The organism is Nonomuraea sp. B5E05 (assembly GCF_039880665.1).
Taxonomy (GTDB): domain Bacteria; phylum Actinomycetota; class Actinomycetes; order Streptosporangiales; family Streptosporangiaceae; genus Nonomuraea.
Genome location: NZ_JBDPMJ010000011.1, coordinates 168,992 through 281,642 on the forward strand (window position 1 = coordinate 168,992; position 112,651 = coordinate 281,642).

Annotated in this window: 106 protein-coding genes (1 of these 106 only partly in view); 58 read left to right on the plus strand and 48 right to left on the minus strand. The window is 70.6% G+C overall.

Going from position 1 to position 112,651, the window contains the following annotated elements:
- Nucleotides 1-125: 125 nt before the first annotated feature.
- The 8 genes from ABGB01_RS22035 to ABGB01_RS22070 all read left to right on the plus strand — a co-directional run bounded on the left by ABGB01_RS22035 (nucleotide 126) and on the right by ABGB01_RS22070 (nucleotide 11,218).
- Nucleotides 126-845, plus strand: a complete 720-nt coding sequence (locus tag ABGB01_RS22035) for a conjugal transfer protein (RefSeq protein ID WP_347775420.1) — start codon at nucleotides 126-128, stop codon at nucleotides 843-845.
- Nucleotides 846-925: 80 nt separating this feature from the next.
- Nucleotides 926-1,171: a hypothetical protein gene (locus tag ABGB01_RS22040; RefSeq protein WP_246091063.1), complete on the plus strand. Its 246-nt coding sequence runs from the start codon at nucleotides 926-928 to the stop codon at nucleotides 1,169-1,171.
- 53 nt (nucleotides 1,172-1,224) lie between these two features.
- A complete protein-coding gene (locus ABGB01_RS22045; protein ID WP_347775421.1) occupies nucleotides 1,225-4,161 on the plus strand; it encodes a TcpE family conjugal transfer membrane protein in 2,937 nt (978 codons plus the stop codon).
- Between the two features lie 47 nt (nucleotides 4,162-4,208).
- The gene (locus ABGB01_RS22050) at nucleotides 4,209-6,686 is read left to right on the plus strand and encodes an ATP-binding protein (RefSeq protein ID WP_347646323.1); all 2,478 of its coding nucleotides are present in this window, start codon (nucleotides 4,209-4,211) and stop codon (nucleotides 6,684-6,686) included.
- Nucleotides 6,683-8,941 (plus strand): type IV secretion system protein, encoded by a 2,259-nt coding sequence (locus tag ABGB01_RS22055; RefSeq protein ID WP_347775422.1) that lies wholly within the window; start codon nucleotides 6,683-6,685, stop codon nucleotides 8,939-8,941. The genes ABGB01_RS22050 and ABGB01_RS22055 overlap by 4 nt, the downstream gene beginning before the upstream one ends.
- Before the next feature lie 159 nt (nucleotides 8,942-9,100).
- Nucleotides 9,101-9,727 (plus strand): hypothetical protein, encoded by a 627-nt coding sequence (locus ABGB01_RS22060; RefSeq protein WP_347775423.1) that lies wholly within the window; start codon nucleotides 9,101-9,103, stop codon nucleotides 9,725-9,727.
- Nucleotides 9,724-10,812: an NlpC/P60 family protein gene (locus tag ABGB01_RS22065; protein ID WP_347775424.1), complete on the plus strand. Its 1,089-nt coding sequence runs from the start codon at nucleotides 9,724-9,726 to the stop codon at nucleotides 10,810-10,812. Before ABGB01_RS22060 ends, ABGB01_RS22065 begins: the two co-directional genes overlap by 4 nt.
- Before the next feature lie 13 nt (nucleotides 10,813-10,825).
- On the plus strand, nucleotides 10,826-11,218 hold the full coding sequence (locus ABGB01_RS22070; RefSeq protein WP_347775425.1) for a (deoxy)nucleoside triphosphate pyrophosphohydrolase: 393 nt from the start codon (nucleotides 10,826-10,828) through the stop codon (nucleotides 11,216-11,218).
- Nucleotides 11,219-11,537: 319 nt separating this feature from the next.
- On the opposite strand, the gene ABGB01_RS22075 is transcribed toward ABGB01_RS22070, so the two are convergent.
- A complete protein-coding gene (locus ABGB01_RS22075) occupies nucleotides 11,538-11,906 on the minus strand; it encodes a hypothetical protein (RefSeq protein WP_347775426.1) in 369 nt (122 codons plus the stop codon).
- A 1,367-nt stretch (nucleotides 11,907-13,273) separates the two neighbouring features.
- Here ABGB01_RS22075 and ABGB01_RS22080 point away from each other — a divergent pair.
- Nucleotides 13,274-14,608 (plus strand): hypothetical protein, encoded by a 1,335-nt coding sequence (locus ABGB01_RS22080; RefSeq protein ID WP_347775427.1) that lies wholly within the window; start codon nucleotides 13,274-13,276, stop codon nucleotides 14,606-14,608.
- Nucleotides 14,609-14,703: 95 nt separating this feature from the next.
- On the opposite strand, the gene ABGB01_RS22085 is transcribed toward ABGB01_RS22080, so the two are convergent.
- The 7 genes from ABGB01_RS22085 to ABGB01_RS22115 form a co-directional block, all read right to left on the minus strand.
- Entirely contained in the window at nucleotides 14,704-15,456 is a 753-nt protein-coding gene (locus ABGB01_RS22085) for a succinate dehydrogenase/fumarate reductase iron-sulfur subunit (RefSeq protein WP_132600105.1), read from the minus strand.
- Nucleotides 15,453-17,342, minus strand: coding sequence for a fumarate reductase/succinate dehydrogenase flavoprotein subunit (locus ABGB01_RS22090; RefSeq protein WP_347775546.1), 1,890 nt, complete (start codon nucleotides 17,340-17,342; stop codon nucleotides 15,453-15,455). The genes ABGB01_RS22085 and ABGB01_RS22090 overlap by 4 nt, the downstream gene beginning before the upstream one ends.
- Nucleotides 17,343-17,366: 24 nt before the next feature.
- A complete protein-coding gene (locus ABGB01_RS22095; protein ID WP_347623261.1) occupies nucleotides 17,367-18,155 on the minus strand; it encodes a hypothetical protein in 789 nt (262 codons plus the stop codon).
- A gap of 193 nt (nucleotides 18,156-18,348) precedes the next feature.
- Nucleotides 18,349-18,795, minus strand: coding sequence for a response regulator (locus tag ABGB01_RS22100; protein ID WP_347775428.1), 447 nt, complete (start codon nucleotides 18,793-18,795; stop codon nucleotides 18,349-18,351).
- A gap of 5 nt (nucleotides 18,796-18,800) precedes the next feature.
- The gene (locus ABGB01_RS22105) at nucleotides 18,801-19,937 is read right to left on the minus strand and encodes an ATP-binding protein (RefSeq protein ID WP_347775429.1); all 1,137 of its coding nucleotides are present in this window, start codon (nucleotides 19,935-19,937) and stop codon (nucleotides 18,801-18,803) included.
- Nucleotides 19,934-21,067 (minus strand): fused response regulator/phosphatase, encoded by a 1,134-nt coding sequence (locus ABGB01_RS22110; protein WP_347775430.1) that lies wholly within the window; start codon nucleotides 21,065-21,067, stop codon nucleotides 19,934-19,936. The genes ABGB01_RS22105 and ABGB01_RS22110 overlap by 4 nt, the downstream gene beginning before the upstream one ends.
- A gap of 32 nt (nucleotides 21,068-21,099) precedes the next feature.
- Nucleotides 21,100-22,029 carry a LysR substrate-binding domain-containing protein gene (locus tag ABGB01_RS22115; RefSeq protein ID WP_347775431.1) on the minus strand — a complete coding sequence of 310 codons (930 nt, stop codon included), beginning with the start codon at nucleotides 22,027-22,029 and terminating at the stop codon, nucleotides 21,100-21,102.
- 134 nt (nucleotides 22,030-22,163) lie between these two features.
- On the opposite strand from ABGB01_RS22115, the gene ABGB01_RS22120 reads away from it, so the two are divergent.
- From ABGB01_RS22120 to ABGB01_RS22130, 3 genes are read left to right on the plus strand one after another with little or no spacing between them, the layout of a single operon-like run.
- On the plus strand, nucleotides 22,164-22,910 hold the full coding sequence (locus ABGB01_RS22120) for a succinate dehydrogenase cytochrome b subunit (RefSeq protein ID WP_347775432.1): 747 nt from the start codon (nucleotides 22,164-22,166) through the stop codon (nucleotides 22,908-22,910).
- Nucleotides 22,907-24,829, plus strand: a complete 1,923-nt coding sequence (locus tag ABGB01_RS22125; RefSeq protein WP_347775433.1) for a fumarate reductase/succinate dehydrogenase flavoprotein subunit — start codon at nucleotides 22,907-22,909, stop codon at nucleotides 24,827-24,829. The genes ABGB01_RS22120 and ABGB01_RS22125 overlap by 4 nt, the downstream gene beginning before the upstream one ends.
- Nucleotides 24,826-25,566 (plus strand): succinate dehydrogenase/fumarate reductase iron-sulfur subunit, encoded by a 741-nt coding sequence (locus ABGB01_RS22130; protein WP_347623254.1) that lies wholly within the window; start codon nucleotides 24,826-24,828, stop codon nucleotides 25,564-25,566. The genes ABGB01_RS22125 and ABGB01_RS22130 overlap by 4 nt, the downstream gene beginning before the upstream one ends.
- A gap of 10 nt (nucleotides 25,567-25,576) precedes the next feature.
- On the opposite strand, the gene ABGB01_RS22135 is transcribed toward ABGB01_RS22130, so the two are convergent.
- Nucleotides 25,577-26,407 (minus strand): alpha/beta fold hydrolase, encoded by an 831-nt coding sequence (locus ABGB01_RS22135; protein ID WP_347775434.1) that lies wholly within the window; start codon nucleotides 26,405-26,407, stop codon nucleotides 25,577-25,579.
- A 258-nt stretch (nucleotides 26,408-26,665) separates the two neighbouring features.
- Between ABGB01_RS22135 and ABGB01_RS22140 the strand changes: the two genes are divergently transcribed.
- Nucleotides 26,666-28,135 carry an ATP-binding protein gene (locus tag ABGB01_RS22140; protein ID WP_347775435.1) on the plus strand — a complete coding sequence of 490 codons (1,470 nt, stop codon included), beginning with the start codon at nucleotides 26,666-26,668 and terminating at the stop codon, nucleotides 28,133-28,135.
- Between the two features lie 196 nt (nucleotides 28,136-28,331).
- On the opposite strand, the gene ABGB01_RS22145 is transcribed toward ABGB01_RS22140, so the two are convergent.
- The 4 genes from ABGB01_RS22145 to ABGB01_RS22160 form a co-directional block, all read right to left on the minus strand.
- The gene (locus tag ABGB01_RS22145; RefSeq protein WP_347775436.1) at nucleotides 28,332-28,820 is read right to left on the minus strand and encodes a hypothetical protein; all 489 of its coding nucleotides are present in this window, start codon (nucleotides 28,818-28,820) and stop codon (nucleotides 28,332-28,334) included.
- A 117-nt stretch (nucleotides 28,821-28,937) separates the two neighbouring features.
- Complete coding sequence (locus ABGB01_RS22150; protein ID WP_347623249.1) at nucleotides 28,938-29,345, minus strand: hypothetical protein; 408 nt, start codon at nucleotides 29,343-29,345, stop codon at nucleotides 28,938-28,940.
- Nucleotides 29,342-29,590 (minus strand): hypothetical protein, encoded by a 249-nt coding sequence (locus ABGB01_RS22155; protein ID WP_347775437.1) that lies wholly within the window; start codon nucleotides 29,588-29,590, stop codon nucleotides 29,342-29,344. The genes ABGB01_RS22150 and ABGB01_RS22155 overlap by 4 nt, the downstream gene beginning before the upstream one ends.
- Before the next feature lie 58 nt (nucleotides 29,591-29,648).
- On the minus strand, nucleotides 29,649-30,278 hold the full coding sequence (locus ABGB01_RS22160; protein ID WP_347775438.1) for a TetR/AcrR family transcriptional regulator: 630 nt from the start codon (nucleotides 30,276-30,278) through the stop codon (nucleotides 29,649-29,651).
- A 79-nt stretch (nucleotides 30,279-30,357) separates the two neighbouring features.
- Here ABGB01_RS22160 and ABGB01_RS22165 point away from each other — a divergent pair, with 79 nt between their 5' ends.
- Nucleotides 30,358-31,821 carry a DHA2 family efflux MFS transporter permease subunit gene (locus ABGB01_RS22165; RefSeq protein ID WP_347775439.1) on the plus strand — a complete coding sequence of 488 codons (1,464 nt, stop codon included), beginning with the start codon at nucleotides 30,358-30,360 and terminating at the stop codon, nucleotides 31,819-31,821.
- 70 nt (nucleotides 31,822-31,891) lie between these two features.
- On the opposite strand, the gene ABGB01_RS22170 is transcribed toward ABGB01_RS22165, so the two are convergent.
- Entirely contained in the window at nucleotides 31,892-33,046 is a 1,155-nt protein-coding gene (locus tag ABGB01_RS22170) for an RtcB family protein (RefSeq protein WP_347775440.1), read from the minus strand.
- Between the two features lie 398 nt (nucleotides 33,047-33,444).
- On the opposite strand from ABGB01_RS22170, the gene ABGB01_RS22175 reads away from it, so the two are divergent.
- The 4 genes from ABGB01_RS22175 to ABGB01_RS22190 are packed head-to-tail and all read left to right on the plus strand — an operon-like array spanning nucleotide 33,445 to nucleotide 35,795.
- Nucleotides 33,445-33,585 carry a hypothetical protein gene (locus ABGB01_RS22175; protein ID WP_347775441.1) on the plus strand — a complete coding sequence of 47 codons (141 nt, stop codon included), beginning with the start codon at nucleotides 33,445-33,447 and terminating at the stop codon, nucleotides 33,583-33,585.
- A complete protein-coding gene (locus ABGB01_RS22180; protein ID WP_347775442.1) occupies nucleotides 33,582-34,445 on the plus strand; it encodes a DUF1996 domain-containing protein in 864 nt (287 codons plus the stop codon). Before ABGB01_RS22175 ends, ABGB01_RS22180 begins: the two co-directional genes overlap by 4 nt.
- A gap of 57 nt (nucleotides 34,446-34,502) precedes the next feature.
- Nucleotides 34,503-35,066, plus strand: a complete 564-nt coding sequence (locus tag ABGB01_RS22185; RefSeq protein WP_347775443.1) for a DUF305 domain-containing protein — start codon at nucleotides 34,503-34,505, stop codon at nucleotides 35,064-35,066.
- Between the two features lie 24 nt (nucleotides 35,067-35,090).
- Nucleotides 35,091-35,795 carry a phosphotransferase gene (locus ABGB01_RS22190; RefSeq protein WP_347775444.1) on the plus strand — a complete coding sequence of 235 codons (705 nt, stop codon included), beginning with the start codon at nucleotides 35,091-35,093 and terminating at the stop codon, nucleotides 35,793-35,795.
- On the opposite strand, the gene ABGB01_RS22195 is transcribed toward ABGB01_RS22190, so the two are convergent.
- Entirely contained in the window at nucleotides 35,758-36,564 is an 807-nt protein-coding gene (locus ABGB01_RS22195) for an NAD(P)H-binding protein (protein WP_347775445.1), read from the minus strand. The genes ABGB01_RS22190 and ABGB01_RS22195 overlap by 38 nt on opposite strands.
- Before the next feature lie 35 nt (nucleotides 36,565-36,599).
- Entirely contained in the window at nucleotides 36,600-37,238 is a 639-nt protein-coding gene (locus ABGB01_RS22200) for a phosphotransferase (protein WP_347775446.1), read from the minus strand.
- Between the two features lie 255 nt (nucleotides 37,239-37,493).
- Between ABGB01_RS22200 and ABGB01_RS22205 the strand changes: the two genes are divergently transcribed.
- The 3 genes from ABGB01_RS22205 (at nucleotide 37,494) to ABGB01_RS22215 (ending at nucleotide 42,292) form a co-directional block, all read left to right on the plus strand.
- Nucleotides 37,494-38,669 carry an MFS transporter gene (locus tag ABGB01_RS22205; protein WP_347775447.1) on the plus strand — a complete coding sequence of 392 codons (1,176 nt, stop codon included), beginning with the start codon at nucleotides 37,494-37,496 and terminating at the stop codon, nucleotides 38,667-38,669.
- Between the two features lie 170 nt (nucleotides 38,670-38,839).
- Entirely contained in the window at nucleotides 38,840-40,528 is a 1,689-nt protein-coding gene (locus ABGB01_RS22210; protein ID WP_347775448.1) for an ABC transporter ATP-binding protein, read from the plus strand.
- A 3-nt stretch (nucleotides 40,529-40,531) separates the two neighbouring features.
- Nucleotides 40,532-42,292 (plus strand): ABC transporter ATP-binding protein, encoded by a 1,761-nt coding sequence (locus ABGB01_RS22215; RefSeq protein ID WP_347775449.1) that lies wholly within the window; start codon nucleotides 40,532-40,534, stop codon nucleotides 42,290-42,292.
- Between the two features lie 40 nt (nucleotides 42,293-42,332).
- Here ABGB01_RS22215 and ABGB01_RS22220 read toward each other — a convergent pair whose 3' ends face one another.
- Complete coding sequence (locus ABGB01_RS22220; RefSeq protein ID WP_347775450.1) at nucleotides 42,333-43,715, minus strand: alpha/beta fold hydrolase; 1,383 nt, start codon at nucleotides 43,713-43,715, stop codon at nucleotides 42,333-42,335.
- Nucleotides 43,716-43,861: 146 nt separating this feature from the next.
- The gene (locus ABGB01_RS22225) at nucleotides 43,862-45,925 is read right to left on the minus strand and encodes a prolyl oligopeptidase family serine peptidase (protein WP_347775451.1); all 2,064 of its coding nucleotides are present in this window, start codon (nucleotides 45,923-45,925) and stop codon (nucleotides 43,862-43,864) included.
- 44 nt (nucleotides 45,926-45,969) lie between these two features.
- On the opposite strand from ABGB01_RS22225, the gene mshB reads away from it, so the two are divergent.
- The 3 genes from mshB to ABGB01_RS22240 are packed head-to-tail and all read left to right on the plus strand — an operon-like array spanning nucleotide 45,970 to nucleotide 47,816.
- On the plus strand, nucleotides 45,970-46,875 hold the full coding sequence (mshB, locus tag ABGB01_RS22230) for an N-acetyl-1-D-myo-inositol-2-amino-2-deoxy-alpha-D-glucopyranoside deacetylase (protein ID WP_347775452.1): 906 nt from the start codon (nucleotides 45,970-45,972) through the stop codon (nucleotides 46,873-46,875).
- 11 nt (nucleotides 46,876-46,886) lie between these two features.
- A complete protein-coding gene (locus ABGB01_RS22235; protein ID WP_347775453.1) occupies nucleotides 46,887-47,303 on the plus strand; it encodes a DUF6113 family protein in 417 nt (138 codons plus the stop codon).
- Nucleotides 47,304-47,321: 18 nt separating this feature from the next.
- On the plus strand, nucleotides 47,322-47,816 hold the full coding sequence (locus ABGB01_RS22240) for a flavin reductase family protein (RefSeq protein WP_347775454.1): 495 nt from the start codon (nucleotides 47,322-47,324) through the stop codon (nucleotides 47,814-47,816).
- 76 nt (nucleotides 47,817-47,892) lie between these two features.
- On the opposite strand, the gene ABGB01_RS22245 is transcribed toward ABGB01_RS22240, so the two are convergent.
- A complete protein-coding gene (locus ABGB01_RS22245) occupies nucleotides 47,893-48,828 on the minus strand; it encodes a hypothetical protein (RefSeq protein WP_347775455.1) in 936 nt (311 codons plus the stop codon).
- Between the two features lie 75 nt (nucleotides 48,829-48,903).
- Between ABGB01_RS22245 and ABGB01_RS22250 the strand changes: the two genes are divergently transcribed.
- The gene (locus ABGB01_RS22250; protein WP_347775456.1) at nucleotides 48,904-49,326 is read left to right on the plus strand and encodes a hypothetical protein; all 423 of its coding nucleotides are present in this window, start codon (nucleotides 48,904-48,906) and stop codon (nucleotides 49,324-49,326) included.
- Nucleotides 49,327-49,347: 21 nt separating this feature from the next.
- On the opposite strand, the gene ABGB01_RS22255 is transcribed toward ABGB01_RS22250, so the two are convergent.
- From ABGB01_RS22255 to ABGB01_RS22290, 8 genes are all read right to left on the minus strand, one after another.
- Entirely contained in the window at nucleotides 49,348-51,834 is a 2,487-nt protein-coding gene (locus ABGB01_RS22255; protein ID WP_347775547.1) for a penicillin acylase family protein, read from the minus strand.
- 129 nt (nucleotides 51,835-51,963) lie between these two features.
- Nucleotides 51,964-53,328, minus strand: a complete 1,365-nt coding sequence (gene cysS, locus ABGB01_RS22260) for a cysteine--tRNA ligase (protein ID WP_347775457.1) — start codon at nucleotides 53,326-53,328, stop codon at nucleotides 51,964-51,966.
- A gap of 20 nt (nucleotides 53,329-53,348) precedes the next feature.
- Complete coding sequence (locus ABGB01_RS22265; protein WP_347775458.1) at nucleotides 53,349-55,193, minus strand: sigma factor-like helix-turn-helix DNA-binding protein; 1,845 nt, start codon at nucleotides 55,191-55,193, stop codon at nucleotides 53,349-53,351.
- Nucleotides 55,194-55,243: 50 nt separating this feature from the next.
- The gene (locus ABGB01_RS22270) at nucleotides 55,244-57,076 is read right to left on the minus strand and encodes a UvrD-helicase domain-containing protein (protein WP_347775459.1); all 1,833 of its coding nucleotides are present in this window, start codon (nucleotides 57,074-57,076) and stop codon (nucleotides 55,244-55,246) included.
- 4 nt (nucleotides 57,077-57,080) lie between these two features.
- Entirely contained in the window at nucleotides 57,081-59,615 is a 2,535-nt protein-coding gene (locus ABGB01_RS22275; RefSeq protein WP_347775460.1) for a hypothetical protein, read from the minus strand.
- Nucleotides 59,616-59,727: 112 nt separating this feature from the next.
- A complete protein-coding gene (locus tag ABGB01_RS22280) occupies nucleotides 59,728-60,504 on the minus strand; it encodes a methyltransferase domain-containing protein (protein ID WP_347775461.1) in 777 nt (258 codons plus the stop codon).
- A gap of 102 nt (nucleotides 60,505-60,606) precedes the next feature.
- Nucleotides 60,607-61,677: an ABC transporter substrate-binding protein gene (locus ABGB01_RS22285; protein ID WP_347775462.1), complete on the minus strand. Its 1,071-nt coding sequence runs from the start codon at nucleotides 61,675-61,677 to the stop codon at nucleotides 60,607-60,609.
- Nucleotides 61,678-61,694: 17 nt separating this feature from the next.
- Complete coding sequence (locus ABGB01_RS22290; protein WP_347775463.1) at nucleotides 61,695-61,925, minus strand: hypothetical protein; 231 nt, start codon at nucleotides 61,923-61,925, stop codon at nucleotides 61,695-61,697.
- 104 nt (nucleotides 61,926-62,029) lie between these two features.
- Here ABGB01_RS22290 and fdxA point away from each other — a divergent pair, with 104 nt between their 5' ends.
- From fdxA to ABGB01_RS22305, 3 genes are all read left to right on the plus strand, one after another.
- On the plus strand, nucleotides 62,030-62,356 hold the full coding sequence (fdxA, locus tag ABGB01_RS22295; RefSeq protein WP_132335925.1) for a ferredoxin: 327 nt from the start codon (nucleotides 62,030-62,032) through the stop codon (nucleotides 62,354-62,356).
- A gap of 100 nt (nucleotides 62,357-62,456) precedes the next feature.
- On the plus strand, nucleotides 62,457-63,527 hold the full coding sequence (gene dapC / locus ABGB01_RS22300) for a succinyldiaminopimelate transaminase (RefSeq protein WP_347775464.1): 1,071 nt from the start codon (nucleotides 62,457-62,459) through the stop codon (nucleotides 63,525-63,527).
- A 90-nt stretch (nucleotides 63,528-63,617) separates the two neighbouring features.
- On the plus strand, nucleotides 63,618-64,274 hold the full coding sequence (locus ABGB01_RS22305) for a DUF4178 domain-containing protein (protein WP_347775465.1): 657 nt from the start codon (nucleotides 63,618-63,620) through the stop codon (nucleotides 64,272-64,274).
- Between the two features lie 18 nt (nucleotides 64,275-64,292).
- Here ABGB01_RS22305 and ABGB01_RS22310 read toward each other — a convergent pair whose 3' ends face one another.
- Nucleotides 64,293-65,108, minus strand: coding sequence for a hypothetical protein (locus tag ABGB01_RS22310; protein ID WP_347775466.1), 816 nt, complete (start codon nucleotides 65,106-65,108; stop codon nucleotides 64,293-64,295).
- A 37-nt stretch (nucleotides 65,109-65,145) separates the two neighbouring features.
- On the opposite strand from ABGB01_RS22310, the gene ABGB01_RS22315 reads away from it, so the two are divergent.
- The 6 genes from ABGB01_RS22315 (at nucleotide 65,146) to ABGB01_RS22340 (ending at nucleotide 70,104) form a co-directional block, all read left to right on the plus strand.
- Nucleotides 65,146-65,979: a 2,3,4,5-tetrahydropyridine-2,6-dicarboxylate N-succinyltransferase gene (locus tag ABGB01_RS22315; protein WP_347775467.1), complete on the plus strand. Its 834-nt coding sequence runs from the start codon at nucleotides 65,146-65,148 to the stop codon at nucleotides 65,977-65,979.
- The gene (dapE, locus tag ABGB01_RS22320; protein WP_347775468.1) at nucleotides 65,979-67,034 is read left to right on the plus strand and encodes a succinyl-diaminopimelate desuccinylase; all 1,056 of its coding nucleotides are present in this window, start codon (nucleotides 65,979-65,981) and stop codon (nucleotides 67,032-67,034) included. The genes ABGB01_RS22315 and dapE overlap by 1 nt, the downstream gene beginning before the upstream one ends.
- 249 nt (nucleotides 67,035-67,283) lie before the next feature.
- Nucleotides 67,284-68,081, plus strand: a complete 798-nt coding sequence (locus ABGB01_RS22325) for a TIGR00730 family Rossman fold protein (protein ID WP_347775469.1) — start codon at nucleotides 67,284-67,286, stop codon at nucleotides 68,079-68,081.
- A gap of 11 nt (nucleotides 68,082-68,092) precedes the next feature.
- Nucleotides 68,093-68,677 (plus strand): TIGR00730 family Rossman fold protein, encoded by a 585-nt coding sequence (locus tag ABGB01_RS22330; protein WP_347775470.1) that lies wholly within the window; start codon nucleotides 68,093-68,095, stop codon nucleotides 68,675-68,677.
- Between the two features lie 60 nt (nucleotides 68,678-68,737).
- Nucleotides 68,738-69,547 (plus strand): hypothetical protein, encoded by an 810-nt coding sequence (locus tag ABGB01_RS22335; RefSeq protein ID WP_347775471.1) that lies wholly within the window; start codon nucleotides 68,738-68,740, stop codon nucleotides 69,545-69,547.
- Nucleotides 69,544-70,104 (plus strand): DNA-3-methyladenine glycosylase I, encoded by a 561-nt coding sequence (locus ABGB01_RS22340; protein ID WP_347775472.1) that lies wholly within the window; start codon nucleotides 69,544-69,546, stop codon nucleotides 70,102-70,104. The genes ABGB01_RS22335 and ABGB01_RS22340 overlap by 4 nt, the downstream gene beginning before the upstream one ends.
- A gap of 57 nt (nucleotides 70,105-70,161) precedes the next feature.
- On the opposite strand, the gene ABGB01_RS22345 is transcribed toward ABGB01_RS22340, so the two are convergent.
- Both ABGB01_RS22345 and ABGB01_RS22350 read right to left on the minus strand, forming a co-directional pair.
- Entirely contained in the window at nucleotides 70,162-70,938 is a 777-nt protein-coding gene (locus ABGB01_RS22345) for an enoyl-CoA hydratase-related protein (protein WP_347775473.1), read from the minus strand.
- Nucleotides 70,935-71,711, minus strand: a complete 777-nt coding sequence (locus ABGB01_RS22350; protein ID WP_347775474.1) for a PaaX family transcriptional regulator C-terminal domain-containing protein — start codon at nucleotides 71,709-71,711, stop codon at nucleotides 70,935-70,937. The genes ABGB01_RS22345 and ABGB01_RS22350 overlap by 4 nt, the downstream gene beginning before the upstream one ends.
- Before the next feature lie 181 nt (nucleotides 71,712-71,892).
- Between ABGB01_RS22350 and ABGB01_RS22355 the strand changes: the two genes are divergently transcribed.
- Both ABGB01_RS22355 and ABGB01_RS22360 read left to right on the plus strand, forming a co-directional pair.
- Nucleotides 71,893-72,060 (plus strand): DUF3117 domain-containing protein, encoded by a 168-nt coding sequence (locus ABGB01_RS22355; RefSeq protein WP_020545024.1) that lies wholly within the window; start codon nucleotides 71,893-71,895, stop codon nucleotides 72,058-72,060.
- 83 nt (nucleotides 72,061-72,143) lie between these two features.
- Entirely contained in the window at nucleotides 72,144-73,553 is a 1,410-nt protein-coding gene (locus tag ABGB01_RS22360; RefSeq protein WP_347775475.1) for a leucyl aminopeptidase, read from the plus strand.
- Nucleotides 73,554-73,559: 6 nt separating this feature from the next.
- Here the strand turns inward: ABGB01_RS22360 and ABGB01_RS22365 are convergent, their stop codons facing one another.
- Nucleotides 73,560-74,198 carry an O-methyltransferase gene (locus ABGB01_RS22365; RefSeq protein WP_347775476.1) on the minus strand — a complete coding sequence of 213 codons (639 nt, stop codon included), beginning with the start codon at nucleotides 74,196-74,198 and terminating at the stop codon, nucleotides 73,560-73,562.
- A 185-nt stretch (nucleotides 74,199-74,383) separates the two neighbouring features.
- On the opposite strand from ABGB01_RS22365, the gene sigE reads away from it, so the two are divergent.
- From sigE to ABGB01_RS22385, 4 genes are all read left to right on the plus strand, one after another.
- Entirely contained in the window at nucleotides 74,384-75,016 is a 633-nt protein-coding gene (gene sigE / locus ABGB01_RS22370) for an RNA polymerase sigma factor SigE (protein ID WP_347646382.1), read from the plus strand.
- A gap of 1 nt (nucleotide 75,017) precedes the next feature.
- A complete protein-coding gene (locus tag ABGB01_RS22375; RefSeq protein WP_347775477.1) occupies nucleotides 75,018-75,545 on the plus strand; it encodes an anti-sigma factor in 528 nt (175 codons plus the stop codon).
- Between the two features lie 167 nt (nucleotides 75,546-75,712).
- Nucleotides 75,713-77,596 (plus strand): trypsin-like peptidase domain-containing protein, encoded by a 1,884-nt coding sequence (locus tag ABGB01_RS22380; protein WP_347775478.1) that lies wholly within the window; start codon nucleotides 75,713-75,715, stop codon nucleotides 77,594-77,596.
- Nucleotides 77,597-77,818: 222 nt separating this feature from the next.
- Entirely contained in the window at nucleotides 77,819-78,181 is a 363-nt protein-coding gene (locus tag ABGB01_RS22385) for a sec-independent translocase (protein ID WP_347775479.1), read from the plus strand.
- A 303-nt stretch (nucleotides 78,182-78,484) separates the two neighbouring features.
- On the opposite strand, the gene ABGB01_RS22390 is transcribed toward ABGB01_RS22385, so the two are convergent.
- Nucleotides 78,485-79,621: an Mrp/NBP35 family ATP-binding protein gene (locus ABGB01_RS22390; RefSeq protein WP_347775480.1), complete on the minus strand. Its 1,137-nt coding sequence runs from the start codon at nucleotides 79,619-79,621 to the stop codon at nucleotides 78,485-78,487.
- Nucleotides 79,622-79,781: 160 nt separating this feature from the next.
- On the opposite strand from ABGB01_RS22390, the gene ABGB01_RS22395 reads away from it, so the two are divergent.
- Entirely contained in the window at nucleotides 79,782-80,243 is a 462-nt protein-coding gene (locus ABGB01_RS22395) for a MarR family transcriptional regulator (protein ID WP_347775481.1), read from the plus strand.
- Here ABGB01_RS22395 and ABGB01_RS22400 read toward each other — a convergent pair.
- Both ABGB01_RS22400 and ABGB01_RS22405 read right to left on the minus strand, forming a co-directional pair.
- Complete coding sequence (locus tag ABGB01_RS22400) at nucleotides 80,227-80,694, minus strand: DUF1003 domain-containing protein (protein WP_347775482.1); 468 nt, start codon at nucleotides 80,692-80,694, stop codon at nucleotides 80,227-80,229. The two genes, ABGB01_RS22395 and ABGB01_RS22400, sit on opposite strands and share 17 nt — an antisense overlap.
- On the minus strand, nucleotides 80,684-81,886 hold the full coding sequence (locus tag ABGB01_RS22405) for a CBS domain-containing protein (RefSeq protein ID WP_347775548.1): 1,203 nt from the start codon (nucleotides 81,884-81,886) through the stop codon (nucleotides 80,684-80,686). Before ABGB01_RS22405 ends, ABGB01_RS22400 begins: the two co-directional genes overlap by 11 nt.
- Before the next feature lie 102 nt (nucleotides 81,887-81,988).
- Here ABGB01_RS22405 and ABGB01_RS22410 point away from each other — a divergent pair, with 102 nt between their 5' ends.
- Nucleotides 81,989-82,954, plus strand: a complete 966-nt coding sequence (locus ABGB01_RS22410; RefSeq protein WP_347775483.1) for a DMT family transporter — start codon at nucleotides 81,989-81,991, stop codon at nucleotides 82,952-82,954.
- Here ABGB01_RS22410 and ABGB01_RS22415 read toward each other — a convergent pair.
- A complete protein-coding gene (locus tag ABGB01_RS22415) occupies nucleotides 82,938-83,306 on the minus strand; it encodes a hypothetical protein (RefSeq protein WP_347775484.1) in 369 nt (122 codons plus the stop codon). The genes ABGB01_RS22410 and ABGB01_RS22415 overlap by 17 nt on opposite strands.
- Before the next feature lie 50 nt (nucleotides 83,307-83,356).
- On the opposite strand from ABGB01_RS22415, the gene ABGB01_RS22420 reads away from it, so the two are divergent.
- A complete protein-coding gene (locus ABGB01_RS22420; RefSeq protein WP_347775485.1) occupies nucleotides 83,357-84,289 on the plus strand; it encodes a CoA ester lyase in 933 nt (310 codons plus the stop codon).
- Here the strand turns inward: ABGB01_RS22420 and ABGB01_RS22425 are convergent.
- Entirely contained in the window at nucleotides 84,279-84,824 is a 546-nt protein-coding gene (locus ABGB01_RS22425) for a DUF6529 family protein (protein WP_347623197.1), read from the minus strand. The genes ABGB01_RS22420 and ABGB01_RS22425 overlap by 11 nt on opposite strands.
- Entirely contained in the window at nucleotides 84,821-85,552 is a 732-nt protein-coding gene (locus ABGB01_RS22430; RefSeq protein ID WP_347775486.1) for a hypothetical protein, read from the minus strand. Before ABGB01_RS22430 ends, ABGB01_RS22425 begins: the two co-directional genes overlap by 4 nt.
- A gap of 98 nt (nucleotides 85,553-85,650) precedes the next feature.
- On the opposite strand from ABGB01_RS22430, the gene ABGB01_RS22435 reads away from it, so the two are divergent.
- Together ABGB01_RS22435 and ABGB01_RS22440 are read left to right on the plus strand one after the other, a co-directional pair.
- Nucleotides 85,651-86,637 carry a CPBP family intramembrane glutamic endopeptidase gene (locus ABGB01_RS22435; protein WP_347775487.1) on the plus strand — a complete coding sequence of 329 codons (987 nt, stop codon included), beginning with the start codon at nucleotides 85,651-85,653 and terminating at the stop codon, nucleotides 86,635-86,637.
- A 140-nt stretch (nucleotides 86,638-86,777) separates the two neighbouring features.
- Nucleotides 86,778-89,738 (plus strand): hypothetical protein, encoded by a 2,961-nt coding sequence (locus tag ABGB01_RS22440; RefSeq protein WP_347775488.1) that lies wholly within the window; start codon nucleotides 86,778-86,780, stop codon nucleotides 89,736-89,738.
- Nucleotides 89,739-89,803: 65 nt separating this feature from the next.
- Here the strand turns inward: ABGB01_RS22440 and ABGB01_RS22445 are convergent, their stop codons facing one another.
- Entirely contained in the window at nucleotides 89,804-90,199 is a 396-nt protein-coding gene (locus tag ABGB01_RS22445) for an NUDIX hydrolase (protein WP_347775489.1), read from the minus strand.
- A 74-nt stretch (nucleotides 90,200-90,273) separates the two neighbouring features.
- Here ABGB01_RS22445 and ABGB01_RS22450 point away from each other — a divergent pair, with 74 nt between their 5' ends.
- From ABGB01_RS22450 to ABGB01_RS22460, 3 genes are read left to right on the plus strand one after another with little or no spacing between them, the layout of a single operon-like run.
- The gene (locus tag ABGB01_RS22450) at nucleotides 90,274-90,900 is read left to right on the plus strand and encodes a DUF6758 family protein (RefSeq protein ID WP_347775490.1); all 627 of its coding nucleotides are present in this window, start codon (nucleotides 90,274-90,276) and stop codon (nucleotides 90,898-90,900) included.
- 52 nt (nucleotides 90,901-90,952) lie between these two features.
- Nucleotides 90,953-91,672, plus strand: coding sequence for an MBL fold metallo-hydrolase (locus ABGB01_RS22455; protein WP_347775491.1), 720 nt, complete (start codon nucleotides 90,953-90,955; stop codon nucleotides 91,670-91,672).
- A 53-nt stretch (nucleotides 91,673-91,725) separates the two neighbouring features.
- Entirely contained in the window at nucleotides 91,726-92,643 is a 918-nt protein-coding gene (locus tag ABGB01_RS22460; protein WP_347775492.1) for a PD-(D/E)XK nuclease family protein, read from the plus strand.
- Nucleotides 92,644-92,725: 82 nt separating this feature from the next.
- Here the strand turns inward: ABGB01_RS22460 and ABGB01_RS22465 are convergent, their stop codons facing one another.
- The 3 genes from ABGB01_RS22465 to ABGB01_RS22475 form a co-directional block, all read right to left on the minus strand.
- The gene (locus ABGB01_RS22465) at nucleotides 92,726-93,670 is read right to left on the minus strand and encodes an oxygenase MpaB family protein (RefSeq protein ID WP_347775493.1); all 945 of its coding nucleotides are present in this window, start codon (nucleotides 93,668-93,670) and stop codon (nucleotides 92,726-92,728) included.
- Between the two features lie 13 nt (nucleotides 93,671-93,683).
- Nucleotides 93,684-94,574 (minus strand): alpha/beta hydrolase, encoded by an 891-nt coding sequence (locus tag ABGB01_RS22470; RefSeq protein ID WP_347775494.1) that lies wholly within the window; start codon nucleotides 94,572-94,574, stop codon nucleotides 93,684-93,686.
- Between the two features lie 292 nt (nucleotides 94,575-94,866).
- The gene (locus ABGB01_RS22475) at nucleotides 94,867-96,768 is read right to left on the minus strand and encodes a DEAD/DEAH box helicase (RefSeq protein ID WP_347775495.1); all 1,902 of its coding nucleotides are present in this window, start codon (nucleotides 96,766-96,768) and stop codon (nucleotides 94,867-94,869) included.
- Nucleotides 96,769-97,120: 352 nt separating this feature from the next.
- Between ABGB01_RS22475 and ABGB01_RS22480 the strand changes: the two genes are divergently transcribed.
- The gene (locus ABGB01_RS22480; protein ID WP_347775496.1) at nucleotides 97,121-97,765 is read left to right on the plus strand and encodes a ferritin-like fold-containing protein; all 645 of its coding nucleotides are present in this window, start codon (nucleotides 97,121-97,123) and stop codon (nucleotides 97,763-97,765) included.
- Nucleotides 97,766-98,112: 347 nt separating this feature from the next.
- Here ABGB01_RS22480 and ABGB01_RS22485 read toward each other — a convergent pair whose 3' ends face one another.
- From ABGB01_RS22485 to ligD (ABGB01_RS22505), 5 genes are all read right to left on the minus strand, one after another.
- Nucleotides 98,113-98,343 (minus strand): DUF3107 domain-containing protein, encoded by a 231-nt coding sequence (locus ABGB01_RS22485; RefSeq protein WP_347775497.1) that lies wholly within the window; start codon nucleotides 98,341-98,343, stop codon nucleotides 98,113-98,115.
- A gap of 90 nt (nucleotides 98,344-98,433) precedes the next feature.
- Nucleotides 98,434-99,054, minus strand: a complete 621-nt coding sequence (locus ABGB01_RS22490) for a TetR/AcrR family transcriptional regulator (RefSeq protein ID WP_165975053.1) — start codon at nucleotides 99,052-99,054, stop codon at nucleotides 98,434-98,436.
- Nucleotides 99,055-99,189: 135 nt separating this feature from the next.
- The gene (locus tag ABGB01_RS22495) at nucleotides 99,190-99,402 is read right to left on the minus strand and encodes a hypothetical protein (protein ID WP_347775498.1); all 213 of its coding nucleotides are present in this window, start codon (nucleotides 99,400-99,402) and stop codon (nucleotides 99,190-99,192) included.
- 33 nt (nucleotides 99,403-99,435) lie between these two features.
- Nucleotides 99,436-100,308 carry a non-homologous end-joining DNA ligase gene (ligD, locus tag ABGB01_RS22500; RefSeq protein WP_347775499.1) on the minus strand — a complete coding sequence of 291 codons (873 nt, stop codon included), beginning with the start codon at nucleotides 100,306-100,308 and terminating at the stop codon, nucleotides 99,436-99,438.
- Nucleotides 100,305-101,159, minus strand: coding sequence for a non-homologous end-joining DNA ligase (gene ligD / locus ABGB01_RS22505; RefSeq protein WP_347775500.1), 855 nt, complete (start codon nucleotides 101,157-101,159; stop codon nucleotides 100,305-100,307). The genes ligD (ABGB01_RS22500) and ligD (ABGB01_RS22505) overlap by 4 nt, the downstream gene beginning before the upstream one ends.
- Nucleotides 101,160-101,279: 120 nt before the next feature.
- Between ligD (ABGB01_RS22505) and ABGB01_RS22510 the strand changes: the two genes are divergently transcribed.
- The 3 genes from ABGB01_RS22510 (at nucleotide 101,280) to ABGB01_RS22520 (ending at nucleotide 103,908) form a co-directional block, all read left to right on the plus strand.
- Nucleotides 101,280-102,146 (plus strand): Ku protein, encoded by an 867-nt coding sequence (locus ABGB01_RS22510; RefSeq protein ID WP_347646411.1) that lies wholly within the window; start codon nucleotides 101,280-101,282, stop codon nucleotides 102,144-102,146.
- 703 nt (nucleotides 102,147-102,849) lie between these two features.
- Nucleotides 102,850-103,155: a hypothetical protein gene (locus ABGB01_RS22515; protein WP_347775501.1), complete on the plus strand. Its 306-nt coding sequence runs from the start codon at nucleotides 102,850-102,852 to the stop codon at nucleotides 103,153-103,155.
- 447 nt (nucleotides 103,156-103,602) lie between these two features.
- Complete coding sequence (locus tag ABGB01_RS22520) at nucleotides 103,603-103,908, plus strand: hypothetical protein (protein ID WP_347623178.1); 306 nt, start codon at nucleotides 103,603-103,605, stop codon at nucleotides 103,906-103,908.
- Nucleotides 103,909-105,089: 1,181 nt separating this feature from the next.
- Here ABGB01_RS22520 and ABGB01_RS22525 read toward each other — a convergent pair.
- On the minus strand, nucleotides 105,090-105,395 hold the full coding sequence (locus ABGB01_RS22525) for a hypothetical protein (RefSeq protein ID WP_347623178.1): 306 nt from the start codon (nucleotides 105,393-105,395) through the stop codon (nucleotides 105,090-105,092).
- A gap of 385 nt (nucleotides 105,396-105,780) precedes the next feature.
- Complete coding sequence (locus ABGB01_RS22530) at nucleotides 105,781-106,116, minus strand: hypothetical protein (protein ID WP_347775502.1); 336 nt, start codon at nucleotides 106,114-106,116, stop codon at nucleotides 105,781-105,783.
- 699 nt (nucleotides 106,117-106,815) lie between these two features.
- Between ABGB01_RS22530 and ABGB01_RS22535 the strand changes: the two genes are divergently transcribed.
- The 6 genes in view from ABGB01_RS22535 to ABGB01_RS22560 are tightly spaced (at most 53 nt apart) and all read left to right on the plus strand, a layout consistent with a single transcriptional unit that may run on beyond the window.
- Nucleotides 106,816-107,805 carry an alpha/beta hydrolase gene (locus ABGB01_RS22535; RefSeq protein WP_347775503.1) on the plus strand — a complete coding sequence of 330 codons (990 nt, stop codon included), beginning with the start codon at nucleotides 106,816-106,818 and terminating at the stop codon, nucleotides 107,803-107,805.
- Between the two features lie 44 nt (nucleotides 107,806-107,849).
- Complete coding sequence (moeZ, locus tag ABGB01_RS22540; RefSeq protein ID WP_347775504.1) at nucleotides 107,850-109,031, plus strand: adenylyltransferase/sulfurtransferase MoeZ; 1,182 nt, start codon at nucleotides 107,850-107,852, stop codon at nucleotides 109,029-109,031.
- A 22-nt stretch (nucleotides 109,032-109,053) separates the two neighbouring features.
- Nucleotides 109,054-109,773 (plus strand): hypothetical protein, encoded by a 720-nt coding sequence (locus ABGB01_RS22545; RefSeq protein ID WP_347775505.1) that lies wholly within the window; start codon nucleotides 109,054-109,056, stop codon nucleotides 109,771-109,773.
- Nucleotides 109,767-111,002, plus strand: a complete 1,236-nt coding sequence (locus ABGB01_RS22550; RefSeq protein ID WP_347775506.1) for a S8 family serine peptidase — start codon at nucleotides 109,767-109,769, stop codon at nucleotides 111,000-111,002. Before ABGB01_RS22545 ends, ABGB01_RS22550 begins: the two co-directional genes overlap by 7 nt.
- A gap of 53 nt (nucleotides 111,003-111,055) precedes the next feature.
- Complete coding sequence (locus ABGB01_RS22555; RefSeq protein WP_347775507.1) at nucleotides 111,056-111,958, plus strand: hypothetical protein; 903 nt, start codon at nucleotides 111,056-111,058, stop codon at nucleotides 111,956-111,958.
- Nucleotides 111,952-112,651 carry the 5' portion of a S8 family serine peptidase gene (locus ABGB01_RS22560; RefSeq protein WP_347775508.1) on the plus strand. It continues 449 nt past the right edge of the window, so 700 of the gene's 1,149 nt are visible here — the first part of the coding sequence; its start codon is at nucleotides 111,952-111,954; the stop codon falls past the right edge of the window. Before ABGB01_RS22555 ends, ABGB01_RS22560 begins: the two co-directional genes overlap by 7 nt.

The window sequence follows — 112,651 nt, forward strand, 5'->3', positions numbered from 1 at the left end:
GGGCACTTATTGTGGTTGTCGTGGTGAATGGGATTCGTGCCCCATTTGAGAGGTTTACCCAGCAAGAGGTTGCCGCGCCCAATGGTGCGGCGCAGGAGCACCATGGATTCCCCGCCGAGCGTGGCATGGCATTCGCCGCCCAGTTCGCGGGCGTCTACCTGAATTTCAACCCCGACGACGCGGCGAGCAGGTCCAGCAAACTCGCCGCGTTCCTGGCCCAGGGCATGGACCCGCAAATGGGCTGGGACGGCTTCGGCAAGCTGGCGGCCGTCGCCATCCAGGCCTACGACATCGAGGCGGGCGACGCCCACAACGCGGTGGTGAGCGTGGCCTTCCAGACCGGCCCGCGCAGGATGATGTTGTCGGTCCCGATCTACTTCTCCGGCGACGACGCCGGAGAAAGGTTCGTCGTCTCAGGGCGTCCGGCGATCCTGCCCGCCCCGGCCCCGGCCGACCTCCCCCAGGTGGCCAAGCCCGAAACAGACGACGCGGCGGCGGCCGAGCTCAAGCCGCAGCTGGAGGGCTTCTTCAAGGACTACGCCGACGGTGACGCCGCCGGGCTGCAGCGCTACGTCGCCGCAGGCAAGAGCCTGCCGAGCTTCGGTGGCGCCTTCACCTTCGCAGAGCTCAAGGAAGTCGTGGTGCCTGTGGGGGGTGCCACCAGAGAGATCCAGGCGGTGGTGGTGTGGACCGTCCCCAACGGCGACGTCCCGCCCACTCCCGACTCCACCGACCCAGCGACGGCCGGCGGGCGTCTGGAACAGGCCTATCGCCTGACCGTCGAGAAGCAGGGCGACAAGTGGTTCGTCGCCGATATTCGCGGCGCCGGCCGGGTCGCTGATTAGGGCATGGCCACGCTGCTGATCGGTACCCCCCGGGAGGACAAGAAGTGACCTATAAGACCGTACTGCTCACCTTGATCGAGATGACGCCGACACCGGTGTCGACCGGCATCGACACCGGAGGGCTCGCCGACTTCCTGCGCGCGTTCTTCGCGCCGCTGTTCCTGGTCGTCGTCTCCGTGGTCGCGCTGTTCTTCCTCTTCACCCGCGAGATCACGCGGTTCGTGCAGTTCCTCATCCTGGCCGTGGCCATCGGAGTGATCTTCTACGTTCCCAACATCATCGAGGTGACGGCGAAGGCGATCGCCGGCGCACTGGGCATCACGTAAGGGTTGAGACCGCTCCCCGGCGGTCATGAACGAGCGGGCGAGAGGAGGGCCGTGTGGACCTGCCCACGTACACGAACATCTGGCGGATAGAGAAGCGGCTTTACAAGCTGTACGACCTGCGCCTGCCGATGCCGCTGCCGATCGTCTGGATCGGCGTCTTCGTCGGGGTGTTCGTTCCGTGGTCGCTCCTGCTGGTCCTGGTGGGCGTGCCGGTGGAGATGCCGTGGCACGTGCTGTTCCTCGTCCCGCCCGGGATCGTCACGTGGTTGTCCACCCGTCCCGTCATCGAGGGCAAGCGGCTCAACGAGCTGCTCGAGTCCCAGCTCCGCTACCTCGGCCAGCCCAGAGCCTGGTACCGCCTCGCGCCCGGCGCCGAGCCCGAGACCGTCATGTTCTCCGCTCGCGTCTGGCGCGCCACCCCCGCCAGGGTCAAGGCGAAGAAGCCGCGCAAGGCCCGCCAGGCGCAGCGCAGGCGCGAGGGCCAGCGGATCACCGGGCCTCGCCAGGTGCGGCCCGCCGTGGCCGCCGCCGCTGCCGCCGCCGCGCAGGCCCCGGTGGGCGAGCAGTCCGGCGCGCGTCCCGGCTGGGGCACGCGCCGCGGCACCGCGCCGGCGCTCAAGGCCCAGGCACACCAGGCGCCCCCCTCCCCGGCACGCGGCAGCGCGGGAGGCGCGATCCGGCGCGAGAAGGGGCTCTCAGGCGGCGCTGAACGCCGCCACGACCGCTCGCCCGTGCCGTCCGCGGGCTCCGGCGCGCGGGAGCCCGGTGACAGGCGTACATCGTTCGGCGAGACGGACGCCGAAGCGCGGGCCGCGCGGGACGCGGTCGTGCCGATCAAGACGGCGGAGAGCCGCAAGCCCGTCGCAGGGAAGCCGATCGACACCGAGGCGCTGCGGAGGTTGAGAAGACTCGCGGCGAGCGCCGACGCGCCCGACGCGCCCGCCGGGACGCCGGAGCCCGCACCGGCCGAGCGCCCCCGCGACGGTACGCGCCACGATGCTCGCGACGGTGCGCGCCACGACGGGGGGCAGCGGCGGGACGACGGGCGGCACGAGGACGAGGTCGCACGCGATCAGCACAGGAAGGGGCAGCCGCCCCGCCTGGGGCCGGCCCTGGTGCTGACGGGCACGCAACGGATCTGGCCGCCGCTCAACCCCGACGCCAAGCCCCTTCCCCGCCCCGCCACCCCCACAGAAGCCACCTCCACGGGAGCCACTCCCGCAGGAGCCACCCCCACGAACGACCGCGCGGCAGCCACCTCCACGGGAGCCACTCCCGCAGGAGACGGCCGCACGGGGGCCGCTCCGGTCGGAGACGACCGCACGGGAGCCACTCCCACGGGGGTTGTTCCCGCGGGAGACGACCGCGCGGGAGCCTCCGCCACAGAGGACGACCGCGCCGAAGCAGTCCCTACCGCGCCCGACACGTCGAGGGCCGACGACGTTCCCTCGGCCGGTGCCGGTGCCGGTGCCGGGGACGGGGCTGAGGTTGTCGATGTTCCCCCTGCCGGTGACGCGGCTGGGGCCGTGGACGCGCCGTCGGACGCCGAAGAGGCGGGCAGCCCCTCGCAGGGTGCCGTCGCGAGGGGATCAGGCGAGGGCACCCCGGCTGCGGTCCCGCCGGGAGCGGGTGGCGCCGCGCAGGACGTGCCTGACGCCGTCAGCGTCGAGTCCACGGGTGCTCCGGACGAAGAGGCGGGTAACACCTCCGGCCAGGTCGCGGACATACGGGAAGCGCCAGGCACCCCGCGGCCCTCGACGCGGGGCCAGGCGGCGAGCCGTCGTGTGCGGCCGACGCTGGTCCCGGTCGACGGGTCCGGACCGGGCCGGACGACCGGCGAAGGCCGCGACACGCCCCCACGCGCTACGGCCGGCGACCGTGACGCGGCAGGAGACCGTGACGCTCGGGTGGCTGGTGGACGCGGCGGTCCGGGTGCTGCGGGGCGGGAGGCGCCGCCGTTGCGGAGCGAACCCGGCCGGGGCGGCGAGCTGGTGCCACCGGTGCCCGGACCGCGTCCGGGTGAGGGCCGGGTGCGCCGGGTCGAGTCGGTGGTCGGGCGCGACTCCGGCGGGTGGCGGCGGATCGCCCAGGTGGTCGTCGGCGGGGGTGGTGTACGCACCGACGGGTCCGAGATCGACGAGGCCAGGGCGAGGGGCGTGTTCAGCGGCAGCCGCAGGGTCGTCGTGCTGGGCTGCACCGGCGGCGCCGGGCAGAGCACGACCGCGCTCATGCTCGGCCACACGTTCGCCCGCTACCGCGACGACAGGGTGGTGGCCGTCGACGCCAACACCGGCGGCAGCACCCTGACCAGCAAGATCGAGCTGGAGACCCCCGAGACGCTCACCTCGTTGTTGTCCGGTCTCGACCGGGTCAGCGGCTACCTCGCCATGCGCGGATACACCACCAGGACGGCCTCCGGGCTCGAGGTGATCAGCGCGGACACCGACGCCGGCGCCGAGCAGCGCCTGGCGGACCGGTCCCTCTTCTCCGACCACCGGCTGGGCGAGTCGATGCGCCTGCTGGACCGCCACTACAAGCTGGCCATCGTCGACCCGGCGGCGGCGCTGGCGGCGCGGGTCCTGCCGTACGCCGACCAACTGGTGCTCGTGGTCCCGGCGAGCGAGGAGGCGTCCGAGGCGGTGGCGATGACGTACGAGTGGCTCGACGGGCACGGCTGCGCGGAGCTGCGCAGGCGTGCGGTGATGGTCGTGAACGGCGTGAGCAGGCGTTCGATGGCCGACGTCGAGCAGGCGGAGGCGGTGGCCAGAGGCAGGTGCCGGGCCATCGTCAGGGTTCCCTGGGAGGACGATCTGGCGCCCGGCGGTGCGGAGGTCGTCGACCCCGGGCAGTTGCGCGCGGCCGGGCGGCGGGCCTACCTCGCCCTCGCGGGCGTGGTGATAGCGGGCTTCGCGGCACAGGCACAGACCGTCCGACCGAGCGAGGAGGAGTTGGCCAGTGACCCCCCGGGCACGAGAATCGGTGAGCGATAAGTGAACAAGCGAGCAGGCCTGGCCCGTTCATGCGCTGAGGGGGCGGCATGAGCAGGGCGTCACGAGCGCACCAGCGCCTCGCGGTCCGCTATTTCGACGACCGCATCCTGCTCACGGACACCTGCGCATGGGCGTACTTCAGACTCCCGACGGTCAGCTACGAGTTCGTCACGCCTGAGGAGCGCGAGGCGCTGGCCACCAACATCACGATCGCGCTGGCCGCGATCAGGATGCCCGACGCCGAGGTCCATCTGAGGGTCGCGCACCGCACCTACCCCGCGGCGGAGTGGGCCATGGCGCTCAACGCCACGTCCGACGAGGGGCCGGGCTGGCGCGACTACCTGGAGGAGATGTACCGGCACGTCTGGGCGAAGGACTTCTGGTCGAAGGAGGTCTACCTCGGGGTGCGGCTCGGGCCGCGCGGCAAGCAGCTCGGCAGCGGCGTGCTCAGCCAGCTCCTCGGCTTCTACCAGAAGACCGAGAAGTCTCTCGGCATGGAGGACGACCACGTGCCCGACAGCGAGATCGGGCGGTGGACGGAACAGGCGGAGCGGCTGGGCAGAGCGCTCGCGTCGAGCGCCCTCTACGCCAGGCACGCCACCTCCGTGGAGGTGGCGTGGTTGTTCCAGCACGCGGCCGCGGGCGCTCTGGGCGACCCGCCGCCGTCGGCGAGCCCGAAGCGGCGCTGGGGCAGGGGCGAGATCGAGGCGCTGGTGGAGGGCGAGATCCACAACGGCAGGTCGTTGTTGCGGATCGTGCAGCCGCAGGGCGACTCGTACGTGGCTCATCTGTCGTTCGCGCGTTTCCCCGATCTCATGCCGTTCCCCGACGGCGAGCCGTGGATGCACTTCGCCGACCAGCTCGCGTTCCCCGTGGAGATCTCGTCGCGGATGCGGCTGATCCCGCCGGTCAAGGCGTCCAAGGACGTCGCGCGCAAGCTGGCGCACGCCCGCGACATGGACCACCACATCCGGGAGGCGGGCGCGGAGGCGCCGCTGGCGCTGGCGGAGCAGATCGACGCGGCCCGGATGCTGGAGCACGGCATCACGAAGGAGCGGCTGCCGTTCGTGTACGGCTGGCACCGCCTGATCGTGTCGGCCCCGACCGAGGACATCTGCGTGCAGCGGGTGGAGGCGGTCGTCGAGCACTACCGCGACATGGGCATCGACGTGGTCAACTCGACCGGCGACCAGTTCTCGTTGTTCCGCGAGGCGCTGCCGGGGGAGAAGGTGCAGGTCAACGCCTACGCCCAGCGCCAGCCGCTGAGGACGATCTCGGGCGGCATGGCCACGGCGACCGTCGACCTGGGTGACCGGCTGGACGACGGCAGCGAGGGCTGGCTGGGCCCGTACATCGGCGAGACGGTGGGCAGGGCGCGCAGCATCGTGCACTTCGACCCGCTGCTGGCGGCCAGCCGTAACCGGCCGACCGCCATCGCGATCACCGGGGAGCCGGGCGGCGGCAAGACGACGCTCGCGCTGCTGATGATCTATCAGATGGCGTTGCGCGGCGTGACGGTCGCGGTGATCGACCCGAAGGGCGACGCCGAGTCGCTCGTACGGCTGCTCGACAAGCGGGGGCGTAAGGCGCGCATCATCCCGCTCGGGTCGGCGGCGCCCGGGCTGCTCGACCCGTTCTCGTTCGGCGACGACATCGCGGCGAAGAAGACGATGGCCACCGAGACGCTGCGCCTGCTGCTGCCCCGCATGTCGGAGGAGCGAGAGTCGGCGATGATCCAGGCGGTGGCCGCGGTGTCGAACGCGCCCGACCCTTCGCTGGGCAAGGTCGTCGACTTCCTGGAGCAGGCCGGCGACGCCGCGTCGAAGAACCTCGGCGCGGTGCTGCGCTCCATGTCGGAGATGCATCTGGCCAGGCTCTGCTTCGACCCCTCCGGCGGCGACCAGATCGACACGGAGGGGTGGACGACCGTGTTCACGCTGGGCGGGCTGACGCTGCCTGACGTGGCCACGACCAGGGACGACTACTCCTACGAGCAGCGGCTGTCGGTGGCGCTGCTCTATCTGGTCTCCCAGTTCGCGCGCAGGCTGATGAACGGCCTCGACCGGCGCGCCCCCAAGGCGATCTTCCTGGACGAGGCGTGGGCGATCACCTCCACGCCCGAGGGCGCCAAGCTGGTGCCCGAGGTCAGCCGGATGGGCCGCTCCCGCAACACCGCTCTGGTGCTGGTCTCGCAGAACGCGGGAGACCTGCTGAACGAGCAGGTGACCAACTGCCTGTCGTCCGTCTTCGCGTTCAGGTCCACCGAACGGGTGGAGGTGGACCACGTCATGTCCCTGCTCGGGGTGGAGCAGTCGGAAGAGCACAAGGCCGTGCTGCGCTCGCTCGGAAACGGCGAATGCGTATTCCGTGATCTGGATGGCAGGGCGGGCCGCATCGGAGTAGACCTGATCTCCGAGGAACTTCTCCGTTGGCTCGACACGAACCCCACACACGACAAACCCGTCGCCGACGGGCATGATGATCTTCAGGGGGGCGTGGGCAGAGCGCAGGAGGTACGGTCATGAAGGTCCGGCTATCCCGACGACTCGCGCTGGCGTTCGCGCTCGTCACCGCCGTGCTCGTGGTGCCCGTCGTGGTGGGTGGTGTGTCCACCCCGGCGGCCGCGGCGCCCTGCGACCTGTCGGGCGCGCTCGCGCCCGAGGTGATCGGCGGCGGCACCGACGGCATGATCCAGCCGCCGCCCCCCGAGGGCGGGCCGCAGGCTCCGACCACCAACTACGGCCAGTTCGGGATGAGCGGCCAGTTCTGGCACACCCACGAGCTGGGCTGTTCCGACTACGTCGCCGTGCTCGGCAACATGTGGGCCAACGGCATCTTCACCGCTGCCAAGGCCGTCGACCGGCTGACGATCACCACGTACCAGGCGGCGGCGACCGAAGGGCCGCTCCAGTCGATCAAGGACGTGGTCGACGACATCGTCACGAACCTGGCCGACGCGATGTACTGGCCGCTCCTCCGCCCGATCGTGATCATCGGCGCGATCTGGCTGGCCTGGTACGGCCTGATCCGCAAGCGGGCCACCACGACCGCCGAAGGCGTGATCTGGATGGTCCTGGCCGTCACCGTGGCGGTCTGGTTCTTCAGCAGGCCCGGTGACTTCACCGGGCTCGGCAAGGTGGTCACCGACAAGACCGGCGAGGTGGTCAACTCGGCGTTCTCCGGCCTGCCCGGCGCGGGCGGCGCGTCCTGCCTGCCGCCTCCCGGCGACAGCGATCCCGAGCTCAAGCCGGGCGGCTTCGGTCAGGGCGGCACGCCGGGCGTCGAGCAGAACGCCGACGCGCTGTGGTCCACGCTGGTCTGCAAGCCGTGGCTGGTCGGCCAGTTCGGCACCGCCGACCCGCAGCAGCCCATCGTGCGCGACTTCGGCCGCAAGATGCTGGAGATCCAGTCGATCCCGCCCGCCGTCGCCGGCCAGCCCGCCCCTGACGTGGGGGCCCGCCAGTCGGAATACGCGGAGCTGGCCTCGAAGCTCAGGAACGACCCCCGCTACACCGTCTTCTCCGGCAGGGACTGGTCCAACCGGCTCGGGGTCGCCGTCGGCGCGTTCATCGCCGCGCTGGTGGCCGGCACGCTCATCTTCCTGGTGGCGGTCTCGCTGCTGGTGCTGAAAGTGGGCTTCCTGCTGCTGCTCATCCTCGGGCCGATCTTCCTGCTCATCGGCGTGCACCCGGGCAGCGGGCGGATCATCGCCATGCGCTGGGTGGAGATGCTCGTCGGCACGCTGCTGAGACAGGCCGTGCTGACGATCGTGCTCAGCGTGCTCGTGTACGGCTACGCTCTGATCATCTCCACGGCCATGCCGTGGGGGCTGCAGGTGCTGTTCATGGCCCTGCTGACGATCGCGGTGTTCTTCTACCGCCGCCCGTTCCAGCACCTGTTCGCCTCGCTGAACGGCCACACGGTCACCACTCGCATGCTCGGCGAGGCGGCCGGCTCGTCCGTGCTCGAACGGTCCGCGGGCGCGCTGCCGCCGGTCGCGTCGGCCAGGATCGGACGCTGGGGGCTGCGTAAGGCCGAGCCGGTCATCAGGGCGGCGGCCGCGGCCAACCCGGCGGGTGCGGCTGCCACGGCGGCGACAGGCCAGGCCAGGGTCCGCGCCGAGGAAGGGGAGGGCGCTCCTTCCGGCACCCGCGTCCCGGCCACGGCGGCGCCCCTCGACACCGACCAGCAGGGCGGCAAGGCGGCGACGAGGGCGCCGCTCGAACCACGCAGGGGCACGGCGCCGCCGCTCAACCTGGGCACGCCCACCCGCACGCGCGGCGGGGCGGGCGGCGCCAGGCCCGGCGGCGGTCCTGGAGGCTCCGGTGGCGCGGCCGGAGGCAGGGCCGGTGCGGGCGCGGGCTCCGGCGGGTCCGCGGGCTCCGGCGGCGGCTGGTTCGGCGGCGGGTCCGGTGGCGGCTGGGCGCGGCGCGGCGGATCGTCGGGCGGCTCGCGTAACGGATCGTCGGGCGGGTCGCGCGGGTCCCGGTTCGGCGGGTCAGGCGGCACACGTTCCCGCGGCTCCGGCGGCGGGCTGTTCGGCGGTTCGAACGGTTCCGGCGGCTCCGGCAGGACGCGGTCCGGCGGCGGCGGAGGAGGCCAGGCCAGGCCGCGCGGCGGCCAGGCGGGCCCCCGGATCTTCGGCTCCGGCGAGTCGTCGTCCCGCTCCTCGGAGGCGCCACCGCTCTGGCTGCGCAGCGGCAGCGACGGTGGCGGCTCCGGAGGTGACAGCCCCTCCGTGCCGTTCTGGCTCAAGCCGAACTCCCCCGACAAGGACTGAACGTGACTCCTCCGCGCCCTGAAGGGAGCGGCTTCTCGCCCCGCCTGCGCGGGAGACGACGGCCAAGCCCTGACCGATGCCCGAAAGCACGAAGCCGATCCTGTCCAGAGGTGGCGACAATGGCTGAGGTCCTGGCGACGGTCCCCTCGGGAGGATCTGATGGCACAGCCAGGTGACCGGCGCGGGCTGGCCTTCGCCGTCATCGTCGTGGTCGTCGCCGCGGTCGGCGTCTACCTGACGATCGGGCCGCCCTCGGAGGAGCAGGCGGAGCCCGCGCCTGAGACGACCACCGCGGCCGTCACACCGGCCGCTTCGAGCACGCCGCTGGCGACCGCGAGCGCCGAGCCGTTCGACGTCTACTCCTACCTGCCCATGCAGAAGGAGCAGCTCGCCGCGGCCGCGGACCTGGCCGAGCGGTTCACCGCCGAGTACGGCACGTTCCGTTACGACGAGGATCCGGCGGCCTACGCGACGCGGCTGAAGGCGTACACGACGGCCGAGTTCGGCAACGAGCTGACCAGAACGCTCTCCTCCGCGGGCACCATCGAGCAGAACCGCAATGACGAGATCGTCTCCACGGCCACGGCCAGGCTGAAGGAGATCAGGCAGGTCGAGAAGACCTCCATTGTCTTCGTGATCAGCGCCAGCCGGCAGGTCGCCGCGAAGAGCGGCGGCAAGCAGCACAACGAGGAGTACGCGGTCACGGTGAGCCAGGAGGGAGCCGACTGGCGGGTCTTCGACCTCCGTCCGTCGACGGAGGGCCAGGAGGGGGACATTCTGGAGTGAAAGGTACGCGTCTCGCCCTGGTGATCGGTCTCGCCGGGGCGTTGATCCTGGTGGCGGTCATCGTCTCGCCGATGTTGCTGATCTCGTTGCCGTCCTTCATCTCCGGCGGCGGCAGCTCCGTCGACTGCGAGGACGACACGCAGGTGGAGGAGGTGTCCGACTCGGGATCCTCCGACATCCCCGGCATATACCTGGAGCTGTACAAGAAGCACGGCAAGAAGATCGGCGTGCAGTGGAACATCCTGGCCGCCGTGGGCAAGCGCGAGACCGACCACGGCCGCTCCGACCTGCCGGGCGTCAAGAACGGCACCAACCACGCGGGCGCGGCGGGACCGATGCAGTTCCTGATCTCCACGTGGGGCGGCAAGACCAGGATCCCGATGTCGTCCGACTTCAACGGCTACGCCTCCGACGGCGACGGCGACGGCGTGGGCGACGTCTACAATCCCGCCGACGCCATCCTGGGCGCCGCGAAGATGCTCAAGCGCAACGGGGCACCGGAGAACGTGCGGCAGGCGCTGTTCGTCTACAACCGGGCCTGGTGGTACGTCGACCAGGTGGTCGAGATCGCCAGGAAATACGCCAGGTCCGGCGAGGTGAAGGTGCCGCCGCAGGCCTCGGAGGAGTGCGACGACCCGCTGATCGAGGCCGCGCCGAGCGACGTCGTCGCCAAGATCCTCGAGTACGCGCTCGACCAGCGCGGCAAGCCGTACCTGTGGGGCGGCACGGGGCCCGACGCGTTCGACTGTTCTGGCGTCATCTACGCGGCCTACCGGGCGGCGGGGTTAGTGATCCCGCGTACGACGTTCGTGCAGTGGCCGTTCGGGGTGAAAATCCAGGAAGGGGACGAGCAGCCGGGTGACCTGGTGTTCTTCAACTCCGGTCCCGGCACGTCCGCGAACAACCCCGGCCACGTCGGCCTGGTCGTGTCCAAGGGCAAGATGCTGGAGGCGCGCTGCCGGCTGTGCGGGCCGATCAAGGTCACCGGCTACGAGGCCCGTACCAACCGGGTGGGCTTCACCCGCCCTCTCCAGAACCCCGACGTGCTCGAACAGCTCAAGAAGCTGCAGAATCCATCCCTGTGAGGAATGTGACGTGATGAGCACGGTCGTGGTCGTGGCCGCGGTGATCGTCGCCCCCGGCGGCCGGGTGCTCGCGGCCCAGCGCGCCGAACCGGCGGCGCTGGCCGGCGGGTGGGAGTTCCCCGGCGGGAAGGTGGATCCGGGGGAGGACGAGCGGACGGCGCTCGTGCGGGAGTGCCGCGAGGAACTCGGCGTCGAGATCGCGGTGGGCGAACGCGTGGGCGGTGACTGGGCGCTGTCGGCGGGGTATGTCATGCGCGTGTGGCTGTGCTCCCTGATCTCGGGCGTGCCCGAGGCCAAGGAGCACCTGGCGCTGCGGTGGCTCGGTCCCGGCGACTATTACGACGTCGACTGGCTGGGCGCTGACCTGCCCATCATGAAGACCGTGGAGAACCTGCTGCCCCGGTGACGAGTCTCTCACTCTGTGTGACATGATGGTGACTCGGTGTGATTTGTCGCAACGGGGGAGTGGGAATGATGCGGCGTGGCTGGATCATTGCCGGAGCCCTCCTTCTGACGGCGGTGCCCTGTGTGCCCGTGGGGGCCACAGGGGTGTCGCTGGTGCTCGAGCGGATCAAGGGGTCTGATGGCGCGGGCAAGCGGGTCAGGACGGGGGACGTCCAGCGGTTCAAGGTACGGCTGAACGGGATGGGCAGGGGCGCGAGGGTCGCGGTGGCGGCCAGCCCGGCGGAAGCGCTGGCGGAGGTCGTCTGCGCCCCTCCGCCCGATCATCCCGCCTGGAGTCCCGGCCCGGGAGTTGTCATGCCGGAGCATGCCAGGCTTCCCGGGGCGGACTGGGAGGAGCCGGCGGGAGGCTCCCGGGCGGAGGCGGTGACGGTGGGGGAGGCGGCCTCCGAGGAGCTTGCCGTACGCGCGTTGTCGGTCCTTTCCGGCTCCACCCGCACCAGCACCTCCCTGCCGGGAACGCGGGTGTGCGGGCTGGGCGAGGTCTCCGGGGAACGATCCGTGGAGGTGACGCTCACCGCGCCGGCCGGAGTGACGGCCGTGGCGCTGGCGGCGGCCGCCTGGATGCGCACCGACGCGGGTGACCGGCTGACGACCATGGCCGACACCGTCTCCACCCGGGTCAGGAGCACCGTACCGGCGACCCGGCCGCCCGGACCGGACGAGCCCGGCGGCGGAGCACGGGTGCCCTACGGAGTGCGGGACCGGTCGCAGGACGCCGACCATCCTGCTGTCGCCGGCGCCGATGGCCGGCCACCGGCCGGCCCTGGGGCGGGCGGATGGCCTGGTACGGAGTTCTGGCCGCCCGCCGGTCCCGTGGCCGGAAGTGGGCGGCCTCCCGGTTTCGGGGTGGACGGCCCGCGGCCCGTCGGTCCGGAGGATGGGCCGCCTCCCGGTTACGGTGCGGAGGCACGTTCACCCGCTGGTGCGGAAGGACGACGGCCTGCCGGCGCCGAGCGGCATTCCCCCGTGTGGCGCGGTGCGGGCGAGCCCGGGGTGAGAGAGCGAGGCGTGGAAGCGCGGGAGCCTGTGGAGGCCGGTGCGCAGGAGCACGGTCGGGCGATCCGCGAGCTGGAAGGTGCGCGGCGCGAGGCGCAGGGACCACCGGCCATGCGGGGCGGGGCTGAGGAGCAGGGGCCGCCCGCCGTCTCCCCGCAGCGGGCGCCAGGAACGTCAGCACAGGGTGAGGGCGCGGATCCCGAACCCGCGCAACAACCGCCCATCTGGACGCAGTCTCAGGGCTCCCCGTCTCACGGGTCCCGGTCTCATGGGGGAGTGCAGTCTCGGGGGTCCGGCCAGCCTCAGGGCGCCGTGCCTCAGGGCGCCGTGCCTCAGGGTGTTGCGCCTCAGAGGGCCGGGCAGCCTCAGGGCGCCGGGCAGCCTCAGGGTGCCGGGCAGCCTCAGGGTGCCGGGCAGCCTCAGGGGGCCGGGCGACCTCAGGGGACGGCGCAGCCCGGTGCCGTGCGGGCTCAGGGGACCGCCCAACCTCAGAAGACCGCGCAGGCTCAGAAGACCGCGCAGGCTCAGGGCCGACAGTCCCTGCCCGCGCAGAACCGGGGGGCTGCGCAGGCTCAGGGCTCGACCCGGTCCCACGGGTCCACGCAGTCGTTGCCCTACGGGAACGCCCACGAGTTGCCTGACGGGCTTGCGCAGGCGTTCCCCGACGGGGCGCCACAGGTGGCGGCGACCGCGGGAAACGTTCCGTCCCCGGAGATGTCGTTCCCGCCGGCCGCAAGTCCGAGGTCGGCGCCGTTGCCGTTCGAAATGGTGTCGTCGGCGAAACGTGTGCGCCCGGAAGAGGGGGTCAGCATCGTGGACGGCGCGACGGGTTTCTGGCTGGCGGCCGCAGCCGTCGGACTGCTGCTGGGGGCCTTGAGGCTCATTGTCACGGTACAACAGGGCCGTAACCGTAAATTGGAGTTGTAAATCGGTCTTTACTGTTACTTTGACCCGGCTAGTATTCCATTGACCATGGTTTCGGGACTGGCGGAGGGCAACGGTGGAGCGCACGCGAGCGACAGCCGTGTCCGCGATCGTCCTGGCGCTGGGCCTCGCCGGTGCGGGCGCGGCCCCGTTCATCGTGCAGAGCGCCAGCGCGTCCACGGCGGCGTACGACCCCATCGACGGGTGCAATCCCGGCGAGGTGTGCGACGCGTGGCCGGAGGATCCCGAGACCACGGTGACGGTCACGGCGACGGCGGGCCAGCCTCCTCCTGACGAGCCGGAGGAGGAGCAGGATCCGCAGACGACGATCACCCAGACCGTCACCGCGACTCCTACGAAGACCACCAAGAGCCCCACGCCGAAGAAGACCACCAAGAGCCCGACTCCGAGCAGCACGCCGTCCACTCCGCAGCAGCAGCCGCAGCCGCTGCCCACGCAGAGCGTCGAGGTGCCGCCCAGCACCTCCGCCACTTCCACTCCTGAGGAGAGCGTGGAGATGCCGACCGTCGCGCCGACCGAGACGCCCCCCAGCGCGCCGTTGAGCGAGACGCCGCCTGCCTCCTCCGAGGAGGTGCCGCTGGAGTTACGGAACGCGGCGCCCGAGTTCGACCAGCGCACGCTGACGCAGAAGCTCAGCATCCCGGCCCTGGTGCTGGTGCTGCTCGCGCTCTTCGCCGTCCTCATCTTCGAGGGGCGGCTGCGCCGGATGGCCCACGCGGCGGCGGTACGCAAGGCGGGGCCGATGGCCCAACCGGAGATGCCTCCTGGTGGCGGCTACCCGGCGGGCCCGGGCTACGCCACGGCCGGCTTCCCCGCCCCCGGCTATCCGGGCGGCACGGCGTACGCGCCGATCATCAGCTTCGTCCCCGTGCAGACCTACCCCGGCGGCCAGGTGCAGTACGGCGCCGTCTACCAGGACCCGCAACCGGCCCCGCCGCAGGACTACCCGCACGAGGAGCCGCCCACGGCGGAGGAGCCGGTGGTGCTGCACCCGGACGAGTTCGGCTCCTACAGCCACGAGCCGCCCAAACAGAACGAATACCGTGACCCGTTCGAGCCGGTGATCCCGCCTGCGGACATTCCGCCGGGGGGCGCGAGCCCGTACGACGATGAGAGGGAGCGCCCGAGCGTGCCGGCCTCGGCCGCGGAGCCGGGTGACGCGGAGCCCTGGCAGGGCCCGTCGGCCTCGCTGTTCGAGCCGCCCGTCCGCGGCGGGAACTACGACCCGCCGCCCTACCTGCCCGCCGACGGCGACGTGACCGCGATCCAGCCGCTGCCGGACCAGGAGCCTGCCTCCGAGCAGCCGGCAGGCACGCGGGAGGGCCAGGGGCCCGCGCAGGAGGCGCCGGGTGACGCCAAGCGCAAGCGCCGCTGGGGCCGCAAGAAGTAGGCGCGCGGCGCGGAGGACAGGCGCACGTCGGGGAAGACGTGGACGCACGAAGGCGGGGGCCGGATCATCCGGCCCCCGCCTTCCGTGTCAGCGCCCTACGAGGTGCGCTTGAAGATCTTGTTGCCCAGCCACACCAGCGGGTCGTACTTCCGGTCGACCACGCGCTCCTTCATCGGGATCAGCGCGTTGTCGGTGATCTTGATGTGCTCGGGGCAGACCTCGGTGCAGCACTTGGTGATGTTGCAGTAGCCGAGGCCGTGCTCCTCCTGGGCCGTCTCCTGCCGGTCCGCCACGTCGTACGGGTGCATGTCCAGCTCGGCGATCCGCATGAGGAAGCGCGGGCCGGAGAAGGCCGGCTTGTTCTCCTCGTGGTCGCGGATCACGTGGCAGATGTTGTTGCACATGAAGCACTCGATGCACTTGCGGAACTCCTGGGACCGCTCGACGTCGACCTGCTTCATCCGGAACTCGCCGGGCCGGACGTCGGCCGGCGGCGTGAAGGACGGGACCTCCCGGGCCTTCTGGTAGTTGTAGGACACGTCGGTGACGAGGTCCTTGATGACGGGGAACGTGCGCATCGGCGTGACCGTGATGGTCTCGTCCTCCTCGAAGGTGGACATCCGGGTCATGCAGCCCAGCCGCGGCTTACCGTTGATCTCCATGCTGCACGAGCCGCACTTGCCCGCCTTGCAGTTCCAGCGCACGGCCAGGTCGGGCGCCTGCGTGGCCTGGAGCCGGTGGATGATGTCGAGGACGACTTCGCCCTCGTTGACCTCCACGGTGAAGTCCTCGAGCCTGCCCTCGCCGCCCTCACCGCGCCAGACCTTGAACTTTGCCTTGTAGCTCATGACTTCGCTATCCCGTCGAACTCGGTCATCTCTTCGTCGGTGAGGTATTTGCTCAGCTCGTCGCCTTCGAAGAGGGTGATCAGGTCGTCGCGCATGCGCGGCTGGATCTTCTCTTCGACGCGGACGGCCGAGCCGCCCTCAGTGGAGCAGACGAGCAACTTGCGGCGCCACTCCGGGTTCATCCCGGGGAAGTCGTCGCGGGTGTGCCCGCCGCGGCTCTCCTCGCGCAGCAGCGCGGCGCGAGCCACGCACTCCGACACCAGCACCATGTTGCGCAGGTCGATCGCGAGGTGCCAGCCGGGGTTGTAGACGCGCGAGCCGGCCGCTCCGACCAGTGCCACGCGCTCCTTGAGCTTCTCCACGACCTGGAGAGCCTCGGCGACCTCGTCGGGCTTGCGGATGATGCCGACGAGGTCGTTCATGGTGCGCTGGAGCTCGTGGTGCACCTCGTAGGGGTTCTCGCCGCTGCGTCCGAGCGGCGCGATCGCCTCCTCGCGGGCCGCTTCGACCGCGTCGTCGGCCACCTTGGGCCGGGCCGCGAGCCCGTCCACGTACGCGGACGCGCCCGCGCCCGCCCGGCGCCCGAACACCAGCAGGTCGGACAGCGAGTTGCCGCCCAGCCGGTTGGAGCCGTGCATGCCGCCGGAGACCTCGCCGGCCGCGAACAGGCCGGGCACGGCCGCCGCGCCGGTGTCGGCGTCGACCTCGACGCCGCCCATGATGTAGTGGCACGTAGGGCCCACCTGCATGGGTTCGGCGGTGATGTCGACGTCGGCCAGCTCCTTGAACTGGTGGTGCATCGACGGCAGCCGCTTCTTGATCTCCTCGGCGGGCAGCCGGGTGGAGACGTCGAGGAAGACGCCGCCCTGGGGCGAGCCGCGACCGGCCTTGACCTCGGCGTTGATCGCGCGGGCCACCTCGTCACGCGGCAGCAGCTCCGGCGGGCGCCGGTTGTTGGCCTGGTCGGTGTACCAGCGGTCCCCCTCTTCCTCGCTGGTGGCGTACTTGTCCTTGAACACGTCGGGGACGTAGTCGAACATGAAGCGCTTGCCCTCGGAGTTGCGCAGCACGCCGCCGTCACCGCGGACGGACTCCGTGACGAGGATGCCGCGCACGGACGGCGGCCAGACCATCCCCGTGGGGTGGAACTGGATGAACTCCATGTTGATCAGGTTGGCGCCGGCGAGCAGGGCCAGGGCGTGGCCGTCGCCGGTGTACTCCCAGGAGTTGGAGGTGACGACGTAGGACTTGCCGATCCCGCCGGTGGCCAGGACGATGGCCGGCGCGTCGAAGAGGATGAAGTTTCCCGTCTCGCGCCAGTAGCCGAACGCGCCGGAGATCGCGTCGCCGTCCTTGAGCAGCCGGGTGACCGTGCACTCGGCGAAGACCTTGATGTAGGCCTCGTAGTCGCCGTGGGTCTCGTAGTCCTCCTGCTGGAGCGCGACGACGCGCTGCTGCAGGGTGCGGATCATCTCCAGCCCTGTGCGGTCACCCACGTGGGCGAGCCGTGGATACTCGTGCCCGCCGAAGTTGCGCTGGCTGATCTTGCCGTCCTTGGTGCGGTCGAACAGCGCGCCCCAGGCCTCCAGCTCCCAGACGCGGTCGGGCGCCTCCTTGGCGTGCAGCTCGGCCATCCGCCAGTTGTTGAGGAACTTGCCGCCCCGCATGGTGTCACGGAAGTGCACCATCCAGTTGTCGTCGGGGTTGACGTTGCCCATCGCGGCGGCGGCGCCACCCTCGGCCATGACGGTGTGCGCCTTGCCGAACAGCGACTTGCAGACGATCGCCGTGCGCTTGCCCTGCTGGCGCGCCTCGATCGCGGCCCGCAGGCCGGCGCCGCCCGCGCCGATGACGACGACGTCGTACTCGTGGCGCTCTGTGTTTATCGAGTTTTCCACTGAAGCTGGTCCTTACGCGAACGGGAAGGCGATGATGCCCTTGGCGACCAGACGGACATAGAGGTCGGCGCCCATGACGGAGAACATCGAGGCCCACGCGAGCTGCTGGTGCTTGGCGTTGAGCTTGGAGACGAACGTCCAGGCCCGATAGCGCAGCGGGTGACGGGAGAAGTGGTTGAGCCTGCCCGCGGTGATGTGGCGGCACGAGTGGCAGCCGAAGGTGTAGCCGAGGATGAGCACGGCGTTGACGAGCAGGATCCACGAGCCGAGGCCCAGCGGCTTGTGCACCAGCGCCAGGACGGCGTCGTAGGTGAGGATGGCGCCGATCACCACCGCGAAGTAGAAGAAGTAGCGGTGGATGTTCTGGATGATCAGCGGGAACCGGGTCTCACCGGTGTATTTCCCGTGGGGCTCCTGCACGGCGCACGCCGCCGGCGACAGCCAGAACGAGCGGTAGTAGGACTTGCGGTAGTAGTAGCACGTCAGCCGGAACCCGCCGGGCAGGCCGAGGATCAGCAGCCCCGGCGGGAGCGCGTACCAGCCGCCGACGGGCGCCCACCCGAACAGCCGCGCCCCGTCGCAGACCTCCTGAGTCGTCAGGCAGGGCGAGGCGAACGGGGCGATGTAGGGCTCGACGAAGTTGCTCGTGTCGATGATCGCCCACACGCCGTAGACAAGGAATGAGCTGAGCCCGAGGAACGTCACTAGCGGAACGAGCCACCATCGGTCGGTGCGCAGCGTGCGCACCTTAACCTGGGCACGCTGCCTTCTCGCTGGTGCTTCGGGCGTCGTTTGGGTCATCGCGGACCTCTCCACCTCCCGCGGACCCATCGCGCGGGGGGTCCGTGGTTTTCGTATTCGCTGGGCGCGCGGATGGCGATCTCCGCTCAGGCGCGCGTTGGTGGGGGATACGTTACGACGACAGGATCGAGTTTAGTGAGCGGGGTCACTCACAATTTCGATGACCTGCTGTGATTCCTGTCACGTAGGCGCGTCACATGGGCTGCCCCGAGGTAGGAAGTTTAACCACCGTTACGAAAAAATTATCTATCTGTCGGACAACACGGATAAATTGCTCAAAGTCCACCGGCTTGGACACGTACGCATTGGCGTGCAGCCGGTAGCTGCGCAGGATGTCCTCCTCCGCCTCCGACGTCGTCAGGATCACCACCGGGATCGTGCGCAGCACCGGGTCGTCCTTGACCTCCCGCAGCACTTCACTGCCGCTCTTCCTCGGCAGGTTGAGGTCGAGCAGGATGAGGTCGGGGCGGGTCGCGTCGCGGTAGTCGCCCTCCCCGCGCAGATAGGCCAGCGCCTGCTCACCGTCGTTGACCACGTTGAGGCGGTTGCGGACCTTGTTGAGGTCGAACGCCTCCTTCGTCAGCAGGATGTCCCCCTGGTCATCCTCGACCAGGAGCACGTCGATCGGTCGTACGTCCATCGCGATCAGCCTCCAGCCCCAGGTAGTGTCCAGCGGAACGTCGTGCCCCCGTTTCCGGTGTCACCGTCCAGCCACAACCGGCCACCGTGATATTCGACGATCTTGCGGCACACGGCGAGCCCGATTCCGGTGCCGGGATAGACGTCGCGGGGGTGCAGGCGCTGGAAGATCAGGAAGATGCGGTCGGCGTACTTCGCCTCGACCCCGATGCCGTTGTCGGAGCAGCTGAACTCCCACATGTCGCCGGACCTCTCCGCACCGATGTGCACGCGTGGAGGCTCCTCGGCGCGGAACTTCACGGCGTTCTCGACCAGGTTCTGGAAGAGCCGGGTGAGCTGCATCCGGTTGCCGGTGACCAGGGGCAGCTCGTCGCGGGTGACCGTGGCGCCGGTGTCCTCGATCATGGCCGAGAGGTTCTCCAGCGCCGCGTCCAGCGCCACGCCCGACTCGACGGCGGTCTTCTCTCTGGTGACCCGGCCGACCCTGGAGAAGTCGAGCAGGTCGTTGATGAGCAGTTGCATGCGCTTGGCGCCGTCGACCGCGTAGTGGATGTACTGCTTGGCCCGGTCGTCGAGCTGCGTGCCGTAACGCTGCTCCAGCATCTGGGTGAAGCCGGCGACCTTGCGCAGCGGCTCCTGGAGGTCGTGGCTGGCGACGTAGGCGAACTGCTCCAGCTCGCCGTTGGACCTGCGCAACTCCTCGCTCTGGTCGGCGGCGACCCGCCAGGCCGCGACGATGCGGTCGCGCATGGAGTCGACGTGGCCGGCCAGCTCCGCCAGCTCCGCCGGCCGGTCGACGTGCAGGACGTGGTCGAAGTCGCCGCCGGCGACCGTACGCACCTGTGTGGTGAGCCGGTCGATGGGGTTCAGGACGAAGTGGCGCACGATGAACGCCAGCCCGATGCCGCAGGCGAGCAGCACCGCGAACACCACGATCAGCGTGACGTTCAGCCGGGTGAGCTGCGCGGCGACCTCGGGGGGCGGGGACAGCTCCATCGTGCGGGCGCTCATCACCAGGACGACCGTGACCCCGGCCACGAACGCGATGCCGGCGACCGCCCCGACGAACAGGAACCAGCGGGCGACCGGCAGCCGGCCCAGCCCTTTGGGCTCCGGGGCGGGCGGCAGCGGGTGGATGCTCATGCTCTCCTCCTGCGCAGCAGGATCACGGCGAGGTCGTCGCTCAGCGTGCCGACATGGGTGATGAGCCGGTCGAGGTCGATGTCTCCGCGAGCGCGTACGAGCTCGACCAGGCCGTCGACCCCGATCTCCCCGTCGGGCTCGCCCACGGCCGCCTCGATCAGGCCGTCGGTGTAGAGCATCAGCGTCCACTCCTCGCCCAGCGGGACGTCGATCACTCGCCACTCCACGTCGGGGAAGATGCCGAGCGGTGGGCCGGAAGGCGTGTCGCACACCGCCTCGGCGCCTCCGTCGCGCACCAGCACGGGAGGTGGGTGGCCGACGACGTGCATCTTCGCGTACCGCAGGTCGGGGGCGATGGTGGCCGTGCAGAGCGTGGTGAAGATCTCGGGGGCCTGGCGCTCGGCACGCAGCAGCGCGTCGAGCGTGCGCAACATCGTCTCGTCCGTCTGCCCGGCCAGCACCAGCGTGCGCCAGGCGATGCGCAGCGCCACTCCGAGCGCCGCCTCGTCGGGCCCGTGCCCGCACACGTCGCCGATCACGACGTGCACGGAGCCGTCCGGCGTCTGCACGGTGTCGAAGAAGTCGCCGGCCAGCGTGCCGCCGCTGCCAGGAAGGTAGCGGGTGACGTGCTCGATCGCGTCGGTACGCAGCAGCGCCTCGGGCAGCAGCGCGCCCTCCAGCCTGGCGTTCTCCTTGGCCGTCAGATCCGCCTGCAGCAGCGCCAGGTGGGCCAGGTCGGCCCGCCTGCGCTCCATCGCGTATCTGATGGACCTGGCCAGCAGCCGCGCGTCGATGTCCTGTTTGACCAGGTAGTCCTGGGCGCCCGCCTGGACGGCGGTGACGCCCACGTGGACGTCTCGCAGGCCGGTGAGCACCAGCACGGCCGCGTGCGGGGCCAGCGCCAGGACCTCCTCCAAGGCTTCCAGGCGGTTCGCGTCGGGCAGCGTCAGGTCGACCAGCACGCACTGGATGTGCTCGGTCAGCTTCTCCTTCGCCTCGCGCAGACTACGCGCCCGGAAGATCCTGGGTGGGGCTTCCGCCTCCTTGAGCAGCTCTTCGACGAGGAAGGCATCGCCGTCGTCATCCTCGATGAGGAGCAGCGTCAGCGTTTCTGAAAGACTTGCCGTCAAGACGCCTCTTCGGGGGATTGAAGTGGTGGTGCTCATTTTGCGATGAGTTCCACGCCTTGGGGAAGTGTGCCTTCGTGTCCAGATTCCACCACGAAAGCTAGCAGGATCTCGCGGAACGCCTGTGCCGCTCTGGTCGGCTCGACGTCCTTGCGGTGGGCCAAGGCGATCGTCCGGCTGAGCCCCGGCGGCGCGAGCGGCGTGCCCGACAGGCCAGGCCGCCCGTCGAGCACCATCGACGGCACCACGGCCACGCCCAGGCCCGCCTCCACGAACCGCAGCACCGCGTCCATCTCGCCGCCCTGCACCGCGAACCTCGGCTCGAACCCCGCCTGCCGGCACGCCGCCAGCGTGGCCTCACGCAGGTCGTAGCCGCGCCGGAACATCACCATCTGGCGGCCGCGCAGGTCCTCGATGTGCACGTATCGCCCGCGCGCCGCATCGTGGGAGGGCGCGGCGACCACGAGGTTCTCCCTGAGGATCTCCTCCGTCACCAGGGCCGGGTCATCGCTGTGCAGCGGCATGATGATCAACGACAGGTCGAGCTGTCCCCGGGCCAGCGCCCTGACCAGGTCACGCGAGCCGCCCTCCTCCACCAGCAGCTCGATCCCCGGGTACGCGCGGTGGAAGCGGGCCAGCGCGTCGGCCAGCAGCCCCGCGCACAACGACGGCGTGGCGCCGAGCCGCACCCGGCCACGCCGGAGCCCCGCGAGCTCGGCCACCTCCTGCCGGGCGGTGTCGGCGTCGGCCAGGATCCGGCGGGCCAGCGGCAGCAGCGCCTCGCCCGCCGCGGTCAGCGTGACGTTGCCCCGGGCGCGGGAGAACAGCCGGGTGCCCAGATCGCTCTCCAGCGTCTTGATCTGCTTGCTGAGGGACGGCTGCGCGACCCGCATGCGCTCGGCCGCCTGGGTGAAGTGCCTGGTCTCCGCGACCGCGACGAAGTAGGCCAGTTGTTGCAGCTGCATGTGACATTCCTCGCATCGGCCGACCGTCCCTGGCGTGGGGCGACCCTACAGACCCGCATCATAGCTGGTGGCTATCGAAACGAGACCTACGATGACTTGGACGGATCGTCGCTGCGTACATAGCGTCTGGAGACGTGACAGCCACGATAGAGCGCGGCGCCGCCACAGCGCCCGTCGCCCCTCCCAGCACGCCTAAGCGCCGCAGAACGCGCGGCTTCATGGGTTCCTCGAACGGCAAGAAGGCCGTCATGGCCGTCACGGGTGCCGTGATGGTGCTCTTCCTCATCCTCCACATGCTCGGCAACCTCAAGATCTTCCTCGGCCGCGACTCGTTCAACGAGTACGCGCACGCGCTGCGCACGCTGCTCGAGCCGATCGTCCCCTACCGCACGGTGCTGACGATCGTGGAGATCGTGCTCGCCGCCTCCGTCGTCCTGCACATGTGGGCCGCGATCTCGCTGGCCCGGCGGGCGGGCAAGGCCAGGCCGGTGAAGTACGTCGCCAAGAAGTCGCAGGCCGGCGGCTACGCCACGCACATCATGCGGTTCGGCGGCCTGACGATCGCGCTGTACCTGGTCTGGCACCTGCTCGACCTGACGTTCGGCGTCGTCAACCCCAAGGGCTTCGACTCCGCCCCCGCCGACCGGATGGTCGCGGGCTTCGACCCCTCCCGGTGGTGGGTGACGCTCATCTACGTCGTCGCCGTCGTCATGGTCGGTCTGCACCTGCGGCACGGCGTCTGGAGCGCGTTCCAGACCCTCGGCTGGGCCAACCGGGCCCGCAACAGGACGCTGCGCCTCGGGGCAGGGCTGCTGGCCGCCGTGCTGGTCATCGGCTTCCTCGCCCCGCCCCTCGCGATCACGTTCGGAGTTGTGCAGTGAAATACAAGGAGGGCTCGGAGATCCGGGACGCCAAGGCGCCTTCCGGCCCCATCGAGGAACGGTGGGAGAAGCGGAAGTTCAGCGCCAAGCTGGTCAACCCGGCCAACAAGCGCAAGCTCCACGTGATCGTGGTGGGCACCGGCCTGGCGGGCGGCTCGGCCGCCGCGACGCTGGGCGAGCTGGGCTACAACGTCACCTCGTTCTGCTACCAGGACTCACCCCGCCGCGCCCACTCCATCGCCGCGCAGGGCGGGATCAACGCCGCGAAGAACTACCGCGGCGACGGCGACAGCATCTACCGGCTCTTCTACGACACCGTGAAGGGCGGCGACTTCCGCGCCCGCGAGTCGAACGTCTACCGCCTCGCCCAGGTCTCGGTGAACATCATCGACCAGGCCGTCGCGCAGGGCGTGCCGTTCGCCCGCGAGTACGGAGGCCTGCTCGACACCCGCTCGTTCGGCGGCGCCCAGGTCTCCCGTACGTTCTACGCCCGCGGCCAGACGGGCCAGCAGCTGCTGCTGGGCGCGTACCAGGCGCTGGAGCGGCAGGTCGCGGCCGGGACCGTCACCATGCACACCCGGCACGAGATGCTCGACCTGATCGTCTCCGACGGTCGGGCCCGCGGCGTCATCGTGCGCGACATGGTGACCGGCGAGATCGAGCGCCACGTGGCCGACGCCGTGGTGCTGGCCACCGGCGGCTACGGCAACGTGTTCTTCCTGTCCACCAACGCCAAGGGCTGCAACACCACGGCGATCTGGCGGGCGCACGAGCGGGGCGCGTACTTCGCCAACCCCTGCTACACGCAGATCCACCCCACCTGCATCCCGGTCTCCGGCGAGTACCAGTCGAAGCTGACCCTGATGTCGGAGTCGCTGCGCAACGACGGCCGCGTCTGGGTGCCGCTGCGCAAGGACGACTCGCGCGCCCCCGGCGACATCCCGGAGCAGGAGCGCGACTACTACCTGGAGCGGATCTACCCCGCGTTCGGGAACCTCGTGCCCCGCGACATCGCCTCCAGGGCCGCCAAGAACGTCTGCGACGAGGGCCGCGGCGTCGGTCCCGGCGGGCTGGGCGTCTACCTGGACTTCCGCGACGCGATCGGCCGGCTCGGGCGCGACGCCGTGGAGAAGAAGTACGGCAACCTGTTCGAGATGTACGAGCGCATCACGGGCGAGAACCCGTACGACGTGCCGATGCGCATCTACCCCGCCGTGCACTACACGATGGGCGGGTTGTGGGTGGACTACGACCTGCAGTCCACGATCCCCGGCCTGTTCGTCATCGGGGAGGCCAACTTCTCCGACCACGGCGCCAACCGGCTCGGCGCGTCGGCGCTGATGCAGGGGCTCGCCGACGGATATTTCGTGCTTCCCACCACCATCGGCGACTATCTCGCGGACGGCCCGTACAACGACGTCGACGAGGAGGCCGTGGCCGCGGCCGAGCTCAGGGTCCGCGACAAGATCGATCGGCTGCTGTCCGTGAACGGCACCCGCACCCCCGACTCCTTCCACCGCGAGCTGGGCAAGCTCATGTGGGACTACTGCGGCATGGAGCGCACGGAGGAGTCGCTGCGCAAGGCGCTGGAGCGCATCCCGGAGCTGCGCGCGGAGTTCTGGCAGAACGTCAAGGTGACCGGCACCGCCGAGGAGCTGAACCAGGTCCTGGAGAAGGCCGGCCGCGTCGCCGACTTCTTCGACCTCGCCGAGCTCATGTGCCTGGACGCCCTGGTCCGCACGGAGTCGTGCGGCGGCCACTTCCGCGCCGAGTCACAGGACTCCGACGGCGAGGCGCTGCGCGACGACGAACACTTCGCGTACGTGTCGGCCTGGGAGCGCGCCCCTGACGGGCCGGTGCTGCACAAGGAACCGCTCGAGTACGAGTACGTCAAGATGACCCAGCGGAGCTACAAGTGAATTTGACCTTGAAGGTCTGGCGTCAGAGCGGCCCTTCGGACGCGGGACGCATGGTGACGTACCGGGTGGAGGACGTCTCCCCGGACATGTCCTTCCTGGAGATGCTGGACGTCCTCAACGAACGCCTCATCCTGGAGGGCGACGACCCGATCGCCTTCGACCACGACTGCCGCGAGGGCATCTGCGGCATGTGCGGCATGGTGATCAACGGTGTGGCGCACGGCGAGCAGCGCGCCACGACCACGTGCCAGCTGCACATGCGCCACTTCGAGGACGGCGCCACGATCACCATCGAACCGTGGCGGGCTGCGCCGTTCCCGGTGGTCAAGGACCTGGTGGTGGACCGCAGCGCGTTCGACCGGATCATCCAGGCGGGCGGCTTCGTCTCCGTTCCCGCCGGTTCGGCGCCCGACGCCCACAGCATCCCCGTACGCAAGGAGGACGCGGACGCCGCGTTCGACGCGGCGACCTGCATCGGCTGCGGGGCCTGCGTGGCCGCCTGCCCGAACGGCTCGGCCTCGTTGTTCACCGCCGCCAAGATCACTCACCTGAGCCTGCTTCCCCAGGGCCAGCCGGAACGTGTGTCCCGCGCCAAGGCCATGGTGGACCAGATGGACGCGGAGGGGTTCGGCGGCTGCACGAACACCGGGGAGTGCACGGCGGTCTGCCCCAAGGGCATCCCGCTGGACACGATCGCTCAGATGAACAGCGACTATCTCAAGGCCAACACCAAGTAGCCCGCCGCCCTCACCTCGGGGCGGCGAGGAAGTCCGTGATCAGGGCGGCGACCGCCCGCGGCTGCTCGGCGAGCAGGTCGTGGCCGGAGTCCAGCTCCCTGACCCGGATGTGGGGCGGCAGGGAGGCGAGGTCGCGGCGCACTCCTCTCCTGAACGCCGCCATCAGCTCGCCGCCCGGCATGCCCTGCGGGTCGCGGGTCGGGATCACGACCAGGGCGTCGCAGGTGACCTCGCGCAGCAGGGGGATCGTGTCGCGGAACTCCGGGGTGTAGCGCACGGCTTCGAGGAGTTCCGCGCCCGGCCGGGCGTAGACCCGCCCGTCCCTTTCGACGAGAGCCCTGGCGGGGAACATGGGCCGGAGCTCGGCGGGGAGCGGCCGGCCCATGCTCGCGGACTGCTCGTCGAACACGGCCTTGAGGCTCGCCAGCTCCAGGTCCCTCGTCACGGGGTCCATCCCCGGGTAATTGTCGGGAGAGCTCTCGGCGGAGCGCAGCCCGTCGAGGTTGACGATCGCCGGGCATTCGGGATGACGCCTGGCCCACAACACGGCGAGCATGCCGCCCAGCGAGTGACCGGCGACGGCCGGGTTGCCGAGGTCCAGATGCGCCACCACCGCCTCGAGGTCGTCCAGCGCCCTCTCCCATTCCCACGGGCCGTCGCCGGACAGGCCGTGACCCCGCAGGTCGGGCGCCACGGCCCGGTGGCCGGCGAGTTCGAGCCCGTCCCACGCCTCCAGCGTGCCGCCCAGGCCGTGGAGGAGGAGGACGGGTTCGCCGGGCCCGCCGTGGTCGCGTACGGCGAGGGGGATGTCGTGGTCAGTGATGGTGACGTCGTGCGCCATGACGCTCCTGAGGTTGGTTCAGCCGTTCGCGGATCGAGTGGGTGCTCACCCCGCCGTCGGGATGCCGGTCGAGCTTCGCGCGCTTGACCAGGTCGTGAACTCCCGGGGGGTGAGCACGCAGTCACTTGACACAAGTTAGCAAGTACTTGCTTAGTGTCGTCAAGTAGTGGCACGGGCGGGATTCGTCGACTCCCTGAGCCGCGCGAAGATGATAGGTACGCTTATGATTAGTGCCGCTATGGTTCACGGAGGTCCACGATGCTCAGCAAGCCCGAGCGGCTTTTCGGCCGTGACACCGAATGGGAAGAGCTAGTTGAATTCGTCACGAGCCGGTCGGTGGGTGCCACCCTCGGGCTCGTGTACGGTCGCCGCCGCCAGGGCAAGACGCTCATGCTCGAACTCCTGGCCCAGGAGACCGGTGGTCTGCTCTTCGGCGCCACGCAGCAGGCCGAGGCGCAGAACCTGGCAGATCTGGGCGCGGCGTACGCAAGCCATCGTGGCCTGCGCACGCCCGTCTCGTTCGGCAACTGGCGAGAAGCGCTGGACGAGTTGCTGCGTCTCGGCGACGAACGCGCCACGCCAGTGATCATCGACGAGTTCCCCTACCTGGTCTCGGCCACGCCGGCGCTCCCCTCCTACCTGCAGCAAGCACTCAACCCGACCGGGCATGCCAAGGAGAACACCCGCACTCGGCTGATCCTCTGCGGCAGCGCCCTCACGACGATGGCCCAGCTGCTCGGAGGCGGCGCTCCGCTGCGTGGACGTGCCGTGCTGGAGCTGATCGTGCGGCCCTTCGGTTTTCGCGACGCGAGCGCTTTCTGGGGTCTCACGGAGTCGCCGGAGCTGGCGTTCCGGGTGCACGCGCTCGTCGGTGGCACGCCCGCCTACTTGGAAATGTGCGGTGGCTCGGGGCCTGCCGATCTCGACGGGTTCGATCGATGGGTGCAGCGGCGACTGCTCAACCCAGCGTCCGCGATGTTCCGCGAGGGCGGACTGTTGCTCAGGGAAGAGCCGTCGATCTCCGATCCCACCTCGTACGCAGCCGCGCTGACGGCGATCAGCGCCGGAAACCACCGCCGCAGCGAGATCGCCGCCGCCCTCGGCAGGCCCACGAGCGCCCTGGCCCACCTGCTCGGCGGCCTCCAGAGCATCGGCCTCGTCCAGCAGGTCGACGACGCGTTGCGGGAGAAGCGCAGCGTGTTCAAGATCGCTGAACCGATCGTCCGGCTCCATCAGCTGGTCACACAGCGGCGAGAACCAGAGTTGGTCAGCGGCCAAGCGGCCCGGGTCTGGCGCGACCATGCCGACACGGTCGCTTCCACAATCTATGGACCCCATTTCGAAGACCTTGCGCGCGAATGGTGCTTCCTTCATGCGTCCACCGCGACACTCAACGGAACGGCAAGCACCGTCCGTCCCAGCGAGATCTCGTGTCGTGCACACCGTCATGGGCACGAACTGGACATCGTGGTGTCCGAGGCGAACTCCTTCGCCGGCGATCGGATCACTGCGATCGGTGAGGCGAAGGGCACCCTTGCACCCATGGACGTCGCGCAGCTTCAGCGCTTGGAGCACCTTCGCGCCCTGCTTCCTGACACCCGCGTCGACGAGCAGCCCAAGCTGTTGCTCTTCGCGCGCTCCGGATTCACCGATGGTCTGACGGAAGTGGCGCGTGGGCGGTCAGACGTGGAGCTCGTCGACCTGAACCGTCTGTATTTCGGGGACTGACCACGCGTCGGAGTAGGCGTGGCGACTCAAGGCGTCCGGCTGGGCCGCTCTTCGACGAGCCGACCGGCCTCGCAGGTCGAGTGTCGCGGCCCGGTGGCCGGGCAGGTCGAGCGGGTCCCACGCCTCCAGGCCGTGGAGGAGGATGACGGGTTCGCCGGGCCTGCCGTGGTCGCGTACGGCGAGGGGGATGTCGTGGTCAGTGATGGTGACGTCGTGCGCCATGACGCTCCTGAGGTTGGTTCAGCCGTTCGCGGATCGAGTGGGTGCTCACCCCGCCGTCGGGATGCCGGTCGAGCTTCGCGCGCTTGACCAGGTCGTGAACTCCCTGCCGGGTGATGCCGAGCATCGCGCCCGCCGTGGCGAACGGCACCGCCTCCTTGCCCGGATGGCCGGCGCGCCTGGCCACGGCCCTGCCGAAGGCGGTGCTCCACCACTCGTCGGGGGGATCGAACGGGCCGTCGCCGGGGAAGGCGGCCGCGATCAACCGCGCCGCCGTACGGACCGCGAGGCTCTCGTCGGGGCCCAGCAACTGGGCGGCCCACACCTCGGCCTCGATCCGCAGGCGCGCCCTGACCGGGTCCACCTGCTCGCCGGAGCCGAAGAGGATCTCCAGCGGATCGACGATCCGCCGCTCGACCAGCTCGACCAGCTCACCCGCCAACGCCACGTGCTCACGCGTGTCCACTTGACGCACGATAGCAAGTACTTGCTGTCATTTGTCAAGCAGTGGCAGGTGGGAGCTCGTCGGCCTGAACCGTCTGTGTTGCGCAGACTGACGCGTCGGAGCAGGCGGGGTGCTCCGTCAGGCGGTCTGGCGGGACTCGTCGTTGGCGTTGGTGCGGATCTGCTGGATGCGCTGCTTGGTCAGGCCGAGCAGCTCCCCGATGTCGCCGTCGGACAGGCCCAGCTCGTGCATGTGCTTGACGCGTTTCTTCAGCGTGCGCGTGTAGTCTTCGGCGATCGCGGCGGCCTGGCGCTGGAGCGCGGCGAAGTCGTCGAGGTCCTGCTCGGACAGGCCGGGAAGCGCGTAGTGGAAGACGGGCGCGGGCGGCCGGTCGCGGTCGGCGAACAGGAACGGCAGCCCTTCGGTGACGTCGGCGTGCAGCTCCTTCAGCGTGCGCGCGGACATGCCGCCGGCCACGCCGTCCACCTGGGCCAGCCACAGGCTGCCCGCCAGGGTGATGTGAACGTCAACGCGGTCCGCGGTCATGAGTCCTCCAGCCAGTGGTCGCCGAACAGGTGAGCGAGCCCCTGCTCGAGGGAGTCGACCAGATGGGGCGTCTCCCTGGGGTAGAGCGGGACGATCGCGCGGGCCGCGACGCGGCCCTCGGCGTCCCACAGCAGGAGGAAGCGCTGCCGCCTGGTCGTCTCCGCCCAGTCGCAGCGCAAGCCATGGGTGTGGGAGAGCCCGATGATCCGATCGCGGATGGCCGCGTAGTCGTCTCGTTCCACCACACGCGGCAGACTATATCCCTTGCCTACCACCGACAAGAGGTCTTGTCGCAGACATCTGCTATGGCGTGTTCCGGCCCCAGGCGCGCATGAAGGTGCACACGGTGGCGCGGGCCAGGTCATGGAGCTCGGTGTCGCTGATCTGGCGGGTGCCCAGGCGGGAGCGGGTCTCCAGCGGGCCGAGGAGCAGGGCGAGGAACTGCTCGGCCGCGAGGTCGGGGTCGGCGGCGCGCAGGCGGCCGGAGAGCGCGAGCCGGGCCAGGCGGTCGGCCAGCGCCTGGGTGAGGTGGTGGGGGCCGCTGCCGGTCACGACATCGAGAATGTCAGGAAATCGCGTGATCTCGGAGTAAAGCAGTCGTTTCAACGCGCACGAACGTTCGTCGGTGTGCAGCCGGAGCAGCGCGTGGGCGACGCCCTCCAGCACCCCGGCCAGATCGTCGCCCGGATCGGCCAGCGGCGCGAGCGCGCCGATCCGGGCGACGAGCGCGGCCTGCGAGGCGGCCTCCACGGCATGCCGGAACAGCGTGGCCTTGTCGGTCATGTGGTTGTAGACCGTGGGTTTGGCCACGCCCGCCTCGTCCGCGATGTCCTGCACGCAGGCCTGCGCGTATCCCAGGCGGGCGAACACGGCGAACGCGCCGCCGAGGATCGCCTGGCGCTTGTCGATGCGCCCGCGTGTGCTGGTGGCCATGCCTGCGATTGTACGCGCTGGTTCATCCCTGTGGACGTATGGGTTGCATGCGAACGTATGAGATAACTACATTGAACCCATGAGTTCAGTTTCGCCGGACGACCGGATGGATACCCGGCTCCTCGGCATGATCGGCGTGATCCTGCTCGGCGGGCTGCTGGGCATCCTCAACAGCACGATGGCCGCCGTCGCCATCGACACCCTGGCCGGCGCCTTCGCCACCTCCCTCAGCACGGTCGGCTGGACGTCCACCGGCTTCCTGCTCGCGGTCACCGCCACCATCCCGTTCACCACCTGGGCCGTCGACCGGTTCGGCGGCAGGCGGCTCTGGCTGGCCGGGTTGTCGCTCTTCCTGGCCGGATCGTTGCTGGCCGGGCTGGCCTGGAACGTCGGCAGCCTGATCGCCTTCCGGGTGCTCCAGGGGTTCGGGGCGGGGCTGCTCGACCCGCTCGTGCTGATCCTGCTGGCCAGGGCCGCCGGGCCGCGCCGGGCCGGACGGGTGATGGGGCTGATGGGCGTGGTGCTCTCGCTCGGGCCCGTGCTCGGGCCGATCGCGGGCGGCGCGGTGCTCGCCGGACTTTCGTGGCGGTGGATGTTCCTGCTCAGCGTGCCCGTCGGACTGGTCGCCCTGCTGCTGGCCGTACGGGTGGTCCCCGTCGACGAGCCGTCCCATGGGCCGTCCGGCGCGTCGCCCGCCCGGCTGGACGTCGTGGGACTGGCGCTGCTCGGGCCCGGATTCGCGGCCGTCGTCCTGGCGCTGTCGCAGACGGCAGAGCAGGGGTCGTTCGCGGCCTGGCAGGCGCTGCTGCCGCTGGGCGCGGGAGTGCTGCTGCTGGCCGGTTACGCCGTGCACGCGCTGCGGTCGCGCCCGGTGGGTTCACCGGCCAGGCGGAGGAAGCCGCCGCTGATCGACCTGCGCCTGTTCGCCAACCGCGGGTTCACGGCCAGCGTCACGATCATGGGCCTTGGTGGGTTGTCCCTCTTTGGGGCGCTGTTCGCGCTGCCGCTGTACTACCAGCAGGCCCACGGGCACGGCGTGCTCGCCGCCGGCCTGCTGATGGCGCCGCTCGGACTCGGCGGCTCCATCGCGATGCCACTGGCCGGGCGGCTGTCGGACCGGATCGGCGCGCGCGGGCTCGCCATCGCAGGCGTCACCGTCGCCCTGCTCAGCGCGCTCTCCTTCACCCGGATGGGAGCCCACACGCCCGAGATCTGGCCGGCGCTGGCGGCGCTCAGCATCGGGCTGGGCAGCGGATGTTTCAGCGCGCCCACCATGGGCTCGCTCTATCGCACGCTGCCCGAGACCATGGTGGCGCAGGGCAGCTCGGTGCTCTACATGCTCAATCAGCTCGGCGCCGCGCTCGGCGTGGCGGTCGTCACGCTCATCCTGCAGACCGCCGGCGACGTGATCACCGGTTTCCACGGCATCTTCTGGCTCGTCGTGACCGGGCTGGTGATCGTGCTGGCGGTCATCCCGCTCCTCCCCGGCCGCCCGCCTCGGGCGCAGGCCGCGGCCGGGGAACTCGCGAGCACCCCGGGCTGACTGCTCACCAGCGCTCCACGAGGTGCTCGCGGCCCGGCGGCGGCTCGCAGGGCGGAGAGCCGGAGCCTGGTCAGCCCTTGTAGTTGAAGATCTGGCGCAACGTGTGCCGCACCTCCACCAGATCGGTCTGGTCCGCCATCACCTGGTCGATGGGCTTGTACGCCTCAGGGTGCTCGTCCACCAGGGCGGCGGCCCGGTCGGAGTTCCAGGTGCGGCCGCTCATGGCCGCGGTGAGCGAGCTCGCCGACAGCTCGCGCTTGGCCTTCGTACGGGACATGCGGCGGCCCGCCCCGTGAGAGCACGAGGTGTACGACTCGGGGTTTCCGCGCCCGCGCACGATGTACGAGCGCGTGCCCATCGAGCCCGGGATCACGCCCTCGTCGCCGCTCTCGGCCTTGATGGCGCCCTTGCGAGTGATCCACATCGACTTGCCGAAGTGGGTCTCCTGCTGGCTGAAATTGTGGTGGCAGTTGATCGTGCGGACGCGCTGTCCCTTGCCGACGACCCGGAACAGGGCGTTGATCAGGACCTTGTCCATCCGGGCACGCGAGGCCATCGCGTAGCGCTGGGCCCACAGCATGTCCTCGATGTACGCGGTGAACTCCGGCGTGTCCTGGACGAAGTACGCCAGGTCCGGATCCTCCAGGCCGACCTCCTGCTTCTTCATCAGCTTCTTGGCGCCCGTGATGTGCAACTGGGCGAGCTGGTTGCCGATGCCGCGAGAACCCGAGTGCAGCACCGTCCAGACGTGGTCGCGCTCGTCGAGGCAGACCTCGACGAAGTGGTTGCCGGACCCGAGGGTGCCGAACTGGTCGGCCACCTTCTTCGTCTGCTTCGGGTTGAGGTCGGTGTGGGGGAGCCCGAGGTCGCTGAGAGCGCGGTCGGTCGACGGGTCGTCGTGGCCCTTGCCGACGCCGGCGGGGATGCGGCGCTCCACCATGGGCATCAGGGCCGCGAGCGTGTCGGGCAGGTCCGCGGCCGTGAGCGTCGTCTCGGTGGCCACCATGCCGCAACCGATGTCGACGCCGACGGCGGCGGGAATGATCGCGTTTTCTGTGGGGATCACCGAGCCGACCGTCGCACCGATGCCGACGTGCGCGTCGGGCATGAGAGCGACGTGGCCGGAGACGAACGGCAGGCGGGCGGTGCGTGCGGCCTGCATGATCGCGCCTTCGTCGATCTCGCTGGCCCACGACAGCAGGTTCGGTGCGGGCTGGTTCGGCATGGAAGATGCTCCTTACTGGTTGTTGATCAGTGTGGCGGGGCCAGTAAGGATTTCCCACCCATTTATCGGCTGCGGGTCACGCCGACCGTTCCAGGTTCATATGGTTCCCTTGCGAGAGAGCGCTCCCTCATCCGGTTCGGGTGCAGATGTCGGGTGGTCAGAGGTGGGTGGACCGTCTCCTGTTGGCGCGGCGCGGGAGAAAGCGCCGGAGTGCGGCGCGAGAATCTGTCATTCTCGCTGGTCGAAGCTGCATATAGGCGTGTGAGGCGCGGCTTCTCGCGTGTCAGGCGGGTTTTCATCTGGTAACGAGCATCTTGACAGCGGCAGAAGAGGCGAGCACTCTCCCAATCAGGGAGCGCTCCCCGAACGCCCCCGCTTCTCACCCTGACGGAGACGTCGTGAGTCCACACCCCGACCCGTGGATCTTCGACCCGCCATCCCCCGCCCTCGCGGTCGCGGCGACCGGCCGGGACCGCCTGACGCGTCCACGCCGTTTCCCGTCGCGGATGCTCATCGACATCGTGCGCGTCCACCCATGACGACCAAGGGAGCCGCCATGCTCGCCTCACGACTCATCGCGCTGCTGACCCTGCTGATCGGCCTGGTCGCCGTCGTGCCCCGCCCGGCGGTGGCGGAGCCCGTACGGGTGGCGGAGTTCCTCGCCGACTGCCCGTTCAGCCACCGGCTGCCCGACGACCCGATCGTCTTCCCCGGCCTGCCGGGCGCCTCGCACATGCACAGCTTCTTCGGCAGCCGCGTCACCAACGCCCACACCCAGCTCAACGACCTGCTCAACGGCGCCACGAACTGCAACCCGGCCGTGGACAAATCGTCGTACTGGGTGCCGACCCTCTACAGGGACGGCGCACCCGTGGAGCCGGCCATCGTCACGTTCTACTACCTCGGCGAGGGCGTGCGGGACGACATCGTCGCCAGGATCCAGCCGCTGCCCCTCGGGTTGCGGATCGTCGCGGGCAACGCCATGGCGACCGGCCCCGACCACACGACGATCTCCCGGTGGTCCTGCCTGCACGCCGGGCACGTCGGCGCGTCGAAGGACTTCGTCACCTGCCCGCCGGGGACCATGCTGGAGTCGTACCTGGACTTCCCGCAGTGCTGGAACGGGCGCGACCTCGACTCCGCCGACCACAAGAGCCACATGGCCTACCCGGTGGCCGGCGCCTGCCCGAGCACGCACCCCGTGCCGGTGCCCAAGCTGCGGCAGGTGATCCGTTACCCGGTGAGCGGCGACCCGTCGCACTTCCGGCTGGCGTCGGGTGGCGGGTTCACGATGCACGGTGACTTCTTCAACGCCTGGCCGGCGGCGGAGATGGAGCGCCGGGTGCGCGACTGCATCCGGCCGATCATCAAGTGCGGGGCCGACGGGCGGCCGTCGTAACTTCTGTTCCTCGCCCGGGCAGGCCCTCACCGCCCGGGCCTTCCGGAGGTCGTACGCGTGTCACGGGTGCTCGGATTCCTGCTGCCGGCCCTCCTGCTGCTCGGCTGCTCGGCCGCTCCTGACCCTGTTCCTGTTCCTGCTCCTGTTCAGGCACCCGCCTCCAGCGGGGCCTTCACCACCACGGACGTGGCCTGGCTGCAACTGGCCGCGGCCCTGCACACGCGGGCGCTGCCCCTCCTGGAGCTCGCCCGGGACCGCGCGGCCCACCGGCCGCTCGCCGGCCTGGCAGCCCGGCTCGGGGAGGAGCACGAGAGCGGGCGCGGCCGGCTGCGCGCCCTGCTCGCCCAGGCCCGGGTCACCGGCGAGAACCCGCACGCCAGGCACGACATGCCCGGCATGCCCACCGCCGCCGACCTGACGGCGCTGTCCGGGCTGCGGGACCACGCGTTCGACCGGCGGTGCGTCACGTTGCTGCGGGCGTACCTGAAGCAGCTCGCGCTGGTAGCTAAGGGCGAGCAGGGCGCGGGCGGCGCGCGACAGGCCCGCGAGCTCGCGTCCGCCATGCGGCGCGACCACACCGCCGACCTGGCCGAGCTGGACAGGATCGCCGGACGTACGTGAGGCGCGGCTCGGTAGGTTGACCGGATGGAGCTCGGGGAACTGCTGGGGCAGGGCCGCAGCGCGGACGTGTACGCGATAGACGAGGAACGGGTGCTGCGCCGCTACCGGTCGGGCATCGACGCGCGCCGGGAGGCCGCGGTCATGGAATACGTGGCTGGGCACGGTTATCCCGTCCCCCGCGTCCACCCGGGAGAAGGGCCGGCCAGCGACCTGGTGATGGAGCGGCTGGCCGGGCCGACGATGTTACGGGCGATGCTCGACGGCGACCTGAGGCCCGAGGCGGCGGGCGACGCTGTCGCGCGGCTGCTCCTGCGCCTGCACCGGATCCCGGCCCGGCACTCGGCCGACCCCCACGCCCGGGTACTCCACCTGGACCTGCACCCGGACAACGTCATCTTCACGGCCCGCGGACCGATGGTGATCGACTGGTGTAACACCGAGGAGGGCGGCCCGGAGGAGGACTGCGCCATGTCGGCGATGATCCTCGCCCAGGTCGCGGCCGACGCGGGGGACGAGCGCGCGCAGGCGGCACGGGTGGTGCTCGGCGCGCTGCTGGCCGGGCTCGGCGCCGCGATGGGCTATGGCGACGCGCTCGACCGCGCCAAGGCCCGGCGCGGCGCGAACCCCACGATGACCACCAGGGAGCTGGAACTGCTCGACGCGGCGGCGGCCCTGGTGCGCGAGCTGGGCCTCACGGCCGCCAGGCGCCCCGCGCCGCCGTCTCGGTGACGTAGCTCTCGAACGGTTTCGGCGGCCGGTCGGTCACCCGGCTCACGACCTCGGTGACCGGCTGGTCGCCGAGGGCTCGCAGGGCGGTGAACGCCTTGGCCGCACGGATGGCGTCGCCGGAGAAGCCCCGCGCCGCGATGTATTCCTCCTCGCCGCCCAGATAGGTGATCTCGCGGCCGACCGCCCAGCCGATGATCTCCGCGGCCTCCCCGAACGACAGGGCACGCGGCCCCGTGATCTCGTAGGAGTGCCCCGCGTGGCCGTCCTGCGTGAGGGCCGCGGCGGCGACGGCGGCGATGTCGCCGCCGTCGACGAACGCCTGGCGCACGGCGCCCATCGGCACCATCAGCTCGCCCGCCATGACCGCGGGCCGCAGGAAACCCTCGTCGAAATTCTGGTCGAACCAGCTCGGCCGCAGGATCGTCCACCCGGCGCCGCTGTCGCGGACCGTGCGCTCGGCGTTCATCAGCCGCTCATCGCCCATGACCTCGATGCCGCCGCTGGACAGCAACACGATCTGCTCGACCCCCTGATCCACTGCCAGCGACACGAACGCCGGATCGATCGGGACGCCGTCGGGGGCCATGAGAAAGACCCTGGACACCCCTCTCACCGCGGGCTCCCACGTGCCGGGCCGCGCCCAGTCGAACGTGGTCTCGCCGCCTCTGGAGGCGGCACGCACGGTGTGGCCGGCCGCGCGCAGCCGCTCCGCCACGCGCCGCCCGATGGTGCCTGTCGCGCCGAGGACGAGGATCACGAGCCGAGTCATGCCCCGAGTCAAGCAAAGGACACCGACAGAACCTGTCAAAGACGTCCGGCGGCCCGCTCGGTCCAGGCGGCCGTGGCGTCGATGCGCTCGCGCCACATCTTCTCGCCGCCCCCGCCGGGCTCCCAGCGGACGCAGAAGTCGAGCAGGTCACGGCAGCGCGCCAGCATCGCCGCGTGGCGCTCCGCCCAGCCGGGCACGGGCTCGCCGTACGCGGAGAAGAACCGCGGCAGCAGCGGCACGTGCTCGGGGTGGTGCATGCGGAGGATCCACTCGCACCAGGCGAGGTCCTCGACCGGCCGGCCCGGATGGGCCCACTCCCAGTCGAGGATCGCGGTCGTCTCGAACGTGGCCGGGTGGAACAGCATGTTCTGGGGCCCGTAGTCGCCGTGGACGATGCCGAGCCTGTGGATGCGGGCCAGCATGCGGCCGCATTCGGCGAGCACCTCCGCGGCGCGGCCGTCGTCCAGGAGGTCCTGGCCGTGGGAGCCCTCGACCCAGCGGGTGGTCAGGCTGGTCGAGGTGACCTGGTGGACGCGGGGGACGGGAATGCGGCCGCGCAGGCGGCGCAGATATCTGCTCTCCGTGCTGAGCCTGAACGCCGCCTCGGGCCCCTGGTAGCACTTCACGACCAGGGCGCCGTCGCCGACCGTGCTGTTGGTGTACCCGTGCTTCACAAGGGTCGATTCTGGCGCACCGGGACCCGTGCCGGGTGCACCCGCGCACTATCGTCCGTGCGCGCGATACACGATGTAAGAACGGCGCAAACCGCCCAACGGGGTGGAAGGAGCGCGCTCCGGGCGGCTGACCGGGAAAGGCGCGAGCAGCACCATCCCGGCCACGGTGGGCACCATGTAAAGAGTGTCCGCCCGGGTCGTCGCCGCACGCCCTCACCTCCTCACAGGAAAGCGAGAATCTGTTACACAGAGTGCATGTCCGAACTTCGTGCAGGCCAGGCGCGGAACCTGGTGCTGGCCACGGTGGCCTTCGCGGTGACGTTCTGGGCGTGGAACCTCATCGGTCCGCTGTCCGGGAGCTACAGCAGGCAGTTGCGGTTGTCGCAGACGCAGCTCTCGCTGCTGGTGGCGATCCCCGTGGTGGTCGGCTCGCTGGGGCGGATCCCGGTGGGGATGCTGGCCGACCGGTTCGGGGGGCGCCGCATGTTCGCGGCCGTCTGCTTCGTCTCGATCGTGCCCGTCCTGTTCACCGGCTGGTCCACGTCGTACGGCTGGCTGCTGTTCTGGGGCTTCCTGCTGGGCATCCCCGGCACGTCGTTCGCGATCGGCATCCCCTTCGTCAACGCGTGGTACGAACCCGCCCGCCGGGGTTTCGCCACCGGCGTGTTCGGGGCCGGCATGGGCGGCACGGCGCTGTCGGCGTTCTGCACGCCGGTCCTGGTGGAGACGTTCGGGCGGCCTTTCACGCACGGGCTGATGGCGGCGGCGCTCGCGGTGACGGGTCTCGTCATGCTGGGCGCGAGCCGCGACTCGCCGCGCTGGTCGCCCGCGACCGCCCCCGCGTGCCCCCGGATCAGGAAGGCCATGGCGCTCAAGGCGACCTGGCAGTCGGCTTTCCTGTACGCGGTGGCCTTCGGCGGGTTCGTGGCCTTCTCGACGTACCTGCCGACCTTGCTGCAGAACGTGTACCGCTTCGCCCAGACCGGCGCGGGGCTGCGCACGGCCGGGTTCTCGATCGCGGCGGTGCTGGCCCGGCCGCTCGGCGGCACGCTCTCCGACCGGATCGGCCCGGTCAAGGTCCTGCTCATCGCGTTCGGCGGCACCACGGTCATGGCGCTCGTGCTGGCGCTGGAGCCGCCGGCCGAGGTGCCCGCGGGGGCGAGCTTCGTGTTCATGGCGCTTTTTCTCGGACTGGGGACGGGCGGCGTGTTCGCGCTCGTCGCGAAGCTGGTCGAGCCGTCCAGGGTGGGGACGGTGACCGGGCTCGTCGGCGCGGCCGGAGGGCTCGGCGGCTATTTCCCGCCGCTCGTCATGGGGGCGGTCTATGCCACCACCGGTGCGTACACGATCGGCTACGCGTTGCTCGCGCTCACGGCGCTGGTGACGCTGGCGTACACGATGCGGGCCTTCAAAGGCGTCCAGGGGCGCTAGCACACCCGCCACACCGGCCCCGATCACTCATCGCCCGCGACCGGAGCATCTGGGGGTTTCGTCGGGAATTGTCCGGCGCCGTCGTCGGGACCCACTCGTTCAGGGGAACGTTCCAGCAGGTCGAAAACCGTTTGCCGGGCCGCCTCACGCCTTGTCAAGGTTGTCAGGCTATGCGCTCCCTTCCTGAGGCCGATCCTGGCGTGCCCGACATCCGCAGCCCGCTGCGCTATTTGTGGTGGACTGCGCGCAGGCAGTGGCCGTCTCTCCTCGCGGGCATCGGCTTCGCGACCCTGTGGTGGCTGGTGCAGGCCCTGATGCCGGCCGTGCTCGGCAGAGGCATCGACGCCGTCACCGCCAAGGACACCCGGGCGCTGCTGCTCTGGGCGGGTGTCCTGCTGGCGCTCGGGCTGCTGCAGGCCTACACCGGGCTGATGCGCCACCGGATGGCCGTGCACACCTGGTTGTCGGCCGCCTACCGCACTGTTCAGGTGACCGCCAGGCAGGCCGCCAGGCTCGGCGCCACGCTGCCCAAGCGGCTGTCCACCGGCGAGGTCGTCAGCGTCGGAAACTCCGACATCGCCCACATCGGCAGCTCCATGGACATCCTGCTGCGCGGCACCGGCTCCATCGTGGCGATCGTCACCGTCACCGTCATCCTCATCTCGACCTCGCTGCCGCTCGGCCTGCTCGTGTTGTTCGGGGTGCCGATCATGGCCCTCGCCGTCTCGCCGCTGCTGCGCCCCCTGCACCGCCGGCAGCTCAGGCACCGCGAGCTGGTGGGCGACCTGTCCACCAGGGCGAGCGACATCGTGGCCGGGCTGCGGGTGCTGCGCGGCATCGGCGGCGAGCACGTGTTCGCCGGCCGTTACCGCGAGGAGTCGCAGCTCGTCCGCCAGGCCGGCGTCGGCGTGGCCAGAGTCGAGTCGGTGCTCGAAGGCGCCCAGATCGTGCTGCCCGGCCTGCTCATCGCCATCGTGACCGGCGTCGGCGCCTCGTTCGCAGTCGCCGGCGAGATCCCCACCGGCCAGCTCGTCTCGTTCTACCTCTACGCGGTCTTCCTCATCGGCCCCCTGCGCACCCTCACCGAGGCGGCCGACAAGCTCACCAAGGGCCACGTCGCCGCCGGTCGCGTGATCCGCATCCTGTCGATCGAGCCCGAGGTCGCCGGCGGCACCGGGAGCAGCCCGGGTGGCGTGCTGCGTGACTCCTACAGCGGCGTCACCGTCCAGCCGTGCTCGCTGACCGCCATCGCCGCGAGCTCGCCCGACGACGCCGCCGCCATCGCCGACCGGCTCGGCCGCTACGCCGACGGCGACGTCACCTTCGGCGCGGCAGACCTGGCCGATCTGCCCATCGCCGAGGTCCGCGAGCGCATCCTCGTCGCCGACAACGGCGCCCGCCTGTTCACCGGCCGCCTGCGCGACGAGCTCGACGTGCGCGGCGGCGCCACCGACGCGCAACTGCGCGAGGCACTCCACGCGGCCTGCGCCGACGACATCGTCGAGGCCCTGCCCGAGGGGCTCGACACGGTCGTGGCCGAGGCCGGTCGTGAGTTCTCCGGCGGGCAGCAGCAGCGGCTGCGCCTGGTCAGGGCGCTGCTGGCCGACCCCGAGGTGCTCATCCTGGTCGAGCCCACCAGCGCCGTCGACGCCCACAGCGAGGCCCGCATCGCCGGGCGGCTGGCCAAGGCGCGCGCCGGCCGCACCACGCTGATCTGCACGACCAGCCCGCTGGTGCTCGACCGCACCGACCACGTCATCTACGTCGAGGACGGCAGGGTGCTGGCCGAGGGCGCGCACCGGCAACTGCTCGACAGCACGCCCGCCTACGCCGCGACCGTGACCCGCGGGGAGGACTGACACATGGCCCGCGAGATCCTTCCTGTCGCCGACCGCAAACAGGTGCGCGCCTACGCCAGGCGGCTGACCCTGCGCTATCCGCGCGAGCTCACGCTCGCCCTCCTCCTGCACGGCCTGGCCGCCGTGGCCGGGCTTGCCGTGCCGTGGCAGCTCGGCAGGCTGGTGCAGGACGTGCAGTATGGAGCCGAGGTCGACGTCGTCGTCGTGGCCGCCGCCATCGGGGGGTTCCTGCTGCTGCAGGGCGTTCTCGTGCGCTATGCCGTGCTGGCCTCCGCCAGGCTCGGCGAGAAGGTGCTGGCCGAGCTGCGCGAGGAGTTCGTCGACCGGGTGCTCGGGCTGCCGCTGTCCACCGTCGAGCGGGCCGGCGCCGGAGACCTGATCACCAGGACCTCCCGTGACGTCGACGCCCTGTCGCGCACCGTGCGGCACGCCGTGCCCGAGACGCTCATCGCGTCCGTCACCTTCGTGATCACCGTGGGCGCCCTGCTCCTGGTCAGCCCGCTGCTCATGCTGCCCATGCTGATCGCCGGCCCGGTGTTGTGGATCTCCACCCGGTGGTATCTGAAGCGGGCGCGCGACGGCTATCTCCGGGAGAACGCCGCCTACGCCGACCTCACCGAAGGGCTGGCCGAGACCGTCGAAGGCGCCAGGGCGGTGGAGGCACTCGGGCTGCAGGAGCGGCGCCGGGCCCGCACCGACGACGACATCGCGCGATCGTACGCCGCCGAGCGCTACACGCTGCACCTGCGCACCGTGTGGTTCCCCGCCGTCGAGCTGGGCTATGTGCTGCCGGTCGTGGCCACACTGCTGGTCGGCGGACTTTTCTACACCAACGGCTGGGTGGCGCTCGCCCAGGTGACGACCGCGACGCTCTATGCCCAGCAGCTCATCGACCCGCTCGACAGGTTTCTCATGTGGATCGACGAGCTGCAGGTGGGCGGGGCGTCCATGGCGCGGCTGCTCGGCGTGGCCAACGTGCCCGACGACCGGGTGGCCTCCGCGTCGTCGTCGCCCTCCGGCGAGCTGCTGGAGGCGTCGGACGTGCGTTATGCCTATCGTGAGGGCCGCGACGTGCTGCACGGCGTGTCGCTGACCGTCCAGCCGGGGGAGCGGCTGGCCATGGTCGGGCCGTCGGGCGCCGGGAAGTCCACGCTCGGGCGGCTGCTGGCCGGCATCCACGGGCCGCGCGCCGGCGCGGTGGCCGTCGGCGGGGTGCCGCTGGTCGAGCTGCCGCTCGACGACCTGCGCGGCCACGTCGCGCTCGTCACTCAGGAACATCACGTGTTCAAGGGCACGGTGCGCGACAACCTGGTGATCGCCCGCTCCGACGCCGACGACCAGGCTGTGAGGAAGGCGCTCGAAGCGGTGGACGCGCTCGAGTGGGTGCTGGAGCTGCCCGCCGGCCTGGAGACGCACGTGGGATCCGGTGGGTTGGCCGTCTCGCCCGCGCAGGCGCAGCAGCTCGCCCTGGCCCGGCTCGTGCTCGCCGACCCGCACACCCTGGTGCTGGACGAGGCCACCTCCCTCATCGACCCACGCGCCGCCAGGCACCTGGAACGCTCGCTGGCCGCCGTGCTCGACGGGCGGACGGTCATCGCGATCGCCCACCGGCTCTACACGGCGCACGACGCCGACAGGGTGGCCGTCGTGGAGGACGGGCGGATCAGCGAGCTGGGCTCCCACGACGAACTGGTGGCGGCGGGCGGCTCCTACGCGGCCCTCTGGGCGAGTTGGCACGGCACTTCCTCCTCCGCCCATCAGTGACGCCGCCTGCGCACGTGCGCGCATCTCCGGAGGGGTTGCGTCAGCATCGTGTCGTCTTGGCGGGGACGGTGCGGTCGGCGAAGTAGCGGTTGATGTGGTCGCGGGCGCACTCGTTGAACCCGTAGAGCGTGTGGCCGGGCCCGTCGTGGTGGATGACGGCGCTGCCCGGGACCGGGAACAGTGCCCGCGCCACCGCGTCGGACTCGCCCCACGCTCCGGCCCCGAGCAGGGGCGGCAGGCCCTTGGGGAGAGGGGCGGGCTTGTTGGTCACGGGGACCGGCCAGCCGATGCAGCCCAGCATCGCCGTGGACAGGGTGTTGGCGGTGCCCGCGTTGGGGGCGATCTTGCGAAGGCGGGCCCGGGTGGCGGCCATCTCCTTGCGGTCGGCGAAGCGGGGCCAGTCGGTGCACTCCGTGACGCCCGTGGCCTGGTCGGGGTAGCGGGCGCCGCGGGCGGGCACGAAGCCGGACGCGTCGCCCTTGGCGGCCTTGCGGATCGCCTGGGCCAGCTCAGGCCAGGCCGGCTTGCCCTGCCGGGCCCTGCTGATGGCGAAGGACTGCAGGTCGCGGCCGTTGTAGGCGACGTTGGCCGTCGTGGTGGGAACGGGGGTGCGCTCGGCCCTGGCGATCAGCGCCCGCCAGCGGCCGGGCACGTCGGAGCAGTCGTTGGACGTGCACCAGGTGAAGAAGCGCTGCAGGAAGCGCTCGTTGGCCTTGGCGGCCTCCTCAAGCTCGCGTTTCCAGCTCGCGGTGCTGTGGTTGATCGTGCCGTCGAGGACCATCGTGCGGATGCGGCCGGGGAAGAGGCGGGCATATGCCTGGCCGTAGATGCCCGCGTAGGAGGCGCCGTAGAAGTTGAGCCGGCCGTCGCCGAGGAACTTCCTGATGGCCTCCATGTCTCTGGCGTGGTCGGCCGAGCTCATGTGGGCGAACAGCTCGGGGTCCTTGAGCCGGCAGGCCTCGGCGTAGCCGCGGTTGGTGTCGGACAGGCGGCCGAAGGCGGCGTCGTCTTCTGGGGCGTCGGGGAGGGGGACGCGGGTCCAGGCGCACTGCAGGCCCGTGCTGAGGCCTTGGAACTGCTCGCCGTAGCCCCGGGTGTCCCACGTGACGATGTCCATACGCTCGCGGAGCTTGGCCCACCAGCCGGGATTGGCCTGGGTCAGGGCGATGCCGGGGCCGCCAGGGCCGCCGTAGGCCACCAGCACCGAGCCCTCCGAGGCGCCGGTGGCCTTGAGCCGCCCCAGCTTCAGAGTGATCGTGCGGCCGTCGGGTTTGCTCCAGTCGGCCGGGACCTGAAGGTCCGTGCAGACCATGCCGATCTTGTCTTGGGGGCACGAGCGCCACTCCTGGGCGGTGGCCGCCGCCGCTGGGGCGGACAGGCCCGCGCTCAGCAGCGCCAGGGTCAGGGCGAGGGGTTTCAGCATGGCGTTCACGATCCCGCAGAGGGCGGCGGGATCGCGTCGGACCAGGGTTTGATCTTCGCGGCGTGGGTGTCGGACCTGGGTTTGTCAGACCGTCAGCCCCGCGCCGGCGGCCGGCGCGGGGCTGAGGAGTCCTGTTGCGGCGGCCGTCAGGAGAGTGCCTGCTTGAGGAAGTCCAGCTGCAGCAGCAGCAGGTTCTCCGCCACCACTTCCTGGGGCGTCATGTGCGTCACGCCGGACAGCGGGAGCACGCTGTGCCTGCGCCCGGCCGCGAGCAGCGCCGAGGACAGGCGGAGCGTGTGCGCGGCCACCACGTTGTCGTCGGCCAGGCCGTGGACCAGCAGCAGCGGGCGTTCGAGTTTGCTCGCGTCGGCGAACAACGACGACTTCTCGTACACCTCGGGCTGCTCGTCAGGGTGGCCCAGGTAGCGCTCGGTGTAGCACGTGTCGTACAGCCGCCAGTCGGTCACCGGCGCCCCCGCGACCGCCGCGTGGAACACGTCGGGACGGCGCAGCACCGCGAGCGCGGCCAGGTATCCGCCGAACGACCAGCCGCGGATGGCCACCTTCGTCAGGTCGAGGTCGTCGGGGTACTGCTCGGCCACCCCCTGCAGGGCGTCGACCTGGTCCTCCAGCGCCGGGGTCGCCAGGTCGTTGAGCACGGCCCGCTCGAAGGCCGTGCCGCGGCCAGGGGTGCCGCGCCCGTCGGCAACGACCACGGCGAAGCCCTGCTCGGCGAACCACTGGCTCTCCAGGAAGAGGCTCCGCTGGTTGAGCACCCGCTGGGCGTGCGGGCCGCCGTACGGATTCATCAGGACCGGCAGCCGGCCCGAGCCCTGCTCGTGCCACGACGGCAGCACCACGGCGGTGGCCAGGTCGCGGCGGCCGGAACGGCCGAGCGAGACCCGCATGTCGAGGCCGGGGCGCTCGGCGAACGACGGGATCGGCACCGCCGTGCCGTCGCGCTTCACGACCGTGGCCGACACGCCCTCGGTGTCGAGGCTCTGCTCGGTGAGCACGCCGACCCCGCCCGACATGCGCCCGGAGAACACCCCGGAACGGGTCGAGACGGGCAGCAGCGAGTGGCCGTCCCACGTCCACAGCTGGATCTCTGTCGGGTCGCCGCTCGCGCTGAACAGCACGCTGTCGTGGTCGACGTCGAGTACGGCCCGCACCTGCAACGTCGGCGGGGTGACCGGATGGTCGCCGACGTACAGGCGGTGGCCGCCGTCGGCGGAGGCCACCCAGACCAGAGACCCGTCGTCGAGGTGCGCGGGCACTCCCGTCACGACGTCGACCCAGGCGGGATCGGTGTCCTCGCGGACGAGCGTGGTCGCGCCGGTCGCCGGATCGACCGAGAACAGCCGCATCGTCTTCTGGTCGCGGGTCATCGTCACGATCGACAGCGCGTGGGAGTCCCAGGAGGCCGTGGTGAGGTATTCCTCGGTGTACGGCACCGCGACCCGCGACCCGTCGAGCCCCAGCACGAACAGCTCGGTGACCGCGTTGGGCTTGCCGGCCGCCGGATAACGCTGGACGGTGGCCGGACGGTCGGGGTTGGCCGGGTCGGCGATGTGCCAGACGTTGACCGGCGCCTCGTCGGCCCGCTCGACCAGCAGCGCGTCGCTCGACGGCGCCCACCAGTAGCCGCGCATCCTGTCCATCTCCTCCGCGGCGATGAACTCGGCGAGCCCGTACGTCACCATCTCCGACTCCGGCGTGGCCAGCGCGCGGTCGGCGCCGGAGAGCACGTCCTGGACGCGCAGGGCGCCGCCGGTGACGTAGGCGACGTGCCGCCCGTCGGGGGAGAGCCGGGGGTCGATGACCGCGCCCGGCGTGTCGAGCCGGTACGCCTGGCCACCGGCCAGATCCACCACGTAGAGCCCGCCGGACAGGGCGAAGCAGACCCGGGTCACCGCGGCGTCGGTGGCGTAGGCGACGACGCCACCCGCCGACTCCCTGCTGCGCTCGCGCCTGGCCCGCTCTTCCTGCGGCAGGTCCTCCTCGTCGGCGTGGAGCGCGCGCGGATCGACGATCAGGCGTTCGACGTGCGTCTCGGTGTCGAGCTCCCACAGGCAGGTCACCGGGTCGTCGCCCGACTTCGACCGCAGGAAGACCACCCGGCCGCCGTCCGGGGCGATCGTGAAGCCCCTGGGCACTCCGAGGGTGAACCGGCGGGTCCTGGCCGACAGTCGCGGGAAGCTCTCACTCATGGGGCCAATCCTGCCAGGAACGCACCATTGTTACGCTCGGGGCTATGACTGATCGACGGCTCCTGCTCGTGCACGCCCATCCGGACGACGAGTCGATCGGCACCGGGGCGACCATGGCGAGATATGTCGCCGAGGGCGCCCACGTCACGCTGGTGACCTGCACGCTCGGCGAGGAAGGGGAGATCATCCCCGGCGACCTCGCCCATCTGGCCGCCGACAGGGATGACGCGCTGGGACCATACCGGATCGGCGAGCTCGCCGCCGCCTGCAAGGCGCTGGGCGTCGAGGATCACCGTTTTCTCGGCGAACCCGGGCGCTGGCGCGACTCGGGGATGATGGGCGTGGCCTCCAACGACCACCCGAAGGCGTTCTGGCAGGCGGACCTCGACGAGGCGGCGGGCGAGCTGGTCAAGGTCATCCGCGAGGTGCGTCCCCAGGTGCTCGTCACGTACGACGAGAACGGCTTCTACGGCCATCCCGACCACATCCAGGCGCACCGTGTCTCGCGCAGGGCGTTCGAGCTGGCCGCGGACCCCGGCTTCGGCTCGGGCGAGCCGTGGTGGATCGCGAAGTTCTACCACACCGCCGTCGCCAGGTCCGCACTGCGCCGCACCTCGGAGGCGCTGCGGGAGGCCGCGGTCGGGTTTCTCGTCGAGGACGTCGAGGACATGGCCTACGGCTGCGCGGACCAGGACATCACCACCGAGATCGACGCGCGCCCCTGGATCGGCAACAAGACCGAGGCCATGCGGGCTCACGGTACGCAGATCACCGTGGCGCAGCCGTGGTTCGCGCTGTCCAACAACATCGGCCAGGAGATCGCGGGGGTCGAGCACTACACCTTGGCGATCGGGTCGCCGGGCCTGCCGGTGCCGGGGCCGCCCGTGGAGGCCGGCGGACTCGGCGAGCCGTACAACCGCGAGAACGATCTGTTCGCCGGTATCCACTAATCTCAGTCGCTATGGAACATCGCAGCCAGGCCGAGTCGGCGCTGGGCGGGGCGGCGTACGGCATGTTGTTCGTGCTCGGGATCGTGATGGCGGTCGTCGGCGGCTTCACCCACCCGGTGTGGCAGATGGACGGGGTCCCGGTGGCGGCGGTCGTCTGGGTGCTGGCGTTGTTCGGGGTGGGCCTGGGGGCGGGCCGGCTGATGCGCGCCCGGCTGGGAGCGGTCGCGACGGCGATCGGGTGGCTGCTGGTGACGATGCCGTTCACGCTGGAGCTGGGGGCGGGTGACCTGGTGATCGCGCGGGGGGCTCCTGGCTACATCTACCTCTACGGAGGTTTGCTGGCCCTTGTCGGGGCCTATCTGCTTTCGCCCTCGTCAAGTCGGGGTTCATGGCTGTTGCGGGGGTATTCTCCGACTAATCCGATGTAGGGGCATAAAGTAATCTTTGTGCATTTCATCGAGCGGCACGTGGACCCCGCAACGCATCGCAAGGTCGTCGGCCGCTTCGCCACCGGAGTCGCGATCGTCACGACGCGGCGCGACGGCGTCGATCTGGCGATGACGATCAACTCCTTCACCTCCGTCTCCCTCGAACCGCTGCTCGTGCTCTTCTGCGCCGAGAAGGTGGCCAGGTTCCATGACGCGGTGCTGGAGACCGGGATGTGGGGGGTGTCGGTGTTGCCGGCCTCGATGGAGGACGTCTCGCGTTTCTTCGCCCATCGCGGGCGGCCGCTGAACGGGCAACTCGCGCGGTGGCCGCATCACCGGGGTGAGACGGGGGCGGCGCTGTTCGACGGGGCCATCGCCACCGTGGAGTGCGTCACCACGGCGGTGCACGACGCCGGCGACCACTCGATCGTGGTGGGCGAGGTGCGGGCGCTGAGCACGCCCTCGCAGGAGGCGCCCCTGCTCTACCACGAGGGCCGCTACAGGAAGCTCTGACCTGCCGTACACGAGCGGGGTCGCATGAGTCGGGCCAGGCACGAGGCCTGGCCCGATCACTGGTCGCGTTCCCGCGTTACTGGGCGGGGACGCTCTCCGATGGCGACGGCGCGCCCGTGTCCGTGGGGACTCCGGTGTCCGTCGGTGTCACGGTCTGCGTCGGAGGCGCCTCAGTGGGCGGCGCGTCCGTCGGAGCCTCGGTGGGTGGCCCTGTGGGAGGTACGTCGGTCGGCGGCAGCGAGGCCGGCGGGCAGGTGGGGATCTCCTCCGTGGGGCTCGCCGAAGGCGACACGCCCTCGGTCGGCGGCGCGGTGTCGGTCGGCGTCTCAGCGCTCGGAGGCGGCGCGGTGTCCGTCGGCGACTCGGTGTTCGGAGGGGTCTGGGTGCTCGGAGGGGTCTCGGTGGCGGTTTCCGTGGGCGTCGGGGGCGGCGGGGTCTCGGTCGGCGCCTCAGTGGGCGGCGGCGTGTCCGTGGGGGCGTCGGTCGGCGGAGGCGTCTCCGTCGGCGGGTCACCGGGCCGGCACGTGAACGTGACCGTCGGGCCGGGCTCGGTCACGGTCACCGTGACCCTCTCCGTCACGGTCGGCAAGGGGATGGGCGTCACCTCGACGCGCGCCTTGCCACGCTTCTTGTACGTGCCCCGGCCCAGCCTCTTCGTGGACTCGGCCGCACCGTCGATGACGGGGATGTCGGCGGTCGCGGTCTTGCACGACCCCCTCTTGCACACTCTCTGCTTGACGGTGAAGAGCGCGGGCCCTTCGTGGGTGAGGGAGACGTCCAGATAGGAGACGCCTCTCTTCTTGACCACCTTGGTCTTGGCGGTGTACTCCCCGGTCGTGGGACTTTCCGATGGGGCTGGAGTCTCGGTCGGGCCGTCGGTTAACGCGACCCTCGCGCCTAGTGGGCTGTTAGAGGATAGGGGTTCGGTCGCTGACGTCTGGGAAATCGCGGCTCCGCCGGCTCCTGCCAGTGCGACGGTGCCGAGCAGCGCGCCCAGGATGGAGAGTTTCATAATCCTGCTCTTGTGGGAGATTTCAGGACCCTGGCCATTATTCCGAGTTGTCAAGATCGGTCAAGACTGAGACGCATGGACAAGCGCTTCCGGTTCCGGCGTGTGGCGAACTCTTTGAACCTCGCCACCCCGCTCGGCCTGCTCATCGCCCGCATCGGCGGCGCCACCCGGCAACCCGGCCCCAACGGGCTTATCCTGGCCTTCGGCTACCGCTACCGTTTCCCCGTCGCGAGCGCGTTCACCATCGGAAACGTGGTCCTGACCAGGAGCAACTCGCTGAATCACCGGCTCGTCCTGCACGAGGACCGGCACGCCACGCAGTGGGCGTGGTGTGCGGGGCTGCCCATGCTGCCGCTCTATCTGATCGCCATGCTCGTCTCGGCGATCGTCTGCGGGGACCGCGCGTCCTGCAACGTCTTCGAGCGCCTCGCCGACCTGGAGGACGGCGGCTACCCGCGCGCTCCCCTCCGGTGGCGAACGCGCAGGAGTGGCGATTGACAGCCGTTGTAAAAAACGCCCTCAGGGGTTGAGCCGGAGCGTGTGCACGGCCGCCTTCTTGACCGACTCCGGCGTGGAGAACATCGGCAGCAGCTCCCCTCGCGCCCAGGCCTCCGCCTGGTCCTCGTAGTTGTCGTGGAAGGCGTGCCCGGAGGCGCCCGTCAGATTGATCCACTGGGACTTGTCCAGGTCGGACAGGTCGACGATCATGCGCATCGACGGGACGGCGGTGATCTCGTACCCTCTCTGCACGTTCCACCCCGTGGCGTTGACCGCGTCCTTGCCGCCGGGCACGGACAGCGGGCCGCGGTTGAACAGCGCCTCGACCGGCGCGCTGCCCGAGGTCCCCAGCGAGCCGTTGACCAGCTCCAGCCGGTGCAGGTCGCCCCAGCGCCACGACGTGACGTCGTCGCCGAGCCGGTCGGCCAGCTCCTGGTGAGCCGAGGCCATCGCCTGGCGCAGGATGTCGTCGCGGGTCTCCTTGCGGTTCTTCGTGGTGACGTCGTCCCAGAAGGGGTCGCCTGGGGCGGCGAGCAGCAGCCTGACGACCTCGTACCATCGGTCGCCGCCGGCCGGCCTGGCCTGCTCGGGCAGGTCGTCGTTGAAGGTCAGCACGAGCACCTGGCGCCACACGGCGTTGAAGTACGCGGCCGCCGCGGAGTCGAGGTCCTCCCGCCTGTCCCACGTCTTCAGCAGCTGCCTGGCCTGGCCGCTGGGCCCTGCCAGGTCGACCCGCATCAGCGCCGGGATCAGCGTCTCCGCGAAGCCGTTGTAGGTGTCCTGCTGGATTCGCGCCATGGCCGCCGCGTCGATCGGGCCCTTCCCGAGCGCCTCCTCGATGAGGTCGCGAATGCGTTCGGAGCGGTAGCCGTACGACCAGTCCTTGGTCAGCAGGGGGCGGTAGCGTGCGGGGTCGATGACGGCGTTGTTCGCCGTGACGATGAACCCGTCGGCCGGCTCCTCCACGGACGGCAGCCGGTCGAACGGGATCGGCTCCGGCTTCCAGTCGTACTCACCCGTCCATCCGGGGACCGGCCAGGTGCCGTCGCCGTTCTCGCGTACGGGGATGCGTCCGGGGGCCTGGTAGCCGATCTTGCCTGATGTGTCGGCATAAATCAGGTTCTGGGCGGGCACCTCGAACAACGCCGCCGCCGCCTTGAACTGCTCCCAGTCGCTCGCCCTGTTGAGCTCGAAGATGGCGTCGGCCGTCCGCCCCGGCGTCAGCGCCGTCCACTGCAGGGCCACCGCGTTGGCCTCGCCGCTGGGCCGGGCGGTGTCGATCACCTCGTTGATCAGCGGCCCGTGCCGGGTGCTCCTGACCGTGATCGTGACCGGGTCGCCGCCGGCCACCTTGATCTGCTCCTTCCTGGTCGCAAGCTTCAGCCGCTCGCCCTGGTAGAGGTACGTGTCGCCCTCCACCTGCTCGAGGAAGAGGTCGGCCACGTCGGGCCCGAGGTTGGTGAAGCCCCACGAGATCTTGCCGGTGTGCCCGATGATCACTCCGGGCACGCCGGAGAAAGTGAACCCGGTCACGTCGTACGGGCACTCCTCCGTGAGCTTCCTGCAGTGCAGCCCCGTCTGGTACCAGACGGACGGCATCTGCGGGGCCAGGTGCGGGTCGTTGGCCAGCAGCGGCTTGCCGGAGGCCGTGTTCGCGCCGCTGACCACCCACGAGTTCGACCCGACGCCCTCGCGGTCCTCGGTGCTCATGGTGTCCGGCACGGCGTCAAGGGCCTCGGCCGCCTGGGCGAGCAGCCGGCCGGCCCGCCGCCGTGGCTCCGCCTCCTGGTCGAAGCGGCCCTGGGCGAGGGCGCCCTGGGTGACGATCGGGGAGTGGCGGTCGTACGGATAGCCGGGGTAGAGCTGGTCGACCCGCTCCTTGGGCAGCTTGGTGAGCGCGAGCGCGCGGTCGATCTCGTTCTCCACGTTGGAGCGCAGATCCCACGCCATGGCCTTGAGCCAGGCCACGGAGTCGGCCGCGGTCCACTTCTCCGGCTGGTAGGCGCCGTTCTGGAGCTTCAGCACGGAGTATTCGAGGCTGCGGTCGGAGGCGTTGGGGTTGGCGGCGAGCCAGGTGTTCACGCCCTTGGAGTACGCGTCGAGGTTGTCGCGCGTCTCCGGGGCCAGCCCGCCCAGCTCCTCCTCGGCGACCCGGCGCCAGCCCATGGTCCTGAGCGCCTTGTCGGTCTTGAGCGTGGCGGCTCCGAAGAGCTCCGAGAGGCGGCCGGCGGTCATGTGGCGCCGGAAGTCCATCTCGAAGAAGCGGTCCTGGGCGTGGACGAACCCCTGGGCCATGAACAGGTCCGCGGCAGTTCCAGCGTAGATGTGCGGAATCCCTGATTTATCGCGATAAATCTCCACATTCCCGGATAAACCCGGCAACCGTAGCGATCCATCCACCTGAGGGAACGACGTCCGCACCGTGACGACAAGCACGCCCGCAAGCACCAGCGCTAGCGCGAGCAGAACGGTCAACACCCGAGCGGACCACCGCAACGGCCACGGCATCCACGCATAGGGCCTCACCGACTACCTCCATCATGCCGAAACTGGCATCAAGTCTGACAGCCGAAGATCACTCCTTGGAACGTCGCAACGGGTGCGCGGAGCGCCGGTCACACGATCAGGACCCGAAGATCAAGCCCAGGTCTGCCCCTCCGGGGTGTCGGCCACGCGGACCCCCATCTCGGCGAGTGCGTCCCTGAGCCGGTCGGACGCCGCCCAGTCTCTCGCCTCGCGGGCCCGGGCGCGGGCCTCCAGCAACTCCCCGGCCCCTGGCGGCAGCACCCGCGTCCTGCCGATCTCGCTCGGCAGGTCCAGCGCCAGCACCTGGTCCAGGTGCAGGAACGCCTCGAGCTTCGCCCCAGGCGCCACCGACTCGTCCCGCTCCAGCTCCCGCAGGGCGCGCAGCGCCGACGGCGTGTCGAGGTCGTCCTCGATGGCCGCCTCCACCCGCGCCACGTGGTCGCGAGGCATGGGCGCGCTGACCGACTCCGACCACTCGGCCACCCGCGAGCGCCACCTGCGCAGCGTGCGGTCGGCGGCCCGCAACGTCTCCCAGGTCAGGTTGAGCTGCTGGCGGTAGCGGTGCTCCATGAAGGCCAGGCGCAGCGCCAGCGGGTCGAGGCCGGCGTCGGCCACGTCGGAGAGCAGCACCACGTTGCCGGTGGACTTGGCCATCTTGCGCCCGTCGAACAGCAGGTGCTCACCGTGCACCCAGTGGCGCACGACCTCGTGCCCGGCGGCCGCGTCGGACTGGGCCCGCTCGTCCTCGTGGTGCGGGAACCTCAGGTCGATGCCGCCGGTGTGGATCTCGAAGCGCGACCCGAGATAGCGCAGCGACATGGCCGAGCACTCCACGTGCCAGCCGGGGAAACCGCGCCCCCACGGCGCGTCCCAGCTCAGCTCGCCCGTGGCGGGTTTCCACAGGGCCCAGTCGGCGTGGAAACGTTTGCGGGGGTCGACGGCGTCGATGCGGTGGGCGGGCTTGAGCGCGTCCAGCCGATTACCGGAAATTTCGCCGTACGAGGGAAAGGTTTGCACGTCGAAGAAGACCGACCCGTCCGGCACCGCGTACGCGTGCCCCTTCTCGATCAGCTTGGCGATCAGCTCGATCATCAGGTCGATGTGCTCGCTCGCGCGCGGCATGTGCTCGGGAGGCCGCAGGCCGAGCGCGCTGGTGTCACGCCTGAAGGTGTCCTCGTAGAAGCGGGCGAGCTCGCTCACCGAGCGGCCCTCGGCCCGCGCCTGCGCGAGGACCTTGTCCTCGCCCTCGTCGGCGTCGTCGGCGAGGTGGCCGACGTCGGTGATGTTCTGGCAGGCCAGCACGCGCACCCGCCGCAGCTCCAGAACCCGTCTGATCAGGTCGGACAGCAGGTAGGTGCGCAGGTTGCCCACGTGCGCGTGCCGGTAGACCGTCGGCCCGCACGTGTACATCCGCACCGCCCGCCCGGTGGCGATCTCCTCGACCTGCCGGGTGCGCGTGTCGTAGATCCGCACCATCTGCCGAGCTTAGCCCGAGGTCATCCGCCCAGGAAACCGAGGATGTCCCTGTCGCCGCGCTCGCGCAGCCTGTCCAGGATCTCGTCGCGCGTGGCGAGGTCGGACGCCCCGATCCTGGCCCCGATCAGCCGCAGCCCCTCGATCTCCGAGTTGACCGGCGCGGTGATCCCGATGAGGTAGAGGGCCCGGTTGAGCGGCGGCATGCCGGGAGGAGCGGCGGGCATGTGGCGCGTCAGCAACTCGCCGCCGTCCGACACGGTCAGGAACACGTGGTCACCGTCGCTCGCCTTGAAGTCGGCCAGCACGTTGCGGATCGACCCCATGGTGGGCTGGTTGTGCCAGCTGATCACCACGTCACCGGACGGCGTGGAGGCGGTCAGCGACCCGCCCGGCGCCATCCCCAGGTACGCCGCGAACCCGGTCGGCAGCGGCGAGCCGGAGCCGCGCAGGTGCTCGGCGTTGATGTCCACCCGGTGCCACCAGCGCCCGTCGCGGGAGCGGAAGCTGCGCCGCGTCTCCGACACGTCCTTGCGCGGATGGTACGGCTCCGCCTCCCCGCTCGGCGAGGTGCCCGCCACCCGGACCCAGCCCCGCTGCGTCCGCTCGAACCCGGGGCCGCCGGAGTAGGCCCGCACCGAGCTCTCGCTCACGTCGTAGCGGGAGGTCAGGTTCGTCACGATCGTGCTCACCGACGCCTCGCCGCCGGCCCGCTCGATCTCCCGGGCGATCATCTCCCTGATCCCCAGGTATTCGTCGCCGCCCCAGCGGGTCAGGCCGTACTTGTTGCGGTCGATCCGGCGGAAGCGGTCGTCGGCGGTGAGCTGGTTGCGGATGCCGACCAGGCTGTAGTCCTCGCCGATGCGCTCCTGGATCTCCTCCGGCGAAAGCGGCGTGCCGGCCACCGCCAGCACCGCCTCCGCCTTCTCGTTGACGCTGCGCGGCCACGGCACCACGTGCGTGCCCAGCACGCGCAGTTGCGGCACGCCCAGGATCCACCGCTCAGCGACGTCCTCCCGCACGCCGAGCTGGGCGACCATGGCCACGGCCTCGGCGAGCGGGTGCGGCCCGTCGGCGAACAGCTGGCGCGTCTTCTCCCTCAGGTCGTCGGCCCCGCCCGCCACGAGCCAGCCGTCGGACTGCTCGTAGCCGGTCAGCAGCGTGCGTACGAACCGCCACGCCGGGATGCCCAGGCTGCGCAGCTCGGCGGCGTGCCACGGGACCGCGGCCTGCAGGTCGTCGGCGGGCACGGCCGAGCCCAGCCGGCCGCGCAGCCACGACACGTGCGCGGCCACCGCGGCGGCCTCCGGCTTGGCGAGCCAGGCCTCCACGTGCTCGCGCAGGTCGCGCTCGATCTGCCTGATCCGCTCCCGCGTCACCGAGAACCGCTGCGCCAGCTCGTCGAGCGTGGCCCGCTGTGTCGCGTACAGCCGGTCGCTGGCGATGGCCCGCTGCCGGTCGTCCAGCGCTCCGAACAGGTCGTCGATCAGCTCGGGCAGCGGCTTGTCCGCCCTGGACGGCGCGGGCACGGCCTCGGGAAGGGGCTCGAGCAGCCGCTCGAACACGCCGGTGAACAACTTCTGCACCACGTCTTTGCCCAGCGTCTCCGGCGTCCGCTCGGCCTCGGCGGGGTCGGAGAAGCGCAGCAGCGGCAGGATGTCGCCGAGCATCAGGTGACCCCAGCAGGCCATGGCCAGGCCGGCCAGGTGGCCCGCCACGGTCTGCGTGCCGGCGATGGCGCAGGCACGGTCGAGGGGGATCGCCTGCCACCAGGCCTCGGGCAGCTGCGGCTCCTCCACGATCGGCGCAATCTGACCAGGGGAGGTCCAGCGCAGTGGTGGCGCGAGGTCGCTCAGGCTGAGGTTCATTGAGGTCCAACCGGCAATGGGACGTTATATCCGCAGTTCAGACTATGTGATCAGAGGGACAAAAAGGGGCTCCCTCGTCCGGAATGGGAGATATAGAGCATCGAGCGGGCACGGGTGCAGGCGACGAACAGTATGCTCCGTTCGCGCTGCAGCGCACGAGCCCTGGCGTGCGGTTCCTCCGGAGGTTCCTCCGGCGGCGGCTCGGGCACCACGCTCTCCGCCACTCCGACGAGCGCCACCCGCTCGAACTCGAGCCCCTTCAGGTGAGGGAAGGTCCACGCGCGCACGTCCAGGCCCGACAGCGCCCGCCGGGCGGCACGCACATGCCGGACGTCACGGGCGCCGACCGCGATCTCCTCGGCGGGCACACCGTCAGCCAGCCACGACTCGACCACGGTCCGCAGCCCCGCCAGCTCCTCCTCCTGGGTGGCGTACGCCCTGACCACCGGCCGGGCGCCGTCGCGCGCCGCGCGCAGGCCGTACATGTCGGTGGCGCCCTTGACCAGGCCGGGCGCGAGGCCGCCGCCGCGCACCCTGACCACGAACGACAGCAGCTCCTGCGGCAGGCGGTAGGAGAGCTTGAGCGTGTGCTGGACGGCGGGAATGCCGACCGCGCCCAGCGCCACCCGCGCGTCGGTGACCCGCTGGTGCGGATCGCCGACCACGAACAGGTCGTCGCGCGCGTGCGGCGCCACCGCCCGCAGCAGCCGCCACTGGGCCGGGCTGACGTCCTGCGCCTCGTCCACCACGATGTGACGGTACGGCTTGTGCCCGGGATCGACGTCGTCGAGCAGGTCGCCCGTCGCGCGCGACAGCAGCCTGAGCGCCTCGTCGGTCAGCTCGGCCAGCGAGCGCGCCCCCTGCCCGACCAGCGCCGGTCGCCGGCCCTCCGCGTCGGTCACGATCCGCATGGCCAGGCGATCGGCGTTGTCCACCTCGACCCGCTTACGCACCACCTCATCATCGATCAGAAGGTCGAGTTTCGCAGACAGTTCTTCGGCAAGCCCTTGGGAAAACGTCACGAGCAACACCGGCCCCGCGCCGTGCGCGGCCAGATGGGCGGCCCTGTGCAGGGCGACGACGGTCTTGCCCGTGCCCGCTCCGCCCACCACCAGCACCGGGTGCTCGTAGCGCGCGGCCCTGGCCAGCCGGTGCTGTGGCGGATGCAGGAACGTGCACCAGTCAGGCGCGCGCAACACCCGGTCGAGCTCCACCTTGCCGGCCACGAACACCGCCCGGTCCGGGCTGCGCAGCAGCGCCGCGTACAGATCGTCGGGGTCGACCGGCCCCGGCTCCTCGGACGAGGCGCGCCAGGCGTCCAGCTCCCGCCACGCCTGCGCCAGCGTGCCGCCGCGGGCGAGCACCGCGAGCGGGGCGTGCTGAGTGGGCGGCAGCAGGGGTTCCAGCGCCGCCACGTCGGCCTCGGTCGTGACCAGCCTGAACAGCGGCAGCGCGTGAAAGTCCAGGCCGAGCGCGAGCAGATCGCCGTCGCAGATCGGGGCGAACAGCCCAGGCGAGCGCACCGACCTGCGTAACGCGGGCTCGACCCGTTCGAGCGCCTCGACGTCCCACTCCTCGACCACGCCGAGCACCGGGTTGACGCCGAACCTGTGACGCTGCGCGTACGACCAGGCCTCCGGGTCGGGCAGCACCGTACGCAGCCAGAACACGTCCCGCTGCCGCACCACCACCCCGCGATGCCCCTCGGCCAGGCGCAGCGTCGCGACCCTCGCGTCCCTGGCGCCCCGCACCCGCTGCGGATGCGGGGCGCCGGCCACGTTGAGCAGGAACCGGCGCAACGCGACCACGGCATCCCTGCGCACCGGCGGTGCCAGTGCGCTGAGCTCCCTGGGAAACTCAGGGCCGATCGCGAGCCGCGGCACCGGCTCAGTCCAGGAGAGCGAGCAGGTCGCGGTCCCCGCGCTCGCGGAGCCTGGTGAGCAGGTCGGGCAGGCTGACCGGGCCCGTCATCCCGATCCTGGTGGCGATGACCCGGGCTGCCTGGTCCCTGGTGCCTCCAGGCGCGGTGTACCCGACCAGGCGCAGCGCCTTGGTGATCTTCTCCGCGCCCTGGGCGGCGACCGGCAGGTGCCTGGCCCTGAGCACACCCTCGTCCGACAAGGTCAGGAACAGGTGCCCGCCCTCGCGCGCGCCGACGTCGACCAGGAGACGCTCGATCGACTCGAGCGCCGGCTTGCCGTGCCACGTCATCGTCAGCTCGCCCGCGGCGCTCCTGACCGTCCTGCTCTCGCCCGGCGACAGGCCCAGGTACGACGCGAACCCCGTCGGCAGCGCGCACTCGCCGCCCGCGAGCTGCTCGGCGGTCACGTCGATGCGCAACCACCAGCGCCCGTCGGGCTGCCGGAAACAGCGCCGGGTCTGGGAGACGTCCTTCAACGGCTGGTACGGCTGGCCGGACTCGTCGGCGGAGCCGCCGTTCGACTCACCCGCCGGCGCGACCGGCGCGAACGCCTGGAACTGCGGCGGGCCGGCCGGCGGGGGAGCGGCCTGAACCGGGCCGAACGCCGACTGCGCCTGCGCCTGCGGTGCCTGGGCGGCCTGCGGCTGGGGCTGGGGCTGGGGCTGGGGCTGGGGTGCCAGGGTCGCCAGGACGAACTGCCAGGCGGGCACTTCCAGCGCGCGGATCTCCACGTGGTGCCAGTCGGCCGCGCCGATGAGCTGCTCCTTGGGGGCGGCCGGGCCCAGCGTCCGCACCAGGTCGTCGAGGTGGGCGCGGTACGGCGCCGCCTCCTCGCTGGCCAGCCACTGGTCGAGGCGGGCGCGCAGCTCGTCCTCGGTGGCGGCGATCTCCGCCGGGGGGACGGCGAAGAGCTTGGCCAGCTGGTCCACCGCCGAGGGCTCGTCGGTGAAGATCCGGTTCTGAGCCACCGCCCAGCTCTTGTCGTCCAGCCCGGCGAACGCGGCCTCGATGAGCTCCGGCAACGGTTGCTCCCGCCCGGCCGCCTCCACGGGTTGGGGGTCCAGGGTGACCGGCCCGGACACCGCCCCATCGCCCTGGGACTCGTGCACCGGCGCCGCGTCGGCCCAGGGCCCGGGCTCCGGTGCTACGTCGGCCTGGGGTCCGGGCTCCGGCGCCGCGTCGGCCTGGGGTCCGGATTCCATCGCTACGGCCTGAGGCTCGGCTTCCGGCGCCGCTACGACGTGGGGCTCGGATCCCGGCGCCGCTACGACGTGGGGCTCGGATTCCGGCGCGGCGTTGCGCTGGTGCTCGGGCTCATGCCCGGCCGCGCTCACCGGCTCCGCACCCTCGGGGGAGGACTCCAGCACGTCCTGGCCGGGCGCGAGGGCATCGGCCGCGCCTTCCGCCCGCCCACCGAACGGCTGCCACGACTGCTCCGCCTCCGCGGCGGGCGCACCCTCAACGGAGGGGTACCCCCCGGACGGCTGCGCCTCGGGCTGCGCCTGCTCGGCTGCTGCCTGCGGGAATTCTGCTGGGCGCGCCTGCTCACCCTGGAGCCGTTCAGGCTGCTCGAACGGAGGGCTTTCGGACCGGAGCTCGGCCGGCTGGTCCGTGCCCTTCCCCGGGCTCTCCATACCGTGCGCGGCACCGCCGGCCTCGGCCTCCGCGACCGGACCCGGGCTCATGGCTTCAGCCGCAGGTTCCGCAGCCTCAGGCTCCGCGACCCGCTCCGGGCTCACGGCCTCAGCCGCAGGTTCCGCGACCTGCGCGGCACTCGCGGCGCCGGCGCCGGGTTCCGCGCCTTGCTCGGCACTAGCTGCCTCAGCGCCGCGGTCGGCCGCTGGCGCGGCTTCGCTCGGTTCGGCGGCGGACTGCGCCGGCGCCTCAGCGGCACGCTCACCGGCCGCGTGAGGCGTCTCGTGCTCAGCGGCCCGCCCCTGGAGTCCTGCCTCGACGACCCCCTGACCCTCGCCCGGCTGGTCGGCCGCGACGACGGGCTCGGACCCGTGAGCCGTTTCCGGTGCGGCCGGTGCGGGGGCCACGATCGGGCCGACCGTGGCCGCGGCCTCGGCCGCCGGTGCCGGGTGTTCGGGACGCGGGCGCGCGAGGCGTACCAGGACCGCGGAGAACAGCGTGTTCAGCACCGGCCGCGCCTGGACGAAGGGCTGGTCGACCAGCTCCCGGCTGGTCAGCGCCAGCAGCCCCGCCCACGAGCCGGCCCGGTCGAGCGCGATGGCGACGGCGGGCTCGTCGGCCTCATCGGGGTCCAGGACGTGCAGTGCCGGCAGGACGTCGCCCACCGTCGCCGCGGGCCAGTGCTCCAGGGCGATCTCCGTGAGCAGCTCGCCCAGCGACTCCGGGCCGATGGCCGCGAGCACGTGTGGCATGGGCAGGGTGCGCCACCACGCGTCCGGCAGGTCCGGTTGCCCGGTGAGTAGCGTGATCGTCGACGCGTCGCTCCACCTCAACGGTGGTACGAGGTCGCTCAGGCAGAAATTCATCCCGTTCCGTTCACCAGCCCCTCACGCCGCCGCAGCGGTGCAGCCATAGTCTCGCCGCCCACGGAACAGACCATAGTCCGGCAAAACAGCCCTACGCATCATGCACTACGCATCAGCGCCGAACAGCGGCAAAGCGTAGGCGCACGTAGTCGGCCATCCAGCCACTCTCCCTGCGCAGCGCAGGGGCGGCCAGTTCGTTGACGCGCCGCAACAGGGGCCCCACGATGTCCGGTGGGAGCCCCTCGAGCACCGAGGCGGCGAACGTGTTCACCCAGTCGGCGGCCCCGCCCGGGCACTCGTCGAGGGGCGTCGGCCGGTCGAAGTATTCGAGCAACCTGACGACGAAACCCTCCTGTTCGAGACGCCGGGCGTACTCGGCAGGCGTGGGAAAGTACCACGGCAGGTCCGGTTCGCGCAGGCCGTATTCGCGCCAGGCGGTGAGCATCGCGGCGGTCAGCTCGGCGCAGTTGCCCGCGCCGCCCATCTCCGCGACGAAACGTCCGCCAGGCGTGAGGGACTCGCGGACGTTCGCGATCACGGTGCCGGGGTCGCGGCTCATCCAGTGCAGCGCCGCGTTGGAGAAGACCGCGTCGTACGGTTCGACGACGGTGAAGTCGTGCCCGTCGCCGACGATGAAGTTGATGCCCGGATACTGTGCCAGCGCCTTCTCGATCATCCTGGCGGAGCCGTCGATGCCGAGCACGTCGGCGCCTCTGAAGGCGATCTGGGCGGTGAGCACTCCTGTGCCGCACCCGAGGTCGAGCACGCGCTCCCCGGGTCGCGGGTCCAGCAGGTCGACCAGTGGCGCGCCCTGCGTCGAGACGTAGCCGAAGCTGCTGTCGTAGGCGCGACTGTTCCACCGCTCCAAACTCGGCGTGTCGTATCGCAAGACGATCAGCTCACATTCGATCAGACATCGGGCCCCCGTGGCCGTGCTGTCCGTTCACTTTAGAGCCTGAACGTCCCTACGACATATCAAGTCACATCGGACTCATCCCATGCTCTTCGCCCATTGCCGCTTGAGGTACGCCTTCGCCGCGTCTGCCTGCGGAATCGTCAGGATGACCGGAGGGCCGGGCGCCTTGGGCAATTTCGCGGCCTGCTCGGCGTCGAGCGTGCCCTTCATGCGCATCGCCTCGGTGCGCGCGGGCCGGGCGAACCCCTTCATGAGCAGGTTCTGGCCCTCGTCGGAGAACAGGAACTCCTGCCAGAGCCGGGCGGCGGCCGGATGCGGCGCCGTCTTGCTGATCGCCTGCACGTGGTAGCCGCCGAGTGCGGCGTCGCGAGGGATCGTCACCTTCCACGCGTCGGGCTGGTGGGCGCTGCGGGCGGCGTTGAGGTGGTCCCAGGCGACGATCGTGTTGGCCTTGGCCGGTTCGGTGAGCCTGCCCGCCTGCTTGAGCTTGGCGAACAGCGACACCCCCTGCGCGGGCTGCGGCACGCCGGCCCGCATGGAGGCGGCCATCACGCCGTCGAACGCCGACGCCGAGCGCAGCGGGTCGCCGTCGAGCGCGACCCGGTAGCCGGGCTTCAGCAGGTCGGAGAAGGAGGCGGGCGGCTTGACGGCGCGCGGGTCGTACCCGATGGACATGTAGCCCCCGTAGGCGGCGTACCAGCCGCCTGACGGGTCCTTGACCGGGTCGGGCAGGTCCTGCCAGCCCTGCACCTTGTACGGGGCGAACCGCCCGGCTCCGGCGACGGCCACGTCCATCGTCAGGTCGAACACGTCGGGTTTGAGCTGCGCGGCGACGTCGAGTTGGCGCTTGCTGCCGGCGTTGGGCTCCAGTTCGTTGACCTTGATGTCGTACTTGTCGGCGAAGGTGTCGATGATCTCGCCGTAGTTGACCCAGTCGCGGGGCAGGGCGATCACGTTGAGCTCGCCCTCGCGCCCCGCGGCCTCGGCGAGCCGCTCCATGGTGCCGAAGCCCGCCTTCATGGAGGCGGCCTGGGCGTTGACGGGCGGCAGGTTCTTGGCCTCGGTGGAGGCGGAGTCGGTGGACGACGCGCCGCATCCGGCGCTGGCGAGGATGGCTGCTGCGGCGGCGCAGGTACGTACAGTCACACAACGAATACTTACCGCTACGTCCGTCCAGGTCGAGGAGGCGCGGCCGGAACGACCCTGGCGGCTACAAGCGTCTCTTCAGGAATCTCCACCAGAGTGCCGTCCTTCTTGCGGACGGTCAGCACCCCGGACTCCCACGACACGAGGATGCCCACCGCGTCGCGAAAGCCTTCCGGAACGCGCCTGCGGGTGGTGATTCGTGCGCCGATGTCCTGACTTGTGATCGCGATGACGAGCCGTGCCGCCACGAGTTTGCCACCCTCCGTTTCGGCCAGTCGGCAAGCACGGCAATACTAGGGCGTAGCAAACCGCGGTCAGAGTCATGCCATGGTGCGGAGAGAAGGAGCTCGAGGTGACCTACGTCATCGCGCAGCCTTGCGTGGACGTCCTGGACAAGGCGTGCATCGAGGAATGCCCCGTTGATTGCATCTACGAGGGCGAGCGCATGCTTTACATCCACCCCGACGAGTGCGTGGACTGCGGCGCGTGTGAGCCTGTATGCCCCGTCGAGGCCATTTTCTATGAGGACGACCTTCCCGAGCAGTGGAAGGACTACTACAAGGCCAACGTGGACTTCTTCGAGGACCTCGGCTCGCCCGGAGGTGCCTCGAAGGTCGGAAAGATCGAGAAGGACCACCCGGTGGTGGCCGCCCTGCCGCCGCAGGCAGAGGGCCACTGACGGTCGCGGCACGGAGCGAGCGGGGGCATCCGGGCTGGGTGCGCCCCGCTCTCGAGGCATGCCCGGCGCTCGATACGGCAACGTGACACCCTGGAGAACCGTGAACAACCTGCCCGACTTCCCCTGGGACAAGCTGGAGCCGTACAAAGAGCGCGCGCTGGCACATCCCGGCGGCATCGTCGACCTGTCGGTCGGCACGCCCGTCGACCCCGTGCCCCAGAAGGTCCAGGACGCGCTGGTCCAGGCGGCCGACAGCCCCGGCTACCCCTTCACCCACGGCACCAAGGCGCTGCGCGAGGCCGCCGCGAGGTGGCTGCGCCGCCGGCACGGCGTCACCGTCGACCAGCGTGACGTGCTCCCGGTGATCGGCTCCAAGGAGTTCGTCGCCTGGCTGCCCACCTACCTCGGGGCACGGCGGGTGGTCTTCCCCGAGCTGGCCTACCCCACCTACGACGTGGGCGCCCGGCTGGCCGGTGCGGTGGCGACCGCCGCCGACAGCACGCTCGCGCTCGGCCCCGAGCGGGTCGACCTCGTCTGGGTCAACTCTCCCGGCAACCCGACGGGCAAGGTGCTGCCGGTCGAGCACCTGCGCAAGGTCGTGGCGTGGGCGCGCGAGCGCGGCACGGTCGTGGCCTCCGACGAGTGCTACATCGAGCTCGGCTGGGAAGAGGAGCCGGTCTCGATCCTGCACCCCGACGTCTGCGGCGGCTCCCACGAGGGGCTGCTCGCGGTCCACTCGCTCTCCAAACGCTCCAACCTGGCCGGATACCGCGCCGGGTTCGTGACGGGTGACCCCGTCCTGGTCAAGCGGCTGCTGGAGACGCGCAAGCACGCGGGCATGATCATGCCCGCCCCCGTCCAGGCGGCGATGACGGCCGCGCTCGGCGACGACGCGCACGCCGACCGGCAGCGCGAGCTCTACTCCGCCCGCCGTGCCCTGCTGCGCCCCGCGCTGGAGCGGGCCGGGTGGCGCGTCGACCACTCGACGGCCGGGCTGTACCTCTGGGCGTCGAACGGGCAGAGCGCCTGGGATCAGGTGGCCAAGCTCTCCGAAATCGGCATTTTGGTCGCGCCGGGCGAGTTCTACGGACCAGCAGGTGAGCGGCACATCCGCATCGCCGTCACGGCCACTGATGAGCGGATCGGTGCGGCTGTGCGCCGCCTCCAGTAGGATCGCGCGACATAGCCCGCCGCGCGGGCTTGACGCATAAATTGATAAGAGCTTTTGCCGAGACAGACCGCGAGTGGAGCGAGCTGATCGATGAGCATGACCTCCATGGTCGTACTCGGGCTGAGCATCGTCACCATCCTGCTGTTGCTGGGTGCCTTCCTGGCCACCCTGCGACAGGACAGGAAGGGCCGGACGAGCGCGCCGCCGGCTGAGGTCGCTCCCGTCGAGACCCCGCTGGCCGCGCCGGTGATCGCGCCCGGGCATGCCGGCACCGACTACACCGACCCTCGCACGATCCAGGTCGGCGACCGGATCAAGGTGCAGGGCTCGCCCGCGCGCGTGCTCGGCTCCATGCACGTCTCGTGGCAGGGCAACCAGTGGATCGAATATCTCCTGCGCGACGGCTCGCGCCGCCTGCAGTGGTTGTCGGTGGAGGTGCTCGACGGCGACCCGCCGCACCTTGAGGTGCTGCTCTGGACCGACGTGCCCACCCAGGGCATGGTCCCGGCCAAGAGCATGCTGATCATGGAGGGCGTGGAGTTCTTCCCGATCGAGCGGGGCACGGCCGCGTTCAGGAGCGAGGGCGACACGGGAAACCCCGAAAGGGGCCTGCTCGACTTCGCCGACTACCGCGCGTCGGACGGGCGGCTGCTCTCCTTCGAACGCATCCAGGGCCGCTCATGGACGGCCTGCTACGCCCAGCCGCTGCCGCCCGGCTCGATCTCCATCGTGCGCAGGGCGTCCTGACCGGGCCTCCCGCGGGCGCTACGACAGGTCGACCCGGCGGGCGCTCGCCTGGCCGCCCGTCTGCCAGCCGTCGCGCTCGAAGTCGTTGACCCAGGTGGCGCCGTTGTAGCCGACGCGGTTGAGCGCGTACTTCTCGGCGTGGGCCACCGACCACGCGGCCACCAGCCAGCCGCGCCGCTTCGTGTTGATCGCCGTGCTGCCGAGCGCCCTGGCGAGCTGCTTGCGCGCCGCGGCGGCCCGCGACTTCGGAGCGGAGGTCTTGCCGGCGGGATACCAGCAGTGCACCGCCTGGGGAACACGTCCGGTGAACGCCGCGGCGAGGATCTCGGCCTCGCTTTCGTGCGCGGCATAGGCGTAACCGCCCGCCGATCGCTGCACGGCCTGCGCCGCCTCCGCCAGCGGGAGCTTGCGGTAGTTCTTCACCTTGACCAGGGCGGCGAAGAACTTGTTGGTGGCGTAGACGGGGTCCATGAGCTGCTTCTTCTTGCCCCAGCCCTGCGACGGGCGCTGCTGGAACACGCCCACGGAGTCGCGGTCGCCGAAGTTGAGGTTGTAGAGCTTCGACTCCTGGATCGCCGTCGCGTACGCGATCACCACGGCCCGCTCCGGCAGCCTGCGCCGCGCCGCGACCGCCGCGATGGTGGCCGAGATCTGCGCCTGCTCGGGATCGAGGTTGCGGACGCCGTCGGGCGTGTTGACCACGCAGTACGCGTGCCGCTCGGCCAGCTGGGGTGTCCGCTTGAGAAGGTGGTAGAGGCCCACGGAAATGGCCACGGCGAGAACGATCACGATGATCGCGATGGTGATGACCCCACGGGAGAAGCGCACGCGCACGCTGAAGAACCTACCCGGACGGATAAGCTCCGAGGCCATGAGTCACGTGAGCACCTCGTCACCGATCTCGCCGGTGGTGGACGAGTTGTGGGAGCGCAGGGCGGATTTGTCGCCCGCCGACGTCGACGCGCGCAACGTGGTGGTCGGCGCTGTCGACCTGCTCGACAAGGGCGAGGCCAGGGCGGCCCGCCTGATCGACGGCGACGTCGTCGTGGACGAGCGCGCCAGGCGGGCGATCCTGCTCAGCTTCACGGTGCTCGGCATGGCCCGCTCGCAGGTGGGTGACTTCCAGCACCACGACAGACACCCGCTCAAGAGCTCGTTCGACGGGGTGCGGGTGGTGCCGGGGGCGATCGCCCGGTGGGGCTCCTACCTGGCGCCCGGGGTGGTGCTGATGCCGTCGTTCACCAACATCGGCGCGTACGTGGACGCGGGCACCATGGTCGACACCTGGGCCACGGTCGGATCCTGCGCCCAGATCGGCAAAAACGTGCATCTGTCCGGCGGGGTGGGCATCGGTGGCGTGCTGGAGCCGCCCGGCGCCGTCCCGGTCGTCGTCGAGGACGACGCGCTGGTCGGCAGCCGGGCGATGATCGTCGAGGGCGCCCGGGTCGGGCAGGGCGCGGTGGTCGGCGCGGGGACGATCCTCTCCGGCTCGATCCCCGTGATCGACGTGCGGACGGGCGAAGAGGTCGCCCGCGGCCGCATCCCCGCGTGGTGCGTGGCGGTCAGCGGCACCCGCCAGAAGGAGTTCCCCGGCGGCACGTTCGGCCTGCCCTGCGTGCTCGTGCTGAAATACCTGGAGCCGGGGCAGCGGCACGACAAGGCGGCGCTCAACGAGGTGCTGCGCGAACACGGAGTGAACACCTGATGCTTGACCTGACGCAGGACGTACGCGCGCTCACCGCCGCGATCGTGGACATCGAGTCGGTCAGCGGCGCCGAGCGGCGGCTGGCCGACGAGGTGGAGCGGGCGCTGTCGGCGCTGCCCCACCTGAAGGTGGACCGGTCTGGGGAGACCGTCGTGGCCCGCACCCAGGCGGGCCGCTCCGAGCGGGTGCTGATCGCCGGGCACCTCGACACCGTCCCCGTCGCCGCCAACCTGCCGAGCAGGGTGGAGGGAGACCTGCTGTACGGGTGCGGCACGTCCGACATGAAGGCCGGCGTGGCGGTAGCGCTCAAGCTGGCGGCGGCCGTCCCGGCGCCGGGCAGGGACATCACGTACGTCTTCTACGACTGCGAGGAGGTCGAGGCCGAGCGCAACGGCCTCACCAGGGTCGCCAGAGACCACCCCGGCTGGCTGGCGGCCGACTTCGCGGTCCTGATGGAGCCGACCGACGGCGTCATCGAGGGCGGCTGCCAGGGCACGCTGCGCGCCGAGGTCACCGTGACGGGCAAGCGTGCCCACAGCGCCAGGTCGTGGCTGGGGGTCAACGCCATTCACGGGATCGAGCCGGTGCTCTCCAGGCTCAACACGTACGAGGCGCGGCGGCCGGTGGTCGACGGTCTCCAGTACCACGAAGGGCTGAACGCGGTCGGCGTGCGCGGCGGGGTCGCGGGCAATGTCATCCCGGACCAGTGCGTGGTGACCGTCAACTACCGCTTCGCGCCCGACCTGTCGATCGAGCGGGCCCAGGAGCACGTACGCGAGGTGTTCGACGGTTTCGAGGTGGCCTTCGTCGACGCCGCGCCCGCGGCGAGGCCGGGCCTGACACATCCGGTGGCGGCGGCCTTCACCGAGGCGGTCGGCGGCACGCCGCGCGCCAAGCTGGGCTGGACCGACGTCGCCCGCTTCTCCGCGCTGGGGGTGCCCGCCGTCAACTACGGGCCCGGCGATCCGAACCTGGCGCACCAGCAGGGGGAGCACGTGTCGCTGACGAAGATCGTCGAGAGCGAGCGGGCCATGCTCGAATGGCTGTCCACATGAAAGTGGCCTTCCTCGCCGGCCATTTGGCGGGGAAGACCACTTTCAGTCCCGAGCAGCACCCTCGGCAGTTAGACGCGGGGGAGTCGAAATTCGGTTCCCTGCTTCTTCCAAGAATTTTTATTGACCGGTGTCAAGGCGCTTACCTGCGGTTCTGTCCCGACAAGCACCTCCGTCCGCCGGCACGGTACGGCTCAGGCCGCCGAGCGGAGGTGGAACCGGCCGCGCCCGAAGGCGACTAGCGTGACCCGCATGGAACAGTCACGTCGGGAACGCCGTCAGGGGCAGGCCGTCGTCCGCGGTCGCCTCGTCCCCACCTCCACGCACGACCAGCGCCTGCTCGCCCGGCAGGGGCCCTCCGACTGGGTGCACATGGACCCGTGGCGGGTGCTGCGCATCCAGGCCGAGTTCGTGGAGGGTTTCGGCCAGCTCGCCGAACTGCCGCGGGCGGTCACCGTCTTCGGCTCGGCGCGCACCGGTGAGGAGTCCCCCGACTACACGCAGGGTCGCCGGCTGGGCCGGGCGCTGGCAGAGGCGGGCTACGCCGTCATCACGGGCGGCGGGCCCGGCGTCATGGAGGCCGCCAACCGGGGCGCGCGCGACGTGGACGGCGCGGTGTCGGTCGGGCTCGGCATCGAGCTGCCGTTCGAGCAGAGCATGAACGACTACGTCGACCTCGGCATCGAGTTCCGCTACTTCTTCGTGCGCAAGACGATGTTCGTCAAATACTCCTGCGGCTTCATCGCCCTGCCCGGCGGCTTCGGCACGCTCGACGAGCTGTTCGAGGCGCTCACGCTGGTGCAGACGCGCAAGGTCACCTCCTTCCCCGTGGTGCTGGTGGGCACCGAGTTCTGGGGCGGGCTGCTCGAGTGGGTCAAGGCCTCTCTGCTCGGCACCGGGAAGATCGCGCCCCAGGACCTCGATCTGATCACCGTCACCGACGACGTCGACGAGGCCGTGCGCATCATCGCCGACGCCGACCGGGCACGGTCGAGGCAGCAGGAGGAAGAACTGGCGTCCGCCGCCGCCCAGCCCGCAGAGCCCCAATAGGCTGACCCTTCGTGAACATCTGCGTCTTCTGTGCCTCCAGCCTGCGTATCGACCCGAAATACATCGAGCTGGCCCGGCAGGTCGGCACCGAGCTCGCCAAGCGCGGCCACACGCTGGTGAGCGGCGGTGCCACCGTCTCCTGCATGGGCGCGGTCACCTCGGCCACCCGGGCCGCCGGCGGGCGCACGGTCGGTGTGATCCCGCAGGTCCTGGTGGACATCGAGGTGGCCGACGAGGCATCCGACGAGCTGGTCGTCACCGACGGCATGCGCGAGCGCAAGGGCGTCATGGACGCCCGCTCCGACGCCTTCCTCGTGCTGCCGGGCGGCATCGGCACGCTGGAGGAGCTCTTCGAGATCTGGACCGCGCGCGTGCTCGGCCTCCACGACCGCCCCTTGGTGATCCTCGACCCCTGGGGCCTGTACGAGCCGCTCAAGACCCTCGTCAGCACCATGTACGACGAGGGCTTCACCCGGGCCGACGTCTTCGACGCGATCTCCTGGACGTCCACCGTGGACGAGGCGTTCGCCCACCTCGAAGCCCGTTCGCAGCCCGTGCGGCCCAGCGTCGCCGAACTCGGCGAGGCGACCGGCTGACCGGATTGCGCTGCTTGCGGTGATGCTGAACGAGCCCCGCCGTATGAGTACGATGCCAATGTGCTGGTCGTACTCGCCATCGCCGCGATCGCCATCTTGGCATGCGTGGTCTTGGTCTCCCTAGGCAGGGGCGGTGAGCTGACCGAGTTCCCGCCGGACGTGCCGCCTCTCGAACTGCCCGAGCCCGCGCAGCTCACGGCGGTCGACTTCATGGCGCTGCAGTTGCCGGTCAACCTGGTCGGCTACCACACGCAGAGCGTCGACGAGACCCTGCGCAGGGCCGCCAGCGCGATCAGCGCCCGTGACACCCGGATCGCGGTGCTGGAGCAGCGCGTCTCCGAGTTGTTGTCGAGCCGGCTGTACGCGCGGCAGGAGAGCCACGCCGCGCCGGGAGCCGGTCTGCGCACGGACCACGCGCCGCAGGCCCCTGCCACCTACAGGGAGCTGCCCGAGTCGGGCGACCCGGTGCCCGGTGGAGGGCCCTGGGACGACGACGCGGAGGGGCAGTACGCGCAGTGGCGCGTCTCTCCTCGGGATGCCGCCGTCGAGCAGGCCTCCAACGGCGCCTCGCCGGCCGGGCACGAGTCCCGGGAAGGCACCGGCACCAGCACCAGCGACGGCACCGGCGACGGGGCCGCGGACGGTGGCGAGCGCGCGGACCAGCCGGAGGGCGTGCCCCCGGACGGCGAAGGCCCGCAAGACGTGACCCGCGACGGCGAGCGGGAAGAGCCGCCCGCCGAGCCGATCGAGGCGGACACGACCGGCACGGAGACGGGTGGCGAGGAGATGGGCAGCGAGCCGGTGGCCGGGGAGGTTCGGGGAGAGGCGGAGGCACCCGCGCGCTCCACACCGGGAGACGATCGGTCGTGACGGAGCCGATCCGCTGCACCTGGCCGGGCATGGCCGACCCGACGTACCTCGCCTACCACGATGAGGAGTGGGGCCGCCCGGTCAAGGGTGACGACGCGGTCTTCGAGCGTGTGGCGCTGGAGGCGTTCCAGTCGGGCCTGTCGTGGCTGACGATCCTGCGTAAGAGGGAGAACTTCCGCGCCGCCTTCGACGGATTCTCGATCGTCAAGGTCGCCGCGTACACCGAGCAGGACGCCCAACGGCTGCTGGGCGACCCCGGCATCGTCCGCAACCGGGCCAAGATCGAGGCCGCGATCAACAACGCCAGGGCCGCACTCGAGCTGCCCGAGAGGTTGTCGGACCTGGTGTGGCGCTTCGCCGAGCCCGACGCGGCCGTGCCGAGGACGATGGCCGACGTGCCCGCCATGACCCCCGGCTCCAAGGCGCTGGCCAAGGAGCTGAAGAGGCACGGCTTCACCTTTGTCGGCCCGACCACGGCGTACGCGCTGATGCAGGCCATCGGCCTGGTCAACGACCACATCGAGGGCTGCCTGGCACGCTCACGCCGACCGGCCTGACACGGCCGCCGCCCGACAGGCGGCGCCCGTCGGGCGGCGGAAGGACGGGCGCGCCCGTCAGGTGCCCTCGAACGTGGGCCGTTCCTTGGCGAGGAAGGCTCTGGTGGCGTTCTGGTGGTCGCGGGTGGCGGCGCACGCGTCCTGAAGGTCGGCCTCCAGCGCCAGCGAGTCGGGCAGCGCGTGCGTCGCGGCGTACGCCAGCGCCCGCTTGGTGGCGGCGTACGCCACGGTCGGGCCCTGAGCCAGCGACCCGGCGAGCTCCCGCGCGGTCTTCAGCACGTCGTCCGGGGGGACCACGCGCGTGACCAGCCCCAGCTCCAGCGCGCGGGCCGCGTCGACAGGCTCGCCGAGCAACATCAGCTCGGCGGCCCTGCCCTGGCCGACCAGCCGCTGCAGCGTCCACGACGCGCCCGAGTCGGGCGCCAGCCCGATGCCCGCGAACGCCAGCGCGAACTTGGCCCTGTCGGACGCCACCCGCAGGTCGCAGGCGAAGGCCAGGGACGCGCCCGCCCCCGCCGCGACGCCGTTGACGGCGGCCACCACCGGCTTGCCCATGGTGGTGATGAGCTCCACGATCGGGTTGTAGTGCTCGCGTACGGTGTCGGCCAGGCCGCGGCCCGCCTCCAGGTTGCCGGCGTGCTCGTGCAGGTCCTGGCCCGCGCAGAAGGCCCGCCCCGAGCCGGTGAGCAGGACGGCCCTGACCGCGGGGTCGGCCGCCGCCCGGCGCAGCGCGTCGAGGAGGGCCTGCTTGGTCTCGGCGGTCAGCGAGTTCATAGCGTCGGGACGGTCGAGGGTGATGGTGGCGACGGCGTCGGCCACGTCATAGCGGATCAAAGCAACTCCCTGTCGACGAACGCGGCGGCTGCGGGCAACAGCCGGGTGGCTTCCTGCTCGAAGTAGACCCTGGCCTTCTCGCCAGGCCAGCCGGCGGGCAGCAGCTCGGGCGGCAGCCCCGGGTCGCGGAACAGGAAGTTGCGCCAGCCGTGCACGAGCCTGCTCCTGGTGGCGAACACCTGGTCGGCCGGTGCCCTCTCCGGGAGCCCGCTGATCAGCGTGTCAGCCTCGGCCAGCCAATGCTCGTACGCCTCGCCGATGGCGGCCAGATCCCACGCCCTGGCGACGAGCTCGCGGGGGTCGCCCTCCAGCGCCGAGTCGAACCTGTCGGCCCGCACGCCCTCGCTCTCGAGCAGGTTGTCCAGCTCGATCGACGAGCGTGGGCCGATCCAGGCCGTCTCCGACAGCGCGGCGTAACCCAGGAACGTCAGATCGGCGCGGAGCCGCTCCCTGCGAGGGCGGTCCTTGACCGGCTCGAAGACGATCAGATGCCACCTGCCGTGCCAGATCAGCGTTCCGGCTCGGTAAATTCTCAGCGCCGCCTCATCCAGGCGCCTGACGCACTTCGGCGTCAGCCCGTAGCCGGGGCCCTGAGGGAGCCTGACCGGTTGCAGCCAGCCCTGCCGGACCATGCGCGAAACCGCCGTACGCACGGCGGGAGCGGCGATCTCCAGGGGTTTCATGAGCCGGACGAGAGCGGCCACGGTGGCTTGCCCACCGCGCGAGCGCAGGTGGTCTCCATAGAGGTCGAACAGAGCGGCGCGAGCGTGCACGAAGTCCAGTTTGGACGCGATCGCCGACCTCGACAACGCATTCTGGGAGGAGATCGTTACCCATGAGCGCTCTCGATGCGGGAGAATAGGACATCACAGAAGACGTGAATGCGCCGACCACCCCCGATGGGCGGTCGGAAATCGCGGGCCGCGGGAGCCCAAGGCAGGAAGGGAAACACGCATGGCGGCGATGAAGCCGCGGACCGGCGATGGTCCGCTCGAGGTCACCAAGGAAGGGCGCGGCATTGTCATGCGGGTCCCCCTGGAAGGTGGCGGCCGGCTCGTCGTGGAGATTTCCGCCGACGAGGCCAAGGCGCTCGGCGAGGCGTTGAAGAACGTCGTCGGCTGAGCGCTCCCGAGAGACACCTTTTTGGTTCTACGACCCTGGCGATAATCCGGCGCCAGGGTCGCTGACGTTCGAGGAGAGATTCCGTGCCCATAGAGACCACTGCGTCGGTGGTCGCCGAGGTTTCCGACGATCCCGAGCTGCTGGCCGTCCCCTACACCTCTGACCTCACCCCAGCGCACTCGGTCGAGCTGCACCTGCCCGTGCCCGACCTGCTGGCACACTACGAGGCCAAGGGGGAGGCTGGAGAGGTCGTCGAGGTCCCGGTGGCACGGGGTGGCGGCGTGGGCCGCGTGCTGCTCTACGGCGTCGGCGACGGCTCCCCGCGCGCGCTGCGCCGGGCCGGTGCGGCGCTGACGCGCAGGGTCAAGGGCAAGGACACGCTGACCGTGGTGACGCCCGGCGGCGACGTGGCGGCCTTCGCTGAGGCGGCGCTGCTGGCGGCGTACTCGTACAAGATCGGCAAGGTGGGCAAGCCGGCCGTGCGGACGCTCGCGTTCGCAGGGGCCGACGAGGCTCAGGTGCGCCGCGCGCAGGTCGTCGCACAGGCGGTGGCGCTCGCCCGCGACCTGGCCAACACGCCGTCCTCGGTGAAGAACCCCGCCTGGCTCGCCGAGCGGGCCGCCGAGAGCGGCCTGCCGGTCAAGGTGTGGGACGAGGAGCGCCTCCAGGCCGAGGGCTTCGGCGGCATCCTCGCCGTGGGCCGCGGCTCGGCCAGCCCGCCCCGGCTCATCCAGCTCTCCTACACGCCCGAGCAGCCGGCCGACCGGCACGTGGTGCTGGTGGGCAAGGGCATCACGTTCGACTCCGGCGGGTTGTCGCTGAAGCCGACGGACAACATGAAGACCCAGAAGACCGACATGGCGGGCGGCGCGACCGTGATCGCCGTGCTCGGCGCGCTGGCCAGGCTGGGCGCGCCGGTGCGGGTCACCGGGCTGGTCGCGGCCGCCGAGAACATGCCGTCCGGCACGGCGCAGCGGCCCAGCGACGTCATCAAGCACTACGGCGGCCGCACCGTCGAGGTGCTCAACACCGATGCCGAGGGGCGCCTGGTGCTGGCCGACGCGCTCGCCTACGCCGACACCGTCCTCGACCCCGACGCGGTGGTCGACGTCGCGACGCTGACCGGGGCGATCACGGTCGCGCTCGGGCGCAACGTGGGTGCCGTCTACTCCACCGACGACGCGCTGGCCAAGCAGCTCGTCGACGCCGGTCAGACGGCGGACGACCGGCTCTGGCGGATGCCGCTGATCGAGGACTACGTGCCCGCGCTGAAGTCGCCGATCGCCGATCTCAGCAACGTCGAGTCCGGGTCGAGGTTCGGTGCCGGGTCGATCACGGCGGCGTTGTTCCTGCGGGAGTTCGCGGGGCAGCGGCCGTGGGCGCACCTCGACATCGCCGGTGTCGGGCGCAGCACGGTCGACGAGGGCACGCTGAGCAAGGGCGCCACGGGGTTCGGCGTGCGCGTGCTCCTGGAGTGGCTCACGCGCACCTGACGGGCGTCAGTCGGCGATCTTGATGGCGGCGAGCAGGCCGTCGCCCAGCGGCATCAGCACCGAGCGGAGCCGGTCGTCCGACTGCACCAGCTTGCCCACCTCGCGCAGCGTCACCGTCTCGGGGTCACGCTGCGCCGGGTCGGCCACCCGGTTGTGCCACAACATGTTGTCGAAGGCCACGATGCCGCCCACGCGCAGCAGCCGGACCGCCTCGGAGAGGTAGTCGGCGTATTCGTGTTTGGCGCCGTCGGCGAACACCATGTCGTAGCCGCCGTCCGACAGCCGTGGCAGCACGTCGAGCGCCCGGCCCGAGATGAGGCGCACCCGCCCGCCGGAGAAGCCCGCCTCGGCGAACGCCTGCCGGGCCAGTCGCTGGTGCTCGGGCTCGACGTCGACACTCGTCAGCGTGCCGTCGCTGCGCATGCCGCGCAGCAGCCACAGACCGGAGACGCCGCAGCCCGTGCCGATCTCGACGACGGACTTGGCGTTGACCGCGGTGGCCAGGAAGCACAAGGCCGCCCCGCCACCGGGAAGGATGGGCGTGGCCCCCATCTCCAGCCCGCGCTGCCGCGCAGCGTGCACGATCTCATCCTCATGATGGAACTGCTCCGCATAGGCCAGAGTGGCCTCCACCGGAGTGGTCATCGGCCGCCTCCCCCCACTTTCGTGCGATCGTCGCAAAAGGTCATACACGTGATTGGTGTCGATCGCAGCCTATGGGAGACACGCCGGGACGGGAACTCAGGAGGGACCTGAGGCGTTGCAGGTTTAAACGGGCTTTGCCGGTCCGGAAGGCAGGCAGTGCGCACGGAGGGACGAAACCAGGCACTATGGCGGTAGCGGTGGTCCCAGAGAGAGGAGTTCTGGTGGACGAAAGCGACCACCAGACAGATACTCCGGTGTCGTCTGACTGGACTCCTCCCACATGGGAGGAAGTGGTGCGGACCCACTCCGCACGGGTGTATCGGCTGGCGTACCGGCTGACCGGCAATGTGCACGACGCGGAAGACCTGACCCAGGAGGTCTTCGTCCGGGTCTTCAGATCGTTGTCGAGCTACACCCCCGGCACCTTCGAGGGATGGCTGCACCGGATCACGACCAACCTGTTCCTCGACATGGCGCGGCGCAAGCAGCGCATCAGGTTCGAGGGGCTGGCCGACGACGCCGCCGAGCGGCTGCGCGGTCGTGAGCCGTCTCCTGCCCAGGCGCTCGACGACGCTCATCTGGAGCCCGACATCCAGGCCGCCCTCGACGCGCTCGCCCCGGAGTTCCGGGCCGCGATCGTGCTCTGCGACATCGAGGGCCTGTCCTACGAAGAGATCGCGGCCACGCTCGGCGTCAAGCTGGGCACGGTCCGAAGCCGGATTCACCGTGGCCGGGCGCAGTTGCGGGAGGCGCTCGACCATCGAGCCCCCCGTAATTCTCAACTCCCCCCGACCGTGACCCGTGGGGAGGAAAACTGATATGGCTCATCTTGGAGAACGCGTATCCGCGCTTGTCGACGGGGAGCTCAACCACACCGAACGCGAGCGCGCGCTCGCCCATCTGACCTTCTGTGCTGACTGCCGGCGAGAGGTCGAGTCGATGCGGGCGCTGAAGTCGCGCCTGCGCTCGCTCGACGATCCCGCGATGCCGGCCGACCTGACGATGTCCCTGCTCCGGATGGCGGAGCCGGGAGGGCCGCTGCCCCCGAGGGAGCGCCCTTTCCCCACCCGCACCTTCGGCGGGGTGCCCATCCCTGGGCCGCACAGCATCGCGCCTCTCGACAACCGCCCGCGCCGGGACGCCGCTGGTGGGGCCACGGGCCCTGGGCGCGGTGGTAGGCGGCGCACGACCTACGTGGCGGTCGGGGTGGTCTCCGCGGCCGTCGCGCTCGGCACGTTCTTCGCAGCCACCGGCGTGGGCCAGAGCAACCCCGCGCCCCCGGTCGAGCTCTTCCAGCAGCCCGATCGCAACTCGCCGACGAGTGCTCCCTCCACCGCCACACCTTGAGATCGCACCATGCCTGGGATACTTGGGGTGGCGTAGTCAACGACGCGCGGGGCATACGATCTGGGTTCGGGATTTGTCACAGGCGATTCCTGACAAATGCTTTATGACCCTCGTATGCCGCAAGAGCGAGGATTGCGGTGGCCGAGCCAAGGAGTGGTGAGACTTAGATGACCGACGAGACGCGCCCCAACGAAGGACGCACGACGTCGGACTACCCCGAGCCACAGGGGCGGCCGGACTTCCTGCCCGCGGATGACGCTCCCGAGCACGAAGGCAAGCGGCCCGAGCCGCCCGCCTCGTTCGGCACCTCCTGGGGCGACCCGTCGGGCCGTTCCGAACGTTCCGGCACGCCACCGTACGACAGCCGCCCGTACGACAGCCGCCCGTACGACGGCCGCCCGTACGGCGGCTCGCCCACCGACGGCGGGGCCGCGCCGGACACTTCCGGGTCGCGGCCCGGTGCACCCTCGTTCGGCCCGCCCGACCCGGGCGCCCGCTCCCATGACGATCCGCCGTCCGAGCCGGGCGCGCGCCCCTACGGCGGCCCGCCGTCCGATCGGGACTCACGCTCCCATGACGGTCCGTTCTTCGGGCTCGCCGAAAGCGGCACGCAGGAAAACCCCGCGTTCGGCCGTCCTGACGGCGGTGAGGGCGGTTACGGCCGTCCTGACGGTGGCGAGGGCGGTTACGGCCGTCCTGACGGCGGTGAGGGCGGCTACGGCCGTCCCGATGGCGGCACGCAGGAGAACCTCGCGTTCGGCCGCCCTGACGGGGGCACGCGGGCGTACGAAGCCCCGCTCTTCGGCGGCCCGCCTTCCTACGGAGGCGCGCCACCGCCGCCTCCGCGCCAGGCACTCGGCATGGGCGCGGGCTGGGCGCCGCCGCCCTCGGGCGCGCACAGCCACGGGAGCAGGCCGCGCCGCATCCCGAGCACCGGCTTTCTCATCTCGACCGCCGTCGTCATCGCCCTGGTGGCCTCCCTGCTCGGCAGCGTCGGCACCTACCTGCTCACCAAGCCGGCCAGCGACAACGACCCCGGCTACAGCCTGGGCCCGGTGCCGACCGGCGCCACCAACCGGGCCCCCGACTCGGTGGCGGGCGTGGCGGCCCGGGTGCTGCCGAGCGTGGTCTCCATCGAGGCCGGCAACGGCATGGCCACCGAAGGCGCCTCGGGATCCGGCTTCGTGATCAAAAACGGTTACGTGGTGACCAACAACCACGTGGTCTCCCCGGCCGCCAAGGGCGGAGAGATCAGGATCATGTTCAACAACCGCAAGACCACCTCGGCCCGCATCGTCGGCCGCGACCCCGGCTCCGACCTCGCCGTGATCAAGCCCGAGGACACGTTCGGCACGCCCGAGATCACCCTCGGCAACTCCGACCAGGTCGTGGTCGGAGACCCCGTGATCGCCGTCGGCTCCCCGCTGGGCCTGACCGGCACGGTGACGACCGGCATCGTCAGCTCGCTCAACCGCCCGGTCATCGCGGGCGACGACACCGGCGCCAGCTCCGAGGAGCCCGCCTACATCAGCGCGATTCAGACCGACGCCGCCATCAACCCCGGCAACTCCGGCGGACCGCTCGTCAACGGCCGCGGCGAGGTCGTCGGGGTCAACTCGGCGATCGCCACCCTCAGCCGCTCGCTGAACAGCCAGAGCGGCAGCATCGGCCTGGGCTTCGCGATCCCCGTCAACCAGACGCGGCGGGTGGCAGAAGAGCTGATCGCCACCGGCAAGGCCAAGCGTCCCAAGATCGGCATCCTTCTCGACCGCGACTACAAAGGCCAGGGCGTACGCATTGCTTCCGAGCCGGTCGGCGGCCAGCAGCCGGTCGACGCCGACGGGCCCGCAGGCAAGGCGGGGCTCAAGGCGGGCGACGTCATCCTGGAGATCGACGGGCTCGCGCTGCAGGACGGTAACGAGCTGATCGCGCTCATCCGCAGCAAGACGCCCGGCTCCACGATCAACATCAAGTTCCAGCGCGCCGGCCAGGAGCAGAACGCCACGCTGACCGTCGAGGCCGACGACCAGCCCGCCCCGACCCCGTCCTGAGGGCCTTCCATCGTGGGTAGATCGGCTGCTCCTCCACAGCAGCCGATCGTTCCTTGGCAGGTGGCAGACCGGGCGGGCGCGCGGGAGGCGGATCGGGCGGCTGGGCACGGGATTCGCACAGAAATGACCATGGGGCGGCGACCGACCTAGGCCGGAGAGCCCTTAGTCTGTGGATAGGCCGGGGTTGTCCTCGGAGAGGTTGGACTGCGGTAGGAGCTCACGGTGTTCGGACTCGGGTGGGGGGAATTCGCGGCGCTGATCGTCATCGCGCTGCTCGTCTTCGGCCCCGACAAACTGCCTCAGGCCGCCTCGCAGGCGGGCCGGACGCTGCGAAACCTGCGGCGCATGGCCACCAACGCGCGTGACGACCTGCGTGCCGGGCTGGGCCCGGAGTTCTCGAACTTCGACCCCGCCGACCTCAACCCGCGCACGTTCGTCCGCAAGCATCTCCTCGACGACATCGAGGACGACTGGAACAACAAGCCGCGCGAGCTGGAGTCGACGACCACGGCCCCCGCCACGTCCGACCCGGTGGACGAGCTGGGTTACGGCGAACTTCCCCCTTACGACTCCGAAGCCACCTGACGACACCCGCCCTCACGACTCCATCCGGCGATGCCTCCTGGCCCCCGGAGCGAGCACGCCTGCCGACGACGGTCCCGCCCTTGCCTTGGGTGATGCGCATCCGTGGTGGAGCCGGGGCGTGGCCCTGTGTGCTGAGGCCGGTCGTCGGCGTCTGGGCGTGCGGCCGCGCCGGTCCGGGTCGCCCGCCGTGTCCTGGCCACGCCCTACGCCGGCGTGTCGTCGATGGAGCGGACCGCGACCGGCCGCCCGATCCGCGCTCGAACGTCAGCGGCTCACGCGCGGGCCGGGCGGCGGGGTCGGGGGTCAGCCGCGGGGTGCGAGACCGAGCTGGAGGCCCTTGAGGCTCGAGGAGCGCTTGCTCAGGGCGCCGGCGATCGAGCGCAGCTCCGCGGCGGCCGGCGAGTCGGGGTCGGTCAGGACCAGGGGCTTGCCCTCGTCGCCGCCCTCGCGCAGCCGCAGGTCGATCGGCACCTGGCCGAGCAGCGGCACCCTGGCGCCGAGGATGCGGGTCAGCGCGTCGGCGACCGTCTGGCCGCCGCCCTCGCCGAACACCGCGATGCGCTCGTCGCAGTGGGGGCACGGCAGCCAGGCCATGTTCTCGATGACGCCGGCGATCTGCTGGTGTGTCTGCGCGGCGATGGAGCCGGCGCGCTCGGCCACCTCGGCGGCGGCCATCTGGGGCGTCGTCACGACCAGGATCTCCGCCGAGGGCAGCCGCTGCGCCACCGAGATGGCGATGTCGCCGGTGCCCGGGGGCAGGTCGAGCAGGAGCACGTCGAGGTCGCCCCAGTAGACGTCGGCGAGGAACTGGTGCAGGGCCCGGTCGAGCATCGGCCCGCGCCACACCACCGCAGTGTTGCCCTCCGGCTTGAACATGCCGACCGAGATGACCTTGATGTCGTGGGCCACCGGCGGCATGATCATGTCTTCGACCTTGGTGGGCTTCTCGGCGGCGCCCAGCATGCGGGGCACGCTGTGGCCGTAGATGTCGGCGTCGACGATGCCGACCTTGAGGCCGCCGGCGGCCATGGAGGCGGCCAGGTTGACGGTGACGGACGACTTGCCGACCCCGCCCTTGCCGCTGGCCACCGCGAAGACGCGGGTCAGCGAGCCTGGCTGGTTGAAGGGGATCTCCTTCTCCGGGCCCCGGTCGCCTCTCAGCTTGGTCTGCAGGGCCTTGCGCTGCTCGGTGCTCATCACGTCGAGCTCGAGTTGCACGTCGGTCACGCCGTCGAGCTTGCTGACGGCGTTCTTCACGTCGCGGCGGATGGTGTCCTTCATCGGACAGCCGGCCACGGTGAGGTAGACGCCGACGCGCACCGCGCCGCCGGAAGCGATCTCGATGCTCTTGACCATGCCGAGGTCCGTGATCGGGCGGCGGATCTCGGGGTCGATGACGGTGGCGAGAGCGGCCGTCACGTTTTCCTGGGTTAGTGCCATCGAAGTCTCGGCACGAGGGAGTGCCGTCCCTCCTTTGTCGGTATATGTGTGACAGGCGCTGGACGCCAGTGAGGATGCCCCTCCATCGTATGAACCGGCGGCCTCGCTGGGTTAATCCGAGCTGTTAGATGTTCGTGCAACAACGTCTTAAGGTTACTCCGTGACTCTTCTGCGCCACGAAGGCCTTACCGCCGACGAGCTGGCGGTCTGGCGGATGTTGCAGCGGGCCCAGGTGCGCATCACCCGTCACCTGGAGGCGGAGCTGCTGGTCGCCCACGACCTGCCGCTGGCCTCGTACGACGTGCTCATGCAGCTGGCCGAGGCGCCGGAGTGGCGGTTGCGCATGAACGATCTCGCCGAGCGCGTGCTGCTCTCCCGCAGCGGGCTGACCAGGCTCATCGACCGGCTGCAGCGCGACGGCCTGGTGGCGAGGGAGGCCTGCGCCGACGACGCGCGCGGGTTGTTCGCGGTGCTGACCGAGCGCGGGGAGGCCAGGCTGGCCGAGGCGACGCCGACCTACCTGCGCGGCATCAGGACCCAGTTCCTCGACATGCTGGGCCCTGACGAGATCGGCGAGGTGCGGTCGATGCTCGCCAAGCTCGACATCACCGGCGCTCCCTGAGCTCCTCCAGCAGGCGTCCGAGCTCGGAGCGCAGATAGTCGCGGGTGGCCACCTCGTTCAGGGCCAGGCGGAGCCCGGCGATCTCGCGGGTCAGATATTCGATCTCCGCCTGGTTGCGCTCGGCCGTCTCGCGGTCCTGCTCGTACTGGATGCGGTCGCGGTCGTCCTGGCGGTTCTGGGCCAGCAGGATCAGCGGCGCGGCGTAGCTGGCCTGCAGCGACAACATCAGCGTGAGGAAGATGAACGGGTACGGGTCGAACTTCAGGTGATCGGGCGCGGCCACGTTCCAGGTCACCCAGGTCGCCACGAACACGGTCATGTAGACGATGAACCGGGCGGTGCCCAGGAAACGGGCGATCTGCTCCGACAGCCGCCCGAAGGCCTCGGGGTCGTAGTGCGGCCGCAACGACCGCCGCAGGTCACGGGGCTGGTCGAGGCGTTCAGACGTCATGGTCGGCCCCTTCTCGCCAGTCCTTGGGAAGCAGGTGGTCGAGCACGTCGTCGACGGTCACCGCGCCGACGAGCCGGCCGAGCTCGTCCACGACGGGGGCGGCCACGAGGTTGTAGTTGGCCAGGTAGGAGGTCACCTCGCGCAGCGTGAACTCCGGCTTGATCGGGTCGATCGAGGGGTCGAGCACGCCGCCGAGAATCGTGGACGGCGGCTCGCGCAGCAGCCGCTGGAAGTGCGAGACGCCCAGATAGGTGCCCGTCGGCGTCTCCGTGGGCGGCCTGGTGACGTAGACCTGCGCCGCGACGGCCGGCGTCAGGTCCTGCTGGCGGATGTGGGCGAGGGCCTCGGCCACCGTGGAGGTGGGCGGCAGGATCACCGGCTCGCTGGTCATCACGCCGCCCGCGCTGTCGACGGGGTATGTCAGCAGGCGCCGCACCGGGGCGGCCTCGTCCGGCTCCATCAGCGCCAGCAGCCTGGCCGACTGCTCCTGAGGCAGGTCGTGCAGCAGGTCGGCGGCGTCGTCGGGCGCCATCTCCTCCAGCACGATGGCGGCCCGCTCGGGCTCCAGCGTGCCGAGGATGCCGATCTGGTCGGCGGGCGGGAGCTCCTCCAGCACGTCGGCCAGCCGGTCGTCGTTGAGCGCGCGGGCGATCTCGACGCGGCGCTTGCCCGGCAGCCCGTGCAGCGCGCTGGCCATGTCGGCGGCCCGGAGCGACTCGAACGCGGCGATCAGACCGGCGGCCCCCTGGTCCTTCTGCAGCGTGTCGAACCCGGTCACCTCGGTCCAGTCGACGATCCGCAGGTCGCGCCGGCGGCCCCGGTGGAGCGCGACCTTGGTGATCTCCCACGTGGACGGCTTGACCTCCTCCATGGCCACGTCGTAGACGGTCATCTGCTGGTCGTCGCAGGACACGGCGAGGTCGAGCATCTCGCCGATGACCAGCGTCTCCGTGGCCCGCTGCTCGAACCTGCGCATGTTGAGCCGGCCGGTGAAGACCACGGCCCCGGCCTCGATGCGGCGTACGCGGGTGATCGGCAGGAAGACCCGGCGGCGCGGTTGCACCTCGACCACCAGGCCGTGCACGTTGGGCCGCCGGGTGAGGCGCAGGCCCGCCACGACGTCGCGCACCCTGCCGATCTGGTCGCCGGCGGGGTCGAAGACCGGGGTGCCCTGCAGCCGGCCCACGAAGATCTGCACGTGGCCAGGCTAACAGGGCTATCCCGTTGCGCCCCGTACGCCGGACGTGTCAGTATCAAACCCGCTTAACGGTCATTACGGTTCGGATGGTGTGCGATGAGGTATGCGGGGCTGGCGCTCGCGTTCGTGGGCTCGTGGTGTTTCGCGTTCGCCGGGCCGATGGCCAAATACCTCATCGCGGCCGGGCTGGCGCCGATGGAGGCCGTCTGGACGCGGATGGCGGGGGCGGGGCTGCTGCTCGTAGCCGTGCTCGCCGTGGTGAGACCGCGCGCGCTGCGGATCAACCGGTCGAAACTGCCGTTCTTCGGCCTCTACGCGCTCATGGGCGTGGCGGGCGTGCAGTCCCTGTACTTCGTGGCCATCACCAGGCTGCCGGTGGGGGTCGCGCTGCTGCTGGAGTTCATGGCGCCGGTGATGGTGGTGGCCTGGGTGCGGGTCGTGCGCAGGGTCAGGCTCGCCCGGGCCGCGTACGTCGGCGCGGTCGTGGCGGTCGTGGGCCTCGCGATCGTGGTCGAGGCCTGGCAGGGGCTGCGGATCGACGCGCTGGGCCTGCTGCTCGGCCTGCTGGCCGGGGCGTGCTGCGCCGGATATTTCCTGATGTGCGATGGCTTTGGCGACGACATCGACCCGCTGGGCCTGATCGCCTGGGGTCTGCTGGGCGCGGCCGTCCTGCTGATCCCGGTCTCGCGGCCCTGGAACATCCCCTGGGAGGCCTTCACGGTCTCCGCCACCCCGGAGGGCGCCGTCACGCTGCCGGTGATCGGGGCCTACCTCTGCATGGCGGTCGTCGCGACCTCGATGGCGTACATCCTGAGCATGTACGCCGTGCGGCGGTTGTCGGCCGCCGTGGGAGCCACGGTCGCGTCGTTGGAGGTCATCGCGGGCGCGGTGGTCGCCTGGGCGCTGGTCGGGGAGACGCTCGGCGTGTTCCAGATCGTGGGAGGGCTGATCGTGCTCTCGGGCGCGCTGCTCGCCCAGACCGCCACCGCCTCCGCCCAGCCCCCGGAGGCGCCCGAACCCCAGCTCATCGAGGAACAGGCCGCGGTCACCGCTCCGGGGTGAGGCGCACGACGGTGCACTCGCGGGCCCAGCGCTCGGTGAGGCCCTCGCTGTCGCGGGCGTTGAGCCGCTCCTTCGCCAGCACCGCCACGGCGTCGGCGGCCGAGGCCTGGTCGACGACCGACACCGCGGCGTCGAACTCCACCAGCCTGGCGCCGTTGTCCTTGCTGCGCAGCGTGACCCGCACCCGGTCGAGCCGGTCGAGACCGGGCAACTGCTGCTCCTCGCCGCCCGTCACCACGTAGATAGCGCCGTCGTGCCAGGAGTGCCAGGCCAGCCGCGGGCGGTCGAGGGTGAGCCAGAGGATGCCCGACTTCTTCGCGCCCTCTTGGATCGCAGGGGTGTTGTCGCTCACAGCTCCGACTGTACGGCCGAGCCGGGGCCTGGGACGAGTACCGTGTGCGCATGCGCTCCCGTCGTTCGGTGCTCGCCGTGCCAGGCAGCAACCCCCGTTTCCTCGACAAGGCTCAGACCCTGCCCGTCGACGAGGTCTTCCTCGACCTGGAGGACTCCGTCGCGCCCCAGGCCAAGGAGGGGGCGCGCAAGAACATCGTGACCGCGCTGCGCGAGGGCGACTGGTCGGGCAAGACACGGGTGGTCCGGGTCAACGACCTCACCACCCAGTGGACCTACCGCGACGTGATCGAGGTCGTCGAGGGCGCGGGGGAGTTCGTCGACTGCCTGATGCTGCCCAAGGTGCAGGACTCCACCGAGGTCGTCTGGCTCGACACGCTGCTCACCCAGATCGAGAAGGCCATGGGCCACGAGGTGGGCCGCATCGGCATCGAGGCGCAGATCGAGAACGCGCGCGGGCTGGTCAACGTCGACGCCATCGCGGGGTCGTCGCGGCGGCTGGAGACGCTGGTCTTCGGCCCGGCCGACTTCATGGCCTCGATCAACATGCGCACGCTCGTCGTCGGCGAGCAGCCGCCCGGCTACGTCGAGGGCGACGCCTACCACTACATCCTCATGCGCCTGCTCATGGCGGCCAGGATGCACGACCTGCAGGTGATCGACGGCCCCTACCTGCAGATCAAGGACGTCGAGGGTTTCGTGAAGGTGGCGCGCAGGGCGGCCGCGCTCGGGTTCGACGGCAAGTGGGTGCTGCATCCCTCCCAGGTCGACGCGGCCAACGAGGTGTTCTCGCCGGCGCAGGAGGACTATGACCACGCCGAGCTCATCTTGGAGGCGTACGACTACTACACCACGGTCGAGAGGCGCGGCGCGGTCATGCTGGGCGACGAGATGATCGACGAGGCCTCCCGCAAGATGGCGCTCGTCGTGGCGGCCAAGGGGCGGGCCGCCGGGCTGACCCGTACGACCTCCTTCACACCTTGAAGCCGACGGCGGTGAAGAACCAGAACGACGAGGTCAGCCAGAGCCCGACGAGCACCGTGAACGCCGCCCCGCCGAGCACCGGCAGCGTCCAGCCGGGCGCGCCGCGCCTGGGCAGGGCGAGCATCTTCGCGGTGAACACCCCGTAGAAGAAGCAGCCGAGCAGCGAGTGCACCAGCACCCTGGGCACGTCGTACTGCAGGCCCAGGGCGTAGAGGCAGTGGAAGGCGACGGGGATCGTCAGCAGGAACGCGATCCGGCCCGACCAGCGGTGCACGCCGGGCGGGATGGTGACGCCGAGCCTGCCCCACATCGACAGGGCCGAGACCACCTGCACGATCGCCAGGACGAACGCGCCCGTGGTGAGCCAGACCTTCATCGGCAGCGCGGCGGAGAACCCGGCCACGCCGACCGCGAACCCGGTGGGCGTGTGGGCCCGCCCGAAGACGCCGAGCGCGACCACGACCAGGCCTCCGGCGATCAGCGGCCACAGCAGCGGGGTCAGGCTGCGGGAGGGCCGCTGGTGGATGGCGGTCATGACATCTCCTCGATGAAGCCGTCGACGTCCTTGGGGTAGACCGTGGTGTCGTCCACGGTGAGGGGGGTGGTGGGCCGCTCGCCGTCCAGTCGCGGGATGTCGAGCTGCTCCTCGCCGAGGACGGCGGCGCCGACCTGGGTGAAGCCGCCCTGCGGGTTCTTCAGGACGATCCAGCCCGCCCTGAGCTTGGCGCCCCTGACGATCGCGGTGGCGCGGTAGAGGCCTGACGGCTTGACGACCGTGGGCGCGACGAAGCTCCACTTCTCGCCGCCGAGGGCGACCGTGCCCCTGGCCTTGCCCCCTCCCAGCGCGGCCGTGACCTTGGCGCTGCCGAAGCCGGTCAGCGACAGCTCGCCCGCCGACTCCTTGCCCTTGAACCAGGCCTCGGTCCTTCCGTCGCAGAAGTAGCCGATGGCCTTGCCGTTCCTGATCGAGATGGCGATGAGGCCGCCGTTGCCCTTGACACGCCCGCCGTAGTCGGCCCTGATGATCTTCTTGGGCTCGGTGCGGGACGGCGAGGGGGAGGATTGCGCGGTGTTCGTCGCCGCGGGAGGCGACTCCGTGGTGTTCTCCTGCGCGGGGGTCGTCTCCTCTGCGGAGGGCGCCTCCGCGGCCGTGTTCGCGGCCGTGTTGTCGGCCGCGGGTGCCGCGGTGATGCTGGCGACACCGAGTCCCGCGGCGAGCACCGCGCCCGCCGCGAGGGTGATGACAGGTCCCAGCCTTGACATGGACTGCTCCCAGGGTCGAATGCCTACGACCCCGAGCATCCGCCTAAAAGAGCGCGCCGTCTGTGAACTAATGCGCACCAAGCGGACAGAATGTATGGATGCAGGAAAACCCAGGGTCCCAATTCCCGTACGGCGCGCCGCCGCCGGGCTACCCGTACCCGCCCCAACGTCAGCCCTGGTTCCTGCCGACACCGCGCGGGGCCCGCTACGACCACATGGCCAGGACCGCCGCGTCCCATCCGTGGCGGGCGATCGTCGGGACGCTCATCATCGCCGCGGGCTTCTTCACGCTCGGCCTGGTGGTGGTGTTCGCGGGCATGCTGGTGTCGTTGCTGGCCGGCATCCCGTTCACGATCGAGCCCAGCGGGCAGCTCTCGGGCAACCCGGAGTTCGCTCTGGTGGTCCTGCTGTTGTCGCTCGCGCCGATGATCCCGCTCGTGCTCGGCACGGTGGCGCTCATCCAACGCCGCCGCCCCGGCACGGTCTCGTCCGTGACCGGGCGGCTGCGCTGGTCCTGGATGGCGCGCTGCGCGGGGCTGGCGGTCCTGGCGCTGGCGGCCGGCCAGGGCACGCAAATGCTCGTCATGTCGGCCTCGGGCGAGAGCGGCGAGATGTTCGGCTGGGCCGGTTGGGAGGGCTTCCTGCCGGCGCTGATCGTGATCGTGCTGCTGGTGCCCTTCCAGGCGGCCGCCGAGGAGTACGTCTTCCGCGGCTGGTTCGTGCAGGCGGTGGGCGCGCATGTGCGCAATCCGATCTGGTCGATCCTCATCGGGGCGGCGTTGTTCGCGTCGTTGCACGGGTACCAGCCGGCCGGGCTGGCCGACGTGTTCGTGTTCGGGGCGGTGATGGGATGGCTGACGGTGCGGACGGGGGGTCTGGAGGCGGCGATCGGGCTGCACGTCATGAACAACCTGCTCGCCTTCGGGCTGAGCGCGGCGGCCGGCAGTCTGGAGGAGGCCCTCGACCAGCCGAACGTTCCGGTGCCCTGGCAGGCGCTGCTGGGGACCGCGGTGCAGCTCACGGTTTACGCGGGTGGTGTGTTGTATCTAGCCAAAAAGCGGTCAATAAGCACTGTGTCTGGATAAATCAGGCACGGGGTGCCGGGAATCTCGCTAGAGAGGTCTCGCTATTCCGGCCGAGTCATGCTGGTCTGGATCCTGTGGGGACGGCGAGGGTTTCCCGGAGGTAGTCGTTTCGACCGTTCCCATGCCCGGACACGACCCGATTGATCGACGAGTTCCACCCGTACGACACGTTCGACGAGGAGGTACGGCGCGTGGCCTCCGGCCCCAGCGAACCGCCACGGCGACCGCCGGGTGACGACGACCCGCGTTCTGAGGGGGCGTCGGAACCGCAATCTTCTGAAGAGCCCAGGATCAGCCACGCGCCGCCTGGGCCCACCGACGACCGGGCCAGGGGGTTACCGCTGGCATCACCCTGGGACATGCCGCCGTTCGCCGCCCCCGTCCCGGAGGACGAGCCGCCGGAACCGCCCAAGGGGCGCCGGCCGTACAGCTCGCCGACGGTGGATTCCGCGGCGGAGCCCGAGGTGGAGCCGCGCCGCCGCCCCCGCCGCATCGTCAACCGCCCCGACAAGCTCGTGGCGGGCGGCCCGCCCCCGAAACCGGAGCCGGATGCCGTCGAGGAGGAGGCGGAGCCGTTCCAGGGCACCCGCATCCCCCCGTACGTCCGGGTCTACCCCGTCGAGGAGCCCCCCGAGACCGAGCCGGTGCCCGAGCCTCGGGAGGTGCACCCGGAGGAGGGCGAGCCGGAGGTGCGGCGCGTCGGACGGCCGCCCGCGGGACGCCCCACGCGCCCCGACCTCCTGGTCGCCACCGGGCCACCCCGCCCGCAGGGGTCGAGCGGCAGGCACCACAGGGGCCCGGCGCCGGCCGCTGTCCGCAGGGCGGTCCCCGTACGCCGCGGCAGCAGGGCGACCCCCATCGTGCTGACCGTGGCCGCGGCGGTTCTGGTGGCCGCGGGCGTGCTCGTGTGGCAGTGGAGCGGCGACGAGGCCCCCGGCCTGCGCCTGGAGGCCGGCACCGGGCGTTCGGGAGACGAGTTGTTCACCGTGCCCGCCGCGGGCGACGGCGTCAACCAGAAGCTCAACGACATGGCCTCGGCGGGCCGGGCGGTGGTGGCCGTCGGCAGCGACACGACGAGCCCCACGCCGCGCCCGCTGTTCCTGTTCTCGCCGGACGGGGGCAGGACCTGGCAGCTCGGGCAGGTGCACGGCGTCTCCTCGCCCACGGTCCAGCGGGTGGTCGGCGGCGACGGGCGGTGGCTGGCCAGCGGCGGCGACGGGCTGGCGGGCGAGCGCGGCCTGTGGACCAGCACCGACGGGTTCAGCTGGACGGCCGTGGAGCAGCCGGGCGGGGCCGCGTTCCGGGCCGGTGATCACATCCACGACATCGCCCGGACGGCCTCGGGGTTCGTCGCGGTGGGGCGTACGACGGGAGAGGACGGCGGGTCCGGGCCCGCGGCCTGGCGCTCGGACGACGGAGCCGGCTGGGAGCGCGTCGAGACCAGAGGGCTGGAAGTACGCGAGATCAGAGCCGTGGTCGCCAGGGGCGACACGGTCGTGGCCATCGGGCAACCCGCGGTCGGCGAGGGATCGCGGGTGCTGCGCTCGGCTGACGGCGGCCGTCACTGGCAGGCGACCGGCTTCCAGCTCCCCGAGGCCGTGCCGCGCACCGGGACGCTGGGCCTGCTGCCCGAACAGTTCGTCCTGGTGCCGACGCGGCAGCGCACGGTCACGGGTGACGTACGCGTCTACTGCTCGCCGACAGGGGCGCAGTGGAAGCAGTGCGGCACCATCGGCGGCCTGAGCGGCGAGAGCCCCGGCGTGGAGTCGCTGATCTCCCACAAGTCCGGCGTCGCGGCGATCACGCAGGCCGGCCTCGGCAAGTACACCGTGCTGACCAGTACGAACGCCCGCGACTGGGACAAGCGGGCCGACTTCGCGGACCTGCGGGGCGCGACCCTGCGCGGGTTCACGATCTCCGACGGCGGCACCCTGTTCGCCGGCGGCGACCAGGCGGCGTCCGACGTCGACAACCAGCTCGTGCTCATGGCCGCGCCACCGCGCGGCGCGGCGGCGCGCGTCAAGCTCGGCGAGGTAGCAGGCCTGTCGCGGATCGCGCGCGAGACGACCGCGCTGACCAGCTTCTCCGGCAGGTACGTCGCCGTCGGCTCGGCGTCCGGCGACGCCGGCCTGTGGACGATCAAGAACTGGCAGAGCTGGAAGTCGATGAGCCTCGGCGGGCCGGGCAGGCAGTCGCTGGAGGACGTCACGCATGGGGAGCGGGGCTGGCTGGCGGTCGGCGTCACCGAGACGAACGTCGCCGTCACCGACCCCCTCCTCGTCACCTCAGCCGACGGCGAGAGCTGGAAGAGGCTCGACGTCTCCGGCGACCTGGCCCGCGACAAGGACCACCCCTCGCTGACGACGCACGTGGTGACCGCGGGCAAGCAGGGGTACGTCCTGGTGGGCGAGTCCAAGGACCAGGCGGGCGTGTCGAGCACGGCCATCTGGTTCACCCCTGACCTGCGCAAGTTCACCAGGTCGGAGAAGTTGCCGCACGGCGGCTCGGGCGTGCGCGTCCACGACGCGGTCGCCGGCTCCGACGGCTTCGTGGCCGTGGGCGGCTCGGGCGCCGCCGAGCAGGAGAACAGCGTCGTGTGGCACTCCGACGACGGTGTCAACTGGACCGCTCGCGACGCGGTGTCCCCGCCCGGCGCCACCTCGGCGGGGCTCCGGCGGGTCACGGCGTACCAGGGCAAGCTGGTGGCGATCGGCACGGCGCTGGTGGACGGCGCGCGGCGGGCGTTCGCGGCGGCCTCCGACGACGACGGCGCCACGTGGCGTACGGCCTGGCTGCCCGCGGAGCAGGCGGCGGCGGTCTACGACCTGGCGGCGGCCGATGAGGGCCTGGTGGCGGTCGGCTGGCACGGCGCCCCCGGTGAGGGCGACAGCGCGGCCTGGACCTCGCAGGACGGGTTGTCGTGGAACCGGATGGAGCTGACGAAGGACAGGCTGGCGGGGCAGGGCATGCAGTGGTTGTCGGCGGTGGCGGTTACGCGTGCCGACGCGTCAGGGGCGGAGGTGGTGGCGCTCGGCCGGTCGACGACGTACAACGCCGACCATCTGATCCTGTGGACCTCCAGCCTGTCCGCCAGCAGGTAGGAGCCGAGACCCGGCGAGTGGGGCGGGCGGCGCCGCGAACCCCCATCGTCCGGCAGGCGCTTCGGCTAACGGGGCAACACGCCCCAGCCCGTCAGCGTGTCGAGCAGTCCTTCGGTGAGCGGCAGCCGGGCCAGCTCGTCCATGCCGCACCACCGCACGTCCGCGGCGTCGTCACCGGCCGCGGGGGTCCCGCCGGTGACGTCCGCGAGATAGTCGCGGATCACGTACGTGACCCCGCCGGGTCCGGGGCGCTCCACCGTGCCGGCCAGGCGGCCCACCTCCACGTGCAGCCCCGTCTCCTCCAGGACCTCGCGCCGCAGTCCAGCGGTGTCGGTCTCGCCGGGCTCCAGCCTGCCGCCGGGGATGGACCACAGGCCCATGCCGGGCGGATGCCCCCGCTGCACAAGGAGAATTCGGTCAAAGGCGTCAAAAACTATCGCCCCAATACAATTTACGCGCACATGACCAAGATTACGACGAGATAACGAGAACCACCCTTGACGCAACGCCGCAAAAGGAAGCACCGTGGGTAGCTGTGAGAGCGGCTGCAACCTGCCCACGGTGTTCTGGCCGGCTTCACGAGCCGAGCGCCTGGTCGAGTGCCTATCGATGCGACACGCACGGGGATGTCCTGCCTTATCAGCCTCCGTGGCCGCCGACCAGCACGGCGCTGGAGGCGATCCGCAAGAGCTCCGTGGTTCCCGTGTGGCTGCCATGGCCGTTGCCGGCCGGCTGGCTGGTGACCGGTTTCGGCGAGGTGGGCGACCAGCGCACCGGCGGTCGCGCCAGCGTGGTCGCGCTCAGCGGGCCGTCGCTCACGGAAGGGCCTGCCGACCTGCTCATCATCGCGGAGGAGCCGGGCATCGGGCTGGGCGCGGCCTACGCCGGGCTCGACGGCCCCGACCCGGGCTCGGGGTTCGACGCCGGCCCGCCGAACGCCAAGATCCAGGTGCTCGGCCATCCCACCGCCATGTGGTGCGTGAATGGGCAGGCCGACCGGGCCGTCTACGCCGGCGAGGCGCTCGGCAACTGGTTGTGGACGATCGCCTGGCCGGCCGACGCCGGCTGCCTCATCGCGCTGACCGAGCTGTCGCTGATCGACGCGCGGGATCACGACCTGGATGTCCCTTTCGGTGCGTTCTCTCCCCGGCTCGAGGAGTAGGACGGGCGACGGCGATTCGCGCTCTCCTGAAGACGGGCTAGAGTTCGGAGGCGTGACAGCGCGTATCGAGCGAGTGGTGACCGAGGGCGTCGTCGACATCGACGGCACCGAGCACAAGGTCGAGAACAACACCTGGATCGTGGGTGACGACGACGAAGTGATCGTCATCGACGCGGCGCGTGACGCCGAGAAGATCCTTGAGCAGGTGGGCGAGCGTGAGGTGCTGGCCGTCATCTGCACGGCGGGCCTGCCCGACCACGTCGGCGCCTCCATCGAGGTGGCCAGCAGAGACGAGGCCGTGGTCGCCCTGCATCCCAAGGACAAGCCGCTGTGGCGGGAGACCTGGTCGGAGACCTGGCCCGACATCGACATGGAGGACGACGGCGTCTTCGAGGTGGCCGACGTCCAGCTCGACGTCATGGAGACCCCCGGCGTCACGCCCGGCGGCGTGTCGCTCTACTGCGAAGGGCTCGGCGCCGTGTTCACCGGCAAGGCCCTGCAGGCCGACGGCCCCGGCAAGCTGGGCGGCGAATATCCCGCCCTGGCCGACCAGCTGACCTCGATCGGCGGGCGGCTGTTCACGCTGCCCGGCGAGACGCGGATCCTGGCCGCCCACGGCGACGAGGTCACGGTCGGCGACCTGGAGCCGCACTTCGACGACTGGGTGTCCGGGTCGCTGACCCGCGTCGACACCGAGCCCGCCGACGACGACGGCCCGCTCACCGACGGCACCAAGATCTCCGGCATCCGCCTCGGACCCGGCGACGAGTGAGCCATGAGCAGGGTCGGCGGGTCCCGTCCGGCCGCCTCGCGGGGTGAGGGCGGATGAACACGCAGCTTCCGCTGGAAGGGATGCCGCGGCGGCTCTACTCCTGCACGCCGTCGCGGCTGAACGCCTGGCTCGACTGCCGTCGCCGCTACCGGTTCACCTATCTCGACCGGCCGCAGCCGTCCAAGGGCCCCGCCTGGGCGCACAACAGCGTCGGGGCGAGCGTGCACAACGCGCTGGCGGGCTGGTGGCGGGAGCCGTACGAACGCAGGACCCCGCTGACGGCGGTCGTCCTCGTCACGAACGGGTGGATCACCGAGGGGTTCAAGGACGCCGAGCAGTCGGGCCGGTGGCTGGGCCGAGCTCGCGACCTCGTGTCCGGATATGTCGCGACTTTAGATCCTGCTGACGATCCGGTGGGCGTCGAGCGCACGGTCGCCACCCGCACCAAGGTCGTCGCCCTGTCCGGCCGCATCGACCGGCTCGACCGGCGCGGCGACGAGCTGGTCGTGGTCGACTACAAAACCGGCCGCCGCCCGCTCACCCAGGACGACGCCCGTTCGTCGCTCGCCCTGGCCGCCTACGCCATCGCCGCCTCCACGATGATGCGCACGCCCTGCCGCACCGTCGAGCTCCACCACCTGCCGACCGGCGAGATCGTCCAGTGGCGGCACACCGACGAGTCGCTCACCCGCCACCTGCGGCGTGCGGAGGAGGTCGCGACCGAGGCCGCCGAGGCCGACGAACGCTACCGCGAGCTCGTGGCGGCGCCCGCGCGCAAACCCGCGACCCCGCCAGGCGGGCGGCCGTCCACCGGGCCATCCATCGGGCCCGCCGCCGTGCCGGCGGAGGTCGACGAGCTGTTCGCGCCCGCCCCCGGCCCCATCTGCTCCTGGTGCGACTTCCTCCGCCACTGCCCCGAAGGGCAGGCCGCAGGGCCGGAGCGCCGCCCCTGGGACGGGCTTGCCGACTAGCCAGGCTCACCCCCTGGCGGCGCGGGCCGGACCGTGAAGGGCGTGGAGCGGTTACCGGTCGCGGTGGCGCTGGGCTCGCTGTTCAACCCGCTGAACTCATAGATGATCGCGGTCGCCCTGGCCGGCAGGACTTCGGCCAGCGGCGGGGATCGGTCAGCCCCTTGAGCCCTCTGCTCACGTCGTAGCCCGCGGCGCCGAGCCGCTCCCTGGAGGCCCGCAACATCCGCCGCGTGGCCGGCATGAACGCACGGTCGTGCACGGGCTCGGGCAGCGCGTTCATGGCCAGCCTGAACGCCGCGAGCCCGGCCGTCACGGCCGCCGCGGGCACCTCGGGCAGCGCGCCGTACATGCGCCTGGCCCAGTCGGGCAGCGTGAAGTAACAGAGCGCGCCGAAGGGGAAGTAGCCGGGTTTGCCGGGGGACAGCATCCTGAGCTCGCGCGGCAACCGCGGCCACATCAGGAAGCGCACGGTCGAGGCCGCCTCCTCCGTGACGCGCAGGCTGGGGCGCATCTGCTTGAAGTAGGCGTCCATCTCCGCGCACGAGCCGGGCACGTCGTCGAGGTGCAGGCCGACGTACGTGGCGCTCCTGCGCTGCTCGCGCAGGTAGCGGTCGGCCTGCCGCTCGGTCAGCCCGAGCCCGCCGCGCCTGGCCACCTCGAGGTATGACGAGACCTCCGCGCAGTGCACCCAGAGCAGCAACTCGGGGTCGTCGACCCGGTGCGTCCCGCCGGTGTCGGGATCGCGGATGCGCAGGGCCCGGTGGATGCCGCGCACCCGCCTGCCGATCTCGTCGGCCTCCTCCGGGCTGCCGAACGTCACCCGGCCCACGAAGTCGGCGGTGCGGCGCAGGCGGCCGAAAGGATCGTCCTGGAAGGTGGAGTTCTGCCAGACGCCGCGCATCGCCAGCGGGTGCAGCGCCTGCAACATGAGCCCGCGTACGCCGCCGACCCACATCGAGCGGTCGAGATGCACCTGCCACGTCGCGCTCTGCGGCGGCTGGACGACGATGTCTTCGATGCCCCTCATGGTGAACGCAGAATCACACGGCAGTGGACCTTGTGTCCAAGTAATGTTTCTCGGCCGTGTTCCAGAACCTCACCAGCGCCGCCGCCGTCGTCTCCGGCGCCTCCACGGCGGGGGAGTGCATCGCGCCCGGCACGACCACGGAGTCGGCTCCGAGCCTGGCCGCCATGTCCGACTGCGCCTCCGGCGGCCATCCGTCGTCGTGCTCGCCGAACAGGACGAGCGTGGGCACCTCGATCTGGCGCAGCTCGTCGGTGCGGTCGCGCATGGTCAGCACCTGCTCGGCCATCCGTGTCAGGCCGGTCGGCGAGTTGCTGATCAGGCGCTTGTGCAGGAACTCCCTGATGTCGTCGGACACGTCGCCGGCCAGCGCCTCGGGCTCGAACCTGTGGTGCCACAGGTGTTCCAGGCCCAGCGCCGGCACCTCTTCGGTGATCGTCCTGGCGTTGCGCGCCCGCCGGCCCTCGATGGGCCCTGGACCCGAGCTCATCAGCGTGAACGACGCGAACTTCGTCACCCCGTCGATCACCGCCTCCCTGGACACCAGCCCGCCGAAGGAATGGCCCACCAGGTGCACGGGCTCGCCGACGCCGACGACCTGGGCGAGCGTGTCGATGTCGGACCCGAGCGCGGCGCACGTGTAGGCCCTGGGGTCGTCCGGGCCCGGCGTTTCGTACTGGCCGCGCAGGTCGACGACCACCACCCGGCGGCCCGACTGGGCCAGCGTCATCAGGACCGCGAGGAAGTCCTCCTTGCTGCCCGTCAGGCCGGGGACCAGCAGCGCGGGCCAGCGCTCGATCACACCACTGACCGGAACCGCCTCCAGGACCGCGAACGTGCCCTGTGGCGTTTTGATCTTCTGTGGTGCGACGCCAGGCGGCAGGTCGAGGAATCGCGGCGTACTCACGTGGGGCAACAATACCCAGAGGTCAGCGCCTCGACACCGGCATGGCCACGACGCCGGTGCGAGTTCTCAGGGGAGACGAGCTGTGCGCGGTGCGGGAAACCCGCCCGTTGGAGGCCTGGTACGCCCCCAGACCCCCGTGGCGGGCGCTGAGCGCCTCCTGGGGGCGCGTGCGTAGGTGGGCGGGCCCCAATCGGGCTGGTGCGCCGCGGAATCGTATGAGGGGCCCGTACGGCCCGTCGCGCGGCATGCGAGAGGCGCGCACCCGCTCGGGGTGCGCGCCTCTGTTGCCTCCTCAGCCGGCGCGGCGGCGGTTGCCGCCACCGCCGTTGCCGCCACGGGGCTGGCGCCGCTGCTGCTTGCGCTCGGTCGCCGCGGACGGGGCGATGTCGTCGTCGTCCGTGGCGAGGTCGGGTGACTGGAAGATCACCGCGAACGGGCTCGGCGGGATGATGCGGTCGGGCTCCTTGCGCGCCGGTGGCGGCGGCGTCGACAGGAAGCTCGGCTCGGCCGCGGCCGGCGTCACCGGCTCGGGCCCTGAGGTGGGCCCGGTGGTGGGCCCGGTGGTGGGCCCGGTGACAGGCGCGGCGGGAGCGACCGGCGCGGACTCGGCTCCGGCGTCGCGCTTCGAGCGGGTGCCGGTCCCAGTGCCGGTCCCAGTGCTGGTCCCAGCGCCGCTCCCGGTGCCGGGATCGGCGTCGGTCCCGGCGTCGGCCTCGGGCTTGGCGGACCGGCGCGAGCGGGTGGGCTTCGCCGGCGCCTCCGGCGCCTCGGCCAGCGCCTGCTCGATCGCCGTGGACGCCGCCCCCCTGCGGGTGCGGCTCCGCTTCGGCTCGGCGGCCTGGACCTCGTCCGGCGAGAAGATGGCCGGAGTCTCCTCCGTCTTGGTCTTCAAAGGCTCGACCTCCGTCGTCTCGGCGGGTGCGGTCTCCGCCAGTTCCCTGCCGCCGCGGGTACGGCGGCGCTGGCGCGGTGTGCGGGCGGGGCGCTCCTCGCGCTCGTCGCGGCGGCGGCCCCCGCGCCCGCGGATCCTGCCGGTCTCACCGAGGTCCTCGATGCGCTCCGCGGACAGCCCCGCGCGCGAGCGGCTCGCGTGCGGCAGAACGCCCTTGGTGCCCTCGGGGATGTTGAGCTCGCTGTAGACGTGCGGCGAGGTGGAGTAGGTCTCCTCGGGTTCGGCGAAGTCGAGCCCGAGCATCTGGTTGATCATCTTCCAGCGGGTCAGCTCCTCCCACTCCACGAACGTGACCGAGATGCCCGTACGCCCGGCCCGGCCGGTGCGGCCGATGCGGTGCACGTAGGTCTTGTCGTCGGTGGGGCAGTCGTAGTTGACCACGTGGGTGACGTCGTCGATGTCGATGCCGCGGGCGGCCACGTCGGTGGCCACCAGCACGTCGATCTTGCCGTTGCGGAACGCGCGCAGCGCCTGCTCGCGCTGGCCCTGACCGAGGTCGCCGTGCACGGCCGCGACCGCGAAGCCGCGGGTGTCGAGCTGCTCGGCGACCATGTCGCAGGCCCGCTTGGTCTCGCAGAAGACCATGGTGAGCCCGCGGCCCTCGGCCTGCAGCAGCCGGCCGACGATCTCGATCTTGTCCATGCGGTGGACGCGCCACACGAGCTGGCGGGTGAGCGGCGTGGTCTCGCCCTCGCCGCTTTCGAGCTCTGCGCGTACGTGTGTCGGGCGGTTGAGGTATTTGCGCGACAGCGCGACGATCTCGCCCGGCATGGTGGCCGAGAACAACATCGTCTGCCGCTGCGCCGGGATCAGCTTGAAGATCCGTTCGATGTCGGGCAGGAAGCCGAGGTCGAGCATCCGGTCGGCCTCGTCGAGGACGAGGGTGGTGACCTGGCTCAGGTCGAGATGCTTCTGCTTGACCAGGTCGAGCAGGCGGCCGGGGGTGCCGACGATGACGTCGACGCCGGCCTTGAGCGCCTCGATCTGCGGCTCGTACGCCCGCCCGCCGTAAACGGTCAGAACCCGGGAACCGAGCTTGCCCGCGGCGGTGACGAGGTCTTCGCTGACCTGGACGGCCAGCTCGCGGGTCGGTACGACGACCAGCCCGCGCGGCTTCTTGCGGTTTTTGCGCGGCTTGCCGATGCCTTGGAGCATGGCGATGCCGAACGCGTAGGTCTTTCCCGTGCCCGTGCGTGCCTGGCCGATGAGGTCCTGGCCGCTCAGCGCGAGCGGGAGTGCCATTTCCTGGATGGGAAACGGTGCGACGATGCCCTCGGTCTCAAGGGCATCGGCGATCTCTGGTGTGACTCCGAGGTCTCGGAAAGTCGTCAGCGTGGCCTGCCTCAGTCTCAAATGAAGGCGGGCCTGCCGGGACCGACGGGCGGAAAACAGCCCCCGTGTCGTGGGTCCGCGCGGTAGAGCCAGCCCTCTCGCGTCATCAGCGACCGCGCACCCGGGGAACGGGGGCAATCGAGGGAAACCCCCCGAATTTACACAGTGCGGTCGCACTTTCACAGAGCAGTGTACTCGATACCACAACGCTGACCGAGCTTACGTATGTTCCCGAAGATTCCCCCAAGTACGCTGCCTTGTTATGAAGGAGTCTCCTGGAGTCGTCGACCTGCTCGGTGTGCTGGCCTACGCGGAGTTGAGCGCCCACGCGCGGATGACCGAGGACGCCGCGTCTCTGGCGCCCTCTCTCGCCGACCGGGCGGCGCTCAGCGAGCTCGCCGTCACCGAATTCGCCCACTTCCGCCTGCTGCGCGACCGGCTGGCCGAACTGGGCGCCGATCCCGCCGAGGCGATGGCGCCGTTCGTCGCGGCGCTGGACGCCTGGCACGCGCAGACCAGGCCGGCCGACTGGCTGCAGGCGCTGGTCAAGACGTACGTGGGAGACGGCATCGCGCTCGACTTCTACCGGGAGGCGGCCAGGCACCTCGACCCGTCGATCGCCAAGCTGGTCGACGAGGTGCTGGTGGACGAGGGCCGGTCGAAGTTCGCGGTCGAAGGGGTGCGGGCGGGCATCCAGGCGGACCCGGCGGCGAGCGGGCGGCTGGCACTGTGGGCGCGGCGGCTCGTCGGCGAGGCGCTCAGCCAGGGCCAGCAGGTGGCCTCGGCCCGGCCGGAGCTGGCGCTGCTGCTGATGGAGTCGGCCGGCGAGGGCCAGACGGACATATCCCGACTTTTCGCGAAGTTGACCGAGGCGCACAACAAACGTATGGCGGCCATGGGCATCTGAGGCAGGCGCTTTGTCGGCATCGGGCGGCGCGCGGGCACGCAACGGTTGTACCGTGCCAGACATGAGGGCCTCGCGCCGCTACGGCAGTATCTTGACGAGATGTGAGCCGGCCCGCTGGAAACCGCGGGCGGTGCTGCGGAGACAGAGCGCGGCCTGCCCGGCCACGGAGCCCAGGCGAGATGCCGTGCCCCGGCCGCGCAGGCCCCGGGGGTGCCTGATCGGCAAGCCGCCGAGCTGAGCCAGGGTCCGAGCCAGGAAGAAACCGGTGCGGGCACGGCGGGAGCCCGTGCACGTGGGTCAGGAGAAGCGGGGCACGGCGCGTGTCGCCGCACCCCGCTCACAAGTCTCTAGAGCGTGCCGCCGAACCCGACCGGCCGCGACTCGTCCTCACCGATCTCGATGAACCCGAGCGAGGCGACCGGCACGACGATGCGCCTGCCCTTGACGTCGGTCAGGGCGAACACGCCGCGCTCGACCGACAGCGCGTTTCTGATCTCCTCCTCCACCTGCTCTGCGGTGAGGTTGGTCTCGACAACGAGCTCGCGGTGCACGGAACGCACGCCGATCTTGATTTCCATCCTGGCTCCCTAGTCGACGGGGCTGGCTCACACCCCATGGTGACCGCTCGTTCCGGTGAAAACCGCAGATGATCGCGCCCAGCGAACGGGTTATGCCGTACGCGGAAAACCGCTGATGCCGCGCCAGGCGAGCCGAGCCATGAGCTGCTCGGCCGCGTCCTTCGGGATCGAGCCCTGCGTGGTGACCCAGTAGCGGGCGCTCACCTCCGCCATGCCGACCAGGCCGACGCCGAGCAGGTGCGCCTCGTCGCTGGTGCACCCGGTGTCCTCCTGGATGACCGCGCTGACCATCTCGGCGCACTCGCGCAGCGACCGCTCCACCCGCTGCCGCACCGGCGCGACGTTGCGCAGATCGGACTCGAAGACCAGGCGGAACGCCTCGCCCTGGGTGGAGACGAAGTCGAAGAACGCGCTGAACGTGGCCTGCACGCGCAGTTTGTTCTCCTGGGTGGAGGCCAGCGCCTCGCGGCAGCGGTTGACCATGTCGTCGACGTGGAGGTCGAGCAGCGCCAGATAGAGCTCGAGCTTGCCGGGGAAGTGCTGGTAGAGCACCGGCTTGCTGACGCCTGCCCGGTCGGCGATCTCGTCCATGGCGGCCGCGTGGTAGCCGTTCTCGACGAACACTTCCTGCGCGGCGCTCAGCAGCTGCCGGCGTCGGGCGAGTCGGGGCAGCCGGGTGCCCCGGGGCTTCGCGTCCGGGGTTGCGGTCACGCGGGTCTCCATAGGTCTCTCAGCGGGGCTGTGCGGACATCCTACGGGCGCGTCAACGGGCCCTCAGTGACAACGGTCACCGACGAGCCGCCACCGCACAGGTCATCGCCGTGGAGCCGGCCCAGCGAGACCGGCTCAGCGATAGTCGTCATCGTCGAGCTCCACGACGCGGTCCTGGTCGGCCGCGTCGGCGGGATCGACGTCGAGCGGCAGCTCGCTGCGCAGCCTGCCGACGGGGCGGATCTCGCGTTGCTGCTCGGCCGCGTCGGCCTCGGGCGTCTCGATCGAGAAGCGCTCCTCCTCCTCTTCGAAGGTGCTCGCGTCCCCGCGTATGTCCATCTCTGACATGTCGATCCCCCTCTTGGTGTGGACGCGTCCAGACTACGCCCGGCTGAAAAGGTCGCCGCGTTTCTCCACTCTGGCGAGTACGTCCGGCGCCGTGAACACCAGTTCCTCGGGACCCTCGCAGTCCTCGACCTCCTTCCATGACAGGGGGGTCGAGACCGTCGGCCGCTCCCTGGCCCGCAGCGAGTAGGGCGCCACGGTCGTCTTGGCCGGGTTGTTCTGGCTCCAGTCGATGAACACCTTGCCCGGCCTGGCCTTCTTCGCCATCACGCTGACGACCTCCTGGGGATGCTCCTTCTCCAGGAGTTGTGCCAGCCGTTTGGCGAAGGCGGAGGGCTCCTCGCGGCAGTCCCAGTCGGCGTACAGCTGCATGCCCTTGTTGCCGCTGGTCTTCGGCACCGCGACGAGCCCTTCGTCCTTGAGCACCTCGCGGAGCATGAGCGCGACCCGGCAGCACTCGACGATCGTGGCGGGCGGGCCGGGGTCGAGGTCGATCACGAGCGTGTCGGGCGGCAGCGCCTCGCCGTCGTCGTCGACGCGCCACTGGGGAACGTGCAGTTCGAGCGCGGCCAGGTTGGCGTAGTAGACGAGCGTGGGCAGGTCTTCGACGACGGCGAAGTCGATGCTCTCGCGGTTCTTGGTGCTGCCGGGCGCGGGCAGGTTGACCCGCCTGACCCAGTCAGGGGTGTGGTCAGGGGCGTTCTTCTCGAAGAAGGACTGGCCGGTGACGCCGTTCGGGAACCGCTTGACGGTCAGGGGCCTGCCCGCGAGATGCGGCAGCAGGACGGGGGCGATGCGGCTGTAGTAGTCGATGACCTCGGCCTTGGTGAAGCCGTAGTCGGGATAGAGCACCTTGTCCAGGTTGCTCAGCGCCAGCTCGCGCCCGTCGACCTTGACCGGCACCTTCATGGCGTCACCTCCGAGGGGAGCTTGTCGGGGCGCAGGCCGCGCCACACGGGGTGCCGCAGCCGCTGCTCGTCGGTCCACATCGTGTAAGCCACCTCCCCGACGAGATCAGGCCTAACCCACCGGCTCCGCCACGGAACCTCGTTGCAGAACGGGCTGCGCGCGACCTCCAGCGGGCGCAGCCTCCCGTGGAGATCGTCCAGTACGGCGTCCGTGAACCCCGTGCCGACGTGCCCCACGTACGTCAGGCCGGTGCCGGTGAACACCCCCATGACCAGTGACCCGATCCCGCCGGACCGGCGGCCCTTGCCCGGCTTCCAGCCGCCGATGACGACCTCCCTGGTGCTCAGGTTCTTCACCTTGACCCACCACGGTGAGCGCGTGCCCGGCCGGTAGGGCGCGTCCAGCCGCTTGGCGACCACACCCTCCAGACCCTGCTCGTACGTGGCCGACAGCAGGTCGGAGTCGCCGGGGAAGTACGGGGGCGCGCCGACGTCCAGCTCGTCGAGGAGTGCCCTGCGGTCGCGGTAGGGCAGGTCGAAGAGGGGCGTGCCGTCGAGATAGAGCAGGTCGAACGGCATGTACGTGACGGGATACCGTTTCAGCATGGCCGGGTCGGGATCGGTCAGGTGCATCCGGTGCTGCAGCCGGATGAAGCTGGGGCGGCCCTGCGGATCCAGCGCCACGACCTCGCCGTCGATGATCGCGTGCTTGACCCCGAACGCCGCAATCAACCCCGAAAGTTCCGGATACCGCCGCGTGTACTCGACCCCATGCCGCCCCGTCACCCGTACGCCGTCCTCGATGTGCACGAGAGCCCGGATGCCATCCCACTTGACCTCAAGCCCGTACATGTCGCGATCGCTGGGTAGTTCTCCGGGGACAGCCAACATCGGTTCGACCGGGTATGGCATTGGTTGCCCCATGACGGGTATGTGCCCATCGGTGGGCCGTTGAGTGCTGAGGAGTTGCGTATGCGCAGCATCTGGAAAGGTGCGATCTCCTTCGGCCTGGTCACCATCCCGGTCAAGCTCTACTCGGCGACCGAGCAGAAGGACGTGACGTTCCACCAGGTGCACCGCGAGGACGGCGGGCGGATCCGGTACAAGCGCGTGTGCACGGTCGACGGCGAAGAAGTCCCCTACTCCGACATCGCCAAGGGGTACGAACTCGCCACCGGCGAGGTGGTCGTGCTGACCGACGAGGACTTCGAGGACCTGCCGCTCAGCAGCTCGCGCCGGATCGACGTGCTCCAGTTCGCCCCCGCGGACCAGATCGACCCCATCTACTTCGCCAAGTCGTACTATCTGGAGCCCGACGCGCAGGGGGCGAAGCCGTACGTGCTGCTGCGCGACGCCCTGGAGAGCTCCGGCCAGGTGGCGGTGGTCAAAGTGGCCCTGCGCCAGCGGGAGTCGCTGGCCACGCTGAGGGTCAGGGACGGCATCTTCGTGCTGGAGACGATGCTCTGGCCCGACGAGATCCGCACACCCGACTTCCCCTTCCTGGAAGAGGACATCGAGGTACGCGCGCAGGAACTCAAGATGGCCGAGTCGCTGATCACCACGATGGAGTCCGACTTCGACCCGAGCGAATATCACGACACGTACCGCGAGGCCCTGCAGCAGGTCATCGAGGCGAAGGTGGCGGGCAAGGAGGTCGTCGCCGCCCGCGAGGAGGAAGAAGCGGGGCCGGCCGTGGATCTCATGGCCGCGCTGAGGGCGAGCGTCGAGGCGGCCAAGAAGGAACGCGAAGGCGAGCCGGCCAAGCAGAAGAAGGCGGGCGGCAAGTCGAAGGACGAGGACAAGGCCGCTTCCAAGCGTAAGACCCGCAAGTCCGCGTAGCGCTCCGCCCAGGCCCGGGAGCCGCCCGGGCGCGCGCGTCCTACTGCAGGGACGCCCTCGGCGGGGCAGGCCGCTCTACAGCGGAACCTGGTTCGTTCTGGCAGGACGCCTGGGCGCGGCGTAGCGGATGTGGCTCGACGCCGGCGGCAGACGACGGCCGGCGATGTCACCGTTCGAACCCTGGCCCCGGCGAACCGCACCATCGTGTACGGCGCGCGGCCGTGCCCCGGCGCCGGGGTTCGAGGCTTCACCACCTGACATCTCCGTCCTGTGCCCGGAGGCACTGAGGGCTGGGGACGGTTCCGCCGGCGGCGAGAACCTTCCAGCCGGATCCGGCGTCCCGGGCGCCGCGCAGGTGCGCCCCGGACAGACACACGCTCGTCAGGGACCTCCTCGGACCACTGACCCTGCCGAGGCCGTGGCCGTGGCCGTGCGCCGGCCGACGCGGAAGTCGGAATGAAGCCGCCGCCATGACCAGTAACCGAATCGGACAAACCGGATAATTCATAGCATTTCATTGGATAAATGTTTAATAGAAGCAATAACATTGTTAATGCCTAGCAAAATGGGGCGATAGCTGTTTGTCTCCCTTCGTGGCGGAAATGACATTCCGTGGATGACTCTTCAGCAGCCGTCCAAGCCTGTTTTCTGTTTATCGGGAAACGCGAGAACGGGGCAATCGATCCTTTAGGGGGAACACGCAATGCCCAAGCTCAAGAGTGCTATCGCAGGCCTCGCCATCAGCACGGCCCTGACCGGTGGCGTCGTCGCCGTCGGTGCGGCGACGACCTCGTTCGCCGCTGGTGCCGCCACCCAGGTCAGCACCGGCACATCCGTGGTCGCGGGTGGCTGTCATGGCTGGTGGCGCTGCGGATGGCGCCGTCACCACCGCCAGAAGACGCACGTGAGGGTGAAGGTCCACAACAGGAACCGCAACATCAACAGGTTCCCGCGCCCGACTCCGACTCCGACGATCACCATCACCGCCACTCCTGCAGAAGACGAGTAAGGTGACCCGCCGGACGGCGAAGAAATGAGCAGTCGTCTTTCACGTGCGGTCGCCGCTCGCGGGGAGCGGGAATTGACCGGGTGAAATCTCGGCCCTCGGGAACGGCCCGTGCATTCATCGCACGGGCCGGTCCTGAGCTTTGTTTCTGCGTGCCTCTACGGCAATCACTGGTGAGGGCTCTGCCGGCTTCCGTCGCGGGGCCCTCGCTGCCTTCTTGTAAGTGGTGGGCCAAGAGTTCTATTGCATGGCTCATGGCGTAACAGCCATGACGATGTCTGCGGTCGGAAAAGGCTTGCTAATTCCAGTTAGATGGAGATTGTCTCGGTTAGATGCAGCATGCGGATGAGCCGCTAATGGTGAATCCGTGCCGCTTCCCGTCATTCCGGTATCTGCCGGTTATCCGGGAGCACAGAGAACGGGGCAATCGATCCTTTAGGGGGAAACGCAATGCCCAAGCTCAAAAGTGTTATCGCAGGCCTCGCCGTCAGCACGGCGCTGACCGGTGGCGTGGTCGCCACGGGCGCGACCACGACCGCTGCCAGTGCCGCTACCCAGGTCAGCGCGGGCACGTCCGTCCTGGCGGGCAGTAACTGCCACAAGCGCCGCTGCGGTTGGGGCTGGGGCCGCTGGGCCAGAGGGGGCGGCTGGGGCAAGTGGGGCCGGAACCGCCACCACGGCCACGGCCGCATCCGAATCGTCATCGTCAACCGGAACCACAACGTCAACCGCTTCGACCACGACCGGTTCAGGTGATCGGCTCGCTCATGGTCTGAGCCCGTGGCGCAATTTCCCTGCGCCACTGTAGGAGTCCGCTGAATGCGATGTACTCCTACATGGGAAAGAGTGCCCGCATTGACGGGATCGACGTCATCTCTCCGTAGACAACGACGTCCTCCCACAAATGCGGGCACTCGACTTTCCCGCCGCCGCCCCACCGGCGCTCACCCCCGCCACCGACCGCTCACCACCGCCACCCACATCTCCCCGCTGTCCCTCACCCCACCATGTCCGCCATCCCCACCCCACCGGCAGCCTCCCCACACGCCCGTTCCCCGCCGCCATACTCTGACCGCAGCCACCACATCCGGCCAGTCGCCGCCTGAGCCAGTTCCCCGCCGCTCCAGCTGATCCACAGCGCCCTGCTTGACCCGTGCCGCCGCCTTCACCACCGCTGTCAACGCCTCCACTGCAGCAGCCCTCAGCGGAGGGCATGGCGGCATGCGCCGGCGGGCATGGCGGCATGCGCCGGCGGGCATGCCGGCCGCGCGGACCGGTGGCACGGTCGGCGGTGCCCCGGCCAGCCTCCAGCGGGGGCATGGTCCCGGAGTACGCGGGGCATGGTCGCCGCGGCACCGGCGAGACACGGTTCCGGAGTACGCCGGGCATGGTCGCCGCAGCACCGGCGAGACACGGTTCCGGAGTACGCGGGGCATGGTCGCCGCGGCACGGGCGAGGCACGGTGCGGAGCGGAGGCGCCGAAAAGCACGGCCCCCGAGGCGAGGCGGGACGCAGCGTGCGCGGTGGATCTTGAGGGACGTGATGTTTGACCGGGTGACTCATGCGGCGATGACCACAACCTGCGTGCCCGACCCGCTGGTGCGGTCGCCCGCCGTGCGTCGGCCTGCTCGCCCGTGCGCCAGTGGTAGGTGCGTCCGTGCGCCTGCCCGTGCGTCCGCGCGCCTGCCCGTGTGTCCGTGCGCCTGCTCTCCAGTCCATCCGGTGTTCGTCGTCGGCGAGGAGGAGGCTCCCGGGAGGTCGGTACGAGGAACGTGAAGTGCCCGCATCCGCTGGGTGGACGTCGAGACTCCCGGAAGGAGGACGTCGGTCGCCGCGAATGCGGGCACTCTGTGGTGAACCGGAGTTCATCGCCGTGGCGGACCCCGGGGGTGGCGCAGGGAGCGCGCCACCGGGCTCAGACTATGGCGTGAGCCCGATCACCTGAACCGGTCGTGGTCGAAGCGGTTGACGTTGTGGTTCCGGTTGACGATGACGATCCGGATGCGGCCGTGGCCGTGGTGGCGGTTCCGGCCCCACTTGCCCCAGCCGCCCCCTCTGGCCCAGCGGCCCCAGCCCCAACCGCAGCGGCGCTTGTGGCAGTTACTGCCCGCCAGGACGGACGTGCCCGCGCTGACCTGGGTGGCGGCACTGGCAGCGGTCGTGGTCGCGCCCGTGGCGACCACGCCACCGGTCAGCGCCGTGCTGACGGCGAGGCCTGCGATAACACTTTTGAGCTTGGGCATTGCGTTTTCCCCCTAAAGGATCGATTGCCCCGTTCTCCCATTTCCTGCGATCGCCTGGATCGGCGGGAAGCGGGATCGGATGTCTCGCTAGCGATTCATCCGTGGTCTACATATATCCGAATCAAGGACCAACTAACCGCAATTGTCCAGTTTTGCCGGATAGTAGAGACCTGCATGGCTTTTGTGGGGATGGCCGCCGCCGCTATATGTTCGTACAAATGCAGCGAGGGCCCCCCTGGCCGATGCCAGTGGAGCCCTCGCCGGGAGTGCCGTGTGCGATGCGGAGAAATGAGCCCGATATTCGCTGGCCGTGTCACGTCGCTGTGCACGACGGTCATTCACGGATAACGGGTGTTCATCCCTGCGTCATCGTTTCACGGTCATGTCACCAGTCGTGCTTGTGGTGGCGGTGGCGGCGCTCGCCGTTCTCGTTGCGGTTGTCATTGCGGATGACGACGCAGATGTTCTGGCGGTGGTGACGGCGGTGTCCCCAGCCCCAGCCCCAGCCGCCACCGTGGTGGCCGTGACGCTTGCAGCTTTGGCGGTGGTGACGGCGGTGTCCCCAGCCCCAGCCCCAGCCGCCGTCGTCCCCAGTGACGACGGACGGGCCGGTGCGGACCGGGGTGTTGGCCTCGGCGCTGGTCGCGCCCAGGCCGACCACGCCGCCGGTCATCGCCGTGCTAAGGGCGAGGCCTGCGATAACACTCTTGAGCTTGGGCATTGCGTTTTCCCCCTAAAGGATCGGTTGCCCCGTTCTCGACGTTTCCGGGTTACCTGAAAACAGGTCTTGGACGGCTGCTGAAGAGTCATCCGTGGAAAGTCATTTCCGGGGCCGTGGGCGGGCAAACAGGAATCACCCTATTTTGCTGTGCATTAACAATCTTATTGCTCGGCTTAAACATCTATCCAATGAAATGGCATGATATGTCCGATTGTGCCGCCACCCAGAGGGTCGCAGCACGAATGGCGGATACTGCTCGCCCCGGCGTTCCGATGTCCTGGGCGCGCGAGCGCAATACCCTGATCCGAATTTCTGGTGTACGTATTCGCCGACACGATGGAATGGCGCGATCAACCGGCGGCACCGAATCGTGTCGTCGGCGGGCATGCCCGAATGGGCGCGGCGCCGCCGCCCCTTCGTTGATCCCGCCATTAACGGTAAGTGCTCTGGTGATTACGCTAGGTGTCGCTGGTCTGATGCTTTCCGAGGCGTGCCTGCCATAAACGGCGAACGGCGGCTTTTGCCGCAGTCTTGGGCTGTCATGAGATCCCTTAGATACCTATAAAGCGATATATGCCGATATGTCCGAATCAGCGGGCCTGGCATGCCCGCCCCCACGGCGCCGGTCGCCTCAGGGGGGCGTGGTTATCGTTGAGGAGAGGGGAAGAGACGTCCCAGCGCGACGAAGGAGGCTCGATGATGACCGCGGAGCCGGTCCCGCACTGGCCGGGACGCATGATCGGCTCGGTGCACGTCCGATCCACCCAGCCGGCCCCAGGCGAGACCTGGGCCGGTCCCTCCACCGCCAGGCCGCCCCATGGCGAGGGGCCGGGCGCGGCGCACGCGCACGCGGTCAGGGAGGGCCCGACGGAGCAGGCCGTCTTCGTGCACGGGCTGGCGGGTTCGGCGACCAACTGGACCGACCTCATGGACGAGCTCAAGGACGAGGTCACCTGCCACGCCCTGGACCTCCCCGGCGCGGGCCACTCGCCGGTCCCCGCCGACGGCGACTACACCGTCGGGGGCCACGCCAAGGCCGTGATCGGTCTGCTGGAGCGGACGGGTCCTGCCCACCTGTTCGGCAACTCGCTCGGCGGCGCGGTCTCCGTCAGGGTCGCCGCCTGCCGTCCCGACCTGGTCCGCTCGCTCACCCTCATCTCGCCCGCCCTGCCCGACCTGCTCCCCAGGTACGGTCCCGTCCGCGTGGCCGCCGCCGCGCTGCCCAAGCTGGGTGAGTGGGCGGCGAACACGATGCGGCTGCTCCCGGCGGAGCAGCGGGTCAGCGCCTCGCTCGCCATGGTCTACGCCAACGCCGACGCCGTCCATCCCGAACGCCTGCGCGACGCCGTCGACGAGCAGCGCAGGCGCGACGACCTCCCCCACGCCGGTGAGGCCGTGATCGCCTCCGCCCGGGGCATCGTCGCCGAATACTTCCGCTTCGGCGAGGACAACCTCTGGCGCCAGGCGGCGAAGGTCGAGGCGCCGACCCTGATCGTGCACGGGCGGCACGACCGTCTGGTCCGCCCGGCCATGGCCGCGAAGGCGTACCGTACATTCCGGAAGGTCAGGCTGGTGTTGCTGTCCACGGCCGGGCACGTGGCGATGATGGAGACACCGCAGGTCGTGGCGGCGGAGGCACGCCGTCTGATCGGTGAGACTCGATTGGGGAATGCCCGACTCGCCAGCTAGGTTTCAAGGTGAGATAAGACCCCCTGCAAACGGGAGCGTAGAAAGTGTCGTTGCCACCGCTGGTCGAGCCGGCCGCAGAGCTGACCGTCGACGAAGTGCGCCGCTACTCGCGTCACCTGATCATTCCCGATGTGGGCATGGCGGGGCAGAAGCGGCTGAAGAACGCCAAGGTGCTGTGTGTGGGCGCCGGGGGCCTGGGCTCTCCCGCGCTGCTCTATCTCGCGGCGGCGGGCGTCGGCACCCTCGGCATCATCGACTTCGACGTGGTCGATGAGTCCAACCTGCAACGCCAGGTCATCCACGGCCAGTCCGACGTGGGCAGGCCGAAGGCCGAGAGCGCCGCCGCGTCGGTCCGTGAGATCAACCCGCTGGTCGACGTCGTGATCCACAACACGGCGCTGAGCACGGAAAACGTCATGGAGATCTTCTCCGGCTACGACCTCATCGTCGACGGCACCGACAACTTCGCCACGCGCTACATGGTGAACGACGCCGCGGTGCTGCTCGGCAAGCCGTACGTCTGGGGGTCGATCTACCGCTTCGACGGGCAGTCGAGCGTGTTCTGGGCCGAGCACGGGCCGTGCTACCGCTGCCTCTACCCCGAGCCCCCGCCTCCCGGCATGGTGCCGTCGTGCGCCGAGGGCGGCGTGCTCGGCGTGTTGTGCGCGTCGATCGGCTCCATCCAGGTCAACGAGGCCATCAAGCTGCTGACCGGCATCGGCGACCCGCTGGTCGGGCGGCTGATGATCTATGACGCCCTGGAGATGAAATACCGCGACGTCAAGGTCCGCAAAGACCCCGAGTGCGTGCTGTGCGGAAAAAACCCGACGGTCACGCAGCTGCTCGACGACTACGAGGCGTTCTGCGGTGCGGTCTCCGCCGAGGCCGCCGAGGCCGCCAGCGGCTCCACGATCACGGCGCTCGAGCTCAAGGGCATGATGGACCGCGGCGAGAGCATCTACGTCGTCGACGTCCGCGAGCCCAACGAGTACGAGATCGTCTCCATCCCCGGCGCCAAGCTGATCCCCAAGGGCGAGTTCCTCAACGGCTCGGCCCTGGAGAAGCTGCCGCAGGACAAGAAGATCGTGCTGCACTGCAAGTCGGGCGCGCGCTCGGCCGAGGCGCTGGCGGTCGTCAAGGACGCCGGTTTCTCCGACGCCGTCCACGTCGGCGGCGGCGTGCTGAGCTGGGTCAAGACGGTCGACCCGAGCCTGCCCAGCTACTGACGGTCTCAAAGGGGCGCTCGCCGTGGATTCCGCACGCCCCTGGCCCACCCTGGTGACGGCCTCCGCGCTGACGCTGATCTGCGCGGTGGCCGCCGGGGTGGCCGGCAGCGCGGCGGGCACGGAGCTGACCCGCGGGCCGAGCACGGCCGAGCTGCACGCGGCGGCCCAGCGCGAGATCGCCGAACGCTGGCGCGCCTGGCCCACGGGCCGCATCTTCCCCACCACGCTGGCCTACGCCGCTGAGCAGGGCGGGCGAGAGCATGCCAGGAGGATAGGCATCTCGCCGCACACCTCCTGCGCGGACTCCGTGGACGCCGAGGCCGCCACGGCGTTGCGTACGGAGGGCTGCCGGGGCGTGCTGCGGGCGACCTACATCGACGCGCTGCGCGGGGTGCTCGTGACGATCGGCATCGTGGCCATGCGCGACGAGCGGGGTGCTCTGCAGGCCAAGTCCGCCTTCTCCGACAACGGCGAACCCGAGCCCGGGCTGCGGCCGCTGGCCTTTCGCGGCACGGTGGCCGACCGGTTCACTCCTGCCGTGCGCCAGGCGGGCTCGGTGCGCCAGGCGGGCCCCTATCTCGTGCTGACCACCGCCGGCCAGGTGACCGGGCGACCCGCCGGCACCGTGGGCGAGCAGCGGCCCGCCATCTTCGCCTTCGCCGCAGAGATCTCCGAGCGCGTGTTGTCGAGGCTGAGCACGCCACGGATGCCCGACTGCACGGCCAAGGAGTGGGCGTGCTGAGGCGGGGCAGAGGCGGGGCCGTGCTGAGGCGAGGCGCGGTGGTGGCGGCGCTGGGGTCGTTGCTGCTCGGGATGCCGCCCGTCTGGGCCGACGACGTGCGGGGCGGCCAGCAGGCGGTGATCGAGACGCTCGACCTCACCAAGGCGTGGCGCACCAGCAGGGGTGCGGGGGTGCTGGTGGCCGTGCTCGACTCCGGTGTCGACCGGCGCCATCGTGACCTGGTCGGCTCGGTGCGCGTGGGGAAGGATTTCACTGAGGGCGCAAACCCGCGAGGCGTGACTCCGCGCAGGTTGCACGGCACGTACATGGCCTCGCTGATCGCCGGGCACGGCCACGGGCCCGAGGGAAAACGGGGGATCATCGGCGTCGCGCCCGAAGCACACGTACTGTCGGTAAGGGTCATCCTCGAGGATGAAGAGCCCGGTTTCCGGGAGTTCAACTCCGCCGAGCGCTTCGAGAACGTGGTGGCCCGTGGCATTCGCTACGCGGTGGACGAGGGAGCAGACGTGATCAACATGTCGATCTCCAAAGAGCTGGCGACCCGGCAGGAGCGTGCGGCGATCCGTTACGCCATCTCCAAGGGTGTCGTGCTGGTGGCCGCCGCCGGCAACCACGGCGACAACAAGATCGACGGCGACTTCGCACCCTACTCCTACCCGGCGGCGTTCCCCGGGGTCGTCTCGGTGGGGGCGACGGACCGGCGGCTGCGGCGGGCCGCGTTCTCCAACCGCAACTCCTCGGTGCTGGTGTCAGCGCCCGGCGTGGACATCATGGGCGCGGGCCCTGGCGGCGAATACTGGGTCGGCAGGGGCACCTCCCAGGCGACCGCGCTGGTGTCCGGGGTAGCCGCCCTCATTAAAGCGAAATATCCGGATATGTCGCCGCCGCTCGTCGCCCGAGCCCTCTCCACCGGCGCCACCGACCGCCCGCCCGGCGGCTACGACACCGCCACCGGCTTCGGCGTCGTGAACGCCGCCAGGGCGCTGGCCGAGGCCGGCAAGCTCGCCGGGCACACCGAGACCGCAACCGGCGCCGAGGCCCACGACCCGGCCAAGCCGCTGGCCGGCGGCGACGCGGGCCCCGTCAAGGTCATCACCAGGGACCAGCGGCAGGTGACGCTCTACTCCGCCATCGCCGCCGCGGCGGGCGCCGGTGCGCTTCTGTCCCTGGCTGTCATCTTCGTCCTGGTCAGGCGCGTACGTCGGGCGCAGAGCTCACAAGAGGCATGATCCGCCTACTTAGGGGGACGAAATAGACAAGCGAACGCGGGAACGAGGCGGTGGTGAAGGCACGTAGGACGACCTCAGGGCTTCCGCGCGCCGGGGGAGAGGCCACGCAGCGACGGAGCAACCCGCTCGGCGCCGCGACCGGCCGCAGGTCACGCGTCCGCGCATGGCCCGCGGCCAATTCCCGCACGCGCACGGCCGCCCGGCAGCGCGCCCAGATGGAGGACCTCAGGCAGGGCATCCGCTACCGGCGCATCTTCGTCGTGCTGCTCGGCGTCATCCTCGCCGTCTCGGCCATCGTCGTGCTGCTGGGCACGGTCGGGCTGGTCGCCGAGACCCGCTCGCGCCCGCTGACCGCCGCCGAGCAGAACCAGTACAAAGACGAGGAGATCGCCAGGCGCTGGCAGGCGTGGCCGGCCACGGGCGTCTTCCCGGAAGAGGTGAAGTACGTCGGCCTCGACCGCGCCCAGCAGTACGCAAGGCGCGTCGGCATCGCACCGGAGACCGACTGCGGCAAGGGCGTGGACGCCTCCGTGGCCGGGGTGCTGCGCAACCACGGCTGCGTCACCATGCTGCGGGCCACGTACACCGACCAGACGGCAGCGTTTGTCATCACGGTCGGCGTCGCCGTGCTGGAGGACGAGGAGTCCAGGGTCTCGGCGACGGACGAGCTCACCAAGGACGACCGTGTCGGCGTGCTGCCGGTCGCCTTCCCCGGCACGGTGACCGAACGCTTCGGCCCTCAGCAGCGCCAGCGCACCGGCTGGGTGGGCGCGGGGCCGTACATCGTGTTCTCGACGGCGGGCTACGCCGACGGGCGCGCCAGGGCCGCGGTCCCGCCCGAGGAGATCCTGCACAGTGAGTTGTGGCCGACGGCCAAGTCGGTCGGCAACCAGATCGCCTACTTCCTGGCGGACCCGCCCAAGGTGCCGCCCTGTACCCAGGGGAACGTGTGCTGAACGCCGTACGCACGCTCACGGCCGCGCTGCTCGTCCTGGCAGGGCCCGCCGCCGACCCCGTACGCGACCAGCAGCAGTGGGTGCTGGACGCGCTCAACATCGAGCGGGCGTGGTCGGTCACCAAGGGCGCGGGCGTCACCGTCGCCGTTGTGGACAGCGCGGTGGACGGCGAGGTCAAAGAGCTCAAGGGCCGCGTGACCGCCGGCCCCGACATGACCTCGGGCGCGGTGAGCCGCGAGGTGTCGCCGGGCAGGCACGGCACCGCCATGGCCGGGCTGATCGCCGGCTCGGGCGAGGACGACGGGTTGACCGGCGTCGCCCCGGCCGCGCGCATCCTCTCGCTGCCCCTGGTCACCGACGAGGAGCCCACGATGGTCACGCCGGCGCCGGACGAGGGGCGCTCGCGGGAGAGCCCGCTGGCCCGCGCCCTGCGCTACGCCGCCAACCACGGCGCCCAGGTCGTCAGCATGTCGATCGGCTCCTACGGCCCGCTCAGGTCCGAGCGCGAGGCCGTCTCCTACGCGCTCGGCAAGGGCGTCGTGCTGGTGGCCGCCGTGGGCAACGACGGCCAGACCGACTATGCCAAGAAGGAGGACACCTCCTACTGGAGCTTCCCCGCCGGCTACCCGGGCGTCATCGGCGTGGCGGCCACCGACAGGCAGGGCAGGCGGGCGACGTTCAGCAGCGACAACC

Bases quoted from the DNA above. Each gene is read 5' to 3' on its own strand.
- ABGB01_RS22135 (WP_347775434.1), bottom strand. From the start codon at position 26,407: ATGGCGCACGACGTCACCATCACTGACCACGACATCCCCCTCGCCGTA.
- ABGB01_RS22070 (WP_347775425.1), top strand. From the start codon at position 10,826: ATGAGCACGGTCGTGGTCGTGGCCGCGGTGATCGTCGCCCCCGGCGGC.
- ABGB01_RS22375 (WP_347775477.1), top strand. From the start codon at position 75,018: ATGGCTCATCTTGGAGAACGCGTATCCGCGCTTGTCGACGGGGAGCTC.
- ligD (WP_347775500.1), bottom strand. From the start codon at position 101,159: ATGTACGGGCTTGAGGTCAAGTGGGATGGCATCCGGGCTCTCGTGCAC.
- sigE (WP_347646382.1), top strand. From the start codon at position 74,384: ATGGCGGTAGCGGTGGTCCCAGAGAGAGGAGTTCTGGTGGACGAAAGC.
- ABGB01_RS22485 (WP_347775497.1), bottom strand. From the start codon at position 98,343: ATGGAAATCAAGATCGGCGTGCGTTCCGTGCACCGCGAGCTCGTTGTC.
- ABGB01_RS22245 (WP_347775455.1), bottom strand. From the start codon at position 48,828: ATGAAACTCTCCATCCTGGGCGCGCTGCTCGGCACCGTCGCACTGGCA.
- ABGB01_RS22265 (WP_347775458.1), bottom strand. From the start codon at position 55,193: ATGAACCTCAGCCTGAGCGACCTCGCGCCACCACTGCGCTGGACCTCC.
- ABGB01_RS22530 (WP_347775502.1), bottom strand. From the start codon at position 106,116: ATGCCCAAGCTCAAGAGTGTTATCGCAGGCCTCGCCCTTAGCACGGCG.
- ABGB01_RS22215 (WP_347775449.1), top strand. From the start codon at position 40,532: ATGGCCCGCGAGATCCTTCCTGTCGCCGACCGCAAACAGGTGCGCGCC.
- ABGB01_RS22435 (WP_347775487.1), top strand. From the start codon at position 85,651: ATGCAGGAAAACCCAGGGTCCCAATTCCCGTACGGCGCGCCGCCGCCG.
- ABGB01_RS22060 (WP_347775423.1), top strand. From the start codon at position 9,101: ATGGCACAGCCAGGTGACCGGCGCGGGCTGGCCTTCGCCGTCATCGTC.
- ABGB01_RS22180 (WP_347775442.1), top strand. From the start codon at position 33,582: ATGACGACCAAGGGAGCCGCCATGCTCGCCTCACGACTCATCGCGCTG.
- ABGB01_RS22275 (WP_347775460.1), bottom strand. From the start codon at position 59,615: ATGAATTTCTGCCTGAGCGACCTCGTACCACCGTTGAGGTGGAGCGAC.
- ABGB01_RS22160 (WP_347775438.1), bottom strand. From the start codon at position 30,278: ATGGCCACCAGCACACGCGGGCGCATCGACAAGCGCCAGGCGATCCTC.
- ABGB01_RS22495 (WP_347775498.1), bottom strand. From the start codon at position 99,402: ATGTCAGAGATGGACATACGCGGGGACGCGAGCACCTTCGAAGAGGAG.
- ABGB01_RS22315 (WP_347775467.1), top strand. From the start codon at position 65,146: ATGAGTCACGTGAGCACCTCGTCACCGATCTCGCCGGTGGTGGACGAG.
- ABGB01_RS22400 (WP_347775482.1), bottom strand. From the start codon at position 80,694: ATGACGTCTGAACGCCTCGACCAGCCCCGTGACCTGCGGCGGTCGTTG.
- ABGB01_RS22140 (WP_347775435.1), top strand. From the start codon at position 26,666: ATGCTCAGCAAGCCCGAGCGGCTTTTCGGCCGTGACACCGAATGGGAA.
- ABGB01_RS22355 (WP_020545024.1), top strand. From the start codon at position 71,893: ATGGCGGCGATGAAGCCGCGGACCGGCGATGGTCCGCTCGAGGTCACC.
- ABGB01_RS22460 (WP_347775492.1), top strand. From the start codon at position 91,726: ATGAACACGCAGCTTCCGCTGGAAGGGATGCCGCGGCGGCTCTACTCC.
- ABGB01_RS22525 (WP_347623178.1), bottom strand. From the start codon at position 105,395: ATGCCCAAGCTCAAAAGTGTTATCGCAGGCCTCGCCGTCAGCACGGCG.
- ABGB01_RS22055 (WP_347775422.1), top strand. From the start codon at position 6,683: ATGAAGGTCCGGCTATCCCGACGACTCGCGCTGGCGTTCGCGCTCGTC.
- ABGB01_RS22115 (WP_347775431.1), bottom strand. From the start codon at position 22,029: ATGCAGCTGCAACAACTGGCCTACTTCGTCGCGGTCGCGGAGACCAGG.
- ABGB01_RS22100 (WP_347775428.1), bottom strand. From the start codon at position 18,795: ATGGACGTACGACCGATCGACGTGCTCCTGGTCGAGGATGACCAGGGG.
- ABGB01_RS22150 (WP_347623249.1), bottom strand. From the start codon at position 29,345: ATGACCGCGGACCGCGTTGACGTTCACATCACCCTGGCGGGCAGCCTG.
- ABGB01_RS22510 (WP_347646411.1), top strand. From the start codon at position 101,280: ATGCGCAGCATCTGGAAAGGTGCGATCTCCTTCGGCCTGGTCACCATC.
- ABGB01_RS22095 (WP_347623261.1), bottom strand. From the start codon at position 18,155: ATGACCCAAACGACGCCCGAAGCACCAGCGAGAAGGCAGCGTGCCCAG.
- ABGB01_RS22165 (WP_347775439.1), top strand. From the start codon at position 30,358: ATGAGTTCAGTTTCGCCGGACGACCGGATGGATACCCGGCTCCTCGGC.
- ABGB01_RS22085 (WP_132600105.1), bottom strand. From the start codon at position 15,456: ATGAGCTACAAGGCAAAGTTCAAGGTCTGGCGCGGTGAGGGCGGCGAG.
- ABGB01_RS22305 (WP_347775465.1), top strand. From the start codon at position 63,618: ATGAGCATGACCTCCATGGTCGTACTCGGGCTGAGCATCGTCACCATC.
- ABGB01_RS22220 (WP_347775450.1), bottom strand. From the start codon at position 43,715: ATGCTGAAACCCCTCGCCCTGACCCTGGCGCTGCTGAGCGCGGGCCTG.
- ABGB01_RS22480 (WP_347775496.1), top strand. From the start codon at position 97,121: ATGAAGGAGTCTCCTGGAGTCGTCGACCTGCTCGGTGTGCTGGCCTAC.
- ABGB01_RS22535 (WP_347775503.1), top strand. From the start codon at position 106,816: ATGACCGCGGAGCCGGTCCCGCACTGGCCGGGACGCATGATCGGCTCG.
- ABGB01_RS22425 (WP_347623197.1), bottom strand. From the start codon at position 84,824: ATGACCGCCATCCACCAGCGGCCCTCCCGCAGCCTGACCCCGCTGCTG.
- ABGB01_RS22420 (WP_347775485.1), top strand. From the start codon at position 83,357: ATGCGCTCCCGTCGTTCGGTGCTCGCCGTGCCAGGCAGCAACCCCCGT.
- mshB (WP_347775452.1), top strand. From the start codon at position 45,970: ATGACTGATCGACGGCTCCTGCTCGTGCACGCCCATCCGGACGACGAG.
- ABGB01_RS22040 (WP_246091063.1), top strand. From the start codon at position 926: ATGACGCCGACACCGGTGTCGACCGGCATCGACACCGGAGGGCTCGCC.
- ABGB01_RS22250 (WP_347775456.1), top strand. From the start codon at position 48,904: ATGGACAAGCGCTTCCGGTTCCGGCGTGTGGCGAACTCTTTGAACCTC.
- ABGB01_RS22365 (WP_347775476.1), bottom strand. From the start codon at position 74,198: ATGACCACTCCGGTGGAGGCCACTCTGGCCTATGCGGAGCAGTTCCAT.
- ABGB01_RS22210 (WP_347775448.1), top strand. From the start codon at position 38,840: ATGCGCTCCCTTCCTGAGGCCGATCCTGGCGTGCCCGACATCCGCAGC.
- ABGB01_RS22105 (WP_347775429.1), bottom strand. From the start codon at position 19,937: ATGAGCATCCACCCGCTGCCGCCCGCCCCGGAGCCCAAAGGGCTGGGC.
- ABGB01_RS22035 (WP_347775420.1), top strand. From the start codon at position 126: ATGGCATTCGCCGCCCAGTTCGCGGGCGTCTACCTGAATTTCAACCCC.
- ABGB01_RS22225 (WP_347775451.1), bottom strand. From the start codon at position 45,925: ATGAGTGAGAGCTTCCCGCGACTGTCGGCCAGGACCCGCCGGTTCACC.
- ABGB01_RS22170 (WP_347775440.1), bottom strand. From the start codon at position 33,046: ATGCCGAACCAGCCCGCACCGAACCTGCTGTCGTGGGCCAGCGAGATC.
- ABGB01_RS22430 (WP_347775486.1), bottom strand. From the start codon at position 85,552: ATGTCAAGGCTGGGACCTGTCATCACCCTCGCGGCGGGCGCGGTGCTC.
- cysS (WP_347775457.1), bottom strand. From the start codon at position 53,328: ATGGTGCGGATCTACGACACGCGCACCCGGCAGGTCGAGGAGATCGCC.
- ABGB01_RS22190 (WP_347775444.1), top strand. From the start codon at position 35,091: ATGGAGCTCGGGGAACTGCTGGGGCAGGGCCGCAGCGCGGACGTGTAC.
- ABGB01_RS22390 (WP_347775480.1), bottom strand. From the start codon at position 79,621: ATGGCACTAACCCAGGAAAACGTGACGGCCGCTCTCGCCACCGTCATC.
- dapE (WP_347775468.1), top strand. From the start codon at position 65,979: ATGCTTGACCTGACGCAGGACGTACGCGCGCTCACCGCCGCGATCGTG.
- ABGB01_RS22380 (WP_347775478.1), top strand. From the start codon at position 75,713: ATGACCGACGAGACGCGCCCCAACGAAGGACGCACGACGTCGGACTAC.
- ABGB01_RS22050 (WP_347646323.1), top strand. From the start codon at position 4,209: ATGAGCAGGGCGTCACGAGCGCACCAGCGCCTCGCGGTCCGCTATTTC.
- ABGB01_RS22195 (WP_347775445.1), bottom strand. From the start codon at position 36,564: ATGACTCGGCTCGTGATCCTCGTCCTCGGCGCGACAGGCACCATCGGG.
- ABGB01_RS22325 (WP_347775469.1), top strand. From the start codon at position 67,284: ATGGAACAGTCACGTCGGGAACGCCGTCAGGGGCAGGCCGTCGTCCGC.
- ABGB01_RS22235 (WP_347775453.1), top strand. From the start codon at position 46,887: ATGGAACATCGCAGCCAGGCCGAGTCGGCGCTGGGCGGGGCGGCGTAC.
- ligD (WP_347775499.1), bottom strand. From the start codon at position 100,308: ATGAAGGTGCCGGTCAAGGTCGACGGGCGCGAGCTGGCGCTGAGCAAC.
- ABGB01_RS22410 (WP_347775483.1), top strand. From the start codon at position 81,989: ATGAGGTATGCGGGGCTGGCGCTCGCGTTCGTGGGCTCGTGGTGTTTC.
- ABGB01_RS22205 (WP_347775447.1), top strand. From the start codon at position 37,494: ATGTCCGAACTTCGTGCAGGCCAGGCGCGGAACCTGGTGCTGGCCACG.
- ABGB01_RS22515 (WP_347775501.1), top strand. From the start codon at position 102,850: ATGCCCAAGCTCAAGAGTGCTATCGCAGGCCTCGCCATCAGCACGGCC.
- ABGB01_RS22465 (WP_347775493.1), bottom strand. From the start codon at position 93,670: ATGAGGGGCATCGAAGACATCGTCGTCCAGCCGCCGCAGAGCGCGACG.
- ABGB01_RS22520 (WP_347623178.1), top strand. From the start codon at position 103,603: ATGCCCAAGCTCAAAAGTGTTATCGCAGGCCTCGCCGTCAGCACGGCG.
- ABGB01_RS22255 (WP_347775547.1), bottom strand. From the start codon at position 51,834: ATGCCGTGGCCGTTGCGGTGGTCCGCTCGGGTGTTGACCGTTCTGCTC.
- ABGB01_RS22475 (WP_347775495.1), bottom strand. From the start codon at position 96,768: ATGGCACTCCCGCTCGCGCTGAGCGGCCAGGACCTCATCGGCCAGGCA.